Raw genomic sequence first — 114,711 nt, 5'->3', positions numbered from 1 at the left:
CAATTGCTGGAGCAGGCGCGTACCCGTGCCGGTGCGCAGAATGCACGCATCCTCAAGCCCAACGATATGATCACGCTGGAGTATCGCTCTGACCGCTTGAACCTGAACACCGACGATAACCTGGTGATCACGCGGGTCAATTGCGGCTGATAGCCTGCGGTTTTTGCAGCACCCATAAAAAACCCCGTCACATGGACGGGGTTTTTTTTAGCTCAGCGGAGAATTACTCGCCGCGAACCTGTGCAGCTTGCATACCCTTTTGGCCTTTCTCAGCCACGAAGGAAACGGTTTGGCCTTCTTTCAGGCTTTTGAAACCGTCGCTTTCGATAGCTTTGAAGTGTACGAACAGGTCGTCACCGCCACCTTGAGGAGTGATGAAGCCGAAGCCTTTTTCATCGTTGAACCATTTAACGGTGCCGGTTTGGCGATTAGACATGGTGTATCTCCAAGAAACATATATTTTCAGTAGTGCTGTGCTGCTCAGGCCAACTGGGCACACAGGGCTATCATAGTCGAAATGTTCGGCTTGGGAGCCCCCCCAAGGCATTGTTTGCTAATCAATCGCGTTGCGTTCAGTGCTTTTTTTAGCTGAGAGCCCCGGCCTGCGGGGCTTTGGAGCGAAATATCAGCTGTTAAAAAAAGCCGTAAAAGCTCTGTAATTTGTGAGAATCAGCAGTTTTAAGGCTGTTTTTTTGGCTAAACGGACGTCTGATCAGCGGAATTTCTTACTTTTTCTTTACGACTTTGCAGGACGAAATAGCCGCCACTGCTTTGTTCTTGAGCTCCGCGCTGGCGTTCTGGTTGGTCATCAATTCCTTGATTTCCGCAGTGCTCAATTCGGCGTTGATCTTGTCGGCGCCACATTCACAGTGGGCTTTGGCAGTTTTGACGTCCACGTTCTGGCTGGCCGCAGTACTGCAGTCGTTGACGAAGGCGTCGCGGGCGCCGGCCGGCCAGTTCGATGGCGCCGCGGCTTGTGCGCCGAGCGAAAGGAATGCCAGGGAAGCGGCGAGGGCGAGGGTCGAGGTAAAACGCATCATGGGATGCTCCTTTGGGTCGAGGACGAACGGCGATTCTCGGGGTGTTTGAGGCGTGACGTACAGCTCAAGTTCACTTTTGCGCCTATAAAGCATGGAATTTGCCTTTACCCGGTTGGTGTCGGGGCGATGACCGTTCATCTGTGCTAGGATCCAGAGCTTGGCTTTTTCCAGGTGTGCCATTTTCCGCCTGGCCAGGGCTCTTTTTTGTTCACTCCAGTCACTCTGGTTCGATTATCGGTTGGCCGAAAGGCTCCTGCCGCTGTAAGGCAGGCGTTCAGCATTGAACGGCCTGGTGTTGGATCTTGTACTGGCTCATCCCAACCCACGTGACCTTTGGTAGGGGTCACCACTAGGAGAGGAGGCGCCATGCCAACTATTACTCTACCCGACGGCAGTCAACGTTCATTCGATCATCCGGTTTCCGTAGCCGAGGTCGCCGCATCCATTGGTGCCGGCCTGGCCAAGGCCACCGTGGCCGGCAAGGTCGATGGCAAGCTGGTTGATGCCAGTGACCTGATCACCTCCGATGCCAGCCTGCAGATCATCACGCCCAAGGATCAAGAGGGGCTGGAGATTATCCGCCACTCTTGCGCGCACCTGATCGGCCACGCGGTCAAGCAGCTGTATCCCACCGCGAAAATGGTGATCGGGCCGGTCATCGATGAAGGCTTCTATTACGACATCGCCTACGAGCGTCCTTTCACTCCGGACGACCTCGCCGCCATTGAACAGCGCATGCATGCGCTGATCGAAAAAGATTACGACGTGATCAAGAAGGTCACCCCGCGCGCCGAAGTGATCGACGTGTTTACCGCCCGTGGCGAAGACTACAAGCTGCGCCTGGTGGAAGACATGCCGGACGAGCAGGCCATGGGCCTGTACTACCACGAAGAATACGTGGACATGTGCCGTGGCCCGCACGTGCCGAACACGCGCTTTCTCAAGTCCTTCAAGTTGACCAAGTTGTCCGGCGCCTACTGGCGCGGCGACGCGAAGAATGAGCAACTGCAACGCATCTACGGCACCGCCTGGGCCGACAAGAAGCAGCTGGCCGCCTATATCCAGCGTATCGAAGAAGCCGAGAAGCGCGACCATCGCAAGATCGGCAAGCGCCTGAACCTGTTCCACCTCCAGGAAGAAGCGCCGGGCATGGTGTTCTGGCATCCGAACGGCTGGACCCTGTACCAGGTGCTCGAGCAGTACATGCGCAAGGTTCAGCGTGAAAACGGTTACCTCGAGATCAAGACTCCACAGGTGGTCGATCGCAGCCTGTGGGAGAAATCCGGGCACTGGGCCAACTACGCCGACAACATGTTCACCACCCAGTCGGAAAACCGCGACTACGCCATCAAGCCGATGAACTGCCCATGCCATGTGCAGGTATTCAATCAAGGCCTGAAGAGCTACCGCGAGTTGCCGATGCGCCTGGCCGAGTTCGGTGCCTGCCACCGTAACGAGCCATCGGGGGCGCTGCACGGCATCATGCGTGTGCGTGGCTTTACCCAGGACGACGCCCATATCTTCTGCACCGAAGAGCAGATGCAGGCTGAATCCGCCGCGTTCATCAAGCTGACCATGGACGTGTACCGCGATTTCGGCTTCACCGAAGTCGAGATGAAGCTGTCCACTCGTCCGGAAAAACGCGTTGGCTCCGACGAACTTTGGGATCGCGCCGAAGCTGCACTGGCCGCAGCACTCGACAGCGCGGGCCTTGCGTACGATCTGCAGCCGGGGGAGGGCGCGTTCTACGGTCCCAAGATCGAGTTCTCGCTGAAAGATTGCCTTGGCCGTGTCTGGCAGTGTGGTACCCTGCAGCTCGATTTTAACCTGCCGATCCGTCTGGGAGCCGAATACGTCTCCGAAGACAACAGCCGTAAACACCCGGTTATGCTGCACCGGGCGATCCTCGGCTCGTTCGAGCGGTTCGTCGGCATCCTGATCGAGCACTACGAGGGCGCGTTCCCTGCGTGGCTGGCTCCGACCCAGGCAGTGATCATGAATATCACTGATAAACAGGCAGATTTTGCCGCTGAGGTTGAAAAAACCCTCAACGAAAGCGGATTTCGTGCCAAGTCCGACTTGAGAAATGAAAAGATCGGCTTTAAAATCCGTGAGCATACTTTGCTCAAGGTTCCCTATCTTTTGGTTATCGGAGATCGGGAAGTCGAGATGCAGACTGTCGCTGTGCGTACTCGTGAAGGTGCTGACCTGGGCTCGATGCCCGTCGCCCAGTTCGCTGAGTTCCTCGCGCAAGCGGTTTCCCGGCGTGGTCGCCCAGATTCGGAGTAATTACTATTAAGCGTGAAATGAGACAAGATAAACGAGCTGCACCGAAAGCCCCGATCAACGAGAATATCTCGGCACGCGAGGTTCGGTTAATTGGGGCTGAGGGTGAGCAGCTTGGGATTGTGTCAATTGAAGACGCGCTTCTTAAGGCTGAAGAAGCCAAGCTCGATTTGGTGGAAATTTCCGCCGATGCTGTACCACCTGTCTGCAAGCTGATGGACTACGGCAAATCGATCTTCGAGAAGAAGAAGCAGATTGCCGCAGCCAAGAAAAACCAGAAGCAGATCCAGGTTAAAGAAATCAAGTTTCGTCCAGGGACGGAGGAAGGGGATTACCAGGTAAAACTGCGCAACCTGGTACGTTTCCTGAGTGATGGGGACAGGGCCAAGGTATCCTTGCGATTCCGCGGCCGTGAGATGGCCCACCAGGAGCTGGGGATGGAACTCCTCAAGCGGGTTGAAGCTGACCTGCTCGAGTACGGTTCGGTCGAACAGCATCCTAAGATGGAAGGACGCCAGCTGATCATGGTCATCGCCCCGAAAAAGAAGAAGTAATCAACAGGGCACGGCAGGCCTTCTGATTATGTTTATCAACTGAATGCGGAGTACCGAACATGCCAAAGATGAAAACTAAAAGTGGTGCTGCTAAGCGGTTTCTGAAAACTGCTAACGGCATCAAGCACAAGCACGCTTTCAAGAGCCACATCCTGACCAAAATGTCGACCAAGCGTAAGCGTCAACTGCGCGGTAGCAGCTTGCTGCATCCGTCTGACGTGGCAAAAGTCGAGCGCATGCTGCGCCTTCGTTAATTTTGGTTCAAGAATAGAGGAAGTAACTCATGGCTCGTGTTAAGCGTGGCGTCATGGCCCGTAAGCGTCACAAAAAAATTCTGAAACTTGCTAAAGGCTACTACGGCGCGCGTTCACGCGTATTCCGTGTTGCCAAGCAAGCGGTAATCAAGGCAGGCCAATACGCCTACCGTGACCGTCGTCAGAAAAAACGTCAGTTCCGCGCTCTGTGGATCGCTCGTATCAACGCTGGTGCACGTGTTAACGGTCTGTCCTACAGCCGTTTCATCGCTGGCCTGAAGAAAGCGTCCATCGAAATCGACCGTAAGGTTCTGGCTGAACTGGCCGTGAACGAAAAAGCGGTGTTTGCTGCGATTGTCGAGAAAGCTAAAGCCTCCTTGGCTTAAGTACCCCCGACAGTCACCCTGGGTTACTCCTGTAGCCCAGGGTGGTAAACGTCATAAATAGGGGAAGAGCCTTCAAGCTCTTCCCCTATTTTGTATCTGGAGTCTGTACATGGAAAACCTGGACGCGCTCGTCGCTCAAGCTCTCGAGGCTGTGCAAAGCGCTGAAGATGTAAACGCCCTGGAGCAAATCCGGGTTCACTACCTTGGCAAAAAAGGTGAATTGACTCAGGTGATGAAGACCCTGGGGAATTTACCGGCTGAAGAACGTCCGCAAGTCGGTGCGCTGATCAACGTTGCCAAGGAGCGCGTCACCGAGGTTCTCAATGCGCGCAAGGCGTCGCTCGAGGAGGCCGATCTTGCGGCCAAGCTCGCCGCCGAGTCCATTGACGTGACCTTGCCTGGCCGTGGCCAGGCCTCGGGCGGTCTGCATCCGATCACCCGGACTCTGGAACGTATCGAGCAGTTCTTCACCCATATCGGCTACGGCATTGCCGAAGGCCCAGAGGTTGAAGACGACTATCACAACTTCGAGGCGCTCAACATCCCAGGCCATCACCCGGCCCGGTCGATGCACGACACCTTCTATTTCAACGCGAACATGTTGTTGCGCACCCATACCTCGCCGGTACAGGTCCGCACCATGGAAGCGAACAAGCCGCCGATCCGCATCGTCTGCCCGGGCCGTGTGTACCGTAGCGACTCCGATATCACCCATTCGCCGATGTTCCACCAGGTCGAAGGCCTGCTGGTTGATCGCGATATCAATTTCGCCGACCTCAAAGGCACCATCGAAGAATTCCTGCGGGTGTTCTTCGAGAAAGAGCTGGCGGTGCGTTTCCGACCATCCTTCTTCCCATTCACCGAGCCATCCGCTGAAGTCGACATGGAATGCGTGATGTGCAGCGGTAAAGGCTGCCGCGTCTGCAAGCAGACCGGCTGGCTGGAAGTGATGGGTTGCGGCATGGTCCACCCTAACGTGCTGCGCATGTCCGGGATCGACCCGGAAGAGTTTTCGGGCTTTGCCTTCGGCATGGGCGTTGAGCGTCTGGCCATGCTGCGTTACGGCGTGAACGACTTGCGTCTGTTCTTCGACAACGACTTGCGGTTCCTCGCGCAATTTCGCTAGTCGTAACGAATCTTTAGGAGAGCAGGATGAAATTCAGTGAACAATGGCTGCGTGGCTGGGTAAGCCCGCAGGTAGATCGCGACGCGCTGGTTGCGCGTCTGTCGATGGCCGGTCTTGAGGTCGATAGCGTCACCCCGGCCGCCGGTGTATTCAGTGGCGTGGTGGTGGGCGAGGTGCTGAGCACCGAGCAGCACCCGGATGCCGACAAATTGCGTGTGTGCCAGGTCAGTAACGGCGCAGAAACCTTCCAGGTCGTGTGCGGAGCGCCCAACGTGCGCCCGGGCCTGAAGATCCCGTTCGCCATGATCGGTGCCGAACTGCCGGGCGACTTCAAGATCAAGAAGGCCAAACTGCGCGGCGTCGAGTCTAACGGCATGCTGTGTTCCCAGGCCGAGCTGCAGGTGGGCGAGGGCAACGACGGCTTGATGGAGCTGCCGGCCGATGCGCCGGTGGGCCAGGACATCCGCGTTTACTTGGAACTGGAAGACGCCAGCATCGAGGTCGACCTGACCCCGAACCGTGGCGACTGCCTGTCCCTGGCCGGTCTGGCCCGTGAAGTAGGGGCGCTGTACAACGTGCCCGTCACCCGCCCAGTGGTTGCCGGCGTGCCTGCCGTGCACGACGAAGTGCGCTCGATTGAAGTGTTGGCGCCAAGCGCTTGCCCACGTTACCTGGGGCGCGTGATCCGTAACGTCGACCTGTCCCGGCCAACCCCTTTGTGGATGGTTGAACGCCTGCGCCGCGCTGACGTGCGCAGCATCGACGCTGCTGTGGATATCACCAACTATGTGATGTTGGAGCTGGGCCAGCCGCTGCACGCGTTTGACCTTGCCGAAATCAATGGCGGCATCCGTGTGCGTATGGCCGAGGAAGGCGAGAAGCTGGTATTGCTCGACGGCCAGGAAGTCAGCCTGCGCGCCGACACCCTGGTCATTGCCGACCATTCCCGCGCCTTGGCGATTGCTGGCGTAATGGGTGGGGAGCACAGCGGCGTATCTGCAACCACTCGTGACGTCTTCCTTGAAAGCGCGTTCTTCGACCAGATCGCCATCGCCGGCAAGGCCCGTTCCTACGGCCTGCACACCGATGCGTCGCACCGCTATGAGCGTGGCGTGGACTGGAAGCTGGCCCGTGAAGCCATGGAGCGCGCCACCGGCCTGCTGCTGGAAATCACTGGTGGTGAAGCGGGTCCGATCACCGAGACAGTCAACGAACAGTACCTGCCGTCCATTGCGCCCATCACTCTGCGTGCCAAGAGCGTTGAGCAAATGCTCGGCCTGGTGATCGAGCCTGCCGAGATCGAGCAACTGCTGTCGGCCCTCGGCCTTGCCATCTCTGCTGGCGGGGAAGGGCAGTGGCACGTTGAAGTGCCAAGCCATCGCTTCGATATCAGTCTGGAAGTCGACCTGATCGAAGAACTGGCTCGCTTGTACGGCTACAACCGTCTGCCGGTACGCTACCCGCAGGCGCGTTTGGCGCCGCAACCCAAGGCCGAAGCGCGTGCGCACCTGCCTGAATTGCGTCGCCTGCTGGTCGCCCGTGGATATCAGGAAGCAGTGACCTACAGCTTCATCGATCCCAAGCAATTCGAACTGTTCAACCCAGGCGTTGAGCCGCTGTTGCTGGCCAATCCGATCTCCAATGACATGGCGGCCATGCGTTCGTCGCTATGGCCAGGCTTGGTCAAGGCGCTGTCTCACAACCTGAACCGTCAGCAGGATCGCGTACGCATGTTCGAAAGCGGCCTGCGTTTCGTCGGTCAGCTCGATGGCTTGAAGCAAGAGCCAATGCTGGCCGGTGTGGTGTGCGGCAGCCGCCTGCCGGAAGGCTGGGCCCAGGGCCGCGATGCCGTGGACTTTTTCGACGTCAAGGCTGACGTGGAAGCGGTGCTCGGCTTTGCCGGCGCGCTGGACGCCTTTACGTTCCTGCCAGGCAAACACCCGGCGCTGCACCCAGGCCAGACCGCACGCATCGAGCGCGAAGGTCGTTTGGTCGGCTTCGTCGGCGCGATTCACCCGGAACTGTCGAAAACCCTGGGTCTGGACCGTCCAGTCTTCGTGTTTGAGCTGGTGTTGGCTGAAGTTGCGTCGGGCAAAATGCCTAAATTCAGCGAGTTGTCGCGCTTTCCTGAAGTGCGTCGTGACCTGGCCCTGATCGCCGATCGTGAAGTCGCCGCTACTGCCGTTCTGGAGGTAATCCGAGAAAATGCAGGGGAATGGCTGACGGACCTCAGGCTATTTGACGTCTATCAGGGTAAAGGCATTGATCCGCATAGAAAAAGCCTTGCGGTTGGCTTGACCTGGCAGCATCCATCGCGCACTCTTAATGATGATGAGGTGAATACCACGACACAAAATATCCTCACCTCGCTCGAACAAAGGTTGAACGCCACGTTAAGGAAGTGACGTATGGGGGCTTTGACGAAAGCTGAGATGGCGGAACGTCTGTACGAAGAGTTGGGTCTGAACAAGCGCGAGGCCAAGGAATTGGTCGAGCTGTTTTTTGAAGAGATCCGCCACGCTCTGGAAGACAACGAACAGGTCAAATTGTCTGGTTTCGGCAATTTTGACCTGCGGGACAAACGCCAGCGGCCTGGCCGCAATCCGAAAACGGGAGAAGAAATCCCGATCACGGCTCGCCGTGTGGTCACCTTTCGTCCAGGGCAGAAGTTGAAGGCCCGAGTTGAGGCTTATGCTGGAACCAAGTCATAACGACGAACTACCCGTCATCCCGGGCAAACGCTACTTCACCATTGGTGAAGTGAGTGAGCTGTGTGCGGTAAAACCGCACGTGCTGCGCTATTGGGAGCAGGAGTTTCCTCAACTCAACCCCGTCAAACGCACTGGGAACCGTCGGTATTATCAGCGCCAGGATGTGCTGATGATCCGACAGATCCGCGCGTTGCTTTATGACCAGGGGTTCACCATCAGCGGCGCACGCCAGCGCATGTCCGGTGATGAAGCCAAAGACGACACTACCCAATACAAGCAACTGATCCGCCAGATGATCTCCGAACTCGAAGATGTGCTGGTGGTGTTGAAGAAATGATTCAAGCTTTAAAAATACTTCCACATTTCAAAAGCTTGCGGTATATTCCGGTTCGCTTCGTTAAGAAGCGAACCCAGTAACACGCCTAGTCGGGGCGTAGCGCAGTCCGGTAGCGCACTAGCATGGGGTGCTAGGGGTCGAGTGTTCGAATCACTCCGTCCCGACCATTATTCCTGAGTAAAATCAGACAGTTGAGCCGATCTAGCTGATCGGCTTTTTTGTGCCTGCGCAAAACTATCCGGTGAGTTCGTGTAGCGACAGGGCCCGCACTTCATAGAGGCTTTGCGTGTCTTTCGCCCATGTAGCAATAACGGACCCGCAGCGCCATACCCTCGGCAAAAGGAAGTGTCTGATGCCGGCGAGCGTCAGGCAGGGCTTTTTTATGCAGCGATTAGCTATAGGCGAAATTGGTTAACCATCCGGTTCAGTTCAACCGCCAGCTTCGACAATTCCGAACTGGCTAACGCGGTCTGGTTTGACCCTTCAGACGCCTGACTCGACAAATCTCTGATACTGACCAGGCTCCGATCCACTTCCCGGGCCACCTGCGCTTGCTCCTCGGACGCTGTCGCAATCAGCACGTTGCGCTCGGTGATGTCGTCAATGGTTTGGGTAATTTCCACCAACGCCGACCCAGCACCTCGCGCCGTGTCGAGTGTTTTTTGCGCTTGCGTGTTGGTGTTGCTCATTGCAGAAACGGCGGCTCCAGTACCTTTTTGAATGGACGTGATCATTTGTTCGATCTCGCTGGTCGAAGTTTGCGTTCTATGCGCCAGCGCTCGGACTTCATCGGCGACCACAGCGAACCCGCGACCTGCTTCTCCTGCCCGTGCGGCTTCGATTGCAGCGTTGAGTGCAAGCAAATTAGTCTGTTCGGCGATAGCCCTGATGACGTCTAACACCTTGCTGATGTCGGTAGCCATCACAGCGAGCCCTTGAACCTCATTTGACGCATCTCCCACACTTGAGACCATCAGGCTAATTGCCTCGACGGTCTCGTCCACCCGTGCGCGGCCGGCTATAGCCGCCGAATTGGACCGTGTAGCGGCCTCGGATGCCGCGCAGGCATTGCGGGCGACTTCGTCAACGGCAGCGCTCATCTCGTTGACGGCCGTAGCGGCCATTTCCACTTCGTGGCTCTGCTGTTGCATGCCGGCATTCGCATTTTCGGTTACGGCATGCATTTCCTCGGAGGTGGACGCCAACTGGTTGGATGAGTCGGATATAGACAGGAGCGTGGTTCGCAAGTTGGCCTGCATCGCTTTCAAAGCATGCATCAGCCGCGCTACTTCGTCGGTGCCCTGCACATCTAACACTTCGCTAAGATCGTTTTTCGCGATCCGCTCAGCAATGGCCAACGACCGATTCATCGGGGTGGTGAGGCTCCGGGTGTACATGAAAGCCAGGATGATTGCAGCCAGCGTACTCACGAAAATGAAACCGCCGACGATCAGTTTGCTTTGTTCGTAAATACGCGTTGCCTCTTTGCCGGCATTAATTGCTTTATTGTTATTGAGCTCTATCAGGTTCTGGAGAACCGTGTTTACGCCATCCGCCCCGGATTTCATGACCTCGGTGGACAGCTTGACTGCATCCTCGAATTTTCCAGCGCCTGTAAGGGCCAGGTATTGGTCCTGAGCGCCCTCATAGGTGCTGTATTCTTTCGCCAATTCCCCGATAAGCTGTTTGCCCTTAGTCGTCACGATGAGAGGCTGGAGTTTCTGGATAAGGTCCTCAAAATTTCCGCGCGATTTTTTGACCTCTACAAGCGCTTGAGCTCTGCGATCAGCAGGCTCAATGGGGTTACGCAATCTTGAATTATTATTTCGGATGCTTAAAAACTCTCGATCCATCTTGGCGAGCATCGAAATGCTGGGCACCACGTTGTTTTCTACAAACTTTTCAGCGTCGTTCAAGCTTGAGGCCTGGATGAGAGCTACCACTCCCAACCCAATGATCATCAAGCAAAAAAAACCAAAGCTAAGTGCGGAGCGTGGGGCGATATTGAGTTTGCGCAGAATCATACTGACACCTCTTCATGATTCCACTCTATCGGCAGCAAACTGAGCAGCAGCACCCCGTTCATCGCTGCTACCCATCTATTGCTACGGGCACCCAGGGATTTTCACCTTTTTCAGCCTCTGCCCATGCAGAAGCTTTTCGTTTTCGGCCCAAGGTCCCGTCATCGATATGTGTGATCGGCAGATTGCCGATGCACGGGTCAAGCTGTTCGCTGTGGGATGCGCAAAACCGTGGGTTTATCCTTATAAGACAGGTATTCCAGCCAGCTCGCTATCCGCTTCCTGCCTTCGAATTCTTTTCGAGCTGCACTAAAAATATCTCCCCAAAATCACCCCAGGCCTGTCCTTTTTTTTACCTTTGTCCCGTCCTGAATAAGGTTTACACCTTCTGATCTGTTTTTCAGGAGGGCGTAAATTGTCGGTCGTTGTCAATGCGAATGCCGCGGCTCACCACTGCGGGCGATCACGCGCAGATGCAGAGTCGCAGGCTCCAGGCATCCACCTGTAGAAAGCTGTCCCACCAGTTGCCGGTAGAGTTCCTGCCAGGGTGTCTGGGAGGGTGGGGTGTTCGGCGTCCACTCGCGTCGACGCCGGCTCATCTCGGCCTCGTCTATCAGCAGGTTGACCGTGCGTGTGTTCAGGTCGACCTTCAGGCGGTCGTTGGTTTTCAGCAACGCCAAGCCGCCTCCTACCGCTGCTTCGGGGGACATGTTGAGAATTGACGGGCTTGCCGACGTGCCGCTTTGACGCCCATCGCCCAGGCAGGGCAGGGAGTCGATACCTTGTTTGATCAGCGCGGCCGGAGGCGCCATGTTGACTACTTCTGCACTGCCGGGGTAGCCGACGGTACCCACACCGCGGATGACCAGGATGCAGCGCTCGTCGATGTCCAGCGCCGGGTCGTCGATGCGGGCGTGATAGTCCTCTGGCCCTTCGAACACGATCGCCCGGGCCTCGAAGCTGTTTTCTGCGCCGGGTTCGGACAGGTAGGTTTTGCGAAACGCTTCGCCCACCACCGACATTTTCATGATGGCGCTGTCGAAGAAGTTGCCGCTGAGCACGATAAAGCCGGCACGGTGCTTGAGCGGGGTTTCAAAGGGGTAGATCACGTCGACGTTGCTGGTCAGGGCGCGGCTGACAATTTCGCCGATGGTCTTGCCGCCGACCGTTGCGCAGTCTTGATGCAGGCGCCCGGCTTTTTGCAGTTCGTGCATCACGGCCGGCACGCCGCCGGCGCGGTGGAAGCCTTCGCCGAGGTACTTGCCCGCCGGCATGCAATTGACCAGCAGCGGCACGTCCTCGCCAATCCGTTGCCAGTCATCCAGGCTCAGTTCGACGCCCATGTGCCGGGCAATTGCGATCAGGTGCGGAGGACAGTTGCTCGATGCGCCGAGTGCCGAGGCGACGGCGATCGCGTTCTCGAATGCTTCGCGCGTCATGATCTGCGATGGGCGTATATCCTGCAGGACCAGCTCGCAAATGCGCTTGCCGGTGGCATAGGCCATTTGCCCGCGCTCACGGTAGGGCGCCGGTATGCTCGCACAGCCAGGCAATGACATTCCCAAGGCTTCGGCCAGCGCATTCATCGACAGGGCGGTGCCCATGGTGTTGCAGTGCCCAACGGACGGCGAGGCCGCCGTGGTCATCTCCATGAAGCCTTCGTAGTCAATTTCGCCGGCGGCCATCAGGTTGCGTGCATGCCAGAGCACGGTGCCGGAGCCGATCAGTTCCCCCTTGTGGTGACCGTCGAGCATCGGGCCGCCGGACAGGACGATGGCCGGCAAGTCGGTGGTTGCGGCAGCCATCAGGCAGGCGGGGGTGGTTTTGTCGCAACCGGTGGTGAGGACGACGCCGTCCAACGGGTAGCCGTGGAGGATCTCCACCAACCCCAGATACGCCAGGTTACGGTCCAGTGCCGCGGTGGGCCGACGCGATTGCTCGGCGATCGGATGCACCGGGAACTCCATGGGAATGCCACCGGCATCCCGAATGCCGGCTTTGACGCGTTGCGCCAACTCCAGGTGATGACGGTTGCAGGGGGTCAGGTCGCTGCCGGTCTGGGCGATGCCGATGATCGGTCGGCCCGATTGCAGTTCTTCGCGGGTCATCCCGTAGTTCATGTAGCGTTCGACATACAGGGCGGTCATGTCCGCGTGGGCAGGGTCATTGAACCATTGCTCGCTGCGCAGGCGACGTTTTGGCGTTTCACTCATGATGCTTTCTCTCTTGTCGTTATTGGATGAGTCGACAAATCGCGGGGGATTCAGCGGGCGAGCAGGCCACGGGATGCCAGATTGCGCAATAAGGCGCCCACCCCGAACGTCCAGGGGGTGGCGGCGCAGCTGTGGGTCACCAGGTTATGCAGGCTACCGAGCAACGGGCTGCTGATACGGACGTGGTCACCCAGCTTGTGGGTGAAACCGCTGCCGGCCTGATCGCGGTCTTCAGTGGGGGCGAACAGCGTGCCGAGAAACAGCAGGAAACCATCGGGATACTGGTGATTGGCGTTGAGCGTCTGACTCACCAGATCCTGTGGGTCGCGGCTGATCTGACTCATGGAGCTTGAGCCTTGCAGGCGATAACCGTCTTCGCCTTGTACCTCTAGATCGACCACGCAGGCCCGCACATCATCCAGGCTGAAGTGTTCGTCGAACAGTCGAATAAACGGCCCAATGGCGCAGGAGGCATTGTTGTCCTTGGCCTTGCCCAGCAACAGCGCGCTGCGGCCTTCGAAGTCGCGCAGGTTGACGTCGTTGCCCAAGGTGGCGCCGTGGATCTGGCCATGGCTGTTCACCGCCAGCACCACTTCGGGCTCCGGGTTGTTCCATTGCGAGCCGGGATGAATGCCGATGTAGCTGGCGCTTCCCACCGCCGCGAGGACAGGCGCCTTGGTGAAGATCTCCGCATCCGGGCCAATGCCGACTTCCAGGTATTGCGACCACATCCCCCGTTCGATCAGCAAGGCCTTGAGGCGCATGGCTTGCTCCGAGCCCGGTACGATGGAGCGCAGGTTGTCGCCAATTACGCTGCGGACGGTGGCGCGCACCGCCTCGGCTTTCGCCATATCACCGCCGGCCTGCTCCTCGATCACGCGCTCGATCATGCTGGCGGCGAACGTGACCCCGGCGGCCTTGATCACTTGCAAGTCCAGGGGCGGCAGCAAATAGGGTCTGGACGGATCGCAAGCGGGGCCAGTGTTGGCCAGGAGCGCCTCGACGCTGGCGATAAAGGTGCCGGGCGTCTGCCTTACCGCCGCCAGTGGAGATTGCGTTTCCAGCAGCTCGCTCAGGGTCGCAAAACGCTCCGACAGATCAAACACACCGTCGCTGCGCAGCACGATCGGCGAGGGCCCCGCGATCTTGCCTGGCACCCAGGCACGGCCGATCAGGGTGGCGGCCATACCATCGACCGGCAGGGTGTTTTCGGGAGTCAGCAATAATGGCATGGCGAGTTTTCCTGGTTCTTAAAGCCTTCACGCTAGGGCGGCGAGTCGATAAACTCCAATGAGATATATTCAGTATTTGATAACGTCAGGTTATTGATGGCCAAGGGAGTCTCCATGTCCGATCTGTCCGTCTCCAGCTTCTGCGGCTGGCTGAAATTCCGTCACCTGGTGTTGATCGATACGTTGGGACGCACGCGCAACATGCACTTGGCGGCGCAACAGATGAACCTCAGTCAGCCGGCCATCAGCAAGATGCTCAAGGAAATCGAAAGCCTGCTCGGCTTCGCCCTGTTCGAACGATTGCCGCGCAGCATGCCGCCGACCGCCTTGGGCGAGCACGTGCTGCGTTACGCGCAGATTGCCTTGAACGACGCGCGTTCGTTTGTCGAACAAATCAGCAGCCTGCGAGAGGGCGGCCATGGCTCACTGAAGGTCGGCGGAATTTTTGCCGCAACGGCGGCGGCTTTGCCCGACGCGGTCCTGCAGATCAAGCAGCGCTGGCCGTTGCTCTCGATTGAGGTGGTGGAGCAGACCAGCAATCGCCTGATGGAGATGCTCGAAGAGAAGCAACTGGATCTGGCGGTGGCCCGGTTTACCGATCAAAGCCAGCAGCGACGCTATGACTTCGAGCCTTTGGCCCCTGAACCGTTCTCGATCGTGGTCAACGGTCGTCAGCCGCTGGCGGACGCGGGCCGCCTCTCGTTGCAACAATTGGTGGACTTGCCGTGGATTCTCTATCCGGTCGGCACGCCGATTCGTGGCCGCATGGAACAGGCCTTTGCCGAAGCCGGGGTCGGGATGCCGCGCAACACCGTCGACACCATTTCCATGCAGACCTTCCTTCAGGTCCTGCAGCGCGGGCCGATGATCGGGATGCTGCCCAGCGCCATGGTCAACCCGCTGCTCGAAAGCGGCCAATTGAAGACCCTCGATACCCCGCTGCATTTGGTGCCGCAGGACTACGGCATCCTCACGCGCAAGGGCGAACCATTGATAGGGGCGGCGCTGGAGTTCGCCGAGATACTCAAGGAAAACGCGCGCCTGGCCAAGGATCAGCCGGATTAAGGGCGAAAACTGACGGTTGCTGCGATAACGGATCGTTATCGGATGATCAATAAATGCCATTGGGAAAGAATCGATTGGCGACAGTAGAGTACCGACCAGATTCCCATCTGGGTCAGAAGACCGTCATGCCAAGTTCCTGCGGCCGGTGTGCTACCAGAACATCCCCGATGGCTTGCTTCGCGATGCCTTGAAGAACAGCAATCCCCTGGGGCTGATGCGCCTGGTCAACGGAGAACACACGGCCCAGCCACTGTAATAACGGCTGCACTGCCGGATGAGGGCTCATTCGGCTTGACCCATTCCATAAAAATAATCAGGCATATCCATATGCCCAGGGGTTACCTCATGCAAACCATCTCCGAGCCTCTGCCCGCGCAGGCGCCATCTCGCGAACTCGACTTTGAAAACCAGACCTACCGCAAAGTCGTCTGGCGCATCCTTCCGGTCCTGCTCTTGTGTTACATGGCGGCCTACCTGGACCGGGTCAACATCGGCTTTGCCAAGCTGGATATGCTCAATGAGCTGCAGTTCAGCAACACGGTCTATGCGTTGGGTGCCAGTATGTTTTTCTGGGGGTATTTCCTTTTCGAAGTCCCCAGCAACCTGCTGCTGCATCGCTTCGGGGCGCGGTTCTGGATCGCCCGGATCATGCTCAGTTGGGCAGTGATCTCCATGGCGGTGGCCTACACCGTGCCGCTGGCGGGGTTCTTCGGTCTCCAGTCAAGCAGCATGTTTTATGTGTTGCGCTTCCTCCTGGGGGTGTGTGAAGCCGGCTTCTTCCCCGGCGTGATTCTGTATCTCAATTATTGGTTTCCAACGCACCGGCAAAGCCGCGTGATGTCCGGCTTTCTGATGGCCATGCCGATCAGCCTGACACTGGGCGGCATGTTGTCCGGTTGGCTGATGAACAGCATGCAGGGCGTGCACGGCCTGTCGGGCTGGCAGTGGATGCTGATCATCGAGGGTGTCCCGTCGATCATCATGGCCGTTGTCGTGATCGTTTGTCTGGCCGACAACATCGACAAGGCCACGTGGCTTTCAGCGGCGCAAAAGAGCCTGCTCAAGGCCAATCTGCAAACCGATAATCACGGCAAGGCAACGCGCTTGAGTGAGGTGTTCTTCAACCCCAAGGTGTGGTTACTGGTGTTGATTTTGCTGACCTTCAACACCGGCTTCTACGGCCTGGCGTTCTGGATGCCCTCGATTATCAAGAGCAGCGGTATCACCAACAATTTGCACATTGGCTTCCTGACCGCCATACCCTATGCAGTCGCCACAGTGGTGATGTTGCTCAACGCACGACACTCCAACCGTACCGGCGAGCGGCGCCTGCACGCGGCCATCCCAGCCTTTATCGGTGGGGTCGGCTTGATCTTCAGTGCCTTCTTCGCCGACAACCTGGTGTTGTCCGTACTCTTCTTGAGTGTCGCCGCCTCCGGGATCCTCAGCCTGATGCCGATTTTCTGGACCCTGCCGGGGACCTTGTTGTCGGGCGTAGCGGCCGCAGCCGGCATCGGCATGATCAACGCCATCGGCAACCTGTCCGGATTCACCGGGGCGATGATCACTGCCGTGGCTGAGAACCTCACCGGCAACATCAACAACGGCACCTATGTGCTGGCCCTGTGTCTGTTCGTCAGTGGTGGGCTGATCCTGGCTATCCCGGTGTCTATGCTCGGCAAAGTGCCCAAAGCGGCAGGCACCTCAGCGGGAAAGTGAACTGCGTACAGCCCAGGAGCGCCTTTCGCGAGCTGCCTGGAGGCTATGAGGTCGCCGTTGAAGGGGGCCACGGCGGTACGAGTAGTATTGAGGCAGGCTGTCGCTAATTGGCCAGGTAATCGGCAACAAGCTTGTCCAAAAATATGAATAGCGTCTGGTTCATCTCGTCGTAGTTGTTCTGCCGCAATGCGGCGGGCTGCTGAACAAACCTGCGGTCAGTCAATGTCGCCAGTTCCGTTTCCGAAGCTTGGATCAACAATTCCACGACGTCTTTGGTGAGTTCCATATGGCACTGAAAGCCATACACCAGGTTGCTGTACTCGACGATCTGACGCGGACAGCCTTCACTGTACGCAATGATCCTGGCATTTTCAGAGAGGCCAGGCATGTCGTTGTGCCAATGTCCGACATCGAGCGTCTTGCCGAAATGGGAGAACTTTGGATTCGCCAAACCTTCCTCGGTCAAGTAAATGGGGAACTTGCCGATTTCTTTCTCCGGGCTGTGGGCGAAAGTCGCATTCAGCGCTTCACCGATCAGCTGTGAACCCAGGCACACACCGACGACAGCGCGACCGCTGGTGATGGCTTTGTTTATGAGCTCACACTCGGCCGATGCGTTGAAATGGGGGCATTGCTCAAGCGATGTGCCAGGGTCCTGGGGGCCGCCTAGTACGACCAAAAGGTCGAATGAGGCGGCGTCCTCCGGGAGGGCGGCGTATTCGTATACGCGTGAATAGGTTGCTTGATAACCCCGGGCATTTACCCAGTGTTCAAACGCACCAGGTGCTTCGAAGGACTCGTGCATCACAAAATGGACTTTCAACGTTTTACCCTCGGATTGCAGATAGATTCAAGGCGACCGCCCTCGCAATCACCTTTATGAACGTGCGCTGCATGGCGGGTGGCGAACTTTTCGTTTGTCGTTTCGATCACGAGTTAGGCTGCCAACTCGTCCAACAGCTTTTTCAGGTAAGTGCTGGCTGTGGCATCAAGCGGTTGAAGCGGAAGGCGGGGGGCGCCGACGTCAAGGCCCTGCATCCTTAAACCTGCCTTGACAGTGGTCGGCAGGCCGCGACGAGTGATGTATTCGAGTATTTCGTACTGGCGATAGAACAGCGTGCGGGCTTCTTCCAGTTTTCCACTCTGCACGGCATCCCACAGCGCCAGATTCAGTTCCGGAATAAGGTTGGGGGCGGCGGTACACCAACCGCTCGCACCGGCAACCAATGCCTCCAGGGTTAACGGATTGCAGCCGTTGTAGAAGGCCACTTGACCATCGGTGGCCTTGAACAGTCGGTGCATGCGTTGAATGTCGCCAGTGCTCTCCTTGACCATGGTGACGTTCTTCACTTCTTTCAGGATGCGCAGGATCAGATCGACCGACAGGTCCGTGCCGCTGGTGCCTGGGTTGTTGTAGAGCATGATAGGAATGCTGATGGCCGCGCCGACTGCTTTGTAATGATCGACAATCTCCGTGTCAGTCAACTTCCAATAAGAGACTGGAAGCACCATCACAGCGGTAGCCCCACACGACTCAGCCAATCGGGCACGCTGTACGGTGCGTGCGGTGGTCAGGTCCGAAACGCTGACCACTGTGGGTACTCGGCCGGCGATTTTCTCTTGGCTGAAGCGGACCACCGCTTCCCATTCCTGATCGCAAAGATAGGCGCCTTCCCCGGTGCTTCCCAGCGGTGCGATGGCATGCACGCCGGAGGCGATCAGCTTGTCGATCGACTGCCCCAAGGCAACCAGGTCCAGTGAACCGTCAACCGCGAATGGGGTGATGGTATAACCGATAACGCCACGAATTATGGAAGTAGACATACAAGGCACCTTTGCAGTTTTTATGATGTAAGGATGATCAGGCCAGGCAATCGCCGTGGGCACGCAGTGCACGCCGGGCGTAGTAACTGAATGCGGCGCCGTGGCGTTTCGGGGTGCAGATCCAATCGTGAGCTTCTTTGCCCAGCGCTTCGGGAATGGGGCGGATTTCCCCTGCGCTCATAGCGAGCAACTGCATCCTGGCCGCCCGTTCAAAAAGCAGCGCGAGCACGCAGGCTTCTTCAATTGAGCTGCCTGCAATCAGCAAACCATGGTGAGAAAGCAGGATGGCGCGCTTGTCACCGATCGCCGTTGCAATGATCTCGCCTTCTTCATTGCCCACCGGAACACCCGGCCAATCCTTGAGAAAGGCGCAGTCGTCGTACAGCGGGCAGATGTCCATATGGGAAACCACGAGCGGCACTTCCAGCATTGACAGTGTGGCGCTGTGCAGAGGGTGTGTATGGATGATGCAATTCACATCCGGGCGAGCCCGGTAAAGCCAGCTGTGGAAGCGATTGGCCGGGTTCGCCATGCCTTGGCCCTTGAGTACTTTGAGGTCTTCATCGACCACCAGCAGGTTCGAGCCACTGATCTCGTCAAAACCCAGGCCCAGGCGCTGCGTATAATAAGTGCCCGGTACTTCGGCACGGGCGGTGATCTGCCCGGCCAGTCCCGAATCATGTCCGCCGTCAAAAAGAATTCGGCAAGTCAGTGCAAGCTTCTGTCTCGGGGTATATTCGTTATCGATCAGTGCCGTCACCATTTGCTTCTCAGCAAGGGCGACGAGCTGATCCTTCGGGGTCTGCAGGGTCGTGGTCATGGTCAGTACCTGGTTTAAAACAGCTCAAATTGCCAAAGAGTCTCTGCAACGACTCTCCAGGACACATTGTGATCGTAATGACACATTGTGTCATTTGCAACCCGCGTGTCATTATTTTTCAAGGAATAGCGTTCGATGGCGGTACAGCTGAGAATTTTGCGCAAGAAGATGGGAATAACCCTGGAGCAACTGGCCGGGCAAACCGGATTGACCAAGAGCTACCTGTCGAAGGTGGAGCGGGGTGTAAGTTCGCCCTCTATTGCTGTGGCGCTCAAACTGGCGAAGGCCTTGAATGCGCAAGCCGAGGAACTGTTCAGCACCGAAGCGGTGCCCGCCGAAGGCTACAGTCTGGTGCGACGTCAGCCGCGCGAAGCCATTGATGGCGGTCTACCCCCAGCTCATGTACCGCTGGCGCGGCATATCGGGCATCGGGCGTTGCTGCCATTTCTGGTCTACCCGCCGCGCTCATTCGGCCACTCTGCCTTCAAGGAGCATCTGGGGGAGGAATTCATCTATGTGGTGCGTGGTCGTGTCGAAGTTGATTTCGGTAACGAGCGCCAGACGCTGGATGAAGGCGACGCCCTGCATTTCAATGCTCAGAAATCTCACCGACTGCGCTCCGTTTCCGACGAGCAAGCAGAGTTGCTGGTCGTCGTACATAGCTCGGACTAGAGCCGCAGCATTCGAGATTTATGGATGCCTGGAGCGTGGTTGCCGTGAGGGCGCATTGATGGATGTTCAGGGCGCCAGTTCGCTTCCTGACAAACCCTATTCGCCCAACGAATACAGCAAGGTTCCGTACCCCAACTGATCGAAGCCACCGCTGTTCGGACCGTAATCGCCGCCACCGCCTTCCACCTGGACCTTATGCGCGAAGGCTTTCACGTTCGGCGCCTTGAGGCCTTTAAGCAGCACATAATGGTTGTAGAGCAGTTCCCAGATCGGCCGGATGTCGCCGCGATGCTCTGCCGAGATGACACTTTGCTTGAAACTGCTGTTGATAAAGGGGGTGAAAGGCACGTCCTGGCCCAGGTTATACCTGGCCACATACTCGGCGCCTTGCAGCACGCGGTTGTTCTGGTACCCAAACAGATCGTCGCCCTGGCTCCAGGCCATTTGGCAGAAGCTGCCGAGCAAGGCGATGTCGAGCAGGGTGTGCGCCTGGTCACGTCCGCTCTCCTGGACCTGGCCCAGGCCATTGCCGTAGAGCTTCCACACCACGTGTTCAATGGAACCGTTGCCGGCGCCGTGTTTGAAATAGTTGACCGCTTCTTCATAGATATCGCGGCGGTCGGTCAGTACGCCAATTGCCAGCATCGAGTTCATATTGGCCAGGTCCCAGTTCGCCCAATAGTGGTCGACCAGCGCGTTATTGTGATGCGCCAGGAAATCATGGTTCATCGGGTAGAACACCGTGAGCATCATGCTCTGGAACCGATGAAAGTCCGCCGCCTTCCACTTTGGATAACCGCGCAGTATTTCGGCGGCATTGGCGAGTTGGTAACCGTACAGGCCTGATGCCAGGAAACGGTCCGACGTGCCTTCAATCGCCGTCAGGGTGGTGGACCATTGGTTCAACATCGCTACGGCTTTGTCGGCATACACGGGATCGCCCGAGAGCTGCCAGCGCAGGGCCAAGGCGTACGCGGCGGCGGCGTCGTTGAATAACCTGGCGTAGTTTTCCGGATGCTGGCCATCCGCACCCCGATACACCACCGCGACCGGGCTCGGGTTCCAGGCCAGTGATGCATGACGGTTGGCGATCAGCTTCTGCCAACCGGCCAGCCACGGCTGGTTGTGGTTGGCCAATTTTTCGCGGATGCGTATAAAGTCCTGCTCGGTCTGCAACAGGCCCGGATGGACGAACGCGGAGGCTTGAGCACCGATACTCGGCGACAGCGCGCCAAGCAGCGCGGCCCCGAGGGTTACGCGCTTGAGGTTGCGCTTTGCCTTCAACGAAAAAATCATGGTGTGGTCGCCTTGGTGTGTGAATGTTTACGCGGTGTGAACAGCAATACGTACAGCACGGGGATCAACCCCAGGGTGACCAACGTGCCCAGCGCCAGGCCGCCCATCAGCGTGATCGCCATGCCTTCCCACAGTGGCCCGGCAAACAGCATCAGCGGCACCAGTCCGATAATGCAGGTCAGTTTGGTCATGACGATGGGGCGCAGGCGTTTCACGGCGGCATTCACCACCGCCTCGTACACCGGCAGGCCATCGTGCAGTTCCGCCTCGATACGCTCCAGCAACAGCACGGCGTTGTTGACGATAATCCCCGCCAGTGACAACAGCCCGAAGGTGGCCATGAAGCCGAACGGGTAACCAGTGATAAGCAGCGCTACGGCCACGCCAATCAGGACGAAGGGGATCGCCGAGACCACAATCAGCAGTTTGCGAAACGAATTGAACTGCCAGACGAACAGCAACAGCATGGCGATCAGCGCGTGGGGAAGGTATTGCAGCAATGCCTGGTTGGCGTCCGCCGAGTCTTCGATTTCGCCGCCCAGTTCAATGCGATATCCCGGCGGCAGGGGCAGTGCCGCGACCTGCGGTGCCAACTGCTCGACGATGGAGGTTGCCGTCAACGACGGGTTGTGCCCGACCACAGTGATGGCGCGTTCCTGATTGCGCCGCATCAGCGTCGAGGGTTCGCTGGCCGCGACGATGCGCGCAACGGTCGCCAACGGCACGGGTGTCGAGCCGTCGGCCGGGTAGACCAGGATGCCGCGCAGATCCGGCGAGATATCGGTTGGCGTCGCTGGCTCGCGCACCACCAGCGGGACGCGGGTCTGGTTGTCCTGCAATGACGAAACCTGAATGCCGCCGAAGTGCAGCTGCAAGGCCTGGGCAATGGCTTGGGTGTCGACACCGGCGCGGCGCGCACTGTGCTGATCGACCTCTACGGTATAACGTGCCAGACGTGTGCTCCAGTCATCGCGTACATCCAGTGTCCCCGGCACTTCCCGCAGTGCTTTTTCGATCTGGCCGGCCAGGCTGCGCAATACCTGCTCGTCCGGGCCCAGCACGCGATAGATCGCCACACCGGCCTCGGTAGTGCCAAGGGAAAAACGCTTGGGCTCGGCGCGCAGTTCCGGGTGGTGCTTGAGCAGATAGCGACGCATATTGGCGATGACTGCATCGATATCCGTACCGGCCTTGACGCTGACAGTGAAGTAAGCGGTTTCCGGTGCCGGCAACGGCGGGTTGAGGCCCAGCACGATACGCGGCCCGCCATCGCCGACGTAGCCGATACTGTCGGCTACCTGGGGTTCCTTGCTCAGCCACAGGCTGATCTCGCGCACGCTTTGCAAGGTCTTGCGCGAGCCGCTGCCGGGTTCCAGGCTGATAGGCACCTGGAACTGCAAGCGGTCCGACTGAGGCAGAAAGTCATAGGGTACGCGCATCAGTTCGAAGATGGCGGCGGCGAGTAACATCAGCATGGCCATCAGAAACAGCGCTTTGTGTTGCAGCACGCGGCCGATGACCGCCCGGTAGCCTCGGTAAAAACCGCTGTCATAGCTGTCCTCTGCCGTGTCCTGAGGGGCAGCTTTGGCAAAATACAGGCACAACAGCGGCGTGACCGTGATGCTCAACAACCAGGAGCCGAGCAGCGTCAGCGCCAGCACGACAGCCAATGAGCGCAGGTATTCATTGGTGCTGGTCTGGCCGAGAAAGAACGGCGAGAACGCCAGCACAATCACCAGGGACGAGGTCAACAGCGGAATCGCCAGGGTGCGTCCGGCGTCCTCGCAGGCCTGGCGCCGATCTTCACCGGCGTGGAGCCGGCGCTCGATGTCCTCGGCGATCACGATGCCGTTGTCCACCAGCAAACCGAGCGCGAGGATGATTGCGGCAATCGACACGGTTTGCAGCTCGACCCCGAGCATGCGCATGGCGATCAACGTACCGAGGATGGTCAGCGGCACAATGGCGCCCACCACCAGCCCGGTGCGCCAGCCCAGGAACAGCATGACCACGGCCATGACGATGACCACCGTCTCGATCATCACGTGTTTCATCTTGGCCATCTGCTGATCGACCACATCCGCCTGGAACGTCACCATATGGGCGCTGAAGCCCAACGGCAGTTGCTGTTCCAACTGGGCCAAACGCGCGCGCAATGCCACGCCGAATTGGTGCACGTTTTGTCCGGGCGCCATGGACACTGCCAGCACCACGGCGTCCTGGCCTTGATAGACCGCCGCGGTCTGGGGCGGGTCGGCCGCCATCACCGAGATCTGCGCAATGGCGCCGAGCGCCACCGATTGCGCGGTGCCGTCGGCGCCGGGCAGTTGGATCGGCAACTGGCGCAGTTGCTCCAGGCTGAGCACTTCGCCGGTTACGGTTAGCGTGGTGATTTGCCCGCCAATGTCGGCAATACCGCCAGGCGCCAATACGTTCTGTTGCTGCAGTTGTTGGAACAGCTGCTGGGGGGACAAGCCCAGCCCCGCCAGGCGCTGTGGGTTGATGTCGATCGACAGTTGCTGGTCTTGCAGGCCGTGCAATGTCACCTGGCCGATACCGGGCAAGCCGCCCAACTGGTCACGCAGGCGCTTCAACGGCCCGCGCATCTCGCTCATGCTGTAGCCGGGCGCGGTGACGGCGATGGACGCGACGGCGACGCGTCCGAAATTATCGTCGACAAACGGCCCCTGGGTGCCCGGTGGAAAGCTGGCACCGGCCTCGGCGACTTTATTGCGTACCTGCTGCCACAGCACGCCCAGGTCCTTGATCTCATCGCGGGCCGTCACCTGGATGATCACGCTGCCGGGGTGGACGGTGGTCACGATGTTTTTGATCTGCGACAGCTCGCGCAGCTTTTCTTCGGTAGGCCGGGCCAGCAACTCTTCGGCGCGTTCGCTGGGCAGGCCGGGGAATTGGATGCTCACCAGCGCATCGCGAATCGTCACCGAGGGCTCTTCCTGGGTCGGGAAGCTCAGGAATGTAGCCACGCCTGCGAGCAGGATCAGCAGGGCGGTGAATAAGGTCAGGCGGCTCGCGCCCAGGGCGTGACGGGTCAGGTTGATCATTCGGGCGTGCTCAAACGGCTGGAGGGCGAGAGCAGGTTGACGGGCTGGCCGTCGGTGAGGAACGCCACGCCGGTGACGACCACTTGCTCGCCGTCCTTGAGGCCGTCGTCGATGGCGACACGGCCCTGGTCGATCAGGCCGATCGTAATATCGCGCAGGGCGACCTTGCCCTGGGCAGGGTCATAGACGAACACCTGCACCTGGCTGGCGTCGCCGCCCATACGCAGCGCCTGGGTCGGAATCGACAGCGCGCGCGCGGCAGGCGCCGCCAATCGCACGTTGAGGTTCACGCCGCTGGGGAGCGCGAGCGCGCGGGCGTCCAGGCGAAAACGCGCGCTTTGCAACAGGCCGTTCTGCGCGCGCGTCGACAAACCTTCGAGCACCAGCGGCAGGGTTGAGCCGGGCGCTGCCGGGTCGTTGGCGGCGGCGTGGTCGCCAGGTTTGAGGCCGGCGGCCTGTTCCATCGGAATTTGCACGATGACCTGCAACGCGCCGCCGGCCTCCAGTTCCATCACCCCTTGGCCGGGCGACAACTCGCTGTACAACTGCGCGGGCCGGGCCACGACGCGGCCATCAAACGGCGCGATCAGTTGGCCCTGGCGTTGATCGCGGCGTACCAGGTCCAGCGCCGCTTCATCGGCGGCCTGCTGTGCAACGGCGGCCTGCCACGCGGCTTCGGCTTGCTCCACGGCGCTGGCCGCAACGCTGCCCTGGGCGTAAAGCTGTTGCTGGCGCAGCTTGTTGCGCTTGCGCTCGCCGGTTTGCGCCACGCTGGCGAACAAAGCCGCCTGCGCTTGTTTCAGGCGTAACCGCACGGCCGACGTGTCCAGGCTCGCCAGCACCTGGCCTTGTTTTACGGCATCGCCGACGTCGACGTTCAACGCCATTAATCGCCCCGCGCCTTCGAAGGCCAGGGCCGCGCGTTGGCGTTGGCGCACCACACCGGTCAACGGCGCAGCGTCGACCTCTGTAGCGTGCACGGTGGCGACTTTGACGGACCTTACGGCCGGCTCCGGCACCGCTTCCTCGCGCGAACAGGCCGCCATCATCAGGCAGACAACGCCGAACATCAGGGAACGGTCCCAAGGACGGAACAACTGAGCAAAACCCTGCATGCCTGGCGCCTCGTTATCAGAAGGTGTAGTTGATGGCGAACATGCCCAGGCCGGCGCTTTCACGCTGGATCAGCGGGCTGTTACGGGCCTGGTCGGCGTACTGGGTCAGCGTCAGGCTGGCCAGCGTCGACCAGTGCGCGTCCAGGCTGTGCTGCCAGTTCAAGGCGGCGGAATAGGCATAGATGCCTGCATCGGTGTTGTATTTGCCATAGAGCGAACGCTGGCTCTGCGCCTGGGTGACGCCGAAGAAAGTCTGGTTGTAGCGGCCGTCGCCGGCATGGGCGTCGATGTCCAGGGACAGGGTGTCGCTGTCGGTATGCAACAGGATGCCTTCCAGGCCAAAGCGGTAGCGGTTGCCACGGTGTTCGCCGGCCATGCGCAGTTCGGCTTCGCCGCTGACCGACAGCCAGTCAAACAGCTGCTGGCTGAGGGTGAAGTCGGCGACGGTGGCGCCGTTGATATCGCCCATGCCGTTCAGCTCGCGGTCGCCCGGGCGGCTGCTGCTGTCTTTTTCCTTACGGCCCAGGTCGTAGTTGATCGCCGCGCTGGCGCCAAAGCCGCTGTCGGATTGAAACTGCACACCGAGGCCTCGGGTGGTGTCGGCGAACAGCGCGCCGCGCTGGATGCTGAACATCGGCAGCACGAGCGCGCGGTAGCGGTCGGCGCCCATGTAGCGCGGTGTGACCCCCATGCCAAGGCCCAGGGTGGCGGTGGTCTTGTCGGCTGCCGGGCTGGCGTCGGCCGCCTGTGCCGGGATCGCGAGCGTGCAGGCCATCAAGGCGGCGCCCCACAGCACGGTACGGGTCGGGGCAATGGTCAAGCTCATGGTGAAACCCTTTCAGCGGAGGAAAATAGCGGTGCGCCGGACAGCGCGCGATACAGCGCGAGGCGGTTGAACAACAATTGGTAGGTGGCCTTGCGCAATTCAATGTCCGATTCAGCCAGGCGAATTGCCGCGGCCGAGAGCTCCGAACGCGCAGCCGCACCCGCGGCAATCTGCTGGTCGAGACGCTTGGCTTTTAATGCGGTCAACGCCGCCAGATCGATCTGCGTGGTGGCGTTGGCCAGCGCTTGTTGTCGTTGGCTCAACAGGTCTGCGATTTCGCGGAAGGCGTCCTGCACGGTCTTTTCGTATTGGGCGACGGCGGACTCTTGGCGAGCGGTGGCCAGGTCCAGGTTGGCCTGGTTGCGGCCACCGTCGAACAGCGGCAGGTTCAGTTGCGGGGTGAACAGCCAGGCGCCGCTGCCGGATGAAAACAGGTTGCTCAAGCGCGGGCTGGCGATGCCGGCACCGGTGCTCAAGGTGATCGAGGGGAAGAACGCCGCACGCGCGGCGCCAATATTGGCGTTCGATGCGCGCAGGGCTTCTTCACACTGGCGCACATCGAAGCGCTGCAACAGTCGTTGGGACGAGAGTTCGATCAGCCAGGGCGGGGTATCCAAGTCAATTGCGGGGTCTGTCGCGGTAGCGGTCGAAGGCGCGGCCTGGTAGCCGGTCACCCATGCCAGCGCCTGCTGTGCACGCGCGTGGTCGGCGCTTGCGTCCTGCCATTGCTGGGCGGCACGCCGAACCTCCATGCGTCGGGTGTCGACCGTGTCCTGGGCGACGAGGCCTTCCTTTTGCTGGCCGTCGAGTACGCTCAGCAGCAGGTTCTGGTTGTCGAGAATAGACTGCGTGTCGGACTGCACGCCTGCCTGCAAGCGCTCTTGCAAATATAGGCGCGCCACTTCAACGATCAGTGCCTTGCGCGCCGCCAAAGCCCCGTAGCGTGTGGCCAGGTAGTCATGCTGCGCCGCCTCGGACAGGCTGCGGACCCGGCCGAAAAAATCCAGCTCGAAGTCCGATACGCCGACGGACGCCACCGCGATGTCTTGCCCATAACGTTCGTCGGCGGCCTTGTCGTGCAAGTGCTGGCGGTTGCGTTGCAGGCCCAGGGCCACGGTGGGCAGGCGATCGGCGCGGGAAATGCCGTACTGGGCACGGGCTTGCTCGACACGCAGCAATGCCAGGCGCAGGTCGCGATTGTAGTTCAGGGCTTGTTCAACCCGATGCGGCAACTGCGCCGATGAATCCAGGCCGGCCAGCAATTGTCGCTCCTCCTCGGAAAGCCCCTCGACCTCACCGGTCATGGAGGAGGGCGTGCCCGTCGAAGGTTCGCCTTGCAGGGTCTGCGGCACCGGCAGCACGGGCGCCTGGTACTCCGGCGCCAGCGAGCAGCCGGCCAGCGTGCCGACCAGCAGCAACACCGCGCCGAGGCGTTCAGGCAGCTTGACAGGCTTGGACAGCGGTACGGTGGTCGGCATAGGGTCGGTTCGCGGAAGTCGGGCGTAGGGCAATACTGGCAGCGGACTTTCAATAAACGGTGTGTGAATTATCAAGGTTTCATCAAGGGACTTCTTTGTGTGAAGAAAACCTGTCTTCATTGTCGAAAACGACGCCGACAGCGCCCGTGCAATCAACCCGGAAAATGGGTGGATGACTGCACCCGGCGCCGGTGGCCAGTGCGAGCGGCCGGTTCTGAAACCAGTGACTTTTCCCGTAAGCCTTGGTGAGCGAAGGCAGGCCTGTTTTCATACCTATAAGTAGATAACTATTTAAATATAGGTAATTATGCCTTCGAAGGCGCCAATCCGAGCGCCTCCTGCGGCAGCATCGACGGGGCATGACCATGGCGAAGAGTCATCGATTTGAGCGAATCCTTCTCACCAACGACGATGGTATTGATGCCCCAGGGCTCAAGGTACTTGAACGCATTGCCTGCCAATTAGCGAATGAAGTGTGGGTCGTCGCACCGTTACTTGACCAAAGCGGCACGTCACATTCATTGAGTCTGCATGCTCCCTTGCGGCTGAGTTACCAGGGAACACGCAGGTTTGCGGTTACCGGAACCCCCGCTGATTGCATAGCCCTGGCGCTTGGGCATTTGCTCAGTCACGACAAGCCTGACCTGATTTTATCCGGCGTGAATCGCGGGGCGAACCTGGGAACGGAAACGGTATTCTCGGGTACCGTCGGAGCGGCGATGACGGGGTTACTGTTCGGTATCCCGTCCATCGCACTGAGCCAGGCGTTTACGGATCGCACCGCGGTGCCCTGGGAAAACGCACTCAACCACGGCGCCCCCGTGATTGAACAACTGATGGCCCAACAGTGGCCGCAAGACGTTTGCTTGAACGTCAATTTCCCGAGCTGCGCACCCGGTGCCGTGTTGCCACTGAAAATAACCCGGCAAGGCAGAGGCCGCTTGGAGGGGGTGTCGGTTCGTTCGGAAAATGACCCGCGTGGGCTGGAATACCATTGGCTGCAATTGCGCAGGCACGCATGCGCGGATGAGCCTGGGACGGAAACGGCTGAAAGTCTTGGCGGACATATCACCGCAACGCCGTTGCAGTTCGAGCACACATGCGCGTCGGCGAGCATGACGTGCGAAAACAGGATTTTTACCTAGGGCGCATTCGACAGCGAGCTTCAGCGCCAGTCGGAGCTTCCATAGCTGCTGAGTTTGTCCATGAGCAAGCCGGCTGCTTCCAGGCGCTTGCGTTCACCGGCAGTCAGACAGGCGTCTACCGCTTCAGCAAGCCACTCGTCACGGCGCTGACGACTTGCCTGCAACACGCATCGGCCTTGCTCCGAAAGGCCGATCCAGGTACGTCTGCGGTCTTCGGTGTCTGGCGTACGGGTAATCAAGTCTCGCGCCTCCAGGTCCTTCAACAGGGAGGCAAGGTTGGACGAGCGGATATTTTCCGCTTCGGCAATTTTCGAGGGCGTTGCCATGCCGTCCATTTGATCGATTGCGCTCAATACCAGCATCTGCGACCAAGTATCGGGGTGATTTTGCGCCTCTTGGCGCAGGCGTTTGTTCAGGCGCGTAACGCGCTCGCGAAATAAAGAAATATGCATGTGCCCGAGACCCTGAGATGCCTATACGATTGTAACCAAATCGGGTGACGAGAGGGCAAGCGATCACGCGGAACATTCGACTCGACAACAGAGCATCAGAGGTCAAGGAAGAGCCGAGAAAACGAAGCTGAAGTTCGAACTCTGCGAAAACCGCTCTTTTCCAGCCTGACCCACGCCCCTGTGATAGCACCGAGCTATCAATGCAGTGCGTAATACTCAATGGATTCGCTATCCGGCATCGACGTATCTTCAACGCAACCAGCCTGATTGGCTCACCGCGCCCCTCGCGTCATCCGCATCAATCCAGTCCCATAACGGGCATATTCCAGAGTAAGCCATGAAGAAAACGCTTTCGTTGGCCACACGCATAGGGCTGAGTTTTGCAGCCATCCTGGCGCTTCTGATGATGATCACTGCCATCGGCATTCAGCGCGTTGGGTTCATCGATTCCACCTTGGGCGACGTCAGTGAAAACGCGGCAAAGGTGCAGCGCTACGCCATCAATTTTCGTGGCAGCGTGCATAACCGCGCCATTGCTATCCGGGATGCGGTGCTGGTGACGAGCGACCCTGACCTGGACACCTACTTGTCGCAGATTAACGCTCTGGAAAAAGCCTACGCCGACTCGGCCGCGCCAATGGATCAGTTGTTCGAACGCGCAAACGTTACGGGCGAAGAGCTTCGACTGCTGACCGCCATCAAGGAGATTGAACAACAAACCCTGAAATCCACCCAAGCGGTCATCTCACTGCGCCGAGCGGGGGACATTCCGGGAGCCCAGGCGCTTCTGATGCGTCAAACGTCTTTGGATTACAGCGAGTGGTTAAAGCGCGTGAATGCGCTGATTGACTATGAAGAGGCATCCATCAAGGCCAAGCTCGGCGCGGTGCAGGAAACGGCCAGCCAGTTCAGTACCCTGATGCTGATTGCGACCGGTATTGCCCTGCTGCTGAGCGTCACGCTATCGGCGGTGATTATTCGCTTCGTTAAATCGACATTGGGCGCGGAGCCCACTGAGGTGGCATTAGCCATTGAGCGTCTGGCGGCGGGTGATCTGAACCAGACGATTTCAACCGATTACCCCAAGAGCGTGATGGGGGTGCTCAAAGACGCTCTCGTGCACTTGGCAGAGACTATTCAACAAGTGCGCAGGGCGGCCCAGGAGGTCAATCACTCCTCCATCCAATTGTCTGCCACCTCGTCGACCAACAATGACCAGATCAACCTGCAAACCCACGAAGCCGAGCAGGTAGCCGCAGCCATCACGCAAATGGCCGCGACTGTCAGCGAAGTATCCGGGTATGCCGCGCAGGCGGCTGATGCTTCCCGCTTGGCTGACATCGAAGTGGAAAACGGTAATCGTTTGGTTGCAAGTACTGCTGTTGCCATCGAGCAACTGGCAATGACGCTGGAGCAAACCACGGGTACCGTAAATCAGGTATCCCAATACAGTGAAAATATCGAGTCGGTGATCGATGTCATCAACTCCATTGCCGCTCAAACCAACCTGCTGGCGCTGAACGCTGCTATTGAAGCGGCAAGGGCTGGGGAGCATGGGCGTGGATTTGCGGTGGTCGCTGATGAAGTGCGCTCGCTGGCCAACCGTACCCAGCAGTCAACCGAGGAGATTCGGCAGATGATCAGCACGCTGCAATCGGGGACGGAAGCCGCCTCGCAAACCATGCGCAACAGTTGCGAGCTGGCGAGCCAGACCGTCACACAAACCCGCAGCGCGCAGAGTGCACTGGCCAGGATCAGCGAGCAGGTGGGCGCCATCAGTCATATGAACGCGCAGATTGCCAGCGCTTCTGTACAGCAGAGTGGCGTGGCTGACGATGTCGCTCAAAACATCAACCGTATTCACGGCTCCACCGTGCAATCAGCCACCGGCTCGCATCAAGTTGCGACCGCTAGCAGGGAACTCTCGCAGTTGGCGGATCGCCTTGCAGCGAAAGTGGCTTTCTTCACGGCGGCTTAGGATGCCAGGTTTGGGCAGGACGGCGTCTTTGACACATCGGGCGCGCAGGCCGGTACTTTAACGTCGCATCATTTTATCTGCGTCGAACGGCCTCAATATCATGCAGGCGGTGCCGATAGACTTGCTATGACCCTATAGGCGGTTTCCCATGTTCAATACCAAACTCAAGAACCAGCTTCACGCTCAGACGGCAGAGCTGTTGGAGCTGCGCCAACTGCGCGATGGCCTGAACCGCGAAATGCTGACGTTGAGTATTGATCCGGCGTTCAAAATTATCGCATGTAACGAGAATTTCGCAGACGCCTTGGGCTACAACCAGGACCGGCTCGTGGGTCGCGCCATGGCTGATGTTGTTCCGCAGTACGTATCCAAGCTTCCGTGCTTCCATAACTTTCGAGCAGCGGTAGCGGCGGGTAAGTCCATCTCTGATGAATACAGATACCTGCACGCTGACGGTTCCCTGGTGTGGCTTCACGCGCATTGGCAACCGGTAAAGGATGAAAATGGCAGGTTGAGCCATGTGACCTGCCATGCCACGAACATTACCTCCCGAGTGGAAGAAGCGTCGGAAAACACGTCCTTCATCGATGCATTACTTCGTTCGACGGCAGTGATCGAATTCGATCTTTCCGGGCATGTACTCATGGCGAATGAGCAGTTCCTCAAAGCGATGGGCTACAACCTGAGCCAGGCAAAGGGCAGTCACCACCGTATTTTCTGCAGGCCGGAGGAAGCGTCGTCGCAGAAATACAAGGAGTTCTGGTCCACGTTGAACAAGGGTGAGTTCGTCGCTGGGCGATTCGAGCGTGTTGACAGTAGCGGTAGGACGGTATGGCTGGAAGCGACGTATAACCCGGTTTATGACACCGAAGGAACGCTGCGCAAGGTCGTCAAGTTTGCGACGGTTATCACCGATCAGGTTGCTCGTGAGCAGGAAGTCAGTGAGGCAGCCCAAACTGCATTTGAGATCTCCCGGCAGACGGATATTACTGCTCAGCGAGGAGCCGTCGTCGTCAACGATACGATGCACACGATGCGTAAAGTCGCGGGTGATATGCAGGCTGCCTCCGGCGGGGTAGAGGCGCTCGGCAAGCAGTCGTTGTTGATCAGCTCGATCATTCAGACGATCAGCAGTATTGCTCAGCAAACCAACTTGTTGGCATTGAATGCTGCGATTGAAGCTGCTCGCGCAGGTGAGCAGGGGCGAGGCTTCGCCGTGGTAGCCGATGAGGTTCGACAACTGGCCGGCCGCACCAGTACCGCCACTGAAGAAATCGCATCGGTTGTGTTGCAGAACCAGAAGCTGGTGGAACAAACCGTCGCTGAGATGGCAAACAGTAAGTCCCAGGCGGAGCAAGGCCTTGAACTTGCCACGCAGGCAGGCCAGGTCATTGTTGAAATTCAGGATGGCGCCAAGCGAGTAGTCGAAGCGGTGGGCAGGTTCGCGACTCAAGTGGCTTAGGGCAGGAACCGTTGGCCGTACTGTTCCCGCCGCTCGAAGCCTCTGCCCGCGACGTCAAAGAAACCCCCTCTATCTCATTACCTTCGTTGAGAGTTTGATGGAACACGCTGAAGATCTGTCACTCATTGAACAACGTCGTTTTCTGCGAATTCGAGAGCTGTGTCTGCTCGACGATCAGCGCGACGATACGTTTGATCAAATCGTTGCGCTCTGTGCTGAATACTTCCGAGCACCCATCGTGCTTATTTCAATTGTGGATGAACACAAACAGTGGTTCCGTGCCAAGGTCGGAGTGAGTATCAATGAAACGCCCCGCAGCGAATCGTTCTGTGCCCATACCTTGTACTCGCATGAGTTTCTCGAAGTGCCGGACGCGACGCTCGATCTGCGTTTTCAAGACAACCCCCTGGTCACCGGGCTTCCAGGTATCCGCTATTACGCGGGTGCGCCCCTGACCACTGACGACGGTTTGGGTCTTGGCGCTCTCTGCGTGATTGATACCGTAGCCAGGCCACGGATGAGCGAGCAAGATGCCTCGATGCTCAGGCATTTGGCTGGACTGGTGATGAGTCGAATCATTGCCCTCAGATCAGAAAACTATGTTGACCCTGCCACAGGCTTATATAACCGTGCTCGGCTTGAGAGCGACATCGGCAAGGCTCAGAATCGCGCAGACGTCTGTAGCATCGTAGCGATTGATGTCATTTCTCCCGACTTTTTGAACGAGGTGGTCAAGACGTTGGGCTATGAGTTTTCCCTGGAGTTGATGTTGGCTATCAAGGAGCGCCTGTTAAGTATTGTTCCACCCGAATCCCCGCTTTACAAAATCAGCCCTACACGGTTCGGCCTTGTTTTGCCTTACCCAATTGCAGAAGCGGTCAGCAAGGCTGTTATCAATGACTACGTTACGCCGGTGCTGTGCCACGACATTCCGTTGCAGATGACCGTCGGTGTGGGATTGTTAAAACTTGGGGGGGCAGGTGAGTCGCCGCATGAGTGCTTACGTCTGGCGATCAGCGCCGCAGACGATGCTCGAGATCGAATGGTGGGCTGGTGTTACTACGAGGATAAACTGGACACCGTGCAGCAGCGCACTTTTATTATCTTGAGCTCGCTTGCAACGGCTATAGCCAGCGATGAACAATTCAGAATGGTCTACCAGCCTCGTATTGATATAGGCACCGCAAAATGCACGTCGGTTGAGGCGCTGCTGCGCTGGGAACATCCGCTTCTTGGGGCAATTGGACCTTCAGAGTTCATACCGCTGGCTGAAAAAACAGCGCTAATGGGGCAGATCAGTTTGTGGGTCTTGCACAACACGATCGACCAAGCTGCCCAGTGGCAGCGTCAGGGCTTGAATTTCAAGGTGTCGATCAATGTAACTGTGCAGGATATTGAGTCTTCAGTATTCATAAACGCTTTGGTTCGCAGGGTTCGACAGGCTGATTTCGATCCTCGGTTACTTGAAGTGGAGTTGACTGAAAGCGCCCGCATAGATGACTTCGACAGCGTGCTGCTCCATCTCAATCAGCTGCGTGCGTTGGGCATCGGGATTGCCATTGATGACTTCGGAACGGGCTATAGTAATTGGTCGCACCTGCAACGGCTCCCCGCCAGTGTCGTCAAGTTGGATCGTTCACTGATTGAAAACCTGGTCCAGCAGTCCAGGAGTCAGTGCCTGGTGCGCACCATTATCAAACTTGCCCATTCGTTGGGGTACCGCGTTGTGGCTGAGGGCGTTGAGACCCTTCAAACGTATGAGCTTGTCAGTGGGTGGGGGTGTCATGAGGTTCAGGGATATCTGATCGCAAGGCCGATGGCGTCTACTGCGATACCTGGATGGTTATCTAATCGCGCCTGAGAATATTACCCAGTTGCTCTGATTAAGCCCAACCTGAACAGATTGGGCTTTTTCATGCCTGCAAAAAAATATTCCCCAAAATCACCCGGGCCTGTCCCTTTTTTCCACTTCGCCTGTCATTCCAGGCAGTGAATAAAATCGAGAGCCTTCCCATGCCCGCAGTCCCCACCATGCGCTTGCGCCCTTTGCTGAAACTGAGCCTGCTGCTCAGCCTCAGCACCAGCCCGCTGTTCATCCCGTTCAGTTACGCCGAAGACGCCGCCGCCCGTCGCAGTTACCAGGTACCGGCCGGCAGCTTGAGTGCGGCGCTGACGCGTTTTGCCGGGCTGGCGGGGGTCAACCTGTCGATCGATCCGGCGCTGGTCAGCGGTCGCAGCAGCAGTGGCTTGTCTGGCGATTATGGTGTGGAGGAGGGCTTCGCGCGGTTGCTGCAAGGTTCCGGCCTGCAACTGCAACCGATGGGCGAGCAGGCGTATGTGTTGGTGGCGGCGCCGGAGGGCGCCAGCCTGCAATTGGCGCCGACATCTATTGTGGGCACCACAGGTCTGGCCGACGGCGACACCTATGCCGGTGGCCAGGTGGCGCGTCGTGGTTCGCAAGGGCTGTTGGGCGCGCGGGACTTCATGGAAACGCCGTTCAGCATGACCACCTACACCGCGGATGCGGTGAAGAATCAGCAGGCGCGCACCCTTGGCGATCTGATCGCCAGCGACCCTTCGGTGCGCGCCACCAACCCGGCCGGCGGGCGTTATGAGCAGTTCACCATCCGTGGGTTCAGCCTGTTCAACAGCGACGTGGCCTATAACGGTTTGTACGGTGTGTTGCCCACTTACACCATTGACATGGAAATGGCCGACCGCGTCGATATCGTCAAGGGCCCGACGCAGTTGATCAACGGCATCTCCCCACGCGGCAGTGTCGGCGGCGGGATCAACGTGGTACCCAAGCGGGCTACCGACAAGGACATCAATTCGTTCACCGGCAGTTGGGCGTCCGACAGCCAGGCCGGTGGCGCAGTGGATATCGGGCGCCGGTTTGGCGAGGACAATAAATTCGGCATCCGTTTCAACGGAGTGAAACAGGCTGGGGATACGGAGTGGGATCACCAGTCGGTCGATCGCGAAATGGCGGTGCTCGGCCTGGACTTTCGCGGCGAGCGCCTGCGCCTCTCCACCGATATCGGCCGTACCGAGCGCGACACCGACGCGCCCCAGGAACGCGTGCAAGTCGGCGCCAATGCCAAGGTGCCGAGCGCCAACGATGTGCGGCGCAACTACGCGCAGTCCTGGAGCAAGGCCAGTACCAACGACACCTTTGGCACGCTCAACGGCGAGTTTGACCTCAGCGACAGTGTGATGCTGTACGGCGGGGTAGGCGCGCGCAAGAGTAACCATGACTTCCTGCGCCACGCAGTGTCGGTCACCAATAACGCCGGGGATTTCAGCGTGCTGCCGCGTGATTTTACCCGCGATGAAAATGTGCGCACCGCCACCGCCGGCGTGCGCAGCTGGTTCCACACCGGGCCGGTCAGCCATGAAGTCAACCTGGCGGCCAGCTATTTCTACATGGACTTTGAAAACGGCGGGGCGCGCTATGCGGCGGCGCCGAGCAATCTCTATAACCCGGTCCAGACCGGGGTGCCGTCGCGGCCGACGCGCTTTGATTCCAAGGTCTACACCGAAAATAAGTTCAGCGGCGTGGCCTTGTCCGACACCCTGGGCTTCTTCGACGACCGCTTGCTGCTGACCCTCGGCGCGCGCTGGCAGCGGGTGAAGGTGGATGACTGGACCGACAACGTCAAAGGCGCCACCGCCTACGATGAAGAAAAGATCTCGCCCTCGGGCGGCGTGCTGTTCAAGGCCACCGACAAACTCTCGTTGTACGCCAACTATATGGAGGGTTTGAGCCAGGGCAAGGTCGCACCGTCCACCTCGATCAACGAAGACGAAATCTTCCCGCCCTTTATCAGCCGCCAGATCGAGGCGGGCGCCAAGTACGACGCCGGGGCCTTTGCCGTGACCGCCGCCGTGTTCCGTATCAAGCAGCCGGCGTATGAAACCAACGCCACCTCGCGGGTGTTCGGCCCCAACGGCAAGCGCCAGAACAATGGGGTGGAATTGAGCGTGTTCGGCGAACCGTTGAAGGGGTTCCGTCTGCTCGGCGGGATGATGTACATCGACAGCGAATTGACTCACACCACCAACGGTACGTTCGACGGCAATCGCGCGCCCGCCACACCCAAATACAACGTGAACCTGGGCGCCGAATGGGACGTGCCGACGCTGGAAGGCCTGACCTTGACCAGTCGCGGCATCTACTCCAGCTCACAGTACCTGGACCAGTCCAACGTCAAGCAGATCGACGCCTGGAACCGCATCGACGTGGGCGCGCGTTACGCGTTCAAGGTCGATGACAAGCACATCACCCTGCGCGCCAACGTGGAGAACGTTGCCGACAAGCGCTATTGGAGTTCGGCCGGTGCGTCGGATGACAGCGAGCCGGGATTGACCCTGTCGACACCGCGTACCTACCTGTTGTCGGCCACTGTCGATTTCTGAGGGCTGTAAACGCACATCAACCTGTGGGAGGGGGCTTGCCCCCGATGGCTTTCTGTCAGCTATAAATTATGTGGCTGACACACCGCAATCGGGGGCAAGCCCCCTCCCACATTTGATCTCATAGCGTCCCGGATTGAGTGGTGCCGAAACGATTTTGCGGCCGCGCCAGGCCGAGGTTTTCCCGCAGTGTGGTGCCGCTGTATTCGCGACGAAACACACCGCGCCGTTGTAGCTCCGGCACCACCCAGCGGGCCACGTCCTCCAGCCCGCCTGGCAGGTGCGGCACCAGGATATTGAAACCATCCGCCGCGCCGTTTTCGAACCAGTGCTGCAGCTCATCGGCAATCTGCTCCGGCGTGCCGATCAGGCTGTAGTGACCGCGTCCGCCGGCAATCCGCCGCCCCAGTTGCGCCAGTGTCAGCTGTTCACGATGGGCCATTTCGCTCAGCAGTTGCTGGCGGCTGCGTTGCCCGCTGTCGGTCAAGGGCAGCGCCGGCAACGGTCCATCCAGCGGGTAGCCGGACAGGTCGAAATTACCCAGCATGCGCCCCAGCAACGCCACACCCACCTGGGGCTCGACCAGTTCTTGAAACGTCTCGAATTTCGCCCGGGCCTCGGCCTCGGTCTGCCCGACCACCACCAACACGCCCGGCATGATTTTCAGCGCGTCCGCCTCGCGCCCATAGCGGCCCATACGCCCCTTGAGGTCGCGGTAAAACGCCTGGGCACTGGCCAATGAGGTCTGTGCGGTAAACACCACCTCGGCGGTCTGCGCCGCCAGTTCACGGCCGGTTTCCGAAGAACCGGCCTGCACGATCACCGGCTGGCCCTGGGGCGAACGCGCCACGTTCAGCGGGCCTTTGACCCGGAAGTGCTCGCCCACATGGTCCAGGACATGGCACTTGAGCGGGTCGTAATAGCGCCCGCTGGCCTTGTCGCGCACGAAGGCGTCGTCGTCCCAGCTGTCCCACAACCCTGTCACCACCTGATGAAACTCCCGCGCGCGGCGGTAGCGTTCAGTGTGCCCCAGGTGTTCATCGCGGCCGAAATTCAGCGCTTCGGCGGCGTTGTCCGAGGTCACCAGGTTCCAGCCTGCACGCCCGCCGGACAGGTGATCCAGCGAAGCGAATTTGCGCGCCACGTGGTAGGGCTCGTTGTAGCTGGTGGTGGCGGTGGCGATCAGGCCGATATGCTCGGTCACGGCACTGAGCGCCGAGAGCAGGGTGAGCGGTTCGAAATGATCCGAACGCGCCATCCGGCTGGCGATTTCACCGGTGGCGGCGGCGATGCTGTCGGCCACGAACAGGGCGTCGAACCTGGCCGCTTCCGCAACCTGAGCCAGGTGCTTGTAATGGGCGAAATCCAGCCCGGCGTTGGCCGGCACATCCGGATGGCGCCACGCGGCCACGTGGTGCCCGGTGGCCATCAGGAACGCGCCGAGTTTGAGTTGACGGCTCATGCTAGAAATCCTTGCGCAGTTGCACGCCGACGTAACGCTCGTCGTCACGGGGCACGGCGCGGTAGATGTAGTTGCCGCCGCTGGCCAGCAGCGGCGAGTAGGACTTGTCGGCCAGGTTCTTCGCCAGCAGCGCCACGCGCCAGCCGTGGGTGTAGTCGGCCAGGGCCACGCTGGCGTTCCAGATGCCGTACGCGCCTTGCTTAGTGTCCAGGTTCTGGCTGATGTCGTACTGCACTTCGCTCTGCCAGCTGTAGTCGGTGCCCAGTTCGATATCCAGGCCGTTATCCAGGGGGATGCTGTAGTCGGCGCGCACGTAGCTTTTCCAGTCCGGGCTGTACGGCAGGGGTTTGCCATTCACGTTGCAGGTGGCCGCTGCGCCTGGCGGGCAGGCGAATTGGTCGATGCGCGCACGGGTATAGGCCAGGGCGCCGGAAAGCTTGAGTTGCTGGGTGGCCTGCAACGCGTAATCGAGCTCGACCCCTTCGGTGCTGACGCTGCCGGCGTTGATCAGGCGCGTCACCACCTGGCCTGCGACCGTGTCGAAAAAGTTGGCCTGATAGTTGTCGTAGTCGCTGTGGAACACCGCCAGGTTGGTGGTCAGGCGGTTGTTCCACGCGCTGGCCTTGATCCCGGCTTCCCAGGTGTTGGAGGTTTCCGGCTTGAGCGCGTCGGTGTCGCGCGGCTGCATGTTGAAGAACACGTTATAGGCCGGGCCTTTGTAGCCACGCGAGTAGGTGAGGTAGCTGGTGACGCTGTCGCTCAGGTCGTACTGCACACCGAGGCGACCGGACCAGCCGTCCTCGTCCACCGAGCCGGAACTTGCGGTGGCCGGTTGAATGCCGCTGACGGTGCTGGCCGAGGTGGATACGCGGCGGTGGTCGTATTTCAAGTCGTCATGGGTATAGCGCAACCCGGCGATACCGCGAAAGCGCGAGGTGAAGTTGAGGGTGGTCTCGCCGAACGCCGCATAGCTGTCGCTGGTGGTGCTGTAGTCGGCGACGCCACGGTCGACGCGCGTAGTCGTGGTGAGAGTGCGCCGGTAGGTTTCCTCGTCCTTGCCATGCATGTAGAACAGGCCACCGACGTACTCGAGGAATTCGCCCTTGGGTGAAGCCAGGCGAAATTCCTGAGAGTACTGGTCGAACGCCAGGTCGCCCTTGTCGGCGGTGCCGGGGAAGGCAGCGCTGACCGTGCCGAGGCGGTCGCCGTCCTGATATTGGGTGTTGTCCCAGCCGCGCCAGGCGGTGATCGACGTCAGGGTATAGGCGCCCAGGTTCCAGTCCAGTTGGGCCGACAGGCCCTTGTTGGTGTCTTGCACATGGCTGCGGGTATCGGTGTTGATGTCGCGGTTGTCACTGGAGGCGCGAACCGGGCTCAACGCGTTGCCGAACGCCGGGCTCAGGGACTGGCTGACTACGCCATTGGGCGCGTCATCGTGGGACTGCATGTAGTCGGCGATCAGGGTCAGCTTCACGTCGTCATCGGGCGTGAATTCCAGCTTGCCGCGAATGCCCTTGTGGTTGTAACCGTTGACCTCCTGACCGTTGTGGCGGTTATCGACGTTGCCGTCGTAGCTGCCGAACAAGGTACTGATCGAACCCTTGAGCACCTCCGGCACCAGGCTGCCACCGATACCGAAGCGGGTGCGGCTTTCATTGCCGCTGTAGAACGACTGGTCGATAAAGCCGTGGGTCTCGGCGCTCGGCGCCTTGCTGGTGATATTCAGCACCCCGGCCGAGGCATTCTTGCCGAACAACGTACCCTGTGGGCCGCGCAACACTTCGATGCGATCCAGGTCCAGCAGGTCGAGGGTGGCCTGGCCGGGGCGGGCGTACACCACGCCGTCGATCACCGTGGCCACCGTCGGTTCGACGCCGGGAGAGGTGGAAATGGTGCCCACGCCGCGTACGAACAACGAGGTGTCCTTGTTCGACGCGCCGGTGCGGAAATTCAGCGACGGCACTTGCTGCGCAATGCTCGCCACGCCATTGCGGTTGTCGCGTTCCAGTTGTTCGCCGTCGAGCACCGAGACCGCCACCGGGATTTTCTGCAGCGACTCTTCGCGGCGGGTCGCGGTGACGGTGACGGCCTTGAGCGTGAGTTCCGGTGCGTCGCCTGCAAAAGCGCCGGGGACGGGAAGGGCGCTCAGGCCAGCCAGAAGCAGTAAATGGGTGTGCCGTGGGAAATTGTGCATGCTGTGCCCGCTCGAAAAAATGCCCTGGTCCGCTGCGGTTCTGCGACCGTCAGCGCCTGTGTGAATGTCTTGGGCATTCGCTCGAGCGAGTAGCAGACAATGCGCTTTGTTAGCGCTAACATCGGCATTATTGGTAAGTCTTGCTTAGAGCGTCAAATACTAAAAAATTAGTCCTATATTCCTTTTAGGTTTGAACAGGATCTTTCCGTGAACGAAGAAAAACCGCGCAAACGCCGTGGCGCCGGTCGCGTCACCCTGAGCACCGTCGCGCGTCAGGCCGGGGTATCGGCGATCACCGTGTCGCGGTATTTCAACCAGCCGGAGCAGGTCTCACCCGAACGCCGCGAGCGGATTGCCGAGGTGGTGGCCGAGTTGGGTTATGTGCCGAATCTGGTGGCTGGCGGGCTGGCTTCCGCGCGGGGCCGGATCGTGGCGATGGTGATCCCGAACATCTCGGGGCCTATCTTCGCCAATACCCTTCAGGGGTTCAGCGATACCCTCAGCCGGCATGGGTACCAGCTGTTGCTGGCGTCCAGTTATTTCAGCGCCGAGCAGGAAGAAAGTGCGGTGCGCGCCTTCCTCGGCTGGTCGCCGGCGGCGCTGGTGCTGACCAGCCGTTTTCACAGTGCAGGCACCGAAAAAATGATCGCCGATGCCGACATCCCCGTGGTGGAAACCTGGGACTACGTGCCCGAGCGTGAGCCGTTGCAGATCGGTTTTTCCCACTATGAAGTCGGCGTGACGGCCGCGCGTTACCTGCACGCCAAGGGCTACCGACGCATTGCTTTCGTGCACAACAGCGCCGCGGGGGACCTGAGCGCCCGCGAGCGGGGCGAGGGGTTCGCCGCGACCCTGACCGAACTGGGCGTGCAGCCCTGGGTCTTCGCCCCCGACGCCGACCGCGCGCCTTTTGAGGCGGGCAAGCAGGCGATGGAAATCCTGATGAGCCATGCCACACCGCCCGACGCGATCTTCTTCGCCAATGACAACCTGGCCGCCGGTGGCTTGCTGGCGGGGCAACGTGCCGGGCTGAAGATCCCCCAGGACTGCGCGGTACTCGGTTTCGGCGATTACCCGTTTGCCGAAATGCTGTTGCCGAGCCTGAGTACCATCAAGCCGCCGGCGCTGGAAATCGGTGTGCTGGCGGCCACGCGGGTGCTGGAAAGCCTTGGCGTGCTGGCGCTGGTGGGTGAGGTGCAGCGCTTGAACCTGCTGGACTGCCGCCTGATCGAACGCGAAAGCGCCTGAGCTTTATTTGCGGCCCAGGGGCAATTTGGATACGGTGCAAGCCTGCCCACAAGGATGTTCCCATGACCGAACCAGCCCCTAAAACCCGCCGCGCACCCAAGGGCGAAAAACGCCGCGAAGAGCTGCTGGACGCGGCCTTGCAGGTGTTCTCCCTGGAGGGCTACAGCGGCGCTTCCGTGGCCCAGGTGGCGGCGATTGTCGGTATTTCCGTGGCCGGCCTGCTGCATCACTTTCCCAGTAAGATCTCGTTGTTGATGGGCGTGCTGCAACGCCGCGACGAAGTCAACCAACGGATTGCCGATGAAGTACGCGCCGAGAAGTCGTTGACCGGGTTGCTCGGCAGCCTGCGCGCGATCAACCGCTCGAATGCCACCGCGCCTGGCGTGGTACGTGCGTTTACCATTTTGAATGCGGAAAGCCTGCTTGATACCCAACCTGCGTGGGGCTGGTTCCAGGAGCGCTATGCGGGGATCCAGCGCCGTTTGCAGGAGCAGTTTGCCGACTTGGTGGCGGCGGGGGAGGTGCGCAGCGACGTGGACATCGCCGGGCTGGTGGAAGAAATCCTGGCCATGATGGATGGCCTGCAGATCCAGTGGCTGCGCTTTCCGGAGCAAGTGGACCTGGTGGCGCGGTTCGATGCCTACATTGCGCGGGTCGAAGCGGCCATTAGAACCTGAGTCGAACGCAGTCAACATGTGGGAGGGGCGGTGCGACGATTCGACTTGCCTCCGATGGCGACCTCAGGACCGACCAGGATTTTGATATCGATCCCAGTCCAAATGTGGGAGGGGGCTTGCCCCCGATGGCGGCCTCAGGCCGACCAGGATATTGGATCAGACCGAGTACATATCCGTTTCTGCGGTCACGGCTGCTATGGGTTCCGCTTTTACAGCGGCTCACTTTTGAAAAGCGCAAAAGTAAGCAAAACGCTCTTGCCCCACCACTCGGCACCTCGCCCAGGCTCGGTGTGCCCGAACGCAGGCTTGAATCCGTGGGCCGCCGCCACGCGCCATCCATGGCGCGGGGCGGCTAACCCGGCGTCCTGCCGGGTTACCCACGGATTCAAGCCTGCGTTCGGCCAGCGTGGTTTAACGGGGCGCCTGAGATCAAGAGCAGATCAAGATCAAGAGCGGCTCGCTGCGCATCGTAGATACCTGTGTAGATACCTATGTGCCCGATGGCAGTGATTCAGTCGATACAAGTGTCGACTGAACCACCGCCATCGGGGGCAAGCCCCTCTCACAGGGATCAGTTGCCGGTGGCACTGCCCTGGCTGCTGTCATCGCTCATGTCATAGCCATCACCGTCGCTGGTGCCGCTGTCCCCTTCGTTTTGATGCAGCACGCCGCCGGTCTTCACCGTCGATTCACGCAACGTCGAATTAAGCGCCGAGCGCGGTAGCGGGTTGCTGGTGGTGGTCGACAGTTCCTGGCGGAACGGGTTGACCAGCTTGGCGTTCAGGCGAATGTCCTGGGACGAAGCGCCCACCGACAGGTTGAAGCTGTCGGCGTCCACCACCCACTGCTTGCTGGCCACATCGTAGTAGGCCAGCGAGCGGTCGTTGAGCTCGATGGTCACGCGCTTGCTCTGGCCAGGCTTGAGGAACACTTTCTTGTAGCCCTTGAGCTCCTTGATCGCGCGTTCGACTTTCGGGTTGTTCTGGCCCACGTACAGCTCGGCCACTTCGGCGCCCGCGACCTTGCCGGTGTTGGCCAGGTCGAACGACACCTTGATCGGCGCACCGGCCACTGCCACGCCAGGGCTGACGCTGATGTTGCTGTAGCCGAAGGTGGTGTACGACAAGCCATAACCGAACGGATACAGCGGCTTGATGCCCTTCTTCTCGTAGCCGCGATAGCCCAGGAACAGGTCGTCCTTGTAGCTCATCTCGCTCAGGGTTTCCTGATTGTCGAACTTGGGGAAAGTCGCGTAGATCGGGTTGTCTTCGATGTTGCGTTCGATACTGATCGGCAGCTTGGCCGACGGGTTGACCTTGCCCAGCAGGATCTCTGCCAGGGCCTGGCCGCCGTTCTGCCCAGGGTAGAACGCATGCAGGGCGGCCGGCACCTGGTCGATCCAGTCGCTCATCTTCAAGCCGGTGCCGCCGTGCAGGGTGACCACGGTGTGCGGGTTGACCTTGGCGATGCTCTGGATCAGCAGGTTCTGGTATTCCGGCAGGTCGAAGCTGTGGTCGAAGCCTTCGCCCTCGTATTCATTGCTGTTGCCGGCCGCCACCAGTACGGCGTCGTACTGGGCCAGGTCCTGTGGCGCAACCAGCGATGCCCAGCTCATCTGCACGCCAACCAGGCCGCCCATGGTGGAGAGGTAGCCGTTGCGGCGCGAGTATTCAAGCTTGATGTCGACCGGTTTGCCGGCTTCAAGATTGACCTTGGCGAACACCGGGATGGTCGGCGGAATGCTGTTGTTCGGCAGCGGTTTGCCGTCGCCGTTGTCGAGGACTTTCTTGCCGTTGACGTACAGGCGTACCGCACCGTCGGCGCGGACCTTGAACACCTGTTCGCCGCTGACGGTCGGGGTGATCTGGCCGCTGTAACGAATCGACGTGGCGGCGGTATCGCCATTCACCGGCAGGCTGTCGGTGGACCAGTCGAGGTTGACGTGGGTGTCGGTGCGCGTGGCAGCCGGGTCACCGGACCAGTTGGTGTTGCTGAAGAACTCGGTCTTCAGGCCTTTGACGCTGTTGCCGTTGCTGTCGGCATGGGTCCAGCTGGAGGTGGCCGGGTCCAGCGACAGCCCGTCGATGAACTCGACCTTGGCGCCTGGCGCCAGTTGCTGCAAGCCGCTCAGCTCGCTGATGTAGTTGGCGGCCATCACGTTGGCGCTGCCGAAACCGGTAGGCGGCGCGTACTTGGCCAGGGTGCCGACCACGGCAATGCGCTTGACCTTTTTCGCGTCCAGCGGCAGCAGGCTGTTCTGGTTTTTCAGCAGCACGATGCCTTCGCGCGCGGCATTGAGCGCCGTGCGGTTGCTGGTGGCGCTGTTCATGTTGTGGCTGGTCAGCGGGGCTTTGCTGTCGAACTTGTACAGGTAGATCTGCTTGAGGATACGGCGAACCTTGTCATCGATGGTCGCGCTGCTCAGCTCACCACTGTCCAGGTACGGCTTGAGGACGGTGCTGTTCATCTGGTAGCCCATCATGTCCAGGTCAGTACCGGCCTGTGCTGCCGGCAGGCCGTCGACCACGGCGTTGTAGTCACTCTGGACGAAGCCCGGATAGCCCCATTCGGTTTTCAGGATGTCGCGCATCAGGTGTTTGTTCTGGCAGGCGAACTCGCCGTTCACCTTCTGGAAGGCACACATCATCATCGCGACTTTGCTGTTCTTCGAGGCGGACTCGAAAGGCGGCAGGGTCATCTCGCGCAGCACGCGCTCGCTGATGGTTTCGTTGAGGTGGAAGCGGTTGCTTTCCTGGTCATTGGCGGCGAAATGCTTGGCGTTGGCCCACACGCCGCGCGACTGAATGCCGTTGATCACTGCCGGCCCCAGGCTGGCGCCGAGGAAGGGGTCTTCACCCGACAGATACTCGAACGCACGGCCGCTGTACGGCATGCGGTACAGGTTGACGCCGGGACCGGTGACGAACTGATAACCGCCGCTGGCGGTGTCGTAGCCCAGGGCACGGCCCAAATCGATGGCGCGACGCGGGTTCCAGCTGGCTGCCAGGTTCGGCCCGGACGGGTACACCACGCCCTGGGCGTTGCCTTCGCTGGTGTAGCGAACGCCAACACCGCCGTCGGCGCCGTGGATCTGCGGGATGCCGTACTGGGTCAGCGGCTTGACGTCCCAACCGCCAGTGCCGCCGATGTAGGCGAGTTTCTCTTCCATGGTCATCTTCGCCAGGGTGTTGTCCGCGGCCTTTTCCGCGCGGCTCACCCGGCCTTCATCCAGGGCCGGGCTGGTGGCCGCATGCACCTGGGACACGGCCAGTGCCAGCAGGGCAAATGCCGACTGCGCACCGATCATTTTGCGTTTGTTCATGGAGTTCTCCGACAACTGTTTATTGAAAATAGGGCGCCAAAACGCGCGCATCACACAGCGTGCTCGTCACTTTTTTACGGGCAATAGTCCGCCTTGATCGCAATGTTTAACCGATGGCTAATTGCAACTACTTGGCAGGTTTCGCAGTATTAAAAGTTTAATAATTGTATGGATTGTTGTTATGGGTAGTGTCTAAGTGGCATTACGCGATGGCGTTTTGAACCACTAAAACTGCATAATTAAGGCAATTCTTGCGGTTATAAGTCAAACAAAAGCTAATTTTTGCGTGAAATTAGAAATATTTCCTTACCTTTCGGAACTAAGCATAAACCTACCGGTCGATTGGTTTAAGAAAATATATGGCGGCATGGCAAACTAGTGGCTCCGCTCGGTAGTTCTAAAAGGCCATGTTTTATACAAGCTGTCATACACAACGCTTTGGTGTAGGGTCTTGATCGAATTCAAGGCGCCACTTGAGCTGTCCGCTGTTTTTGAACTGGAGAATGTTTATGAAAATGTCCCTGTTGGGTGCCGGCCTCGTGCTGGGCGTTGCACTGAGTGGCGCGGCCATGGCCGCTGAATCAACCGACGCCGATGCGACGTCGGGTGCTACCGATTCCACCGTGCTGACCCAGACCCACGACGCCAAGGCGGCGAAAAAGCAGAAAGCCGAAACCACCAAGGGTGGCCGACCGCTGAACAGCAGCCAGGCCGCGCCGAAGACCTCGAACTAACCGCGGTCCCCTGTGGGAGGGGGCTTGCCTCCGATAGCGGTGTATCAGCCAGCACATGCGCCAACTGGTCCACTGCTATCGGGGGCAAGCCCCCTCCCACAAGGGGTTCCTGCAGTTCTGTAGAACATTGCCCCTCAGATAGCTGCTTATGCCCAGTCCCTCAACGCCCATCGATGCCTGCCAACTGCACGTCCCGGATACCGAACAGGTTTGCACGTGGCTGATGCAACACGCCGGCTTGAAAACCGTGGACCTGGAGCGCGCCCGTCGCCTGTCCCAAGAGGGCAGCGACACTGAGTTACTCGGCCTGCTGACCCGCCTGGGGTTGGTCTCCGAGGTCGAACTGGCCCGCGCCTGGGCCGACCTGCTCGGCGCGCCGCTGCTGCTGGCCGATGCCGCGCCACCCTTGCTTGACCCGTTACCGAGCCTGACCGAGCGCTTTATGCGCCACTACCAGGTGGTGCCCGTGGGCTGGAGCCAGGGTGGCCTGCGCGTGCTGGCGGCCAACCCGTCGCTGGTCTACCCGTTCCAGGCCATGGCCTATGCCTGCGGCGTGCCGGTGTGGCTGGCGGTCGGCCCGCGCAACGAGGTCGAAACCCTGATCGAGCGCTACTACGGCCAGGGACGCTCGGCCATGGGCACGCTGATCGAAAATCTCGACGAGCACAGCGGCGCGCTGGAAGACATCGAACACCTCAAGGACATGGCCTCCGAGGCGCCGGTGATTCGCCTGGTCAACCTGATCCTGCAGCGCGCGGTGGAACATCGCGCCTCGGACATCCATATCGAACCCTTCGAAAACCAGCTCAAGGTGCGCTACCGCATCGACGGCGTGCTGCACGAGGCCGAGGCGCCACCGTCGAGCTCATCCGCCGCGGTGATTTCGCGGGTGAAAATCATGGCGCGCCTGGACATCGCCGAGCGGCGTCTGCCCCAGGACGGCCGGATCATGCTGCGTATCCAGGGCAAGGAGCTCGACCTGCGGGTGTCCACGGTGCCCACCAGCTTTGGCGAGTCGGTGGTGATGCGTTTGCTTGATCGGCAGACCGTGCAGTTCAATTTCCAGAGCCTGGGTTTTGATGGCCAGCGCCTGCAAACCTTCCTCGAAGTGCTGGAACGGCCCCACGGGATTCTGCTGGTCACCGGCCCGACCGGCTCGGGCAAGACCACCACGCTGTACACCGCGCTGTCACGGCTCAACACCGCCGAGCGCAAGATCATCACGGTTGAAGACCCGGTGGAATATCAACTGGAAGGCATCAACCAGATTCAGGTCAAGCCGGCCATCGGCCTGGACTTTGCCGGCGCGCTGCGCTCGATCGTGCGCCAGGACCCGGACGTGATCATGATCGGCGAAATCCGCGACCTGGAAACCTGCCGCATCGCTATTCAATCGTCGCTGACCGGGCATTTGGTGCTCTCTACGTTGCACACCAACAGTGCGGCGGCGAGTATCACGCGGCTGCTCGACATGGGCGTCGAAAGCTACCTGATTGCCTCGACCGTCAACGGCATCCTCGCCCAGCGCCTGGTGCGCCGCCTGGACCCGGCCACCCGGGAAGCCTTCGAAGCGCCGCCCGAGCTGATCGCCGAGCATGGCCTGGACCGCTTTACCGATGCGCGCCCGATCATGCTCTATCGCCCCCGCGCCGATGCGCCGGGCGGTGGTTACCACGGCCGCAGTGCAATCACCGAATTGCTGGTGATGAATGAAGAGCTGCGCAGCCTGCTGATGCGCCAGGCCGATGCCGCCACCCTGGAAGCCGCCGCCCGCCGTGGCGGCCTGCGCACCTTGCATGAAGAGGGCCTGCGCCAGGCCGTCGCCGGCGTGACGTCGTTGGAAGAAGTACTGCGTGTGACCCGCGGGGAGGGCGCGTGAGCCTGTTCAAGTACCGCGCGCTCGACAGCCAGGGCCAGGCGCAAAACGGCACCCTGGAAGCCCGGGACCAGGACGCCGCCGTCGCCGTGCTGCACAAGCGCGGTTTGCTGTTATTGCAGATCGATGCGGCTGGCGCCCAAGGGCTGCGCAATGCCCTTGGCCGTGGCCAATTGAGCGGGGCGGCGCTGGTCAGTTTCACCCAGCAACTGGCCACCCTGTTGGGCGCCGGCCAACCGCTGGAGCGCTCGCTGGGCATCCTGCTCAAACAACCTGGCCAGCCGCAGACCCGCGCACTCATCGAGCGTATCCGCGAACAGGTCAACGCCGGCCAGCCGTTATCCAAAGCGCTGGAGGAAGAGGGCAGCCAGTTCTCGCCGCTGTACCTGAGCATGGTGCGCGCGGGCGAGGCGGGCGGTGCCCTGGAAAACACCCTGCGCCAGCTCAGTGACTACCTGGAACGCAGCCAATTGTTGCGGGGCGAGGTGATCAACGCGCTGATCTACCCGGCCTTTCTGGTGGTCGGCGTACTTGGCTCGCTGGCGCTGCTGCTGGCCTATGTGGTGCCGCAGTTCGTGCCGATCTTCAAGGACCTGGGCGTGCCCATTCCGTTGATCACCGAAGTGATCCTCGGGCTCGGCCAGTTTCTCGGCGCCTATGGCCTGGCGGTTTTCGCCGGGTTGATCGTCACGATCTGGACGCTGGCCGCACGCCTGCGCGACCCGCAGCGCCGGGAACGTTATGACCGGCATGTACTCGGCATCCGTGTGATCGGCCCGCTGCTGCAACGCGTCGAAGCGGCGCGGTTGACGCGCACCCTCGGCACCTTGCTGAGCAACGGCGTGGCGCTACTGCAGGCGCTGGTGATCGCCCGGCAGGTCTGCACCAACCGCGCGCTGCAAGCGCAAGTCGCCCAGGCCGCCGAATCCGTCAAGGGCGGCGGCACCCTGGCCAGTGCCTTCGGCGCGCAGCCGCTGCTGCCCGACCTGGCGCTGCAAATGATTGAAGTCGGCGAACAGGCCGGTGAACTCGACAGCATGCTGCTCAAGGTCGCCGATGTGTTCGACGTTGAAGCCAAGCGCGGCATCGACCGCCTGCTCGCCGCGCTGGTGCCGTCGCTGACCGTGGTCATGGCGGTGCTGGTGGCGGTGATCATGCTCGCGATCATGCTGCCGCTGATGAGCCTGACCAGCAATATATGAACCCTCAAGGATCCACACCTATGCGCCATACCCGATTCAAGCCTGCCCGCCGCCAGGGCGGTTTTACCCTGCTGGAAATGCTCGCCGTGATCGTGCTGCTGGGCATCGTCGCCACCATCGTGGTCCGCCAGGTCGGCGGCAATGTCGACAAGGGCAAGTACGGCGCGGGCAAGGCGCAACTGGCCAGCCTGAGCATGAAAATCGAAAGCTACGGGCTGGATGTCGGCTCGCCGCCCAAGTCCCTGCAGCAACTGGTCGACAAGCCGGGCAACAGCGCCGGCTGGGCCGGCCCGTATGCCAAGCCGTCGGACCTCAAGGACCCGTTCGGCCATGCCTTCGGCTATCGCTTCCCCGGCGAGCACGGCGCCTTCGACCTGATTTTCTACGGCCAGGACGGCCAGCCCGGTGGCGAAGGCTACAGCGCCGACCTGGGCAACTGGGAATAACGGTTGAACATGGCCAACGCCCAACGTGGTTTTACCTTGCTGGAGATGCTGGTGGTGATCGTCTTGATCAGCATCGCGGCCGGCTTGGTGGGTTTTGGCCTGCAACAAGGCCTGCGCGCCGCCAAGGAGCGCCAGGCGGTCGGGCAGATGGTCGAGGCGTTGCGCAGCACGCGCGCGCGGGCGATTGTCAGCGGCACGCCGCAAAGCACGGTGTTCGACTTGCGCAGCCTCAGCTTCCAGGCCCCGGGCCGCCCGAAAAAACACTGGCCGGCCGACCTGCAAGTCACCTTGCACACGGCCGAACACGCAGGCTCGGCGGTGGAGTTCTACCCTGATGGCAGTTCCACCGGCGGTAACCTGTTATTGGCCAATGGCAGCCGGCGCTGGCGCATCGATATTGGCTGGCTGACCGGCAGCGTGCAGTCCAAGGCGCTGCCATGAAGCGGCAGGCCGGATTCACCCTGCTGGAAATGCTCGCCGCGCTGACGCTCATGGCGATCTGCAGCACGGTGCTGCTGGTTGCCTTTGGCCAGAGCGCGCGCTCGCTGTTGCAAGTGGCCCACAGCGACCGCCTGAGCCATGCCGCCGTCAGCGTGATGGACCAGGAGGCAGCAGGCCCCCTGGCCAATGGCGTGCGCCAGGGCGATCTGGACGGCATCGCCTGGCAACTGCGTATCGCCCAACGGCCGACCCGGATCGGCCAGCCGCAGTTGTTTCGCCTCGACCTGACGGTCAGCGAAGGGCCGCGCCACGCCAGTTTCAGCACCTTGAAACTGCGTGCGGCAGGGGCCGGTTTGTGAAGCGCCGCCAGCAGGGCTTCACCCTGCTCGAAATCATGATCGTGCTGAGCCTGCTCGGCGTATTGCTGACCCTGGTCGGTGGCGCGCTGCTGGGGGCCAATCGCGCGGTGCTCAAGGCGCAGCGCTACACGGTCAGCCTGGATGAAATGCGTGCGGCGCAGCAGTTTTTGCGCACGGCGATCAGCGAGGCGCTGCCCCTGGACGTGACCGAGGACGACAGCCAGACCGACGGGTTTTTCGCCGGCAGCCCGCAGCGCATGCAGTTTGTCGCGACCCTGCCGGGCGTGCTCGGTGGCGGGATTCAGCGCTTCACCCTGCAGTTGACCGGCGCCGAGGCGCAGCGCGATTTGCAGGTGGCGTTCGCGCGGTTTGAGTCTCAAGCGCAGGTCAGCGTACCGGCATCGCGCAGTGAGCCACAGGTGTTATTGAAAGGTGTCGAAGATCTGCAGTTCAGCTATCGCGGCGTGTCGCCCAAGGGCCAGGCCACCGGCTGGATCAGCGAGTGGCCGTGGACCAGGCGTTTGCCCTCGGCGGTGCGGATTGCGGCGCGCGTCAACGGGCCGGTGCCGTGGGTCACCCAGGTGATCGCGCTGCGCTTGAACCTGTCGAGTGGGGGCCCCGAATGATCCGGCATCAGCGCGGGGTCGCGCTACTGCTGGTGCTGTGGGTGCTGGCGTTGCTCAGCCTGCTGCTCGGCGGCCTGGCCGGCTGGGTGCAATTGGAAACCCGCCAGGCGGCGTGGCATCGCCAGCATACCCAGGCAGTGTTGGCCGCCGAGGCGGGCGTGGCGCTGGCGATGCAGGGCCTGGCCGACCCGTTGCAGCGCAAACAATGGATCGCCGATGGGCGTGAAATCCCGTTGGTGTTCGACGATGCGCAGTTGCACGTCAGCCTGCGCAGTGAGCGCGGCAAGTTGTACTTGAACAGCGCCGAGGTCGGCGATTTCGCGCGGCTGGCCCTGGCCTGCGGTGCGACCCAGGCCCAGGCCGGCCAACTCGCCAAGGACCTGGAGGTACGACGCAACCAGGGCCTGGCGCCGTTCAGGGTCATGGAAGAAGTGCGGCAGTTGCCGGGCATGACCCAAGCGCTGTACAGCGCGCTGGAACCCGAGATCAGCTTGTGGAGTGGCCTGGACCGGCCCGATCCGGCCTTCGCCAGCGCGCTGATGCGCCGCGCCTTGAACCTGCCGCACCTGAATGCGGTGGGCGTCGACCCCGGTGAGGTGCTGGTGATCGACAGCCGCGCGCAACGCCCCGGCGGCTACCACGCCCAGTTGCAGGTCACCGTGTTATTGAGCCCCGCGCAAGGCAGCGCACAACCTTATCGAGTCTTACGTTGGCAAGAATGAACGAACACTTATCCGCACGGCTGCAGCTGCTGACGGAACCGATCACCCAACGCTGGCGCGGCAGCCTGCTGCAAATGGGCTGGCGGCTGTGGCTCAAGGAGCTGCGTGGCTGCCTGCCGGCCTGGCTGTCGCTGCAGGACATCCCCGAGCATCTGTACCCATGGCCGCTGACCGCGCCCGTGTCGCCCGTGGCCGGCGAGGCGCGCCAGGTGCTGTTGCTGGCGCCCTCGGCGGTGCTGGTGCAGGCCTTGCAGTTGCCCCCGGCGGCGGCGCGCAACCTGGCGACGGTGGTGGGGTATGAACTGGACCGTTTTACTCCGTTCGATGCGGCGCAGTTGTACTTCGTCGCGCGCCAGGAGCGGCGCACTCCGACCCACGTGCACGTGACGCTGGTGGCGATCCTGCGCGAGCGCCTCGACCAGATCCTCACGGAGTGCGCCGCCCTCGGCTTGCAGCCACACGCGGTGGATGTGGCGGACGCGGCGGGCGTCCCGATGGGCATCGACCTGCTGCCGGTACCGCTGCGCCCACGCCAGCGCGCGGCGGGCAAAGGCCTGCAACGCAGCCTGCCGTGGCTGTGCGGCGCCTTGCTGATTGCCGCCATGCTGCTGTGGCTCAACGACCGCCAGCGCGTGCTCGACAGCATGCAGCAAAGCGTGCGCGCGCAAAAAGCCCAGGTCGCCCAGATCCAGGCCCTGCGCCAGCAACTGCTCAATACCCGCGGTGCCGCGCAGTACCTGATCCGCCGCAAGAGCGCCCAGCCGCCGCTGGCCGGGCTGCTCAACGAGCTGACCGCCTGCCTGCCGTCCGACACCTGGATCGACCAGTTGGAAGTCAACGACGGCGCCGAGGTTTCATTCTCTGGGCAAAGCGCCAAGGCCAGCGCCCTGATCACCCGCGTCAAGGGCTGCCACAGCCTGGAAAACGCCCAGTTCGAAGGGGTGATCCAACCCGATGCGCAAACCGGCAAGGATCAATTTTCCTTGCGCGCCCACCTGCACCAGGAGGCCGCCGATGCGCCGACCACTGACACCCCGTGAACGCCGTGGCGCAGCCCTGATCGGCCTGGCTCTGGTGCTCGGCGCCGCGTATTGGCTATTGGTCGACAGCTGGTTCGCCGGCCCCTTGCGCGAGATGGGCGAACAGGCCGAGCAGTTGCGCGAACAACAGCAACGCTACGCCGGTGTATTGCGCCAGGGCGATTCCCTGCGCCAGCAACTCGAGGAGGCGCGCCAGGACCCGGCCAGCAGCACCAGCCTGCTACCCGGCGACGACCCCAGCGCCGTGGCGGCGGACCTGATGCAGCGCATCGCCGACCTGATCAACAGCCGCGCCGGCCTCGGAGGCGGCTGCAGCCTCACGCAGCGCATGCCGATCACCCCCGAGCAGGACGACAGCGAACCCTACCGCCAAGTCAAAGTCAGCCTGACCCTGAACTGCGCCATCGAACCCTTGACCGCGATCCTGCATGAGTTGGAGTACCAGCGCCCCTTTCTGTTTGTCGACGAGATGAGCATCCGCCGTGGGCCGAACGCGCCCGCCAGCGGTGGCGCCGGTCAACTGGTGGTGCACCTGCTGGTGCGTGGCTACCTGCAACCGGCTTCCGCCGCGCAGGTGCGCCGATGATCAACGCACTGCGTCCCCTGGAGTGGCTGTTGCTCGGCGTGGCCGGGCTGTTGGGCCTGTTGATGGCCGGCATCCTCAGCAGCATCGGCGATGCGCCCGAGTGGTTGCCGGCGCCCGAACCCGATGCGCGCGCCAACGCCACGGCCAAGGTGCTGGTGGCCCCGAGCGCAACCCTGGAAAGCCTCGCCGGCACCTGGCAGGCGCCGCTGTTCAGCCCTGACCGCAGCCCTGACCCCGCGGTTGGCCAAGCCGCCGTCTCCAGCCTGTCGAGCCTGACGCTGACCGGCATCGTGCTGGACGGCGATCTGCGCGTCGCACTGCTCAAGCGCACGGACGGCCCGCCACTGAAAGTCCACCAGGACCAGACCCTGCCCAACGGCTGGCGCCTGGAACACCTGACACCCCGCGAAGCCCGCTTTGTACTCGACGGCCGCACGCAGACCCTGAGCCTGCGAGGCCTGCGCCTGCCGCCGCCGTCGACCACCCCCCCGATTACCCTTCCTCACGAGTCCACCCCTTGATCGATACATTCCCCGGCGCTTTGCGCACCACCGTGTTTTGCCTGGCCACCGCCGTTTCCCTCGGTGGCTGCGGCACATTCCCCGAGCATCTGGACCCGGACGAGGCCTTGTTGCATGAGGCGATGCAGGGTACCGGCGCGCAACGCCCGCCCGTGGATCCGGCCAGCGAACAGGCCCCGGTCGCCAGCAGCCAGCCCCAGGCCAGGACACCGCCCCAACGCCAATTGATTCGCGGCAACCAGCAGTTCGTGCGCCAACCCACAGCAGCGCCGGCCGACAAGGCAGAGGCGGGCGGCGACATCGTGTTCAACTTCGCCGACCAGCCGATCGAAGCGGTGATCAACAGCGTGATGGGCGACCTGCTGCATGAGAACTACAGCATCGCCCAGGGGGTGAAGGGCAATGTCAGCTTTTCCACCTCAAAACCTGTGAACAAACAGCAGGCGTTGTCGATTCTGGAAACGCTGTTGTCGTGGACTGACAACGCGATGATCAAGCAGGGCAACCGCTATGTGATCCTGCCCGCCAACCAGGCGGTGTCGGGCAAGCTGGTGCCGCAAATGCGCGTGTCGCAACCGTCCAGCGGCCTGTCGGCGCGGCTGTTTCCGCTGCGCTATATCTCGGCCACCGAGATGCAGAAACTGCTCAAGCCGTTTGCCCGCGAGAATGCCTTTCTGCTGGTTGACCCGGCGCGCAATGTGCTGAGCCTGGCCGGTACCCCGGAAGAGCTGGCCAACTATCAGGACACCATCGACACGTTTGACGTGGACTGGCTCAAGGGCATGTCGGTGGGCGTGTTCGGCCTGCAACGCGCCTCCGTCGCCGAGCTGATGCCCGAACTGCAGAAAATGTTCGGTCCTGACAGCGGCATGCCATTGGCGGGCATGGTGCGCTTTTTGCCGATCGAGCGGACCAACTCGGTGGTCGCGATTTCGTCGCAGCCACAGTACCTCAGCGAAGTCGGTGACTGGATTCACACCATCGACGAGGGCGGCGGCAACGAGCCGCAGATGTATGTGTACGACGTGCGCAACATGAAGGCCACCGACCTGGCCAAGTACCTGCGGCAGATCTACGGCAGCGGCGCGATCAAGGACGACGCCCCGGCCAAGGTCGCGCCCGGTTTGCGCACCGCGACCCTGTCATCGCCCGGCACCAACAGCACGTCCGGCAACACGCCTGGCGGCTTGAGCAATAACCTGAATAACACCCAGCCTGCCGCCGAGGATGAGGAGCAGGAGCCACCAGCCGAGGACACTGCCGAGCCAGACACCACCGAAGGCGCGCCGGCCAAGAGCCTCGACGCCGGTACGCGCATCACCGCGCAAAAAAGCAGTAACCAGCTGCTGGTGCGCACGCGCCCGGTGCAGTGGAAGGAGATCGAGTCGGCGATCAAACGCCTCGACAATCCGCCGCTGCAAGTGCAGATCGAGACGCGCATCCTTGAGGTCAAACTCACCGGTGAACTGGACCTGGGCGTGCAGTGGTACCTGGGCCGCCTGGCCGGCAATTCCACCAGCACCACAGTGGCGAACGCCTCCGGCAGCCAGGGCGCGCTGGGCGGTGGCGGGGCCGGGCTGGGGGCGGCGGATTCGTTGTTTTATTCCTTCGTCAGCTCCAACCTGCAAGTGGCCCTGCACGCCCTGGAAACCAACGGCCGCACCCAAGTGCTGTCGGCGCCGTCGTTGGTGGTGATGAACAACCAGCCGGCGCAGATTCAGGTGGGCGATAACATTCCTATCAGCCAGACCACGGTGAACACGGGAACTTCCGACACTACCTTGAGCAGTGTGGAGTATGTGCAGACCGGTGTGATTCTGGACGTGGTGCCGCGCATCAATCCGGGCGGCCTGGTGTATATGGATATTCAGCAGCAGGTCAGTGATGCGCAGGACCAGGCGTCGTCGAGTAATGACACGCCGAATAATCCGCGTATTTCCACACGCTCGGTGTCGACGCAGGTGGCGGTGCAGAGCGGGCAGACGGTGCTGCTGGGGGGGTTGATCAAGCAGGACAACTCAGACTCCGTCAGTGCCGTGCCGTACCTGGGCAAGATCCCCGGCTTGCGCTGGTTGTTTGGCAACACCAGCAAATCCAAGGACCGCACCGAATTGATTGTGCTGATCACCCCCCGGGTGATCACCAGCAGCAGCCAGGCGCGGCAGGTGACGGACGATTATCGCCAGCAGATGCAGCTGCTCAAACCGGCTAACTGAAGGAACGTGGTTAAAAATGTGGGAGGGGGCTTGCCCCCGATGGCGGTGTGCCAGTTGAAGATCTACTCACTGACCCTCCTCATCGGGGGCCCTCCTTGCCGTCGCTGCCAATTCAGCGGCCGGATTTGACCGTCCGACTTCCGAGGTGCACCTGTGGCAACATCGACTCAGGCGTTTTTTTCCCGTCTGTTGTATCGTGTCGCGGCAGTTGTACGCGGGATACCTTCGGGTATGCCGGTGTTCCTCGAACCGGTCGGTCAACCCGCGTATAGCTGCCACCCTCTTTCGTTTGACCGCGAATCGTGGCGGCTCCATTCCCCGAGGAGTTTCATCATGATCAAAGACAGCCCCAACCCGCCAAGCTCTCCAGAATACGAAGGGCTCTTCACGCTTCGCGCCAACCTGGACACGGAAACCTTACTGGTCAACGCTTCCCAGGATCTGGCTTCCATCAGCGATATCGCCACCCACCTGGCCTTTGAAATCGACGGCGCCCAACGTAACGTCGCCCTGGGCATATGCCGAATGCTCGAAGGCGTCCAACAGCTGGTCGACAAGGCATTGGACAAAACCCATCCAGCCGCCTGAGCACAGTTAAAAATGTGGGAGGGGGCTTGCCCCCGATGGCAGAGGGTCAGCTACAAGTTTATCAACTGACACTCCCTCATCGGGGGCAAGCCCCTCCCACATTTCTAACCGGGTTCCGACATTAGACATCGGTCGGCTACCAGGCCGCCGTGCTTCTGCTTTTGATCTTAGGCGCCCCGAGCCTGGGCGAGGTGGCGGAACCCTAAGCAGCCGTTACCTAAACAACGGATATGTACTCAGTACAACATCAAACATGACGGCAAGGAGCAGACCGTGCAGCAGGATCTGGACCTGGGCGATATCGTGCAATTGCGGGTCTTCCTGGTGGGCGCCCCGGAAACCGACGGCAAGCTGGACTTCGCCGGATTGCAGCGCGGTTATACGCAGTTCTTCGGCACCCCCGAACAACCGAACAAACCGGCGCGCACGGCGTTGCAGGTGGTGGCATTGCCCTTGCCGGGGGCGTTGGTGGAAGTGGAGGCGGTGGCTGCCAGGGCCGGGTGAGTTCAGTCACCGGCGTCGAGGCGCTCCTGGGTAGCGCGGTCGATCAGCGCGCGCAGCGCCTCGAATAACGGCTCGGCATCCGTATGCTTCTTGCCGTACGCCAGGTTGAAGGCGTAGTCGAAATCCGGCGGGTTGAGGCCCTGGGTGTGCTGCAGCAGGGTCTCCAGTTTGTCCATCGCCTTGACGGCTTTCGCTTCCGGTGACAGCGCGTTCTCGTAGTCATCCCATAGCGCCATGATCTGTGTTTTCAGGGCGCCGTCCAGGGTTTGGGTCAATAGCAGCAGGTCGCGTCGTTCCTGCTCGCCCTTGTCGGGAAACGCCGCCTGGCTGACGGCCGGGATATCACCGTTGATGGCTTCGCCCAAGTCATGGATCACGCACATTTTGAGGATTTTAAGCAGGTCCAGGCCGGGCAGTTGGTCGGCGAATACCATCGCCATCAGGCACAGGCGCCAACTGTGTTCGGCGGTACTTTCGGTGCGTCCCGAAGCGGTGTGGGCACTTCTGAGCACATCCTTGAGTTTCTCCGCTTCGCGCAAAAAGTCGAGGCGACCTTTGATTTTTTCGAAGTCCATGACGCGGCCTCCCAGGGTCTTGATCAGGCAGATAAGCCTAGGTGCGCTGAGGCGGTGCGTCCACGCATAAAAAATGCGCGACACTCAGTCACAGGGTCTCGACCAGACGCGCGGCGCTGCCGTCGCTGAGGATCATGCGCGTCCAGCGACACAGGCTCGGGCGGATCGGCACGAGGCTGGAGCCGTTGCTGCCGGTGCAAAATTGAAGTGCCGGCGGCGCCTGGGTATCTCGCCAGCCCGTGTGATCCAGAGCGGCTTCGGCCTGACGGATCTGCGGGGTTGCGTAACGCCACAACGATTGGCCTGTCAGGTCGACCAATGGGCGGCTGAACTGGGCCGCGCGCGAGGGCGAGCAAGCCAGCAGGCGGTGGGTCAGGTCGCACACCAGGTGCACTGCGCGTGGGCTTTCCCTGACCAGACCCGCCAGGGCCTGATCAGCTGCGCTGTCAAGCCGGGCGGACAGCAACCGTTCGAGCTGTTGGTGCGCAGCGGCATCCATTGCCTGTACGCCATTCTCCCAACGGGACAGCGTCGATTGGTTCACGTTGAACATCTGCGCCGCATGGGTTTGTTTGACGCGGTGCAGTACCCGCCATCGGCGCAGCGCAATGCCCGGAATGGCTGGCTGGAGGATCAAAGCGGGCATTTCGCGCTCCCGGGTCGTCAAGTGAATACGGCGAGTGTGATCAATAACAGCGCCCTCAGGCAAATGGGCGGGCTCAACGGTCAGCGTGTGCCGATCATCACTGTCTCTTTTAAGTCGAATTTTTTCGAGAAAGCTCCTACAAGTATCTGGGAGTTTTCATTCTTTCTATCCGTGTTTTTCCTCCTAGGATGGCGCCATCGCTTGATCACAAGCGAGACGGCAAGCGGCCTGCCTTGCAGGCGCCACAGCCATACGAACATGCTTAGGAGTCAAACATGAAGGTCACCCGTGTGAGCAAACGCCTGCGCCGCTCGGCCTGGGCGGTGATCGTTGCGGCAACATTGGCAGGGTGCGCCAGCACACCGCCCCCGACAGAAAAAATCTCCCTGGCCCGTGATGCGGTGGGGCGTGCCCTGGCGGCACAAGCCACGCAATTCGCCCCGCTGGAAATGAAGACCGCGCAGGACAAGCTGGCCCGTATGGAGCAAGCCTTCGGGGAAAAACACTACGTGGAGGTGGACGCGCTCGCCGAGCAGATCGAAGTCGACGCCAACCTGGCCGAGACCAAGGCCAACACGGTGCGTAAACAACAGGTCTTGAAGCAGGCGCGCGAGGGCATCCAGGTGCTCAAGCAGGAAATGCTCAATGCCCCCGCGACTACTCACTGAGGATGCTCCCATGCGTGCCACTTATTTCATTCCCGTTCTGTCCGCTTTGGTGCTGGCCGTGGCTGGTTGCGCGACACCTCCGGAAAACGCGCAACTGCTGCAAGCGCGCAGTCAGTTTTCCAGCTTGCAGCAAAAGCCTGAGTCCAACACGCTGGCGGCGGTAGAGACGCGCATTGCCTCGAATGCGCTGGACCGCGCCAATCAGGTCTCGCTGCATGATCGCACCGACCCGAAGATCGACCAGTTGGCGTACCTGGCGTCGCAGCGAATCGCGCTGGCCGAACAGACCATCGCCGGTCGCAAGATCGATGCCCAACTCGACAACATCGCGGTCGACCGCACCCAGGTGCAACTTGACGTCAGGACCGCACAACTCAAGGCCTTACAGGCCATGAAGGCACAACCGTCGGAACGCGGCCAGGTGATTACCTTTGGTGATGTGCTGTTCGATACCGCCAGGGCCGACCTGAAGCCGGGCAGCCAGCGCGACTTCCAGGGGCTGGCGAATTTTCTGTTGCAGAACCCCGAGCGCCAGGTTCGCGTGGAAGGGTTTACCGACAGCACCGGTGGCGACGCTTTCAACCAGACCTTGTCCGAGCGTCGCGCCCAAGCCGTGGCCCGCGGCCTGGAGCGGTTCGGCGTGGGCAGAGAACGCATCACCGTGGTGGGCTACGGCAAGCAGTACCCGGTGGCCGATAACCTGAGCGCGCAGTCACGCCAGTTGAACCGCCGTGTGGAGGTGATCGTGTCCAACGACGGCTCGGCGGTCAGCGCACGCCGCTGAGTCAGGCGGTGAGTAGCGCGCGCCGCTACTCCTGCAATTGCAACGCCTGCTGTTTGAGCCTGCGCTTTTGCTCGAACGGCAGCTTCTCATTATCCCCATAGGGCGCGCTGTACCAGTTGCCATAAGTTGGATTGGGCAGCAGGAACCAGCGCTGCCCCAGCCAGTTCATATAGGGTTCGACCGCCTTGCGCTGGGCAGCCAGCGTGTTGTGTTCGGCCTGCACGAAATCGCCCAGGGAATCACCGGCCATCAACAACACCCGCGCATGGCCGGCGACCCATTGGCGCCGGCAATTCTTGCCATAACCGGCGCTCTCGCAGTGGCCGGTGGGCGTGCTGGCCGCCAGGATTTGTTCATCGCTCTGAATCGGGAAACCGCGCAGGCGCAGGTTTGCAGCCGTGGCCGCAACCTGGCTGTGTTCGCGGTTGGTGAGGTAATAGACCTTGATGCCTTTTTGCCGGGCCGCCTGCAGGAACGCCACCGAGCCGGGCAACGCCTGGGCCTTGGCCTGGTCGACCCAGGTGTTCCAGCGGTCATAGGAATAGACCTGATTGTTGAGAATGTCGCGGGCATTGAGCGGCACGTTGTCCAGCAGGGTTTCGTCGATGTCGACCACCACAGCCGGCGGCAGGCCTTTCAGATCCCGCGCGGGAAAGGGCAGGGCGTCCCAGCCAGGATCGGCCAGGGCGACATCGAGCTGACGGGTGGCGTTGGCGAAAAGTTGACGGTAGATCAGCTCGTGCTCGATGGAGGTCTGGGTCCAGAGCACGGCGTCCAGTTGGTCGTTGGCCCGTGGGTGTTGCTGGCAGCCCGCGAGGGCGCCGGTGAGCAAGCAGAGGCTGGCGAAGAACAGGTTGCGCATGGGGCTTGATCTCGAAGAGCGTGGAGGCGTGGTCAGCCCACTAGTCTAATCACTTGCAGGGCATGCGGCGCCTTGCTGTTTAGGAATCGTCTTAAAGCCACGCTTGATCCCTGGCAAGTAGTGTATTCGGCGTTGAACGATCGTCGTTGCCGCCTCGCTGCCAGGTTTGCCTATGTCCAATAAAACGTTACGCTTTCTAATTGCCGAGGGAGAACATTTACAGCGTATCAAGATCGAGAAAATGCTCAACCAGTTGGGCTATTACCGTATCGCTCCCTTGAGCTCATTCGACGAGGTGCAGGCGTTGACGCGTTCGAACGGCGTGACGTTCGATCTGTTGATCATCAACACAGCGTTGATGCGCGGTCACCCGATCGACCTGCTGAAGTACTGCCGTGAAAACCTGATGATCAGGCATGCGCTGATCTATGACGGGGAGTGCGCGCAGCGGTCGGTGATGCCCGTGTCGGCCAGCCAGACCTTGCATCTGTCCCTGTCGCAATCGCCGGATTTCAATGCCCTGTGCCGGTGTCTTGAAGCGCTCGACCCGGCGGCGATGGCGCGCGTCGCCGGGATGTCACCCACGCGTTGAGCCTTAGCTATACCAGATGGGCAGGTTATCGCTGCCGATTCGCCAATGGGGCTGCCGTGGCCTCAGGCATACACCGCCGATCCAACGTTCATAGCCGGCGTGGTCCATCCAGTTGCTGTCGCCGTTCAATACGGCATGCCCCAGGGGCGTTAACGCCAAATGGCGCCGAGGCCATGGCTGCTCAACGTCGGTTTCCACCAGCAGCGGCTGGTCGCCATCGATCAACGGTCGCAACAGCGCATGAAACATCATGTCGCCCAGGAACGGCAGCGGTTCGCGCTTGGCCATCAGTTCTGCGAACACTCGACCAAAGGGTACCGGCCCGGCTTCGGCGATATAGCCCAGGGCCAGCCGTTCGGTCAGGGACAAGCCATCCCGGGTGCCCGGCAACTCCTGCAACTGGCGCAGCAGCGCCGGCGCGAGAAAGGGCAGGGCGCTATGCTTGCCATGAGCGAGTTCGGCCCATTGCACGGGAGACGGCGCGCAGTAGGCCGTCCACGCCTGCTTGGCCAGTTGTAACGCCGCCTCATCGACCAGCCGCCGCTGCGGCCACAGCCAGGCGAGCACATCCGGCGCCAATTGGCCGATGCCGATAAACCGCTCCACACCGGGAATGCGGTCGACCTCGATCAGTTCAAGTTTGGACGGTAACCGTTCAATACCCGCCAATGCGCGTATCAGAAACAGCTGGTCGTAAGCATCCGCTTCACACCACAGCACGCTGTGCTGCGCCGTGGCCAGGGTTTCAAGCCGGGCATATTCGTCGGCCAGTCGTCGCGTCACGTCAGGTTCATTCAAACCAAATGCGTGGCTGATGAACGCGCTGCGCAAGGTTTGGTATTCATCGCCAGGCAGGTCGCGTACCGGGCCCATGCACAGCGGGTCAGTCAGCATCTGGAATTGCCCAGTGAACCCCGCCACGTGCAGGCTGTGGGCGATGTCATTGCCACACCTCCAGTGGGCGGTGCGGGCTTCGTCGCTGGCAATGAAGTCGGGGTGGCGTGCGGCGAAGTCCAAGGCATCGACATGAGCCTTGAGCTTGGGCCAACTGCTGAAACCCAGCGCTTTGGCGATCTGCCATTGGGCTTGGGACAAGGTGGCGTTGGGATCCTCGCGCTTGAGGCGCCGTAACAGTTCCTTTGCGCGCTTGCGCTGCTGCTCAAGGTTGAGGCGGCCGTTGGTAGTAGAAGCAAAAGGGCGTTGCGACATACGAGCTCCTTGCACAAACCTTTTCCGCTTTAAGGTTGGGAGTCGTAGAAATGAGGTCGATCTGTGGTGTCCTGGGCGCAGCCCTTTCCGCGGAAGGTGGCGTAGAGAGCGCCAGGCGGGAAATATAGGCAGTGTGGCGGCCGATTGCAAACTCAGACCGGTTCATCGGGCTTGCGATCAATCCAGTGAGTCTTGATGCCCTTGGCCCAGGCCACTGTGTAGAAGCAGCTGAGCAACACAATGCCCCATTGCTCGGCATTGATCGACGACCAGAACCAGAACGGCTGGCCGGCCATGCCGAACAGGCAGGCGTAGCGGCGTACTTTGAGGCGTTTGCTCTGGCTGAACCAGATGGCGACGACGCCGAGGGCGGCGATCATGATTTGTGCGATCAAAACAATCTCCCTTATCAAAGGTGAGAGGGCGCTAGCCTCTCCCACCTGTTGATGTGCTGCGTTCAGGCGCTATTTGTCCTTGCGTGCATCCATGGTTTTTTGATGCTCGGCAAGGAACGGCTGTTCCGCCGGATCGAAGCGATCAATGCCCGCAGTAAACCGATGCCAGTACGGATACAGCGGTTGGCGACGCGTCACGGCTTCGATGCGTGAGGATTGCTCCTCGGTCAGTTTCAGCTCGGTTGCCGCGAGGTTGTCGCGCAGATGCTCTTCGGTGCGGGCGCCGATAATCAGCGAGGTGATCCCCGGGCGATCCTTGAGCCACGCCAGGCAGGTGCGCGCCACCGACACACCGTGTTCATCGCCCACGGCGGCCAGGGTTTCGATGATATCCAGCGCCCGTTCCTGGTCATGCACGTAGGGTTCCGGCCAGCCGCTGCCCTGGCGGGTATTGGCCGGCGGTTTATGCCCGCGCCGGGTCGAGCCGGTCAGCAGGCCTTCACCCATCGGTCCCCACACCAGCGTGCCGATATTCTGGTCCAGCGCCAGCGGCAGCAGCTCGTACTCGGCCTCGCGGGATTCGGGGGTGTAGTAGATCTGCTGGGTAATCGGCTTGAGCATGCCGTGCAACTCCGCCTTGCCCAGGGCTTTCATCATTTGCCAGGCGGTGAAGTTGCTGGTGCCAAAGTAGCGGATCTTGCCCGAGCCCACCAACAGGCGCAGCGCTTCAAGGGTTTCTTCGATGGGCGTCAGGCCGTCCCAGTTGTGCAGTTGGTACAAGTCGATATGGTCGGTGCCCAGGCGCTTCAAACTGGCTTCACAGGCGCGAATCAAGTGGTAGCGCGACGAGCCGGAATTGTTCGGGTTCTGGTCCACCGGGCTGCGGCCCTTGGTCGCCAGCAGGATATCGTTGCGCTTGTCGCCCAGGGCTTTGCCGACCACCTCCTCGGCCAGGCCGTGGGAGTACAGGTCGGCGGTGTCGATCATATTCACCCCGGCGTCGAACGCGATATCGAACATGCGCCTGGCCTGGGGCACGTCCACCGCGCCGCATTTCTCGAACTCGGCGCGACCGCCAAACGGCACGGTGCCCAGGATGATTTCCGAGACCAGCAGGCCGGAATGACCCAGTTGTCGGTATTGCATGTTGCCTCCTACATTGCGTTGCACGTGAAGGTGTGAACGATGGGAGGGGCGATAGTTTGAATTTTTTTTATGGAAATTCGGTGTTTGGCTTAGCGCCGGATTGTTTCATCAGGTGAAATGCTGGATTGTCAGTCGTGACCATTCCGCTAAGTGCTACAGGGGGAGAATATGCCTGGCGTCGATACCTATTCTTTGGAGCACTTCATGACCCAGCCTGCAATCAAACTGTACGGTCTTCCCCTGTCCGGCCACTCCCACCGGGTCGAACTGATGCTCTCCCTGCTGGGCCTGCCCATGGAATTTATCCTGGTGGACCTCAAGCAAGGTGCGCATAAATCGCCCGAATTCCTCGCCACCCTCAACCGCTTCGGCCAGGTGCCGGTGATTGACGACGGCGGCACGGTACTGGCCGACTCCAACGCGATTCTGGTGTACCTCGCCAACACCTATGGCAACGGCCAGTGGCTGCCCGCTGACCCGGTCGGGCAGGCACGTGTGCAGCGTTGGCTCTCGACGGCGGCCGGTCAGCTGCATGCCGGGCCCGCCACGGCGCGCCTGGCCACGGTGTTTGGCGCCGAGGTGGACACAGCCGTTGCGATCAACCGCGCCCATGCCCTGCTGAACGTGATGGAGCAGCAACTGGGCGAGAGCCGCTTTCTGGCCGGCGACCTGCCGAGCATTGCCGATATCGCCTTCTACACCTACGTGGCCCATGCGCCGGAAGGCAATGTGTCGCTGGCCGACTATCCTCAGGTGCGCGCCTGGCTCGCCAGCATCGAAGCATTGCCGGGTTTCGTCGGTATGCCGCGCACGGTGGTGGGTCTGCAATTACAGTAATTCCAAGGGGCGTCGATGGATCGTTTTCATGAAATGCAGGTGTTCCTCGCGGTAGCCGAAGAAGCAGGCTTTGCCGCTGCCGCGCGGCGTCTGAACACCTCGCCGCCCAGCGTGACCCGGGCGATTGCCGCCATGGAACAACGCATTGGTACCCAACTGCTGGCGCGCACCACCCGCAGTCTGCACCTGACCGAAGCCGGGCAGCGTTACCTGGAAGACTGCCGGCGCATCCTTGCCGAGCTGAGCGAGGCGGAGGAAGCGGCGGCGGGCAGCTATTCGATCCCCTGCGGCCAACTGAACGTGACCGCCCCGGTGCTGTTCGGCGAATTGTTCGTGGCGCCGGCGCTGGGGGAGTATCTGGACCGTTTTCCCCAAGTGAACATCAATGCCTTGCTGGTCGACCGCGTCGTCAATATGAGCGACGAAGGGGTCGACGTGGCCGTGCGCATCGGTCATCTGCACGAGCCGGGGCAGCAGGCGATTGAGGTCGGCGAAGTGCGCCGGGTCGTGTGCGCATCGCCCGCTTACCTCGCACGGCATGGGCAACCTCGGCGGCCCGAGCACTTGCTTGAAGCGAAGATCGTTGCCTCATCCGCCAGCCAGCGGGTGAGCGAGTGGGCCTTTGTCGACGCCGGCGTGCCGCTGACGGTGCCGATCGAGCCGCGCCTGGTAGTCACTGCAAACAATGCCGCGATCAACCTGGCGCGGCTGGGGTGGGGCATGACCCGGGTGCTGTCCTATCAGGTTGCGGCGGCGGTGGCGGCGGGTGAGCTGGAGATTGTCCTGCAGGATTTCGAGCCGACCGCGCTGCCGATCCGGGTGGTGTTCCAGAGCAACGGTCGAATGCCGGCCAAGGTCAGCACATTCGTGGATTTTCTTGCCGAGCGCCTGGGGCATGACGTGGCCCTGAAGCCGATGACGCCGGCGCGCGGCTGATGGAACGCTATCGCGACATGCAATTGTTCGTGGCGCTGGCCGGGCAGCCAAGCCTGGCGGCGGCGGCGCGCTTTGCACAGGTCTCGGGCCCGACCCTGGTACGCGCGATTGCGCGTCTGGAGGCGCGTTTGCGTGTGGGGTTGTTGCAGCGCAGCACCCGGGGGGTCAGCCTCACCGAGGCAGGCACTGCCTATATGGTCGATTGCGTGCGGCTGTTGGCGGCGGTGGAGGCGGCCGAAGCCTCGGCCAAGGGTTTGCATAGCCAGGCCCAGGGCAATCTGCGCGTATTCATGCCGTTGCTGTTCAGCCGCTATGTGATGGCGCCGGTACTGGCCGCGTACATGGAGCGTTACCCGCTGGTGCGCCTGGTCGCCCGCTACCACGACTACTACCCGAACCTGCATGAGGAAGGGCTGGACGTGGCGGTGCTGGTGGGCGAGTTGCCCAGCTCTTCATTGATCGCGCGACCGGTGGGGCATGTGCGGTATATCCTCTGCGCCAGTCCCGATTACCTTGCCACCCACGGCGAGCCGCTGCATCCCGACGCCCTCAGGCAGCATCATCTGATCGCCCATGCCGACCCCGTGCAGTGGGACTTCGCGCACTGTCAGCTCAAGGCCCGCGCACGTCTGCGCTGCGCCACGGTACAAGGCACGATCAATGCGGCCGTGACCGGCGCGGGGTTGCTGCGCTGCCTGAACTACCCGGTGCATGAGCATCTGGCCAGTGGCCGGCTGCATCGCGTATTGCAGGGCTTTGAGCTGCCTGCGGTTCCGGTGCAGGTGGTGTACCGCGAAGGCCGCCATGCGTCGATGCGCGTGCGCAGTTTTGTCGATGAGTGTGTAACGGCATTGCGCGGCCATCCGGCATTTCAGCTGGCGTAATAGTGGATTGCCTGGGGTGGTCATTCTCTCGGCGTAAGGCCAGGCGCAACATCCAGCTATCCAACGAGAGGTGACCCTCATGAACTCAATCGAGCAATCTCCCTGGCATGCCGGCGAACGGCAACTGCAGGCCAGTGCCGGCGCGGCTGAGCGCATGGCCGTGATCGGCCCCAAGGTCATACGCGATAATCTGCCCGAGCAACATCGCGATTTCTATCCCTTGTTGCCGTACCTGGTGGTGGGCGCGGTGGATGAACAGGGCGCCCCGTGGGCGACGATGCTCGAAGGCGCGCCCGGGTTCGCGCATTCACCTGATCCGTACCGGTTGCAGATCGACAGCCTGCCATCCAACAGCGATCCGGCGCGCGCCGGGATCACGGCTGGCGCAGCGGTCGGCGTGCTGGGCATCGACCTGAACACACGCCGGCGCAATCGCATGAATGGTCGCATTGGCGCGCTGGATCGCGATGGCTTTGCAGTAGACGTGGTGCACAGCTTTGGCAACTGCCCCAAATACATCCAACTGCGCCCGGTCGACACAATTGCGCGCAAACCCGCCGACGTGGCCGAGCGCAGCGACAGCCTGGATGGCGCCGCGCAGCAAATGATCCGCAACGCCGACACCTTCTTCGTCGCCAGCTATGTCGTCCTGCATGGCGAGCGCTCGGTAGACGTCTCTCATCGGGGCGGGAACACCGGGTTCGTGCGGGTGCAGGGCAACGTGCTGACCATCCCCGATTTTGCCGGCAACCTGTTCTTCAACACACTGGGCAACCTGCAAGCCAATCCGGTGGCGGGGTTGTTGTTCATCGATTTCGAGTCGGGGGATGTGCTGCAAGTGGCGGGGCGTACCTCGCTGATCCTCAGCGGGCCGCAGGTGGCCGAGATCGAGGGGGCGCAGCGGTTGTGGACGGTGACCGTGGAACAGGTGATCCGGCGTCCGGCGGCCTTGGCATTGCGTTGGCAGTTCGCGGGGTTTTCACCCTATAGCCTGGCGGTGGGAATCGGGTAGCCAGGCGCGGTCGCAGATCAAATGTGGGAGCTGTCACGGCCTCGCTGAAGCTCGGCAGCTCCCACGTTCCGGATCAGGCGACCGGGCATTCCCGATTCAGCGCATCGTCCACCAGCAGCTTCGCTATTTCGATCATCTGCACCACGGCCAATACATGCTTGCGACTGGCGCCATCCACGTGTTCGGCACAGTCATATGCACAGACAGTCGCTGACTCCAGCATTTCGCTGGCATTGCTCAAGGCGGCTTCAGTGCTGAGGCCGGGGCGGATGGAGAAGATGACATCGGGGGGTAATTGCAGGTTGTCATCCGAGGGGGATGGCGGGGGGTTGGGCGTGACTTTTTTCATGGTGAAGCTCCTATGAATGAGCACCTCCATTTCGCTACCACACGAAGTAAGGAGGCGACTGTACACAGGGTGGTAGACCGGTCATAGAAACCCGGCAGGCCGAAGCCTCCCATGCACAGCCGCCACAAAGCAGCCCGCACAAAAAAACGCCCGCGAGCGTTTTGGGGTCTATGAAAGAACTGGGCTACCACACCCGTTCGCTGATTTTGCAGCGACCCGCGAAGGTTAGCGGCGGGGTTGATCGGACGCAACCCGAAAGTTGCGTAAGAGCGGTCCGACAAGCGTGATGCGTCCCCCGCTTGCTGACTACCCTTGGCGGCGGAGCACGCTGTTCAGTTAAGCGTACATCGCCCTCTGTAGGAGCGAGCTTGCTCGCGAAAAACGTCAACGATAACGCGTGTTTCCTGATTGAACGCGGCGCCTGTGGTTTTTCGCGAGCAAGAGCTAGGCGCCCCCCTCGCTCCTACAAAAAGCCTTAACTGAACGACATTACGGGCTTGCGGAGTTTTCCGATAGCAATCGGCTGAAGCAGAAGGATGTTGTTACCGCAAGCCCACATTGGCATCAGGAACCTTTCCTACCGGCTGGCCACGCATGAGTGCTTGTTGAACTCAATGCCCGACGGTGATGGTGGGCAAGTCATGCATCCTTGATCGCACTGCGATTTCGATCCTTTCGTTAAATGAGGCTATACACAATGGTCACGCTCAACACAGCTGACGGTGCAACTTCTCCACTGGCGGGTAAAACCCTTGATCAATGCGAGCGTTTTGGCCAGGTGCCGGCCCATCATGTGATTGGCCAGGTTTTAAAATCCAACCGCAGTGACCTGGAAATGGCCGAGCTGTTGAAATTGCTGGGCACGTTAGTGACAACGCTTAAAACCTGGATGAACACCGACAACGCACCGCACACGCCGCCCGTGGCCGTGATACCCAAACTGCCGGTCTGAAGCGGCCCTAGCGTGCAGTGGCAAGGCTTGTGGGCTGATCCCACGCGCCGCCAAGCGCGGTATACAGGTTCACCTGCGCCACCAGTTGCGCCAGGCGATCGACAATCAGTGCCTGCTGTGAATTGAACAACGCGCGCTGCGCATCGAGAAAGGTCAGGTTGCTGTCGACGCCGCTGCGGTAGCGGTGCTGGGCCAGGTCATAGTAATGCTGGTTGGCGGCGACGGAATCTCGTTGCGCGTTCAGTTGGTCGTCGAAGGTTTGGCGTGCCGCGAGGCCATCGGCAACTTCCTGAAAGGCGCTCTGGATGGACTTTTCGTACTGCGCCACCGTGATGTCCTTCTGCAGCCTGGCGTAATCCAGGCTGGCGCGCAGGCTGCCGGCGTTGAAGATCGGCAGATTGATTTGCGGCTGGAACGTCCAGGTGCCCGCGCCGCCCTTGAACAAACCGGAGAGTTGCGTGCTGGTGCTGCCGGCGTTGGCCGTCAGGGTGATCGACGGAAAGAACGCCGCCCTGGCCGCGCCGATATTGGCGTTGGCCGCCTGCAGCTGGTATTCGGCCTGGAGAATGTCCGGTCGCCGTTGCAGCAGGTCTGAAGGCAGCCCCGCAGGCACCTGGGCTACCAGGTCGTCGGACAGGGCGCGTGCGGGCAGGTTGGCATCTACCGGGCCGCCGACCAACAGCGTGAGGTTGTTGAGGTCCTGGGCCACCTGGCGTTCGTAGCGGGCCACGCTGGCGCGGGTGCTTTCCACGGCTGTGCGCGCCTGTATCACGTCCAGCGCCGAGGCCTTGCCGGCGGTTTTGCTGCGGCTGGTCAGTTGCCAACTGCGGTCGTTGGCCGCCAGGGTCTGCTCGGCCAGGGCCAGCAGTTCCTGGTCGGCACGCCAGGTCAGGTAGGCATTGGCGACGTTGGCCACCAGGCTCAACTGCGCGCTGCGCCGGGCTTGCTCGGTACCCAGATAAGTCAGCAGGGCCTGTTCGCTGAGGCTGCGCACGCGGCCGAACAGGTCGAGTTCATAGGCACTCAGGCCCAGGGTGGCGGAATAGTTGGAGGTGATCGCCGACTGGCCGGTGCCGGTCACACCCTCCGGCAATTTCTGACGCTTGCCGGCACCCGTGGCGGACACCGCCGGGAACAGGTCGGCGCGCTGGATGCGGTACTGCGCCTGGAACGCCTGCACGTTCAGCGCGGCTACCCGCAGGTCGCGGTTGTTGACCAGTGCAGCGTCGATCAACGGGGGCAGCGCCGGGTCGTGGAACAGCTGGCGCCAGTCCGAAGCTTCGGGCAGCGTGCCGGCGTGCGCCTGGCGGTACACCCCGTCCTGGGGATAGTGGGTCGGCACGGGCGCGTCGGGCCGCTGATACTCGGGGATCAACGAACACCCGCCGAGCATCCAGGCCACGCCAACGGCGGTAAGTGTGAACTTGTGCATCAGGCGCCCACCATCCATTTGGCCAAGCCGTGTCGGCCACTCACCCCGAGCTTGGCGGCGGCGCGCTTGAGGTAGGTTTCAATCGAGCTGTTTTTCACACTGAGTTTTTGCGCAATCTGCGGCACGGTGCCGCCGGTCAACAGGCCCAGGCAAACCTCCTGCTCGCGGGCCGACAGGGTGATGTCGCTCAGCGACAAGCGCTTGTAGAACTCACGCTGCAATTGCGACTGCTCCAGCATAGTGTTCCCAGGCTCCATCTCGACGTGCGGCGCCTGGCGCAGGATCTGCACGTGGCGCTCCATCAATGGCAGCAAGGTCTCGGACAGGCATTTGAGAAACGAAAGTTCCGCCAGCGAAAACCCGCGCTCGGCAGGCGGGCGGTAGAACGAAATCACACAACGTCGATGACCCTGGCGCGAGACCAGGTTGCACTGGTGCGAACTGCCGCGCGGGTGCGTGCTGTCGGCCTTTGCGCTCATCTGGATCAGCAACGGGTCCTGCATGCGCAGCATCTGTCGCAGCAAGGGATGGTCGTGCAGCGAATGCAGGGCCAGTGGCGCGGGCAGGTCTTCGTTCAGCCCGGCACTGCCCAGCAGCTTGATATCCAGCACACTGTCACGCAGTTCATCGAGGCTCCACTCGCTGAGGTCCACCAGGTGAATCGGTATCCATTTGTCCACCAGATGCAGCATGTTGGCGGCGAAAGTTTCCTGGCTGCAGCTGGAAATAAGCTTGCCCATTTCGGCATAGAAATGTGGGCTCTGGGTATCGGTAATACTAGGGGTCAGACTCATAGCCATCTCATCCTTGATGTCGAAAACCGTCAACGGATGCCCAGGGTCTGATCGGGGCGCTCCGTACTGCTTGAACGTGACTCGGCGTTCGAGATTTCATTTAGCCATAGCGATTTGTCCTACGTATGTAGCGGAAACGAGGGACACAAGCTGCCATAAAGATCGCGTCATTAATTCGACGTTTCCTACAGCAAACTCAGTATACGAGGAGGCGGGGCGAATTTTTAAAGCCAATTAACTGGTTGATATTTATAGAAAAAAAGATAATTAAAAAATATATTTCAAATTAAACGTCGGACAGATATAGCCAATCTCCTACAAGGCTTTCATCGTTTCAGCAGTGAACCCTCAGCCAAGCCCGCTCTATCCGTTTGGATGTCCGGGTTTCGGGTGTCAGCCGCCGTTCCTCGGCCATGCTCAAATCCAGCCAATTCGTGGTAATGGGCGACCCTGCGCGGCCAGTGCCTGACCCCCCATGAGAAGGACCTTATGACGCAACTTTCCAGCCCGCCGGCCAGCTTTCCCCTTACCGCCGCGCAACAGGACATCTGGCTCGACCAACTGCGTGCGGGCGACTCGCCGTTGTACAACATCGGCGGCTACGTTGATCTGGCCGGCGCCATTGCGCCCGAATGGATCCAGCGTGCGATCGAGCTGCTGGTGGCTCGGCACGACGCATTGCGCACCCAGCTGCACACCGACGCCGACGGCTTGCCCCGGCAAACCTTCGCCGCCGCATGGACGGTGGACGTGGCGCAGCATGACTTCTGCGGCTTGCCCGACCCGGAGGCCGCTGCCCAGTCCTTGATCCAGGCGCAAATGGCCCGGCCCTACGCGATGAGCGGCGAACCGTTGTTTCGCTTTTTTTTGGTCAAGCTCGGCGACGACCATTACCGCCTGGGCACCCAGGCCCATCACCTGATCCTGGACGGCTGGGGGTTCGGCCAGATGCTGCAATCCCTCGCCCAGCTGTACACCGCCGTGCAGCACGGCCGGCAACCGGAGGCGTCGGCGCCGTCCTATGTCGACTTCATCGATACCGACCAGCACTACCGGCAGTCTGCCCGCTACGCCCGCGACCGCGACTATTGGCTGGACAAATACCAGGTGCTGCCCGAACCGCTGCTCACGCCACGGCATACCGCCAAGGCCGCGAGCAACACCTGCGTGCAACCCTTCTCGACAGCGCTGCTCAAGCGCATGGAACATGTGGCCAACCATTACCAGGCGTCGGCGTTCCATGTGTTGCTGGCGGCGCTGTACGTGTATTTCACCCGTACTGGCCAGCGCAATGATTGGGTGGTGGGCGTGCCGATTCTCAACCGCTCCAACGCGCGCTTTCGCACCACGGTCGGCCTGTTCGCCCAGGTCAGCGCAGTGCGGTTGCAGTTCAGCAAAGTATCGAGTTTCGGTGAGCTGGTGCGCGGCGTGCGTGACCAGCTCAAACAGGATTTCCGTCACCAGCGGTTCCCCCTCAGCGAGATGAACCGCGAGCTGGGCCTGCGGCGTACGGATCGCGGGCAGTTGTTCGACCTGTCGGTATCGTTCGAGCAGGACGACCACGACCTGCGCTACGGCCAGGTGCAGGCCCGTGCGGTCAAGGTGTCCAACCACCATGAGCCGCTGCCGCTGGCGATCCACTTGCGCAGCAACCGGTACCAGGACACCGCGTGCCTGCATTGCGTCTATAACCAGGCCTACTTTGAACAGGGTGACGTAGAGGCGTTGGCGCAGCGCCTCACCGGGTTGCTGGAGCAGGGCCTGGCAGACACAACGCTGAAGGTGGGCGAGTTTTCGTTGCTGACGCCGCAGGATCAGGCCCGTTTGCAGCAGTGGAACGCCACCGCGCAGCCCAACACCACGCCGCAGACCCTGCATGGGCGTATCGAGGCTCAAGCCGAGCGCACGCCGCAGGCTATCGCAGCGGTGTACCAGGGACGGCAGCTGACTTACGCCCAACTAAACCGGCAGGCCAATACGCTGGCCCATCAACTGTTGGCTTACGGCCTGCAACCGGATGACCGCGTCGCGGTGCTCGCGCGACGTGGCCTGGAGACCCTGGCGGGGTTGCTTGCGGTGCTCAAGGCCGGTGCCTGTTATGTGCCGATAGACCCGGCCCATCCCGCCGAGCGCTTGAATTATCTGCTGCACGACAGCGCGCCCGTGGCGGTGCTGACCCAGCGCGACCTGCTGCATCGCCTGCCGACCCTGGATGTGCCGGTGTTTGAACTGGACGCTTGCAGCGACCACGGCGCCGACAGCAATCCCCAGGTCGCAGTGTTGCCGTCCCACCTTGCCTATGTAATTTACACCTCCGGCTCCACGGGCTTGCCCAAGGGTGTGATGGTCGAGCACCACAGCGTGTCCAACCTGGTGGACTGGCACTGCCGGGCCTTCGACCTGCACGCGGGCAGCCATACCGCCAGTGTCGCCGGGTTTGGATTCGACGCGATGGCCTGGGAAGTCTGGCCGGCACTGTGCATCGGCGCGACCCTGCATCTACCGCCCGCCCACGACGGTGCGGAAGATATCGACGCACTGCTCCAGTGGTGGCGCGCTCAGCCATTGGACGTGTGTTTCCTGCCCACACCAGTGGCCGAATACGCGTTCAGCCAGAACCTGGCGCACCCCACCTTGCGCACCTTGCTGATCGGCGGCGACCGCCTGCGCGGGTTCAACCAGGCGCAAAGCTTCGACGTCATCAACAACTACGGCCCGACCGAAGCCACCGTGGTCGCCACCTCCGGGCGTGTTGATGCCGGCCAGCCGTTGCACATCGGCGGGCCCATCGCCAATGCCCTTATCCACCTGCTGGACGCACAACAACGGCCGGTGCCGATTGGCGTAGTGGGGGAATTGTATGTGGGTGGCCAGGGCGTGGCGCGGGGCTACTTCAATCGCCCCGAATTGACTGCCGAACGCTTTCTCGACGACCCCTTCAACGGCGGCCGTATGTACCGCAGCGGTGACCTGGCGCGCTGGCTGCCGGACGGCAGCCTTGAATACCTGGGGCGCAATGACGACCAGGTGAAGATTCGTGGCGTGCGTATCGAACTGGGGGAAATCGAAGCGGCCCTGGCGACTCATCCATCGATCAAGACCGCCGTGGTGGAATATCGCGAAGGGCAATTGCTGGCCTGGTTCATCGCGTATCAGCCGGTGGACATCGAAACGCTTCGCGCGCATCTGCACGTCTCGCTGCCCGATTACCTGTTACCGGCGGCCTACGTTCATCTCGAGGCGTTACCCCTGACCGCCAATGGCAAGCTCGACCGCAAGGCGTTGCCGGCGCCGACCCAGGCAGCGTTTGCCACACGCCGCTATGAGGCGCCCCACGAGGGTATCGAAGCCACCCTGGCGCAGATCTGGGCCGAGTTGCTGCAGGTGCAACAGGTCGGCCGGCACGACCATTTCTTCGAACTGGGCGGGCACTCGCTGCTGGCGGTGCAACTGGTGCAGCGCATGCGCGAGGCGGGCCTGCAGGCCGATGTGCAGGTGTTGTTCGGCCAGCCCACCCTGGCCGCGCTGGCGGCGGCCAGTGACGGCCGCGAAGCGGCGGTGCCGGCCAATCGCATCCCGCACGGTTGCACGCGGATTACGCCGGACATGCTTGCCCTGGCCGACCTCGACCAGCCCAGCCTGGACCGCATCGTCGCCGGCATCCCCGGTGGTGCCGGCAATGTGCAGGAGATCTACCCGCTGGCGCCGTTGCAGGAAGGCTTGCTCTATCACCACATCACCGATGAGCGCGATCCCTACCAGCAGCAGGCGATGTTCAGTTTTGCGCGCCGCGAGCAGTTGGACGCGTTTGCCCAGGCGCTGCAACAGGTGATCGACCGTCACGACATCCTGCGCACCAGCCTGGTGTGGGATGCCCTTGAACAGCCGATGCAGGTGGTGTGGCGGCACGCGCAATTGCCGCTCGAACCGTTGCGTGACCCCGCCCAGCCGCTGGACCTGCGCCACGCGCCGCTGATGGCCCTGGACTACGCCGAAGAACCGCACCACCAGCGCTGGGTGGCCAGGCTGCGCTTCCACCACCTGGTCAACGACGCCACCTCGACCACCGTGCTAATAGATGAAATTCGCGCCCATCTGCTTGGTCAACACGCGCAGTTGCCGGTGCCGGTGCCGTACCGCAATGTGGTCGCGCAGACCCGTTCAGCGCAGCGGCAAGCGGCCCATGAGGCGTTCTTTCGTGAGCGCCTGGCGGATGTGGATGAACCGACCCTGGCCTTTGGCTTGCAGGAGCGCCAGGCAGACCGGACTGAAATCGAAGAATGCGTACAGGCGGTCGACGCGTCGCTCAACCAACGGCTACGTGCCCAGGCACGCGCTGTCGGGGTCAGCGCCGCCAGCCTGTTCCACTTGGCCTGGGCGCAGGTGCTCAGCCGCGTGGCCAGCCGCGAAGACGTGGTGTTCGGCACGGTGTTGCTCGGTCGCCTGCAAGCGGGCGAGGGTGCGGACCGCGCCCTGGGCATGTTCATCAACACCTTGCCGCTGCGCGTGCGCCTGGCCGGGCAAAGCGTGGTGGACGCATTGACCGACACCCACCAGCAACTGAGCGCCTTGCTCGCGCATGAGCAAGCCTCGTTGGCCCTGGCCCAACGCTGCAGCAGCGCCGCGCCGCTGTTCAACAGCCTGCTCAATTACCGTCACACCAGCGCCGAGCCGAGGTTGAACCTGGTGCCGGGCATCGCCTTGCTCAGCAGCGAGGACATTCTCAGCTATCCGCTGATGCTCACGGTAGATGACATCGCCAGCGGCTTTCGGCTCAAGGCCAAGGCGCCACGCACGGTGGGGGCCGAGCGCGTGCTGGGTTACCTCGATGCGGCGCTCAATGGACTGGTCGAGGCGCTTGAACAGGCGCCGGCCACCCCGGTGCACGATGTGCAGGTGCTGCCCTCCAGTGAGTTGCAAAAACTGCTGGTGGACTTCAACGCCACCGCCACCGCCTATCCCGACACCCTCACCGTGCAGGCGCTGTTCGAGGCCCAGGCGCGTCAACTGCCGGAGGCCGTCGCGGTGCAGGCAGGCACGCAGCAACTGACCTATGGCGAACTCAATCGGCGCGCCAATCAGTTGGCCTTCCACCTGCGCGAACAGGGTGTAAAGCCGGATTCGCGGGTGGCGCTGTGCGTCGAGCGCGGGCTGGACCTGGTGGTGGGCTTGCTGGGGATTCTCAAGGCCGGCGGCGCTTATGTGCCGTTGGACCCTGGCTACCCCTGCGAACGCCTGGCCTACATGCTGCAAGACAGCCAGCCGGTGGCGCTGCTGCTCCAGGCCGCGACCCGTGAGTGTGTGCAAGACGTGGCGGTGCCGGTGATCGATTTCGACCGCTGCACCTGGCATCAGGCGCCTACCGACAACCCCGTGGTGCCGGATTTGACGGTCGACCACCTGGCCTACGTGATGTACACCTCCGGCTCCACCGGCACCCCCAAGGGCGTGATGATCGAGCATCGCGGCCTGGGCAACCTCATGCATTGGGGCGCCCGGTTGTGTCCGCAGGTACCCGGGGGCGCCTTGCTGCAACGCGCGCCGTTCAGCTTTGACGGCTCGGTGTGGGAGCTTTTCTGGCCGCTGACCCAGGGCATGCGCCTGGTGCTGGCGCGGCCCGACGGGCATCGCGAGCCGGCGTACCTGGCGCAGGTAATTCGCGAGCAGCACATCAGCGTGATCAAGTTCGTGCCGGCGATGTTGCAGCAGTTTCTTGAATTGGAGGAGTCAGCCCTGTGCACCAGCCTGACCGATGTGCTGTGCGGCGGTGGCGAGCTGACCGAGGCCCTGGCGCGCGGGGTGCAGGCGCGCTTGCCTGGCGTGCGCTTGCATAACGTGTATGGGCCCACCGAAGCCACGGTGGACAGCAGCGCCTGGACCCTGGAACCGGGCGCGCCGGTGCCCGTGCTGCAACTGCCGATCGGCCGGGCAATCGACAACACCCGCCTGTATGTACTGGATGATCACGACAGACCGGTGCCGATGGGCATCAGCGGCCAACTGCACATTGGCGGCGTCGGTGTCGCCCGTGGCTACCTGGGCCTGCCGCAGATGACCGCCGAACGCTTCATCGACAGCCCCTTCGTCGCCGGCGACCGGTTGTATCGCACCGGCGACCTGGTGCGCTATCTGCCGGACGGCAACCTGGCGTTCCTCGGGCGTAATGACTTCCAGGTCAAACTGCGCGGCGTGCGCCTGGAGCTGGGCGAAATCGAAGCGCGCCTGGCGGCACATCCTGCCTTGCGTGACGTGGCGGTGCTGATTCGCGGCGAGCGCCTGGTGGCCTATTTCACCCTGCGCGAACAGGCCCCGAATCTGGAGTCGTTGCGCGCCCATGTGCTCGAACAGCTACCTGAATACATGGTGCCGGCCGCCTTTGTGCAACTCGATAGCCTGCCGCTCAACCCCGCCGGCAAACTTGACCGCAAGGCCTTGCCGGAGCCGGGGCTGGAAGCGGTGGTCAGCCGCGCCTATGAAGCGCCTCAGGGCGAGGTGGAAACCCTGATGGCCACGATCTGGGCGCAGGTGCTGAAGCTGGAGCGGGTAGGGCGGCACGACCACTTCTTTGAACTGGGCGGGCATTCGTTGCTGGCGGTCAACCTGGTGGCCCGCTTGCGCAAGGCCGGGCTGGAGGTGGATGCGCGGACGTTGTTCAGCCAACCCACATTGGCGCAACTGGCGGCGCGCACGGTGCCGCAAGCGCCGCCGGTGGAAGTGGCGCAAACCGCCATCCCCCAACTCAACCGCCGCCGCCGAATCTAGGCACACTGAGGGGGCTTGCCCCCGATGACGGAGTGTCAGCAGTGGATGTATCAGCTGACCCACCGCCATCGGGGGCAAGCCCCCTCCCACATTTAACGGTGTTGCCTTCTCCACCATTGAGCGCCGTCAGCCGTGCGTCTCACCCGCCTCCGCCGAATCCAGGCACTGAAACGCGGACACTGTGGGAGGGGGCTTGCCCCCGATGACGGAGTGTCAGCAGTGGATGTATCAGCTGACCCACCGCCATCGGGGGCAAGCCCCCTCCCACATTTAACGGTGTTGCCTTCTCCACCATTGAGCGCCGTCAGCCATGCGTCTCAACCGCCGCCGAATCCAGGCATTGAAAGCGCCGTCTGTAGGAGCGAGCTTGCTCGCGAAAAACGTCAACGATAACGCGTGCTTTCTGAATGAACGCGGTGCCTGTGAGTTTTTCGCGAGCAAGAACTAGGCGTCCCCCTCGCTCCTACAAAAAAGCCTTAACTGACTGGCATTGGGGCTTTCCCCCTTCCACTCAATGCCCTTCGGGAATAAACGCCACACTCCCCCCCGAGCGCTTCTGAAACAACCGCTCGCCATTATCCGGCCGGGTCGTGATCACTTGATGGTCAACCCCCAGAAATGCCAGTGGCTTCGGGTCTTCTTTGGAGTACTGCGCAATCACAATCGTGTGCTGCGGATCGAACTTCTGGCCGCTGGTGTTCTCCAGCCAGGCCACGAACGCGGCGCTGTCGCCCTGGCGCGGGAAGTCTTGGGTTTCGCTGACGTAGTAGAACGGCCTGCCGCCGTTCTGCAAGTACATCGGCACTTTGTTGTCCACTTCCACCAGCACCAGTTGCCATTGGTTCCAGGGTGCGCTTTTCACCGCCTCGGCTTTCACATCCTCGGCGAAGCGGGTGACGCCGCCGTTGCCGGTGCTCCAGGGGTAGATCACTCCCAGCACCAACAGCAGCAGGCCTGCGGCGATGCCGAAGTTTTTTTGCCAGCGCGGCCAACGGGCCGGTTGTTGATGCAGGCGCTCGCTCAGCCACCAGGCGCCGAGCAGCTGGGCAAAGGGCACCAGGGGCAATACGTAGTAGCTGCGTCGGCTGCCGCTGGCGGTGAAGAACACAAACAGCAGGCCCAGGCCCCACACCAGCCAGCGCACGTGGGGCGGTGTACGGCGCCAGTGACGGATGGCGAGCCACGCGCCGAGTATCCAGCACGGCGCCCATGGCAGGGTGTAGGCCGGCAGGTAGATCAGGTAGGTGTAGATCGGACCCATATGGTCGAAGGGGTCGAAAAAACGCACTACGTTTTCGCGAAACACCAGTTGCAGGCCGCTTTCGCCATAGGTGGGGGCCCCGTAGAGGTGGGACAGTACGAAAGGAATCGCATAGAACGCGCCGGCGATCAGCAGGGCCATTGCCAGCCTCGGGTTAAGGTGACGTTTGTAGCGCTGCTGGCTGAGCAGATGCGGCAGCAGCACCAGCCCCGGCAGCACGAACCCGATCAGGCCCTTGAACAGCGACGTTGCCGCCAGCAACAGGAAGAACAGGGTATAGCGCCCCAGCCGGGTGTCGTCCGGCCCGCGCCAGTACCACCAGACCGCCGCCAGCACGCCGCACACGGTCAGCACATCGGCGGTGGCCACGCGGGCCCAGAACAGGAAGTAGAAAGTGGTGGCAAGCATCCAGCCGGCGATCAGCCCGGTGCCCTTGCGAAACAGCCGTTCGCCGAGCAGGTACACCAGCCAGATGCTCAGCCAGGCCGCGATCACCGATGACAGGCGCAGTGACCATGGCCCCAGGCCTCCCATGAGGTTGGCCAAACCGGTGATCAGCCAGTAGGAGGGCAGGGGTTTGTCGTAATAGGGCGCGCCCTTCAGATACGGATCGAAGTAGTCACCGCTTTGCAGCATCTGCAGGGCGATGTTCGCCCAGCGCGTTTCCGGCCCCCACAGGTCGCGACTGCCCAGGCCCAGCAGCAGGAGCAGGGCCGAAACACCGAGCAATAAAGCGAGGGCGCCGCGTTCGGTTTTGCACACGCGCATGGGCTGTTCCTGTAAGGGTGATCAAGGTTGTCGGGGGTAAATCGTCAGTACCAGGCTGCCCTTGCGGTAACGCTTGCCACCGGGCGGCAGTTGGCCTTCCTCACGGTGCTCGCTGGTGCTTTTGACGCGCATCAGCACGCCGACCGAACCCTGGGTGCGTGCTTCGCTCAACCAGGACTGCACGCTGTCCAGGGTGACCTTGCGCGCTTGCGCATCCGGGTAGTCCAGGCCGTAGCGCAGCTCCCCCGCCGTGTTGTAGAAGGCCACCTGCGGCCGACGCAGGCGCCACGCCAGGGCCGACGCCGAGCCCAGTTCGTTGCTCAGCAAGGCATGGGTTTGTTGCAGTTCATCCAGATGCTCAAGCACGAACTGGTCGGGCATTTCATTATCCGCAATGATCTGCGGCATGCTCGCCGGCAGCAGCGCCACCAGCAGGCCGATACCCAGGGCCGGCATCGCCCATAACGTCAGAGGCCGCATCGCTTGCAGCAGGTTGGCCAGGATCCAGCCGAGCAGCACGATAAAGGCCAGGGACAGGCTGAACATTTCGGCGTGGCTGTTGCTGTAGATCGGGTCGGCGATCTGCAGGTAAATCAGCGTCACCATGGCCGCCATGCCAAGGATGAAATTAAGCGCGCCGTTGATGAAGATCGCACGGGTTTTGTGCTGGTTGAGCAGATCGATCACGGCATGGCCCATCAGCAACGCCAGGGGCAACAGGCAGGGCATGATGTAAGTCGGCAGCTTGCCGCTGCTCAGGCTGAAAAAGCCCAGGGGCAGCAACAGCCACAGGGCCAGAAAGGCAACGGCCGGCTCGCGTCTGTGTTTCCAGGCCTTGAACAGGGTGGCGGGCAACAAAGCAGACCACGGCAGGCAGGCTACCACCATGATCGGCAGGAAAAACCACCAGGGCCGCGCATGCTGTGCAGTGTCCGAGGCGAAGCGGCGGATGTGTTCGTGCCAGAAGAAGAAACGCCAGTAATCCGGTTCGCGCACGTGGATCGCCAGCGCCCATGGCAGGCAGACCAGCACCGCGACCAGGATCGCCAAAGGGCCGTAGCGCAGCAACTCGCCGACGCGGCGCTGCCAGATCATGTAAGGCAAGGCGATCAGCACCGGCAGCAGCCACGCCAGAAAGCCCTTGGTCATGAAGCCCACGCCGCAGGCCAGCCCCAGCACCGCCCAGGCACTCAGACGCGCGCGCAGCGTGGCGCTGTCGAGGGCAAACCAGAGGGCGACCAGGCTCAGGTTGACCCAGAAGGTGAATTGTGGATCGAGGTTGGAATACCCGGCTTGCCCGGCTACCAGGCCAAAGCTCATATACAACAACGCACAGGCGAAGCTTTTACGCGGATCGTTCCACAGGCGGCGTGCAATCAGGTAGGCCAGCAGTACACTCAGCGCCGAGGTCAGGACAGAGGCGATACGCACGCCGAACAGGTTCTCGCCAAACACGGCCTGGCCCAGGGCAATCAGCCAATAACCCGCGGCCGGTTTCTCGAAATAACGCACCCCCATGAAGTGGGGCGCCACCCAGTTGCCGCTCATCAACATTTCCTGGCTGACCTGGGCATAGCGGGTTTCATCTGGCGTCCACAGACCGTGCAGGCCCAACGGCAGTACCAGGAAAATGACCAGGCCAAGCATCAACACTGGCAAGGGCTTCAATCGGCTCATGATCACCTCGCTCCCTGACATGCAGTCGCGGGCGCGAAGTTTAAATAGTTAAAGGTATCGAGCATTAAGAGGGTCACTGATTCATTGGAAAGTTAGGGCGTCCTGAACTAACAGGCGCACTTAAAATGCCTGACGCGGGCTGTCGCTTTGCTGAACGCACGACTCGGTAATATGTAAAAAAGCGTGTTTAAAGTTGCTTCAGCGCGGCCGCCCATTCCTGGCTTTTCATAGTGCCCAGGGCTTTGAGTTTGCCGTCGGGCAATACCTGCACGAACAGCGTGCTGCCGTACTCGGCGGCCTGCGCATGGGGGTAGCCGAGTGACGCCTGGAAGTCACTCATGCAGGCGCTATGGGTGATCAGCATCAGGTTGCGATCCGCCTGTTTATGGCTGAGGCTTTCCTCGCCCATGGCATCACCGCAGATCGCGAGGGGGCCGGGGGAAAGCTCGGTCTTGCCGAACATGAACAGCGACGTTTGCGCGGTGCGCGTGGTCGGGCTGCTGAGCACGTCGGTGCGCTCCATGCCCAGTGTTTCAAAGGCGATGCCCAGGTCGGCCGCGCGTTGCGTGCCATTGACTGTCAGGCCGTCGACCGGCCCGTAGCAGGGGTTGTTCGAGCGATCACAGCGCTCTTCATGGCGCACCAGCACGATCAGGTCGCCGTTGCGCCAACTGGCCAGCACTCCGGAAGTGACCAGGCGGTTGCCTACGCCCAGATCCTGCGGTGATCTTGGCCAGAATAAAAAAACGTTCAACAGCAGGGCAAATAGGATGATGCCCGCCACAGGCACCCGGAATTTTCTCAGGCGCTTTAACCTGGCCCTTCGGGGTTTGGTCAGGGTAATGTCTGCCACGCTGTTCACCCTTGGCACAAATAATTGTTTGTAGTTAAAAGACCGGCGCAACTCATACGGCAGATGTTCCTGGTGGAGCAAAAGCCTGTCACACGGCTGCTGTCTTTCAGCTGAACATGTGGATATTAAGAAATACCGTTTGGGGTAACTTAAAAGTTGGCGGTTAATGCTGCCTGGGTGGGGAATTTAAAGTGTCCGGGGTGGGCAAGCGGTGAAATCAATGTGAAAAAATTGCGTGGGAACGCGCATCAGCCGTTATTCTCGTTTGCAGTCATTGATCCGAGCGTTCATATGTTGCAGGTACAAGGTGTTGTTAAAAATTACGCCACCCCCCAGGGCCCGTTGACCGTCCTGGCGGGTGTCGACCTGCACCTGGGCGCGCGCAGCAGCCTGGCGCTGATGGGCGAGTCGGGCAGCGGCAAAAGCACCTTGCTGCACCTGGTGGCCGGGCTGGACCGCGTGGATGGCGGCAGCATTCTGATCGGCGACCAGCGTCTCGATCGTCTCAACGAAGGGCAACTGGCCCAGTGGCGGCGCACCGAAATCGGCCTGGTATTCCAGCAGTTCAATCTGATCGGCAGTTTGCGTGTGGAGGACAACCTGGCGTTCCAGGCGCGCCTGGCCGGGCGTTTCGACGCGCAGTGGCAGGCACAACTGGTGGAGCGCCTGGGGCTGGGCGACTTGCTCAAGCGTTACCCGGAACAGCTCTCCGGCGGCCAGCAACAGCGGGTGGCGGTGGGGCGCGCCCTGGCGTCCCGCCCCGGCTTGCTGTTGGCCGATGAACCCACCGGCAATCTTGACGAAACCACCAGCGACGAGGTGCTGCAACTGCTGCTCGACCTGCTGCGCGACAGTCCCACCAGCCTGTTGATGGTCACGCACAGCCCGCGCCTGGCCGCACGCCTGGATCATCAGGTCGTGCTGCACCACGGCCGCGTCGTACCGATGGAGCCGCGCTGAGATGGCGGTGTTCTACTGGACGCTGCGTGCGCTGTTGAGCCATTGGCGGCGCCACCCGGTGCAGTTTTTCAGCGTGCTGACCGGCCTGTGGCTGGCCACTGCGTTATTGACCGGGGTGCAGGCCCTCAACAGCCAGGCGCGGGACGGCTACGCGCGCGCCAGCCAATTGATCGGCGGCGAACCGCAAGCCAGCCTGAGCGCGCCGGACGGTGCCGGGTTCCCCCAAGCCGTGTTCGCCGAGCTGCGCCGCGCAGGCTGGCCGGTGTCACCGGTGGTGCAGGGGCGGGTAGTGCTCAAGGGGCATGAAGAGCAGCGTCTGCAATTGATGGGCATCGAGCCGGTGTCGTTACCCGGCAGCGGCAGCGTGGCGGGACAACGCTTGAGCCAGGCGCAGATACTGGCGTTTTTCGAGGCGCCGGGGCGCACCTGGATTGCCGCGCAAACCTTGCAGGCGCTCGGCCTGCAGGAAGGCGAGCAACCGCTGACGGTCAACGGGCAACGCCTGCCGCCGTTGCAGGTGCAGCCGGACATGGCCCCCGGCATGCTGCTCACCGATATCGGTTTCGCCCAACCGCTGCTCGACATGCACGGCCGGCTGTCGCGCCTGCTGCTGGACAACGCCTTCGCCGCCCGTCATCCCGTGCCGCCTGCCGGGCTGCAACTCAAGCAGGGCGACGACAACAGCCTTTCGCGTCTCACCGAAAGCTTCCACCTGAACCTCGACGCGCTGGGTTTTTTGTCCTTTGTGGTGGGGCTGTTTATCGTGCATGCGGCCATTGGCCTGGCCCTTGAGCAACGCCGTGGCCTGCTGCGCACCTTGCGTGCCTGCGGGGTCAGCGCACGCCTGCTGATCCTCAGCCTCGGCGTGGAGCTGGGGTTCCTGGCGTTGCTGGGCGGCGTGCTCGGCGTTGCCAGCGGTTACCTGCTCGCCAGTCTGTTGCTGCCGGACGTGGCGGCCAGTTTGCGCGGCCTCTACGGCGCCGAAGTCGCCGGCCAACTGAGCTTGAGCCCCTGGTGGTGGCTGGCAGGCCTGGGCTTGAGCCTGCTGGGTGCCTTGCTCGCCGGGGCCAGCAGCCTGTGGCGTGCCGCGCGCCTGCCGCTGCTGGCGCTGGCCAACGCCCAGGCCTGGCACGAGGCCCACGGGCGCTGGTTGCGACGCCAGGGCTGGGTGGCGGGCGCTGCGCTGCTCGTCGCGCTGCTGGCGCTGGTCTGGGGCAACAGCCTGGCCGCCGGGTTTGTGTTGATGGCGGCCTTGCTGCTGGGCGCCGCCCTCGGCTTGCCGGTGCTGCTCAATGGGGTGTTGAAGGGCGTGCTGGGGCGCAGCCGTTCGGTATTGGGCCAGTGGTTCCTCGCTGATTGTCGCCAGCAATTGCCGGCCTTGAGCCTGGCCCTGATGGCGCTGCTGTTGGCGCTGGCGGCGAATATCGGCGCGGGCTCGATGACGTCGGGGTTCCGCAGCACGTTCAATAACTGGCTGGAGCAGCGTCTCACCGCCGAGCTGTACCTCAACCCGCAAAACCCCGCCCAGGCGCAGCACTTGCAAGCCTGGCTGGCGCAACAACCGCGGGTGCAGGCCGTGTTGCCCAGCTGGCAAGTCGCGGTGCAGTTGCAAGGCTGGCCGGCGGAGGTGTTCGGCGTGGTCGACGACCCTACCTATCGCCAGCACTGGCCGTTGCTGGAGGCGGCAAGCGCACCCTGGGACCGCTTGCTGCAGGACGACAGCGTGATGCTCAGCGAGCAATTGGCGCGGCGCTTGAATGTACGCCTGGGCGACACCGTTAAAGTCCCCACGCCCCAGGGCCCATGGTCACCGACAATCGTCGGTATCTACGCCGATTACGGCAACCCCAAGGGCCACCTGCTGGTCAACGCCAGGCATTTGCTGGCGCATTGGCCGACGCTGTCACCGGTGCGTTTCAACCTGCGCGTGGCGCCCCAGGACGTGCCGCCGCTGGTGCGTGACGTACAGCGTGAATTCGCCCTGGAGGACAGCCGCATCGTCGATCAACAGCAACTCAAGGGCTGGTCCAGCCAGGTGTTCGAACGCACCTTCGCCGCCACCGCCGCGCTGAACAGCCTGACCCTTGGCGTGGCGGGTGTGGCGCTGTTCATCAGCCTGCTGACCCAGAGCCAGAGTCGCCTCGGCCAACTGGCGCCGCTGTGGGCACTGGGAGTCACGCGCCGCCAGCTGATGCTGCTCAACCTTGGCCAGACCTGGCTGCTGGCGGTGCTCACTCTGGTGCTGGCGTTGCCCTTGGGGCTGCTGCTGGCGTGGTGCCTGGATGCGGTGATCAACGTGCAAGCCTTCGGCTGGCGCCTGCCGTTGCAAGTGTTCCCGTGGCAGCTGGCGCAGTTGATGGGGCTGGCGATGCTTGCCACGTTGCTCGCATCGGCCTGGCCGTTGTGGCAGCTGTATCGCAGCCGCCCGGCGGATTTGCTGAGGACCTTTGCCCATGAAGATTAAAGCGTTGGGATGGGCGGTGTTGCTGCTGCTGAGCGCGTGCGACCAGGCGCCTGCGCCCCAGGAAAGCTTCGCCGGCCTTGGCAGCGATGCCGCCGACTTCGTCCAGGTGGTGCCCGGAAAAGTCTTCAGCTTTCCCGAGGATCACGGCCCGCATCCAGGCTTTCGCATCGAATGGTGGTACGTCACCGCCAACCTCAAGGACGCCCAAGGCAATATGTTCGGTGTGCAATGGACACTGTTTCGCAATGCCGTGAAAGCCGGGCCGCCGCAACCGGGCTGGCGCGATTCGACCATTTGGCTCGGCCATGCCGCCGTGACCTCCGCCACCCGCCACTACGCCGCCGAGCGCTTCGCCCGGGGCGGTGTCGGCCAGGCCGGGGCGCAGGCGCTGCCGTTCAACGCCTGGATCGATGACTGGAACTTCGCCAGCCGCCCTGGCGCCGCCAGCCCCCTGGCCGACATGCAACTCAAGGCCAGTGGCGCGCAGTTCGCCTACGACCTGCAACTGACCTCCAGCCGCCCGCTGGTGCTGCAAGGCGACAACGGCTACAGCCGCAAATCCGACCAGGGTCAGGCGTCCTACTACTACAGCCAGCCGTTCTTCAGCGCCAACGGCAGCGTCACGCTCGACGGCCAGACCTACCAGGTCAGCGGCAACGCCTGGCTCGACCGCGAATGGAGCAGCCAGCCCCTGGCCGCCAACCAGACCGGTTGGGACTGGTTCTCCCTGCACCTGGACCGGGGCGAGCAACTGATGCTGTTTCGCGTGCGGCAGAAGGACGGCGGCGGCTATCTCACCGGCACCTGGATCGACGCCCAGGGACGCACCGAGACCCTGCACAACGCGGATATCCAGCTGACGCCGCTGACCACCACCGAGATTGACGGGCGCAGCATCCCCACGCGCTGGTCGCTGAAAATCCCCGGCAAACACCTGGACATCGCCACCGAGGCCGTCAATTCGAAGGCGTGGATGAACCTGGGGATTCCCTACTGGGAAGGGCCGGTGAAGTTCGACGGTGGGGTGGGGTATCTGGAGATGACGGGGTACTAGCTTATTTCAGTGGCCGCTCGGAAAGGTCGACAAAATTCTAAAAAAGTACTGTACATAAAAACAGTATTATCCTACAGTCCATCCCAGGTGACCGGATGTCGCCGATCACCTGAACTTCTATTTTTTAACTATGGATGGATAAAAAATGAAATCGAAAAAAGCCCTTATGCTAGGCGCGGCCATGATGGCCTCCTGCTTTGTCTCGGCCTTCGCCCTGGCTGATCAAGCGCCTCAGAAACTCAGTGCCGACGCGGTCAGGCAGGCCGTGAACAAGGCGCTCAAGTCCGGGGGCAAGCTGGACGCGTCGAAAGTGTCGGCTGAGCTCAAGCAAAAACTGTCAGCGGCCAAGTCCGGCCAATCCAAAGCGGTGACCAAAGCCCTCAAGTCCGCGCCGTTCGACAGCGTAGTCGGTGAGGTGAAGAAACCGGCGCAAAGCGAACTGAAAAGCGCGGCCGTCGCGGCGTTTGAACCGCTGTTCCCAACCCTGGATATCAACACGCTCTATACCGTCGATGGGGTGCAGGCCGGTAACGAGTTCGCCTACCACTTCAACCTGGCGCAGAACGCGCGGGTGCAGGTGCAACTGGTCAACCAGAGTGCAGGCGCGGATATGTCGCTGACTCTGTTCCAGGATGACGGCCAGGGCAACCTGAGTGTGGTGGGTACATCGGATGCCGCAGGCAATGCCGATGAATACCTCAACGGGGTACTGCCGGCCGGTGACTACTACTGGTACATGGTGGCCAAGGTTGCCGATAACGCCCAGTTCAGTTTCGGCGTGGCGGTGGACAGCAACATCGACGCGTTCGAGCCCAACGACAGCGCGCAAACCGCGTTCGCGTTGCCCGACTCGATGAACAAGGTCAGCGGTAACCTCGACAATGCCGACGATGTCGATTACTTCGACTTCAAGGCGGTACGTGGCCAGAGCGTGAGCATGTACCTGGCGGGCGACGAGAGCGGCAGCCGTAACCAGTGGATCTTCGACCGCTTCGATGGCACCAATTGGGTCACCGTGCCGGCCGGTTCCACCTCGACCTACCCGAGCGTAACGCCGGGCACCACCGTGAAGGTGCGCGTGCGGGCCAATCCGTCGGTGGCGCAGGACTCGAGCAAGTATTACCAGTTGAGCCTGGGCTCCTCGCCGCGCTTGAACACCAGCAGTGTGAAGGGTGACAACATCGTACGGGTGCCGGTGAGCGAGATGCCGCTGGCCACGCAAACCGCGCGGCTGTTGAATTGGTCGACACAGTGGTCGGACTCCACTGGCGCGCCGCTGCTGGGCGTCACCCCGGTATTGCGCGTGGATAACCACTTCGTCGACTTGAACTACCGCTGGGTCGACTACACGGCGACCACCAACAGTGCGGGTGTCTCCCAGGCCACGGCCAATATCGGTACCTGCTTCGGTGACTACACCACGGTGATCAACGACAGCAGCACCGGCGTGCCGTACACATGGAGAACCACCTACAACGAGGGCGGCTGGCGCATCGAGCTGGCCGAGTTCCCCGGCGTGGGCGTCGGCGGTGACAGCGTGCAATACGTCAGCCTGGGGCATATCTGCACCCAGGACATCATCCACTGATTCAGTGATGTGAAGCAGAAGGGGCAGCCTCCAGGGGCTGCCCCTTTTTTGCTTTGTGTGCCGCAAATTTTGCAGGCTGCAGCAAATTGAATGTGGGGGGCTTCATTGTTCTCGAGGTCTTGATCTATGAACGCAATGTTCGGCTTTCACTGCGCTTGAGTCTGTGCGCGCCGGCTCAGGGTGATTCAAATCAGCGGGTCCCAACGCTGCGACCAGTCATCTTCGGCCCTGACCACCTCGCGCAACAACGTCAACGCCTGTTGCAGCACCGCCGAGTCACGCGCCCGCGAGTACACCAGGTAAGTCGGGAAACTGAACTCCGGGGCCTTGTCCAACCGCTGCATCACGCCGCTGTCCAGGTAGCTCTGCACCACGCGCGTGCGGAAATACCCGGCACCGCCGTTCTCCAGGATGTACTGCAACGCCAGCGGCCCGAGATTGAAACTCACGGCGGCACGTGCCCGGTCGGGCAGTGCGGCGTCGTGCTGCTGGCGAAAACCCTGGCCCCAGTCGATGTACACATAGGGCTCGGGTTTGCTCGTCAGTTGCACCAGGATCAGCTTTTCTTCCAGGACTTGCTCCACCTGCAAACCCGGCCAGTACTGCGGCTGGAACACCAGCGCGGCGTCGAGCACGCCCAACTCCAACTGGCGCAACAGGTATTCGCCCTCGCGAATTTCGGTGCGCAGGGCATGCCCGGGGATATGCTCGCGCAGCGCCTTGGCCCAGCCGAGCATCAGCGGGTTGCACAGGCTGACCTCACCGCCGATATGCAGCACATTGCGATAGCCGTCGGGCAACGGCAGATCACGTTTGGCAGCTTCCCAGGTTTGCAACAGCTGGTTGGCGTACACCACAAATGCCTCGCCGTCGGCGGTCAGGCGGGCACCAGCGCGATTGCGCACGAACAGCATACTGCCCAACTGGTTTTCCAGGTTTTTCACCCGTGCGGTGATGGCGGTCTGGGTAACGTGCAGTTTTTCCGCCGCTGCGGCGAGGCTGCCGCAGCGGGTGATTTCCAGAAAAGTGCGTGCCAGTTCGATGTCCATGTCGGTTCCGAAATCAGGAGAAAGTCGGCGCCATTGTAGGACGACTGGCGGTAAAGGGTGAGTGCAATGGCGCGTTCACTCAGGGCAGGATAATTTCGGCGGACGTTTCTCCTGCTATGGAGCGGCTGACCCTGACGGTATTGCCCTGGGTCGCGGGGTATTCGCTCCAGTACAGGCTGTTTTCATTGCTTCTGGTATACATCTGGCCCACCTGGCGCCCATCCGCCCTGAGCAGGCGATAGTCGCTGTTGATCAGGTAGACCGCCACGGCCTTGTGAGGCCCCAGGGTGCACCAGACAGTATAGGTTTCGGATTTGGCCCAGCCCCTGGTTTGCGTACTGACCTGGGTGACGCTCAGGCTGATTTTTGCAGAGGCCTTGAAGAAACTGGCGAATTGCAGTTCGACGCTGCTTTCTGTGCCGACGGTCTGCGAGGTGCTCTCGGTGGTCGACCCATTTTCGATGTTGGTACTGGCCCAGTTGTAGCGTTGTACGGTCGAAGTGTTGTTATGCGCGTGGTTGAGCAACACGTAGTAATCCTTGCGCTCCAACTGGTAGTAGGGCGTCTGGGTCAACTGTTCCATGGGGGTCAGGTCGGGGTCTTCTATGGTGAACCAGGGCAGTTGGGTGATATAGGTCGTGGTGGTTTTCTCGAACGCTGAAGGCTTGGCGTAGCTGTGCAGAGTGGGCGCGACGGTGGGCGCCGTCGATTCAATCAGCATATGCGCGCGCAGGGCATGCGCGGGTGTGCTGGCCAAAGGTCGAGCATAGCCCGGCTGGCCCATGAAAGTGCCGGCACTGAAATACACTTCAGCCGGTGGCGCGGTGGGCGGCTTGACACTCCAGGCGGAAAAATCCGCGGGTGCGCCGGTGCCTCGATCGCTCCACAGCAGTTCGTCGATGTGCGACGTGACCACCAGATCATCACGCAGGCATCGAACCGCATCCACGGAAGGTTCAAGCAGGCCGTTGCCAGCTACCAATCCCATTGCCACATAGCCTTCGGGCGGCACCGGGCGCCAGATCGACACGTTGTACCCAGGTTGCGCAAAGGCCCATACCCGTTCGAAATCCATGGGTGGCTTCAAGGCGATACCCCTTGCTCCATTGGCGTCGGCGACCACCGGCATCGCCTGGACGCCGTCGATTATCTTGAAATTATCTTCAAGCCTGTCGCCGATCGGATAGTAGCCAGCCAGCCTCGGAGGTATGCGAGGGCGCCAGAGACTGGCGGGCGCGTCGCCAAAATGCCCATCCTCGCGACGCCGGTTGTTCCAGAAGTGAGTGAAGTTGTTAGTGAAGTTGATCAGCAAGTCTTTGTATTTAAGGGGGGCCATTGGGATCGCTCTGTTCAGTCTGGAAACCTCTGGCGGTTATCGAGCCGCCGGAGGGTTGAGTACGCTGGACAGTTGATACCTGCTGGCGAAGCGGGGAGCGGTAGATAGCTATGATTGGAACGCAGTCCAAATGTGGGAGGGGGCTTGCCCCCGATAGCGGTGCGTCAGTTACCGATATATTTACTGACACTCCGTCATCGGGGGCAAGCCCCCTCCCACATTGGGTTATGTGGTGAATCAAGAGTGATCAAACTCCGGTAGATCCGATACGGCTCACTCCCAGCCGCCACGGTCGAGACAGCGGGTGCCCGAAGGTGGCTGTTTGCCGTAGGCCAGGAACTCACCGAGCCAGCGGCTGACACAGCCGTCGGCAGTGGCCTGAGCGGGTTCCTTGAGCAGCAGCCGTTCGACGCCGGAAGCGCCCGGTTCGCCGTGCCCGGCGTTGACCAGGACCATACGTGCGATGCGTTCGGGAAACAGCGTGGCGTAGCGGTTGCCCAGGCGCGCCGCGTCGGCATTGCCGACGTAGTTGAGCCGGGCCTCGCCCAGTTGCCCGCGTACATACTCCATATCCTGTGCCGCCTGTTCGAGGGTGTCGTCCCCTTTGAGATCGCGGCTGCTCAGTTCGATCATGTCGTAGCGGTCGACGAGCGTGCGGTAAGCCTGGGTGGCATAAGACTCCCAGCGACCGGCCAGGTGCACGGCAAAGGTGGCGTTTTTAGCTGTAAGCGGCTCGCCGGACTGGATAAACACCACGCCCTCGCGGTTGAGCGGGTCGCGCGCGCCGACGCGGGTCACGCTCAAGCGTATGCGGCCGCGACCCGGCGCGGTATGGTCGCGGGGTACCGTTACCAAACCGCACTGGGTCCGGGCGAGTACTTCGGGGTCGAGCCGCTCAAAAATCGGGAAGGGGCAATCGAGTAACCAGTCAATGGCGGTGGGCGCGATCAACGGCTCGGCCAGGGCCAGGTGTGCGATCAGCCAGCCGCCGAGGCAGACCAGGCTTTTTCCAACAACGCTGGGTTTCATCAAGAGGTCCCGGGAAGCCGTGTGAAGGCGGCTTTTTTACCAAGGACCTTGGGTCTAATAATGTAAGGCGATTAAACGGATCGTGTACGAAACTGGAGTTTCGTTTATCAGGTGCCGCTATCCCAGCCACCCCCCAGCGCTTTGTACAGGGCAATGCTGGCTTGCAGGCGCGACAGTCGCAACTGCACGTTCAAGTCCTGGGCGGCGTACAGGGTGCGTTGGGTTTCCAGCACCGTGAGCAGGTCCTCGGCGCCGGCCTGGTAGCGGCTTTCGGCGATGCGGAACGCGGTCTGGGCCTGTTGCAGCTCTTCGGCTTGCCATTGGCGTTGCTGGTCGAGGCGGCTGATGCTGCTGAGGGCTTTTTCCACATCGGCAAAGCCGTTGATGATCGCCCCACGGTAGGTTTGCAGCAGCTCATCCTGACGCGCACGGGCTTTGTCGCGTTCGGCGCTCAAACGACCGTTGTTGAAGATGGGGGCCACCAGACCCGAGGTCAGGGTGTAGAACGGGCTGCGCAGGATGTCGTCAGCCTGGTACGCGCCCGAGCCAAGAGTCGCGCCCAAGGTCACCGCAGGCAGCATCGCCGCGCGGGCGACGGTGACGTCAGCGTTCGCCGCCGCCAGCTGTGCCTCGGCCTGGGCGAGGTCGGGGCGCCGGCTCAATAACTGGCTCGGCACGCCGGGGCCGATGGTAGGCCAGGTCAGCGCCTGGAACGCTTCTGTGCCCAGTTCCAGCGCCTGCACGGGCTGGCCGAGCAAGGCGGCGAGGGTGATGCGCGCCTCTTCGGCCAGTTGCTCGACCAACGGCAGTTGCCGTTGCTGGCTGGCCACCAGGCTTTTCTGTTGCGCCAGTTCCAGGGCCGTGGCGGAACCGGCGTCGTAGCGGGTTTGCACCAGCTCCAGCACCGTGCGTGCATTCGCCAGGTTCAGCTCGGCGATCTGCACGCGTTGGCGCGCCGCCAGGGTTTGTGCGTAGCGGTCGGCGACATTGCTGAGCAGGGTCAGTTCGACATTGGCCTGGTCGAACTGGCTGGCGTGCAGGCTCTGCAGCGCGCTGTCCCTGGCAGCGGCGCGACCGCCCCAGAAGTCGAGTTCGTAGCTGGCCGTGAGGTTGGCGTCATAGCTGGTCACGGTTTTGTTGCTTTCGGTGGCGTTCAGGTCCGAGTTGCCGCTGCCGCGCAGCAGCTTTTCACGGGTGGCGGTGAGGTTGAACGTGACCTCGGGCAGCAGCGGCGCCCCGGCAATCACCGCGGTTGCCTGCGCCTGGCGCACACGGGCCATGGCGGCGGCCACGTCGAAACTGTCCCGCCGGGCCTGGTCGATCAGGCGGTTGAGCGACGGGCTGCCAAAGTGCGTCCACCAGCGCAGGTGGGTGGCTTGGCTGGCCGTGCGCTCGGCATAGTGCCAGGCGGCGGGCGGCGCGATGCCGCTGTCGACGGCGGGCGGGGTGCCGGCGCAGGCGCTGAGCAGCAGGCACAGCCCGAGCGGGGAAAGCGGTGTGGGAAGGGATCGTTTATTCACTGGTCAATGCCTTAACCGGATCGAGCCGGGCAGCTTTACGGGCCGGCATAAAGCCGAATACGACGCCGGTGACCAGCGCGCAGCCAAACGCGCCGAGCATCGCCACCAGGGAAAACTGCACCGCCACGTCGGCCAGTACCAGCACGCCGCCCACCAGCAGCGCCAGGGCGATACCGAACAACCCGCCGACCACCGAGAGCATCACCGCCTCGGTGAGAAACTGGCGCAGGATGTCGCGCTGGCGGGCGCCGGTGGCCATGCGGATCCCGATTTCGCGCGTCCGTTCGCGCACGGTCATCAGCATGATATTCATCACGCCGATGCCGCCCACCAGCAGGGAAATCGCCGCAATCGAACCGAGCATCAACGACAGGGTGTTGGCCGTGCGCGCCTCGGCCTGGATCATTGCGGCGTTGTTGGTCAGGTGGTAGTCGTCCTTGCCGTGGTGCAGGCGTTTGAGCAATTGATCGATGGCCTGTTCGGCGGCGTTCACGCGGGTGGCGTCGGCGGCGGCAATCACCACGTACTCCGGGTTGTAGCTGCCGAACAGGCGAATGCTGGCGGCGGAGTAGGGGATGGCAATGCGATCGTCGCTGTCTTTATTGCCCGAACTGGAGCCTTTTTCCTGGAGCACGCCGACCACCTGGAAGGGCACGTTTTCGATCAGGATGTATTGACCGATGGGGTTGACCAGACCCTTGAACAGCTTGTCGCGCACCCGTGCGCCGATCACCGCGACGGTGGCGGCGTTGCGTTCGTCGGCCTCGGTGAAGTAGCTGCCCTCGACCACCGGCCAGTTGAAGATGGTCGGGAAATTGGTGTCATTGCCGCCCACATAGGCCATGTAGTCGATGTTGCCGAACCGCACGCCGGCTTCGGCGCCGTTGACCGGCATGATCCGTTTCACCTGTGGCAGGGTGGCCAGGGCGGCCACGTCGGCGGGGGTGATGATGCCCAGGGGCGTACGCGGATTGGGTGACGAACCACTGACATACAGAATGTTCGAGCCGAACGCGCCCATCTGCGCCATGACCTGGCGCTTGCTGCCTTCACCCACGGCCAGCATCACCACCACCGAGGCTACCCCGATAATGATGCCGAGCAGGGTCAGCGCGGTGCGAAAACGGTTGATCCACATTACCCGCCAGGCCGCCTGCAACGCATCGAGCAGTTCGGCTTTCCAGGCCCCGTTGTGTTCGGCGCCATCGGCCAGGCGCCGGCGCAGGTCCACGGCTTGCAGCGCAGCGCTGTTCGCTGGCGCCTCGGTGTGGGCGGTGGCCGAGTCGCTGATGATCAGGCCGTCGCGAATTTCGATGATGCGGTTGGCCCGCGCCGCCACTTCGCGGTCGTGGGTGATCAGGATGACCACATGGCCCTGGCTCGCCAGTTCGTCAAGCAGGGTCATCACCTCGGCGCCGCTGTGGCTGTCGAGGGCGCCGGTGGGTTCGTCGGCGAGGATGATATGCCCGCCGTTCATCAGCGCACGCGCGATGGATACCCGCTGTTGCTGACCGCCGGAGAGCTGGTGCGGACGGTTGCCGGTGCGCTCGGCCAAGCCCAGTCGGGTGAGCAGGGCGGTGGCGCGGGCGTGCCGTTCGCCGGCACTGATGCCGGCATAGATCGCCGGCATCTCGACGTTTTCCCGGGCCGATGCCGACGGGATCAGGTGGTAGCCCTGGAACACAAAGCCGAAGGCTTCGCGGCGCAGCCAGGCCAGTTCGTCGCTGCCCAGTTGGGCGACGTTTTCCCCGGCGAACAGGTAATCGCCTTCGCTCGGGCGATCGAGGCAACCGAGGATATTCATCAACGTCGACTTGCCCGAGCCCGATGCGCCGACGATGGCGACGAACTCCCCGGCATGGATCGACAGGTCGATGCCGCGCAGCACGTCGACCTGCGGGCTGTCGCCGCCGCCGTAGGATTTACGGATGTGCTTGAGTTCGATCAGTGGCGTGGTCAACTCAACCCCCGCTGCCGTCGGCCGGGCCGATCAACAGATGATCGCCTTCGTCGAGGCCGTCCAGCACTTGCACGCGCAGGCGGTCGCTGATCCCCAGGCGCACCGTGCGCTGCTCGATGCTGCCGTTCTTCGCCACTACCCGGGCCGTTTGCGTATCCGCCGTGGGCGTGCCTTGCAGCGCGGCGACCGGCACGGTAAGGGCGTCCTTGACCTGGCTTGCGACGAAAAATACCTGGGTGGTCATTTCCGCCATCAGCGCATTATCGGCGTTGTCGACGTCCAGCAATACCGTGTACAGCACTACCCGACCGGTGCCGCTTTTGCTGGTGCTGCTCGGGCTGCCGCTGCCCTGGGTTTCGTTCAAGGGCTTGGGCGGAATCGGCAGGATCTGCCGCACCGTGCTGGTCCAGCGCCGACTGCCGCCGCTCAAGGTGGTGAAATACGCACTCATGCCGGGTTTGACATGGCCAATGTCCGCCTCCGACACTTCAGCCCACACCGTCATTGGCGACAGTTTGGCGATGCGCAGGATCAGCGGGGTCTGTTGTTGCGCGTTTAGAGTCTGCCCGACCCGCGCATCCACCGCGACCACGGTACCGGCCATCGGCGCGTAGATGCGCGTATAACCCAGTTCCGCTTCGTCGCTGCGCAGGCTGGCCCGGGCCTGGCGGATCTGGGCCTGGAACATGTCGACCCGCGCCTGGGTCGCGCTCAGTTCGGCCATGGCGGTTTGGACATCTTCTTCACGGGTGGCGTTACCGGCGCTCAGGCGTTGCTGGCGCTGGTATTTCTGGCGCGCCAAGGCGTGCTGGGCTTTCTGCTCCTGCAACTGCGCCTGCAGGTTTTCGATGGCGTAGCGGCTGGCATCGAGCTTGGCTTTTTGCGTCGAAGGGTCGATCTCCACCAACAACTGGCCTTCCTTGACCTGATCGCCGGCCTCGACGTGGATCTTCTGGATCTGCCCGGAAGCCTGGGCGCCGACATCCACATAGCGCCGCGGTTGCAGGGTGCCCAGGGCCGTGACGCTGTTTTCGATATCGCCACGGGTGACCGTCACGGTGGCCAGGGTGTCGCGGCCCGGCGCAAGGCCTTGCCAGGTGACGAACGCAACGATGGGAATCAGGCACGCCACCACAAGCAGGGCGCGTCGGGCAGGTCGAGGGCGGTTCATGCGTAGGTTCCAGCCAGGAAAGATCGGGGCGCAGTCGCGCAGAGCTGACAGGTAAACGAAGAAAATGCCCGGGGATTTAGGCTGTTACACGCGCGGTTACAGGTTGTATGAAGAAAAAAATCGACCGTTGATGCGAGACTTCTTTAAAAGTAGATGAGAATTACTATAAATTGCACACACTCAAACTGCCATCATCGATGGATGTGTTTCTACGCAGGTTGGCATCGTCCGCACCACGGCCATGGGGCCAGGAGTCATGTTGGAAAACTACTATCGCGAGCTGGTGTGTTTCCTCAACGCCAAGCTGGGCAACCGTCAGGTGGCCGAGGATGTGGTGCATGACGCGTACGTGCGGGTGCTGGAGCGCTCCAGTGATACGCCGATCGAACAGCCGCGCGCGTTCCTGTACCGCACTGCGTTGAACCTGGTGATCGATGGCCATCGGCGCAACGCCCTGCGCCAGGTGGAGCCGCTGGAGGTGCTGGATGCCGAAGAACGCTTCGCGCTCTGTTCACCCCACGCCAGCCACGACCAGAGCCAGCGCCTGGAGATGCTCGAGCGTGCCCTGGCCGAGTTGCCGGCGGCCTGCCGCGACAGTTTCCTGATGCGCAAACTCGACGGCCTGTCCCACCTGCAAATCGCCGAGCGCCTGGGCATTTCCCGCGCCCTGGTGGAAAAGCACATCGTCAATGCCATGAAGCACTGCCGGTTGCGCATGCGTGAGTGGGAAGCGCACTGAAGCGCTGTTAGTTAAATTTTATTTCACTGTCCTCGTTTCCTATCAACACACGGCCTGTTGTTCAGGCCATGAAGGTATTCCCGCCCCGACCGCCAAGGGGCTTATCCAGAGGACACTGGAATGACACAGGCAATTGCTTCGCCCGCGGTTCACGACCTGATCGGTATCGGCTTCGGCCCTTCGAACCTGGCGCTGGCCATCGCCCTGCAGGAGCGTGAGAAGGCCCAGGGCAAACTGGACGTGCTGTTTCTCGACAAACAAGCCGACTACCGCTGGCACGGCAATACCCTGGTGACCCAGAGCGAGTTGCAGATTTCCTTCCTCAAGGACCTGGTGACCCTGCGCAACCCCACCAGCCCGTATTCCTTCGTCAATTACCTCAAGGCCCACGACCGCCTGGTGGACTTCATCAACCTGGGTACGTTCTACCCGTGCCGCATGGAGTACAACGACTACCTGCGCTGGGTCGCCGGGCAATTCCAGGCCCAGGCCCGCTACGGCGAGGAAGTGCTGGCCATCGAGCCGATCCTGCACCAGCAACAGGTTGAAGCGCTGCGCGTGATTTCCCGCGATGCGCTGGGCGAGCAGCATGTGCGCACCACACGCTCGGTGGTGGTCAGCGCCGGCGGCACGCCGCGTATTCCCGAGGCGTTCAAGGCGCTCAAGGGCGACAGCCGGGTGTTTCACCACTCCCAGTACCTGGAGCGCATGGCCAGCCAGCCGTGTGTCGACGGCCAGGCCATGCGCATCGCGGTGATCGGCGGTGGCCAGAGCGCCGCCGAAGCCTTTATCGACCTCAACGACAGCTTCCCGTCGGTGCAGGTCGACCTGATCCTGCGTGGCTCGGCGCTCAAACCGGCGGATGATAGTCCGTTCGTCAACGAAGTGTTCTCCCCGGCCTTTACCGACCTGGTGTTCCAGCAAGTCGGCGCTGAGCGTGAACGCCTGGTCGCCGAGTACCAGAACACCAATTATTCGGTGGTCGACCTGGACCTGATCGAGCGCATCTACGGCATCTTCTATCGCCAGAAAGTCTCCGGCATCGCGCGCCAGGCGTTCCGCACCATGACGGTGGTCGAAAAAGCCACCCCCGGCCCGCTGGGCATCGAACTGACACTGCGCAACAACGCTACCGGCGAAACCTGCGTGAATCACTACGACGCGGTGATCCTCGCCACTGGCTATGAGCGCCAGATGCACCGCGAACTGCTCGCGCCGCTGGAAGCTTACATGGGTGATTTCGAAGTGGCCCGCGACTACCGCATCGTCACCGACGAGCGCTGCAACGCCGGCATTTACATCCAGGGGTTCAGCCAGGCCAGCCATGGTCTGAGCGATACGTTGCTGTCGGTGCTGCCGATTCGGGCGGATGAAATTGCCGCGTCGTTGTATGCCAATGACCGTAGCCGTGGCAGCGCGCGCTCGGTGCAGGACCTGCTGCTCGCCACTGCAAGCTGACCGGATTCTGTAGGAGCGAGCTTGCTCGCGAAGAACGCGAGGGCGCCGGGTTGATTCAGAAGGGGCGCGTTATCGTTGACGTTTTTCGCGAGCAAGCTCGCTCCTACAGGCGGTACTTGTGACAAGCAGATGTTGCTGATACTGTACAAAAAACCAGTATCGGTAGTTCTCCATGCAGTTGATCGAAAAACTCAGCATCCTCGCCGACGCCGCCAAGTATGACGCTTCGTGCGCCAGCAGTGGTGCGCCCAAGCGCAGCTCCGAAGGCAAGGCCGGGCTGGGTTCCACCGATGGCATGGGTATTTGCCACAGCTACACGCCCGACGGCCGTTGCGTGTCGCTGCTCAAGGTGCTGCTTACCAACTTCTGTCTCTACGACTGCCAATACTGCGTCAACCGCCGCTCCAGCGATGTGCCCCGTGCGCGCTTCAGCCCGGAAGAGGTGGTCACCCTGACCCTGGATTTCTACAAGCGCAATTGCGTCAGCGGCTTGTTTCTCAGTTCCGGCATCATCCGTTCGGCCGACTACACCATGGAACAGTTGGTGCGGGTCGCCAAGCTGCTGCGCGAAGAGCATGACTTTCGCGGCTATATCCATCTCAAGACCATTCCCGAGGCCGACCCCGCGCTGATCGCCGAGGCCGGACGCTATGCCGACCGCCTGAGCGTGAATATCGAACTGCCCACCGATGCCAGCCTGCAAACCCTGGCGCCGGAAAAGCAGATCGTCTCGATCAAGCAGGCCATGCAGACCATTTACACCGGTGAACAGACGGTGCTCAACGAACCCCGCGCACCGCGCTTCGCCCCGGCCGGGCAGAGCACCCAGATGATCGTCGGCGCCGACGACACCGACGACAGCACCATCCTGCACGGTGCCGAAGCCTTGTATGGCAATTACAAGCTGCGCCGCGTGTATTACTCGGCGTTCAGCCCGATTCCCAACAGCCCCAAGAGCGTGCCCCTGGCTGCGCCGCCGTTGATGCGAGAGCATCGTTTGTACCAGGCCGACTTCCTGTTGCGCAGCTACGGCTTCAGCGCCAATGAGCTGTTCGAAGGCCCCGGCCACCTGGCCCTGGATATCGACCCCAAGCTGGCGTGGGCCCTGGAGCATCGCGAGGTGTTCCCACTGGACCTGAACCGCGCCGAGCCAACCTTGATCGCACGCATCCCCGGCATTGGCCTGCGCACCACCCAACGCCTGGTAGACCTGCGCCGCGAACGCAAGATCCGCTTCGAAGACCTGGCGCGCATGCGCTGCGTGCTGGCCAAGGCCAAGCCGTTCTTCATCACCAGCGATTACCACCCGCAGCAGGCCGACAGCACCAGCGTATTGCTGCGCGAACAGCTGCGCGATCGCCCGCAACCGCAACAAATGGGGTTGTGGGGATGATCAGCCTGGAATGCGACAACCTGTTCAGCACGTGGCGCGAACAGGCGCGCTGGCTGCTCAGCCATCAGGTCGACCCCAGCCAGGTGAGCTGGGGCGAGGCCGAGGTGGCGGATTTGTTTGCCACCGACGAGCCCATTGCGTCCGAGCCGGGTCCGTTCCAGGCGCGTATTCCCAAGGCCTTGTTGCAACTGCTGGAGTCGGCCGCGTGCTACCGGGGCGATCAGCGTTGGAGTTTGCTCTACGAAGTGTTGTGGCGGGTCAGTCATGGCGACCGCACGGCCATGCTGGCAGGTGATAAGTTGGGCAGCGAGTTGCAGCGTCGCATCAAGCAGGTCAGCCGTGAAGCCCATCACTTGCATGCGTTTGTGCGGTTCATCGCGCTGCCGGCCGAAGCGGGCCCTGAACTGCCGGAGTACGTGGCCTGGCACGAGCCGGCCCACGATATTTTGCACAGTGCCAGCCAGCATTTTATCGGGCGCATGGGTCGTCATCGCTGGATGATCGCGACGCCCCTGGACGGGGTGTATTACGACGGCGAGCAATTGATTCACCAACGCCAGTGCCCCGAGGCGTGGCAGCAACTGGCGCAGAATGTCGAAGACCCGCACAGCGCCATGTGGTTGACCTATTACAGCCACATCTTCAACCCGGCGCGCTTGAACCCCAAGGTGATGGAGGGGCATTTGCCGAGCCGGTTCTGGAAGAACCTGCCGGAGGGCAAGTTGATTCCGGGGCTGATCAGCGAGGCGCGCACGGGCAAGCAGAAGGATGGGCAGGCCAGTCTGGTGGGCACCAAGCCCGGCAAGCGCATTTCAAGCGGGCACAGTTAGAAAATAGGGGTGGGGACTTGGTATGGTGGTGTCTGTCAAAGCGCCCTCGGCCAGGAGCAATCATGTCTACCGCTGTTCGTCTTGCCCAAACCGCCGATGCCGAAGGCATCAGCCAGGTCATCCTGGCGGCCTTGCACAGCAGCAATGCACAGGATTACCCGGCGGATGTGATTGCCCGAGTGGCGGGCAATTTCACTCCCGATGCCGTGCTGGCGCTGCTCAAGCGCCGTGTCGTGCTGGTGGCCATCCAGGATCAGGTGATTGTCGCCACCGCTGCCCTCGACGCCAACGTGGTGCGCTCGGTGTTCGTCAACCCGGCGCTGCAAGGGCAGGGCATTGGGCGGCTGTTGATGATCGAGATCGAACTGCGCGCCCGCGAAGCCGGGGTGACGGTGTTGAGTGTGCCGTCCTCGCTGACCGCCGAGCCGTTCTACAGCAAGCTGGGGTTTCACACCGTGCGCGATGTCTATCACGGCAATGAGCGCACGCTGGTCATGGAAAAGGCCCTGCTGTCTCGGCACCCCATCGGCCCGTATCGCGACCGCCAGCACCGCACGCAAGTGGTTGAGTTGTGGCAGCAGGCGTTCGGCTATGACACCGCGCATAACCTGCCGACCCTGGCGATCGACAAGAAGCTGGCGGTCAATGACGGGTTGTTCTTTGTCGCGACCGATAAAAAGGCCGTGATCGGTACGATTCTCGCCGGCTATGACGGCCATCGCGGTTGGCTGTACTCGGTGGCGGTGCGTGCCGACTATCGCCGCCACGGCCTGGGATCGTCGTTGGTACGTTACGCGGAACAGGCGTTGACGGCGCTGGGGTGCATGAAGATCAACCTGCAGATTACCGGCGGCAATGACGCGGTGGTGGGGTTCTACGAGGCTTTGGGATACGGGGTGGAGCCGAGGATCAGCATGGGCAAGAAGATTGCCGGGAATATTCCTCCCCAATCTTGAGAACACGGGAGGCAAATGTGGGAGGGGGCTTGCCCCCGATGGCATGGTGTCAGTCACTGAAGATGTTGACTGATTCACCGCCATCGGGGGCAAGCCCCCTCCCACAGGTTTTGCAGGGTTGCTGAGGCAGTGGCTTAGACCTTGACGATCCAACCCGCCGGCGCTTCAACGTCACCGGTCTGCACGCCCGTCAGCTCTTTGTAGAGCTTCTGGGTAATCGGGCCCACTTCGGTTTCGCTGTGGAACACATGCAGCTTGCCGTTGTACTGGATACCGCCGATCGGCGAGATCACCGCAGCGGTGCCGCACGCGCCGGCTTCCTTGAATTGGTCCAGCTTGTCGATGAACACCTCGCCCTCGACCACGGTAAGGCCCAGGCGGCTTTGGGCCAGTTCGATCAGCGACAGGCGGGTGATGCCGGGCAGCACCGAAGGCGATTTCGGCGTGATGAACTGGTTGTCATGGGTGATGCCGAAGAAGTTGGCCGAGCCGACTTCTTCGATTTTCGAATGGGTCATCGGGTCCAGGTAGATCGCGTCGGCGAAGCCGGATTTTTTCGCTTCCGAGCCCGGCATCAGGCTGGCGGCGTAGTTGCCGCCCACTTTCGCGGCACCGGTGCCCTGTGGGGCGGCGCGGTCGAAGGTGGAGATCTGGAAGTTGTGGGGCACCAGGCCGCCTTTGAAATAGGCGCCGACCGGGATGGCGAACACCGAGAAGATGAACTCCGGCGCGGTGCGCACACCGATGTTGTCACCGGTGCCGATCACGAACGGGCGCAGGTACAGCGCGCCGCCGCTGCCGTAAGGCGGGATGAAGCGCTCGTTGGCCTTGACCACTTGCTTGCAGGCGTCGATGAAGTCTTCGGTCGATACATGCGGCATCAGCAGGCGGGCGCAGCTGCGCTGCATGCGCGCGGCGTTCTGGTCCGGACGGAACAGGTTGATCGAGCCGTCCTTGCAGCGATAGGCCTTTAGGCCCTCAAAGCACTGCTGGCCATAGTGCAGGGCGGTGGAGCCCTCGCTGATGTGCAGCACGTTGTCGTCGGTCAGGGTGCCTGCTTGCCATTCGCCGTTTTTCCAGACCTGGAGAAACCGCTTGTCGGTCTTGATGTAGTCAAAACCCAGCTTGTCCCAATTGATGCTTTCGTTACCCATGACACCCTCTAATCTCTGGTCAAGTCGGATTTTTTTCTGGATGGGCTCAACAATACTGCATTCTGGGCCGGTGTGGGAGCGGGCGGTTGGACCATTCAACATCTCTATTGGCCGATCCACTGCTATCGGGGGCAAGCCCCCTCCCACATTTGAAATGCATTCCAATGTGGGAGGGGGCTTGCCCCCGATGGCCTCGCCACTGTTCTACAGGTGCAATGCATGCCCCAACGCCCGCAAGGCGGCTTCCTGCACCGCTTCGCCCAAGGTCGGATGGGCATGGATCGTGCCCGCCACATCCTCCAGGCGTGAACCCATTTCCAGACTCAGGCCAAACGCAGTGGACAGCTCCGACACGCCAGCCCCCACCGCCTGCCAGCCGACAATCAGGTGATTGTCACGCCGTGCCACGACCCGTACAAAGCCGGTTTTCGACTCCAGGGTCATGGCCCGGCCGTTGGCGGCGAACGGGAAGCTCGACACAATGCAGTCCAGGCCGGCCGCCTTGGCTTCGTCCGGGGTCTTGCCGACCACCACCAGTTCCGGGTCGGTAAAGCACACTGCCGGAATCGCCGCCGGGTTGAATTCGCGTGATTTGCCGCTGATCAGTTCGGCCACCATCTCGCCCTGTGCCATCGCCCGGTGCGCCAGCATCGGCTCGCCGCTGAGGTCGCCGATGGCATACACATTGCGCATGCTGGTCTGGCAACGGCTGTCGATCTTGACCGCCGCGCCGTTCATGTCCAGGTTCAGCGCTTCGAGGTTGAAGCCCTGGGTGTTGGGTTTGCGCCCCACGGCCACCAGCACCTGGTCCGTCTCCAGCGACAGGGTGTCGCCATTCGGATCGCGCACTTGCAGGCAGTTATCGGCAAAGCCGGTGACGCTGTGCTTGAGGTACAGCTTGACCCCGAGTTGTTTGATCGATTCGTTAACCGGCTGGGTCAGCTCGGCGTCATAGGCCGGCAGGATGCGATCCTGGGCCTCGACCACGCTGACGTCGGCACCGAGCTTGCGATAGGCGATGCCCAGCTCCAGGCCGATATAACCGCCACCCACCACGATCAGCCGCTTCGGTACGTGGCTAGGGGCCAGGGCTTCGGTGGATGAAATGACCGGCCCGCCCAGCGGCAGCATCGGCAGCTCGACGCTTTTCGAACCGGTGGCCAGCAGCAGGTGTTCGCACTGGATGCGCTGTTCGCCGACGTCGACGGTCTTGCCGTCCACCACCCTGGCCCAACCGTGGATCACCTGCACCTTGTGTTTCTTCAGCAGCGCGGCGACGCCGGTGGTCAGGCGGTCGACGATGCCGTCCTTCCATTCCACGCTCTTGCGGATGTCCAGAGTCGGCGCAGCCACTTCGATGCCCAGCGGCGAGCCCTGGCTGTGGTGCACGCTTTGCTGGAACTGTTCGGCCACGTGGATCAAGGCCTTGGATGGAATGCAGCCGATGTTCAGGCAGGTGCCGCCCAACGCCTGGCCTTCCACCAGAATCGTCGGGATGCCCAGTTGGCCGGCGCGAATCGCGGCCACGTAACCGCCAGGGCCGCCGCCGATAATCAGCAGCGTGGTGTGCAGTGTCTGAGTCATGGCCTTACTCCAGGAACAGGCTGGCGGGTTGTTCGAGCAGGCCGCGCACGGCCTGGATGAATTGCGCCGCGTCCATGCCATCGACCACACGGTGATCGAACGAGCTGGAGAGGTTCATCATCTTGCGCACCACGATCTGGCCCTTGATCACCATCGGCCGCTCGACGATACGGTTGACGCCGATAATCGCCACTTCCGGCAGGTTCAGCACCGGCGTGCTGACGATGCCGCCCAGGGCGCCGAGGCTGGTCAGGGTAATGGTCGAGCCCGACAGCTCATCGCGGCTGGCCTTGCCGTTGCGGGCGGCCGTTGCCAGTCGCGTGATTTCTTCGGCCGTGCCCCACAGGTTGCGGGCTTCGGCGTGGCGCACTACCGGCACCATGAGGCCGACGTCGCTCTGGGTGGCGACGCCGACATGCACTGCGCCGAGGCGGGTGATGACCTGGGCTTCGTCGTCGTAGCGGGCGTTGATCTGCGGGAAATCGCGCAGTGCCACTACCATGGCACGCACGATGAACGGCAGCAGCGTCAGCTTGCCGCGTGCGGCGCCGTGTTTTTCGTTGAGGTGCACGCGCAGCTCGTCCAACGCGGTGACGTCGATTTCTTCCACGTAGCTGAAATGCGCGGCGCGGCGGGTGGCGTCCTGCATGCGCTGGGCGATCTTGCGGCGCATGCCGATCACCGGAATCTGGTGCTCGTCGGTGCGTTCGGCATAGGGATTGGCGGTTGCCGAAAGTGTGCTAGCGCCTTGCTGAAGGTAGGCCTCGAGATCTTCATGCAGGATCCGCCCGGCCGGCCCGGAGCCCTGTACAAGGCGCAACGGGATACCCGCATCCAGGGCATGCTTGCGCACGGCGGGGGAGGCCAGCGGGCGCTCATTGGCCTCCCGGGCCACCGGCGCCTGGGCGTTGGGCGCGATAGGCGCGGGCTTGCTTTGAACCGGTTCCCTTTGAACCGGCTTCGGCGTGCTTTCCACCACCGGCGCGGCTTTTTCCACCGGTGCGGCCACGGCCGGCGCTTCCTTGGCGTTACCGGCGCCTTCCACTTCAATGCTGATCAGGATACTGCCCACCGCCATGACTTCACCCGGCTCGCCGCCAAGAGAAATCACCTTGCCATGGACCGGCGAGGGAATGTCCACCATCGCCTTGTCGGTCATCACATCCGCCAGCACCTGGTCTTCAACCACCAGGTCGCCAACCTTCACATGCCACTGCGACAGTTCAACTTCCGCGATGCCTTCGCCAATGTCCGGCATCTTGATAACGTGCGTGCCCATTCAGACCTCCATGACCCGTTTCAACGCCGCGCCCACTCGGGACGGGCCTGGGAAATACGCCCACTCCTGCGCGTGCGGGTAGGGTGTGTCCCAACCGGTGACGCGCTCGATCGGCGCTTCCAGGTGATGGAAGCAATGCTCCTGCACCAGCGACACCAGTTCGGCGCCAAAACCGCAGGTACGCGTGGCTTCGTGCACCACCACGCAACGGCCGGTCTTTTTCACGGAGTTGACGATGGTTTCCAGGTCCAGCGGCCAAAGGCTGCGCAGGTCGATGACTTCGGCGTCGATGCCGGTTTCTTCGGCCGCCACTTGCGACACATACACCGTGGTGCCGTAGGTCAGCACGGTCACGGCCGAGCCCGGACGCACGATGGCGGCCACGTCCAGGGGCACGGTGTAGTAACCGTCCGGCACCTGGGCTTGCGGGTGTTTTGACCACGGCGTCACCGGACGGTCATGGTGGCCATCGAACGGGCCGTTATACAGGCGCTTGGGTTCAAGGAAGATCACCGGGTCATCGTTTTCGATGGAGGCGATCAGCAGGCCCTTGGCGTCATAGGGGTTGGACGGCATCACCGTGCGCAGGCCGCAGACCTGGGTGAACACCGCTTCGATACTCTGGCTGTGGGTCTGGCCGCCGTAGATGCCACCGCCGCACGGCATGCGCATGGTCAGGGGCGCGGTGAACTGGCCGGCCGAGCGATAACGCAGGCGTGCGGCCTCGGAGATGATCTGGTCGGTGGCGGGGTAGACGTAGTCGGCAAACTGGATTTCCGCGACCGGACGCAGGCCGTAGGCGCCCATGCCCACCGCCACGCCGACGATGCCGCTTTCGGAAATCGGTGCGTCGAATACCCGCGAGCTGCCGTACTTGGTCTGCAGACCTTCGGTGCAGCGGAACACGCCGCCGAAGTAACCGACGTCCTGGCCGAACACCACCACGTTGTCGTCCCGTTCAAGCATCACATCCATGGCCGAGCGCAGGGCCTGGATCATGGTCATGGTGGTGGTGGTCATGGCGGTTTCCAGTTCGATGCTGTTGTTGTGATCGTTCATGTCAGACCCCCAGCTCTTGACGCTGGCGCTTCAAGTGCTCCGGCATCTCTTTATAGACGTCTTCGAACATGGTCGCGGCGCTTGGAATCTGGCCACCGGCCAGAGTGCCGTACTGTTCGGCCTGTTTTTGCGCGGCGATGACTTCGGCCTCAAGTTCGGCACTGACCGCCGCGTGTTCCTCGTCGGACCACTGGCCGATCCTGATCAGGTGCTGCTTGAGGCGCGCAATCGGATCGCCCAACGGGAAGTGGCTCCAGTCATCGGCTGGGCGGTACTTGGATGGATCATCGGAGGTGGAATGCGGACCGGCGCGGTAGGTGACCCACTCGATCAGCGTCGGGCCCAGGTTGCGCCGTGCGCGCTCGGCGGCCCAGGCGGAGGCGGCGTACACGGCGATAAAGTCGTTGCCGTCGACGCGCAGGGAGGCGATACCGCAACCGACGCCGCGTCCGGCGAACGTTGTGGCTTCACCGCCGGCAATGGCCTGGAAGGTGGAGATCGCCCACTGGTTGTTGACCACGTTGAGGATCACCGGCGCACGGTACACGTGGGCAAAGGTGAGGGCGGTGTGGAAGTCCGATTCTGCGGTAGCACCGTCGCCGATCCAGGCCGAGGCGATCTTGGTATCACCCTTGATCGCCGAGGCCATGCCCCAGCCCACACCTTGTACGAATTGGGTGGCAAGGTTGCCGGAAATGGTGAAGAAACCGGCGTCCTTGACCGAGTACATGATCGGCAACTGGCGGCCCTTGAGCGGGTCGCGCTCGTTGGACAGCAGTTGGCAGATCAGGTCCACCAGCGGCACGTCGCGGGCCATCAGGATGCTTTGCTGGCGGTAGGTGGGGAAGCACATGTCGTCGATGTTCAAGGCCAGGGCCTGGGCACTGCCAATGGCTTCTTCGCCAAGGCTTTGCATGTAGAACGACATTTTTTTCTGACGCTGGGCGACCACCATGCGGTTGTCGAAGATGCGCGTCTTGAGCATCGCGCGCATGCCTTTGCGCATGACGTCTGCCGAGATACCCTCGGCCCACGGGCCCAGGGCCTGGCCCTGGTCGTCGAGGACGCGGATCAGGCCCTTGGCCAGATCGGCGGTATCGGACGGTTCCACGTCGATGGCGGGTTTGCGTACCAGGCCGGCGTCGGTCAGACGCAGGTAGGTGAAGTCGGTCTTGCAGCCCGGGCGGCCCGAGGGTTCGGGAACGTGCAGGCGCAGCGGTGCATACGGCTGGTTCATGGCTTTCTACGCTCGATCTTGTGAATTTCTTGTAGTGGGCGCACTAGCTGGCAGTCAGTCTTCGGGTGGAAGAAATCTTGTCCTACAACAATCATAGGCGTGGCGTAGAAGAATATTTATCTGTGTTTCGTTGCGCTCAGGATCATTTGCGGATAAAAAATCTGCATAAACATAATAAACAGGTGATTTTGTCTCATGCGCAAACTGGACCGTACGGATATCGGCATTCTCAATGCCCTGCAGGAGAATGCCCGCATCACCAACGCTGACCTCGCCCGTTCGGTCAACCTGTCGCCCACGCCGTGCTTCAACCGGGTGAAGGCGATGGAGGAGCTGGGCCTGATTCGCGAGCAGGTCACGCTGCTGGACGCCGACCTGCTTGGGCTGCACGTCAATGTGTTCATCCATGTGAGTCTGGAAAAGCAGAATGAACTGGCGTTGCAGCAATTCGAAGGCGCGATCTCGGACCGCCCGGAAGTGATGGAGTGCTACCTGATGGCCGGCGACCCGGATTACCTGATCCGGGTGCTGGTGCCGACGATCCAGGCGCTGGAGCGCTTTATGATGGATTTTCTGACCAAGGTGCCGGGAGTGGCGAATATCCGATCCAGTTTTGCCCTCAAGCAGGTGCGCTATAAAACCGCGTTGCCATTACCGGCCAACGGCATCAGCCTTGGTTCCTGATTCAACGGTGGACAAAATGTGGGAGGGGGCTTGCCCTGATGCCTGTAGGAGCGAGCTTGCTCGCGAAAAACTCACAGGCACCGCGTTCATTCAGGAAGCACGCGTTATCGTTGCCGTTTTTCGCGAGCAAGCTCGCTCCTACAAGTATTAAGGCTTTCCCCCTTCCACACATTTGGCTGCATTTCAAAGTTGGTTGAGGGGAATCTTGAGGTAGGTGACGCCATTTTCTTCCGCCGGCGGCATATGCCCCGCCCGCACATTCACCTGGATCGCCGGCAGCAACAAAGTCGGCATGCCCAATCCGGCATCCCGAGCGGTGCGCATCGCCACAAACGCCGCCTCATCCACCCCGTCATGCACATGGATATTCTCCGCGCGCTGGTCAGCCACCGTGGTCTGGCACTTGGCGCCGCGGCCCTCGGGTGGATAGTCATGACATACATACAACCGGGTCTCGGGCGGGAACGCCAGCAGCTTGCGCATCGACGCGTACAACTGCCGCGCATCGCCGCCGGGGAAATCGCAGCGGGCGGTGCCGACGTCGGGCATGAACAGGGTGTCGCCCACCAGGATCAGGCGCCCATCAATCAGGTAGGCCATGTCCGCCGGGGTATGCCCGGGTACATGCAGCGCCTGGGCCTGCAAGCCACCGATATGGAAGATTTCATCCGGCGCAAACAGGTGATCGAACTGTGAACCGTCAACGCGAAACTCCGGCTCCAGGTTGAACAACTGCTTGAATACGCCCTGCACCTTGCTGATCGACTGGCCGATCGCAATCTTGCCCCCCAGGGTACGGCGCAGGTACGGCGCGGCGGACAGGTGGTCGGCGTGGGCGTGGGTTTCCAGCAGCCACTGCACCTGCAGGCCATGCGCGCGCACGAAGGCAATCACCTTGTCGGCCTGCGCGGTATCGGTGCGCCCCGACGCCGGGTCGTAGTTGAGCACCGAATCGACGATGGCGCAGGGGCCGCCATCGGCTTCATAGACGATATAGGTGTAGGTCGACGATGCCTCATCCAGAAAGGCTTGAATCAACGCTGGCATGGCGGCTGTCTCTGTTTGGGAAAAATGTGGTTACAATCAGTTTACGTTTAAACATAATGTCTTGAGCTTAAGTGAGATGAAGGAACCGAGGCAAATGGAATCTACGTTGAGTGAGGGCGAGGTCGCCCAGTTGCGTGCATCGGCGTCCAAGGCCTGTTCCTTGCTCAAGGCGCTGGCCAATGAAGACCGCTTGCTGATCCTCTGCCAGTTGACCCTGGGCGAACGCAACGTCGGCGAGCTGGAAGCCCAGACGGGCGTGCGCCAGCCCACGCTGTCACAACAGTTGGGCATCCTGCGGGACGAAGGGTTGGTCGCCACCCGTCGGGAAGGCAAATACATTTTCTACGGATTGGCCAGCCACGAAGTGATTCAAGTGATGAAGACCCTGTCCGGCCTGTACTGCGGCGCGGTGATAAAAAGCTGGGCGTGACGCCATCCGGCAGCGACCCTTGTGTGCATTGACTGAAAAAGGCAGTAGACCATGACCGAACAACACTGGGGACCCACCATCAGTGGCGATATCGTAGTCATCGGCGGCGGTTCGGCAGGCATCGGCCTGCTGGCCAGCCTGCTCAAGCGCGAGCCGCACCTGAACATCACCCTCATCGAACCTAACGACTACCACTGTTACCAACCGGCCTGGACCCTGGTCGGCGGCGGCGCCTACGATTTGCAAAAGACCCGTCGCCCCTTGGCCGATGTGCTGCCCAATGGCGTCAGTTGGGTGCAGGCCGCCGTCAGCGAAGTGCTGCCCGATGAGCACACCCTGGTGCTCGACAGCGGCCAGCGCGTCACCTGGAAAAACCTGATTGTCTGCCCCGGCCTGCGCCTGGCCTGGGAAAAGATCGAGGGCCTGCAAGAGACGCTCGGTCAACACGGTGTCACCTCCAACTACAGCTACGAACATGCCGCCTATACCTGGCAACTGGTGCAGCAGCTCAAGGGTGGCAGGGCGCTGTTCACCCAGCCGGCCATGCCGATCAAATGCGCCGGTGCGCCGCAGAAGGCCATGTACCTGTCCTGCGATCATTGGCTCAGGCAGGGCAGCCTGAAAAACATCAAGGTCGAATTCAACCTGGCCGGTGCCGCGCTGTTCGGCGTCGCGACTTTTGTGCCGCCGCTGATGAAGTACGTCGAAAAATACAACGCACGCCTGGCGTTCAATGCCAACCTGATAAAAGTCGACGGCCCTGCGCGCAAAGCCTGGTTCGAAGTCAAAGATGCTGAAGGCAACGTGCACATCGAGGAGAAAGCCTTCGACATGTTGCACGTCGTGCCACCGCAAGTGGCTCCGGATTTTATCCGCCAAAGCCCGCTGGCCGATGCCGCCGGCTGGTGCGAAGTGAACCCCCACAGCCTGCAACACCTGCGCTATCCGCACATCTTTGGCTTGGGCGACGTATGCGGCACCACCAACGCCAAGACCGCCGCAGCGGTGCGCAAGCAGATCGTAGTAGTCGCCGAAAACCTGCTGGCCCTGCGCAAACAGGCGCCGCTGCCGCTCAAGTACGACGGCTACGGCTCCTGCCCGCTGACGGTGGAGAAGGGCAAGGTAGTGCTGGCCGAGTTCGGCTACGGCGGCAAGCTGCTGCCGACCTTTCCCCTCGACCCGACCCAGGCGCGCCGTTCGATGTGGTTCCTCAAGGCCACGCTGCTGCCGTGGTTCTACTGGAACGGCATGCTCAAGGGCCGCGAGTGGCTGACCCGCCTGAGCAAGGTGGACTGAATGCTGCTGGCCAGTGTGTTGGGTATCTTGATGGGCCTGGTCATGGGCTTGACCGGCGCGGGCGGCGGCATCCTCGGTGTGCCGGCGCTGGTGCTGGGACTGGGGTTGACGATGACCCAGGCCGCACCAGTGTCTTTGCTCGCCGTGGGTGCGGCGGCGGCGGTGGGGGCGATTGATGGTCTGCGCCATGGCCTGGTGCGTTACCGCGCGGCGTTATTGATTGCGTTGCTGGGTGCGTTGTTTTCGCCGTTGGGGGTATTCGTCGCCCATCAACTGCCGGAGCCGGTGCTGATGGGCCTGTTCAGCGCGCTGATGGTGCTGGTGGCCTGGCGCATGCTGCGGCGCGAAAGGGTCGCAGCCGGGCCGAGCGACCATGGCGCGGCGTCGTGGGGCCAGAAAAACTGCATGCTCAACCAGCAGACCGGACGCCTGGCCTGGACGGCCAAATGCAGTGCGACCCTGGCGGCATTGGGCGCAGTCACCGGCGCGGTCTCGGGCCTGCTCGGCGTGGGCGGCGGCTTTCTGATCGTGCCGGCGTTCAAGCAACTGACCGATGTGCAGATGCGCGGGATCGTCGCGACCTCGTTGATGGTGGTCAGCCTGCTGTCGCTGATCGGCGTGGCGGGGGCCTTTCACGCCGGTGTGAATATCGAGCCAGTGGGCTGGGCATTTATCGTGGCGAGTATTGTCGGCATGTTGGCCGGACGTCGCTTGTGCTCAGTGATTCCTGCGCGTGCGTTGCAAGTGGGGTTTGCCGGCCTGTGTGTACTGGTGGCGGCTGGAATGCTGATGAATGCTTTGCTCCGGACCTGAAATACAGTCCAAGTGAGGGAAGGGGGCGCTCCCGGTGAGGGGCAACTGATGAGTTTTCAGTGGGTTCAGCGCCGTCGGGCTCGGGAGTTGATACCCGTCAACACCGCGTGCGGCAGCTTGCGCCATGCTCCGAGCCTGATCTGACGGCTCACGGAGCACCCCATGAACGCCCCCGCAACAACCGCTGCATCCTTCAAATTACCCCTCGGCCTGATGTTCGCCGTGCTGGTAATGATCGGCGTGCTGCTGTTGCCGCTGCCTGCCGATTTGCCGGTGGCCGGACACCGCATGCTGGCGATCCTCGCGTTTGCCGTGGTGGTGTGGATCACCGAAGCGGTGTCCTATGAAGCCAGTGCGATCATGATCACTTCGCTCATGGCGTTTTTGCTCGGCACCGCGCCGTCGATCCAGGACCCCACGCACCTGATCGGCACCAGCCCGGCGATCAGCATGGCGCTCACCGGGTTCTCCAACCCGGCGCTGGCGCTGGTGGCGGGCGCGCTGTTTATCGCCGCCGCCATGACCCACACCGGCCTGGACCGGCGCATCGCCCTGGTCACGCTCAGTCGAGTCGGCACCAGCACCCGGCGCATCCTGCTCGGGGCGATTGCGGTGACCATCCTGCTCAGCCTGGTGGTGCCCAGCGCCACGGCGCGCAGTGCCTGTGTGGTGCCGATCATGATGGGCGTGATCGCCGCGTTCGGCGTCGACAAGCGCTCGAACATCGCCGCCGGCATCATGATCGTAGTGGCCCAGGGCACCAGCATCTGGAACGTTGGCATACAGACCGCCGCTGCGCAGAACCTGCTGACGGTCGGCTTCATGGACAAGATGCTCGGCCAACGCGTGTCGTGGATCGACTGGCTGATTGCCGGTGCGCCGTGGGCGTTGATCATGTCGGCGGTGCTGCTGTTCCTGGTGCTCAAACTGTTGCCGCCGGAAACCGACAGTATCCCAGGGGGTAAAGAGG

The 114,711-nt window shown here is 61.7% G+C and carries 95 protein-coding genes, 1 tRNA gene and 6 pseudogenes (2 of these 102 only partly in view); 60 read left to right on the top strand and 42 right to left on the bottom strand.

Annotated elements, in window-relative coordinates; genetic code table 11:
- Positions 1–150, top strand: partial view of an I78 family peptidase inhibitor gene (locus tag MRY17_RS16575; protein ID WP_124424236.1) — the final stretch only. It extends 171 nt beyond the left edge of the window; only the last 150 of its 321 coding nucleotides appear in the window; the start codon falls outside the window, past its left edge; it ends in the stop codon at positions 148–150.
- Between the two features lie 73 nt (positions 151–223).
- Here MRY17_RS16575 and MRY17_RS16570 read toward each other — a convergent pair whose 3' ends face one another.
- Positions 224–436 carry a cold-shock protein gene (locus MRY17_RS16570; protein ID WP_003234260.1) on the bottom strand — a complete coding sequence of 71 codons (213 nt, stop codon included), beginning with the start codon at positions 434–436 and terminating at the stop codon, positions 224–226.
- Positions 437–725: 289 nt separating this feature from the next.
- The gene (locus MRY17_RS16565; protein WP_181285446.1) at positions 726–1,040 is read right to left on the bottom strand and encodes a hypothetical protein; all 315 of its coding nucleotides are present in this window, start codon (positions 1,038–1,040) and stop codon (positions 726–728) included.
- A 366-nt stretch (positions 1,041–1,406) separates the two neighbouring features.
- Between MRY17_RS16565 and thrS the strand changes: the two genes are divergently transcribed.
- The 9 genes from thrS to MRY17_RS16520 all read left to right on the top strand — a co-directional run bounded on the left by thrS (position 1,407) and on the right by MRY17_RS16520 (position 8,861).
- Entirely contained in the window at positions 1,407–3,329 is a 1,923-nt protein-coding gene (gene thrS, locus MRY17_RS16560) for a threonine--tRNA ligase (protein ID WP_181285445.1), read from the top strand.
- Positions 3,329–3,880, top strand: a complete 552-nt coding sequence (gene infC / locus MRY17_RS16555) for a translation initiation factor IF-3 (protein WP_169960276.1) — start codon at positions 3,329–3,331, stop codon at positions 3,878–3,880. The genes thrS and infC overlap by 1 nt, the downstream gene beginning before the upstream one ends.
- 59 nt (positions 3,881–3,939) lie before the next feature.
- Positions 3,940–4,134, top strand: a complete 195-nt coding sequence (rpmI, locus tag MRY17_RS16550) for a 50S ribosomal protein L35 (RefSeq protein WP_002553160.1) — start codon at positions 3,940–3,942, stop codon at positions 4,132–4,134.
- Between the two features lie 29 nt (positions 4,135–4,163).
- Positions 4,164–4,520 carry a 50S ribosomal protein L20 gene (gene rplT / locus MRY17_RS16545; RefSeq protein ID WP_003192488.1) on the top strand — a complete coding sequence of 119 codons (357 nt, stop codon included), beginning with the start codon at positions 4,164–4,166 and terminating at the stop codon, positions 4,518–4,520.
- Positions 4,521–4,629: 109 nt separating this feature from the next.
- Positions 4,630–5,646, top strand: a complete 1,017-nt coding sequence (gene pheS, locus MRY17_RS16540) for a phenylalanine--tRNA ligase subunit alpha (protein ID WP_003192486.1) — start codon at positions 4,630–4,632, stop codon at positions 5,644–5,646.
- A gap of 26 nt (positions 5,647–5,672) precedes the next feature.
- The gene (pheT, locus tag MRY17_RS16535; protein WP_243352517.1) at positions 5,673–8,051 is read left to right on the top strand and encodes a phenylalanine--tRNA ligase subunit beta; all 2,379 of its coding nucleotides are present in this window, start codon (positions 5,673–5,675) and stop codon (positions 8,049–8,051) included.
- Positions 8,052–8,054: 3 nt separating this feature from the next.
- On the top strand, positions 8,055–8,357 hold the full coding sequence (gene ihfA / locus MRY17_RS16530; protein WP_002553164.1) for an integration host factor subunit alpha: 303 nt from the start codon (positions 8,055–8,057) through the stop codon (positions 8,355–8,357).
- Positions 8,338–8,694: a MerR family transcriptional regulator gene (locus MRY17_RS16525; RefSeq protein ID WP_003174972.1), complete on the top strand. Its 357-nt coding sequence runs from the start codon at positions 8,338–8,340 to the stop codon at positions 8,692–8,694. Before ihfA ends, MRY17_RS16525 begins: the two co-directional genes overlap by 20 nt.
- 90 nt (positions 8,695–8,784) lie before the next feature.
- Positions 8,785–8,861, top strand: a tRNA-Pro gene (locus MRY17_RS16520).
- Positions 8,862–9,089: 228 nt separating this feature from the next.
- Here the strand turns inward: MRY17_RS16520 and MRY17_RS26685 are convergent.
- The 4 genes and pseudogenes from MRY17_RS26685 to MRY17_RS16505 form a co-directional block, all read right to left on the bottom strand.
- Positions 9,090–9,818 (bottom strand): methyl-accepting chemotaxis protein, encoded by a 729-nt coding sequence (locus tag MRY17_RS26685; RefSeq protein WP_375154683.1) that lies wholly within the window; start codon positions 9,816–9,818, stop codon positions 9,090–9,092.
- Positions 9,819–9,944: 126 nt separating this feature from the next.
- Positions 9,945–10,718, bottom strand: a pseudogene (locus MRY17_RS26680) (MCP four helix bundle domain-containing protein); the annotation flags it as partial.
- 425 nt (positions 10,719–11,143) lie between these two features.
- The gene (locus tag MRY17_RS16510; protein WP_243352516.1) at positions 11,144–12,928 is read right to left on the bottom strand and encodes an IlvD/Edd family dehydratase; all 1,785 of its coding nucleotides are present in this window, start codon (positions 12,926–12,928) and stop codon (positions 11,144–11,146) included.
- 50 nt (positions 12,929–12,978) lie between these two features.
- Entirely contained in the window at positions 12,979–14,160 is a 1,182-nt protein-coding gene (locus MRY17_RS16505) for a fumarylacetoacetate hydrolase family protein (RefSeq protein ID WP_243352515.1), read from the bottom strand.
- 114 nt (positions 14,161–14,274) lie between these two features.
- Here MRY17_RS16505 and MRY17_RS16500 point away from each other — a divergent pair, with 114 nt between their 5' ends.
- The 3 genes and pseudogenes from MRY17_RS16500 (at position 14,275) to MRY17_RS16495 (ending at position 16,944) form a co-directional block, all read left to right on the top strand.
- Positions 14,275–15,225 carry a LysR family transcriptional regulator gene (locus tag MRY17_RS16500; RefSeq protein WP_243352514.1) on the top strand — a complete coding sequence of 317 codons (951 nt, stop codon included), beginning with the start codon at positions 14,275–14,277 and terminating at the stop codon, positions 15,223–15,225.
- Between the two features lie 130 nt (positions 15,226–15,355).
- Positions 15,356–15,481, top strand: a pseudogene (locus MRY17_RS26675) (hypothetical protein); the annotation flags it as partial.
- Between the two features lie 89 nt (positions 15,482–15,570).
- Positions 15,571–16,944: an MFS transporter gene (locus MRY17_RS16495; protein ID WP_191952007.1), complete on the top strand. Its 1,374-nt coding sequence runs from the start codon at positions 15,571–15,573 to the stop codon at positions 16,942–16,944.
- 103 nt (positions 16,945–17,047) lie between these two features.
- Here the strand turns inward: MRY17_RS16495 and MRY17_RS16490 are convergent, their stop codons facing one another.
- From MRY17_RS16490 to MRY17_RS16480, 3 genes are all read right to left on the bottom strand, one after another.
- The gene (locus MRY17_RS16490) at positions 17,048–17,767 is read right to left on the bottom strand and encodes a type 1 glutamine amidotransferase (RefSeq protein ID WP_279308349.1); all 720 of its coding nucleotides are present in this window, start codon (positions 17,765–17,767) and stop codon (positions 17,048–17,050) included.
- A gap of 113 nt (positions 17,768–17,880) precedes the next feature.
- Entirely contained in the window at positions 17,881–18,768 is an 888-nt protein-coding gene (locus tag MRY17_RS16485) for a dihydrodipicolinate synthase family protein (protein WP_243352512.1), read from the bottom strand.
- 37 nt (positions 18,769–18,805) lie between these two features.
- Positions 18,806–19,588, bottom strand: coding sequence for an aldolase (locus MRY17_RS16480; protein ID WP_191955780.1), 783 nt, complete (start codon positions 19,586–19,588; stop codon positions 18,806–18,808).
- A 135-nt stretch (positions 19,589–19,723) separates the two neighbouring features.
- Here MRY17_RS16480 and MRY17_RS16475 point away from each other — a divergent pair, with 135 nt between their 5' ends.
- A complete protein-coding gene (locus MRY17_RS16475) occupies positions 19,724–20,260 on the top strand; it encodes a helix-turn-helix domain-containing protein (protein WP_181285436.1) in 537 nt (178 codons plus the stop codon).
- A gap of 96 nt (positions 20,261–20,356) precedes the next feature.
- Here the strand turns inward: MRY17_RS16475 and MRY17_RS16470 are convergent, their stop codons facing one another.
- Genes MRY17_RS16470 through MRY17_RS16450 form a run of 5 tightly spaced genes read right to left on the bottom strand, consistent with a single transcriptional unit; the run spans position 20,357 to position 28,040 of the window.
- Complete coding sequence (locus MRY17_RS16470) at positions 20,357–21,556, bottom strand: alginate lyase family protein (RefSeq protein WP_243352511.1); 1,200 nt, start codon at positions 21,554–21,556, stop codon at positions 20,357–20,359.
- Positions 21,553–24,621: an efflux RND transporter permease subunit gene (locus MRY17_RS16465; RefSeq protein WP_243352510.1), complete on the bottom strand. Its 3,069-nt coding sequence runs from the start codon at positions 24,619–24,621 to the stop codon at positions 21,553–21,555. The genes MRY17_RS16470 and MRY17_RS16465 overlap by 4 nt, the downstream gene beginning before the upstream one ends.
- The gene (locus MRY17_RS16460) at positions 24,618–25,736 is read right to left on the bottom strand and encodes an efflux RND transporter periplasmic adaptor subunit (protein WP_243352509.1); all 1,119 of its coding nucleotides are present in this window, start codon (positions 25,734–25,736) and stop codon (positions 24,618–24,620) included. Before MRY17_RS16460 ends, MRY17_RS16465 begins: the two co-directional genes overlap by 4 nt.
- Positions 25,737–25,752: 16 nt before the next feature.
- Positions 25,753–26,562 carry a MipA/OmpV family protein gene (locus tag MRY17_RS16455; protein WP_243352508.1) on the bottom strand — a complete coding sequence of 270 codons (810 nt, stop codon included), beginning with the start codon at positions 26,560–26,562 and terminating at the stop codon, positions 25,753–25,755.
- Positions 26,559–28,040, bottom strand: coding sequence for an efflux transporter outer membrane subunit (locus MRY17_RS16450; protein ID WP_243352507.1), 1,482 nt, complete (start codon positions 28,038–28,040; stop codon positions 26,559–26,561). Before MRY17_RS16450 ends, MRY17_RS16455 begins: the two co-directional genes overlap by 4 nt.
- 365 nt (positions 28,041–28,405) lie before the next feature.
- Here MRY17_RS16450 and surE point away from each other — a divergent pair, with 365 nt between their 5' ends.
- Positions 28,406–29,185 carry a 5'/3'-nucleotidase SurE gene (gene surE, locus MRY17_RS16445; RefSeq protein ID WP_191952081.1) on the top strand — a complete coding sequence of 260 codons (780 nt, stop codon included), beginning with the start codon at positions 28,406–28,408 and terminating at the stop codon, positions 29,183–29,185.
- A 20-nt stretch (positions 29,186–29,205) separates the two neighbouring features.
- On the opposite strand, the gene MRY17_RS16440 is transcribed toward surE, so the two are convergent.
- A complete protein-coding gene (locus MRY17_RS16440) occupies positions 29,206–29,637 on the bottom strand; it encodes a MarR family winged helix-turn-helix transcriptional regulator (RefSeq protein WP_181285434.1) in 432 nt (143 codons plus the stop codon).
- A gap of 337 nt (positions 29,638–29,974) precedes the next feature.
- Between MRY17_RS16440 and MRY17_RS26670 the strand changes: the two are divergent.
- The 6 genes and pseudogenes from MRY17_RS26670 to MRY17_RS16415 all read left to right on the top strand — a co-directional run.
- A pseudogene (locus MRY17_RS26670) lies at positions 29,975–30,484 on the top strand (MCP four helix bundle domain-containing protein); the annotation flags it as partial.
- Positions 30,485–31,087: 603 nt separating this feature from the next.
- Positions 31,088–31,615: pseudogene (locus MRY17_RS26665) on the top strand (methyl-accepting chemotaxis protein); the annotation flags it as partial.
- A 148-nt stretch (positions 31,616–31,763) separates the two neighbouring features.
- Positions 31,764–32,540 (top strand): annotated as a pseudogene (locus MRY17_RS26660) (PAS domain-containing protein); the annotation flags it as partial.
- A 99-nt stretch (positions 32,541–32,639) separates the two neighbouring features.
- Positions 32,640–33,077, top strand: a complete 438-nt coding sequence (locus MRY17_RS26655; RefSeq protein WP_244653295.1) for a methyl-accepting chemotaxis protein — start codon at positions 32,640–32,642, stop codon at positions 33,075–33,077.
- Between the two features lie 97 nt (positions 33,078–33,174).
- Positions 33,175–34,938 carry a putative bifunctional diguanylate cyclase/phosphodiesterase gene (locus MRY17_RS16420; protein ID WP_243352506.1) on the top strand — a complete coding sequence of 588 codons (1,764 nt, stop codon included), beginning with the start codon at positions 33,175–33,177 and terminating at the stop codon, positions 34,936–34,938.
- A 152-nt stretch (positions 34,939–35,090) separates the two neighbouring features.
- Positions 35,091–37,496, top strand: a complete 2,406-nt coding sequence (locus MRY17_RS16415) for a TonB-dependent receptor (RefSeq protein ID WP_243352505.1) — start codon at positions 35,091–35,093, stop codon at positions 37,494–37,496.
- Between the two features lie 118 nt (positions 37,497–37,614).
- Here the strand turns inward: MRY17_RS16415 and MRY17_RS16410 are convergent, their stop codons facing one another.
- Complete coding sequence (locus MRY17_RS16410; protein WP_243352504.1) at positions 37,615–38,955, bottom strand: LLM class flavin-dependent oxidoreductase; 1,341 nt, start codon at positions 38,953–38,955, stop codon at positions 37,615–37,617.
- 1 nt (position 38,956) lies between these two features.
- Positions 38,957–41,149: a TonB-dependent receptor gene (locus tag MRY17_RS16405; protein ID WP_243352503.1), complete on the bottom strand. Its 2,193-nt coding sequence runs from the start codon at positions 41,147–41,149 to the stop codon at positions 38,957–38,959.
- Between the two features lie 207 nt (positions 41,150–41,356).
- Between MRY17_RS16405 and MRY17_RS16400 the strand changes: the two genes are divergently transcribed.
- Positions 41,357–42,397 (top strand): LacI family DNA-binding transcriptional regulator, encoded by a 1,041-nt coding sequence (locus MRY17_RS16400; RefSeq protein WP_243352502.1) that lies wholly within the window; start codon positions 41,357–41,359, stop codon positions 42,395–42,397.
- Between the two features lie 62 nt (positions 42,398–42,459).
- Entirely contained in the window at positions 42,460–43,074 is a 615-nt protein-coding gene (locus tag MRY17_RS16395; protein ID WP_243352501.1) for a TetR/AcrR family transcriptional regulator, read from the top strand.
- Between the two features lie 571 nt (positions 43,075–43,645).
- Here MRY17_RS16395 and MRY17_RS16390 read toward each other — a convergent pair.
- A complete protein-coding gene (locus MRY17_RS16390) occupies positions 43,646–46,396 on the bottom strand; it encodes a beta-glucosidase (protein WP_243352500.1) in 2,751 nt (916 codons plus the stop codon).
- A gap of 509 nt (positions 46,397–46,905) precedes the next feature.
- Here MRY17_RS16390 and MRY17_RS16385 point away from each other — a divergent pair.
- The 14 genes and pseudogenes from MRY17_RS16385 to MRY17_RS16320 all read left to right on the top strand — a co-directional run.
- Positions 46,906–47,130 (top strand): hypothetical protein, encoded by a 225-nt coding sequence (locus tag MRY17_RS16385; protein WP_243352499.1) that lies wholly within the window; start codon positions 46,906–46,908, stop codon positions 47,128–47,130.
- 148 nt (positions 47,131–47,278) lie between these two features.
- Entirely contained in the window at positions 47,279–49,009 is a 1,731-nt protein-coding gene (gspE, locus tag MRY17_RS16380; RefSeq protein ID WP_243352498.1) for a type II secretion system ATPase GspE, read from the top strand.
- Positions 49,006–50,208, top strand: coding sequence for a type II secretion system inner membrane protein GspF (gene gspF, locus MRY17_RS16375; protein WP_243352497.1), 1,203 nt, complete (start codon positions 49,006–49,008; stop codon positions 50,206–50,208). Before gspE ends, gspF begins: the two co-directional genes overlap by 4 nt.
- Before the next feature lie 20 nt (positions 50,209–50,228).
- Positions 50,229–50,654 carry a type II secretion system major pseudopilin GspG gene (gene gspG, locus MRY17_RS16370; RefSeq protein WP_027607415.1) on the top strand — a complete coding sequence of 142 codons (426 nt, stop codon included), beginning with the start codon at positions 50,229–50,231 and terminating at the stop codon, positions 50,652–50,654.
- Between the two features lie 9 nt (positions 50,655–50,663).
- On the top strand, positions 50,664–51,095 hold the full coding sequence (locus MRY17_RS16365; protein ID WP_181285637.1) for a GspH/FimT family pseudopilin: 432 nt from the start codon (positions 50,664–50,666) through the stop codon (positions 51,093–51,095).
- On the top strand, positions 51,092–51,454 hold the full coding sequence (locus MRY17_RS16360) for a type II secretion system protein (protein ID WP_181285638.1): 363 nt from the start codon (positions 51,092–51,094) through the stop codon (positions 51,452–51,454). Before MRY17_RS16365 ends, MRY17_RS16360 begins: the two co-directional genes overlap by 4 nt.
- Positions 51,451–52,080 carry a prepilin-type N-terminal cleavage/methylation domain-containing protein gene (locus MRY17_RS16355; protein ID WP_181285639.1) on the top strand — a complete coding sequence of 210 codons (630 nt, stop codon included), beginning with the start codon at positions 51,451–51,453 and terminating at the stop codon, positions 52,078–52,080. Before MRY17_RS16360 ends, MRY17_RS16355 begins: the two co-directional genes overlap by 4 nt.
- Positions 52,077–52,802, top strand: a complete 726-nt coding sequence (locus tag MRY17_RS16350; RefSeq protein WP_181285640.1) for a type II secretion system protein GspK — start codon at positions 52,077–52,079, stop codon at positions 52,800–52,802. Before MRY17_RS16355 ends, MRY17_RS16350 begins: the two co-directional genes overlap by 4 nt.
- On the top strand, positions 52,799–53,842 hold the full coding sequence (locus MRY17_RS16345) for a PilN domain-containing protein (RefSeq protein ID WP_191951997.1): 1,044 nt from the start codon (positions 52,799–52,801) through the stop codon (positions 53,840–53,842). The genes MRY17_RS16350 and MRY17_RS16345 overlap by 4 nt, the downstream gene beginning before the upstream one ends.
- On the top strand, positions 53,817–54,428 hold the full coding sequence (gene gspM / locus MRY17_RS16340) for a type II secretion system protein GspM (protein WP_057721904.1): 612 nt from the start codon (positions 53,817–53,819) through the stop codon (positions 54,426–54,428). Before MRY17_RS16345 ends, gspM begins: the two co-directional genes overlap by 26 nt.
- Positions 54,425–54,949 (top strand): general secretion pathway protein GspN, encoded by a 525-nt coding sequence (locus MRY17_RS16335; RefSeq protein WP_243352496.1) that lies wholly within the window; start codon positions 54,425–54,427, stop codon positions 54,947–54,949. Before gspM ends, MRY17_RS16335 begins: the two co-directional genes overlap by 4 nt.
- On the top strand, positions 54,946–57,165 hold the full coding sequence (gene gspD, locus MRY17_RS16330) for a type II secretion system secretin GspD (RefSeq protein ID WP_243352495.1): 2,220 nt from the start codon (positions 54,946–54,948) through the stop codon (positions 57,163–57,165). The genes MRY17_RS16335 and gspD overlap by 4 nt, the downstream gene beginning before the upstream one ends.
- Before the next feature lie 333 nt (positions 57,166–57,498).
- On the top strand, positions 57,499–57,753 hold the full coding sequence (locus tag MRY17_RS16325; RefSeq protein ID WP_124433323.1) for a DUF6124 family protein: 255 nt from the start codon (positions 57,499–57,501) through the stop codon (positions 57,751–57,753).
- A gap of 276 nt (positions 57,754–58,029) precedes the next feature.
- Positions 58,030–58,257 (top strand): annotated as a pseudogene (locus MRY17_RS16320) (Rid family hydrolase); the annotation flags it as partial.
- A 2-nt stretch (positions 58,258–58,259) separates the two neighbouring features.
- On the opposite strand, the gene MRY17_RS16315 reads toward MRY17_RS16320, so the two are convergent.
- Together MRY17_RS16315 and MRY17_RS16310 are read right to left on the bottom strand one after the other, a co-directional pair.
- The gene (locus tag MRY17_RS16315; protein WP_181285254.1) at positions 58,260–58,832 is read right to left on the bottom strand and encodes an HD domain-containing protein; all 573 of its coding nucleotides are present in this window, start codon (positions 58,830–58,832) and stop codon (positions 58,260–58,262) included.
- 88 nt (positions 58,833–58,920) lie between these two features.
- On the bottom strand, positions 58,921–59,478 hold the full coding sequence (locus MRY17_RS16310) for a helix-turn-helix domain-containing protein (RefSeq protein ID WP_191951993.1): 558 nt from the start codon (positions 59,476–59,478) through the stop codon (positions 58,921–58,923).
- A 275-nt stretch (positions 59,479–59,753) separates the two neighbouring features.
- On the opposite strand from MRY17_RS16310, the gene MRY17_RS16305 reads away from it, so the two are divergent.
- Together MRY17_RS16305 and MRY17_RS16300 are read left to right on the top strand one after the other, a co-directional pair.
- On the top strand, positions 59,754–60,146 hold the full coding sequence (locus MRY17_RS16305) for a DUF4398 domain-containing protein (protein WP_181285256.1): 393 nt from the start codon (positions 59,754–59,756) through the stop codon (positions 60,144–60,146).
- A gap of 10 nt (positions 60,147–60,156) precedes the next feature.
- Positions 60,157–60,930 carry an OmpA family protein gene (locus MRY17_RS16300; protein ID WP_181285257.1) on the top strand — a complete coding sequence of 258 codons (774 nt, stop codon included), beginning with the start codon at positions 60,157–60,159 and terminating at the stop codon, positions 60,928–60,930.
- Between the two features lie 25 nt (positions 60,931–60,955).
- Here MRY17_RS16300 and MRY17_RS16295 read toward each other — a convergent pair whose 3' ends face one another.
- The gene (locus MRY17_RS16295) at positions 60,956–61,792 is read right to left on the bottom strand and encodes a 5'-nucleotidase, lipoprotein e(P4) family (RefSeq protein ID WP_243352494.1); all 837 of its coding nucleotides are present in this window, start codon (positions 61,790–61,792) and stop codon (positions 60,956–60,958) included.
- A 172-nt stretch (positions 61,793–61,964) separates the two neighbouring features.
- On the opposite strand from MRY17_RS16295, the gene MRY17_RS16290 reads away from it, so the two are divergent.
- Positions 61,965–62,384 carry a chemotaxis protein CheY gene (locus MRY17_RS16290; RefSeq protein ID WP_243352493.1) on the top strand — a complete coding sequence of 140 codons (420 nt, stop codon included), beginning with the start codon at positions 61,965–61,967 and terminating at the stop codon, positions 62,382–62,384.
- Positions 62,385–62,387: 3 nt separating this feature from the next.
- On the opposite strand, the gene MRY17_RS16285 is transcribed toward MRY17_RS16290, so the two are convergent.
- The 3 genes from MRY17_RS16285 to MRY17_RS16275 form a co-directional block, all read right to left on the bottom strand.
- Positions 62,388–63,593: a DUF1835 domain-containing protein gene (locus MRY17_RS16285; protein WP_243352492.1), complete on the bottom strand. Its 1,206-nt coding sequence runs from the start codon at positions 63,591–63,593 to the stop codon at positions 62,388–62,390.
- A 152-nt stretch (positions 63,594–63,745) separates the two neighbouring features.
- A complete protein-coding gene (locus MRY17_RS16280) occupies positions 63,746–63,988 on the bottom strand; it encodes a hypothetical protein (protein WP_181285262.1) in 243 nt (80 codons plus the stop codon).
- Positions 63,989–64,057: 69 nt separating this feature from the next.
- Positions 64,058–65,134, bottom strand: coding sequence for an aldo/keto reductase (locus MRY17_RS16275; RefSeq protein ID WP_191951989.1), 1,077 nt, complete (start codon positions 65,132–65,134; stop codon positions 64,058–64,060).
- Between the two features lie 204 nt (positions 65,135–65,338).
- On the opposite strand from MRY17_RS16275, the gene MRY17_RS16270 reads away from it, so the two are divergent.
- The 4 genes from MRY17_RS16270 to MRY17_RS16255 all read left to right on the top strand — a co-directional run bounded on the left by MRY17_RS16270 (position 65,339) and on the right by MRY17_RS16255 (position 68,803).
- Positions 65,339–65,971, top strand: a complete 633-nt coding sequence (locus tag MRY17_RS16270; RefSeq protein ID WP_191951988.1) for a glutathione S-transferase family protein — start codon at positions 65,339–65,341, stop codon at positions 65,969–65,971.
- A 15-nt stretch (positions 65,972–65,986) separates the two neighbouring features.
- Positions 65,987–66,907 (top strand): LysR family transcriptional regulator, encoded by a 921-nt coding sequence (locus MRY17_RS16265; RefSeq protein ID WP_191951987.1) that lies wholly within the window; start codon positions 65,987–65,989, stop codon positions 66,905–66,907.
- Entirely contained in the window at positions 66,907–67,791 is an 885-nt protein-coding gene (locus tag MRY17_RS16260) for a LysR family transcriptional regulator (protein WP_191951986.1), read from the top strand. The genes MRY17_RS16265 and MRY17_RS16260 overlap by 1 nt, the downstream gene beginning before the upstream one ends.
- Before the next feature lie 79 nt (positions 67,792–67,870).
- Entirely contained in the window at positions 67,871–68,803 is a 933-nt protein-coding gene (locus MRY17_RS16255; protein WP_243352491.1) for a pyridoxamine 5'-phosphate oxidase family protein, read from the top strand.
- A 73-nt stretch (positions 68,804–68,876) separates the two neighbouring features.
- Here the strand turns inward: MRY17_RS16255 and MRY17_RS16250 are convergent, their stop codons facing one another.
- A complete protein-coding gene (locus MRY17_RS16250; RefSeq protein ID WP_065887232.1) occupies positions 68,877–69,152 on the bottom strand; it encodes a DUF6124 family protein in 276 nt (91 codons plus the stop codon).
- Positions 69,153–69,849: 697 nt separating this feature from the next.
- On the opposite strand from MRY17_RS16250, the gene MRY17_RS16245 reads away from it, so the two are divergent.
- Positions 69,850–70,104 (top strand): hypothetical protein, encoded by a 255-nt coding sequence (locus MRY17_RS16245; RefSeq protein ID WP_191951984.1) that lies wholly within the window; start codon positions 69,850–69,852, stop codon positions 70,102–70,104.
- Positions 70,105–70,111: 7 nt separating this feature from the next.
- Here MRY17_RS16245 and adeC read toward each other — a convergent pair whose 3' ends face one another.
- Entirely contained in the window at positions 70,112–71,536 is a 1,425-nt protein-coding gene (gene adeC / locus MRY17_RS16240) for an AdeC/AdeK/OprM family multidrug efflux complex outer membrane factor (RefSeq protein ID WP_243352490.1), read from the bottom strand.
- The gene (locus MRY17_RS16235) at positions 71,536–72,330 is read right to left on the bottom strand and encodes a helix-turn-helix transcriptional regulator (protein ID WP_243352489.1); all 795 of its coding nucleotides are present in this window, start codon (positions 72,328–72,330) and stop codon (positions 71,536–71,538) included. Before MRY17_RS16235 ends, adeC begins: the two co-directional genes overlap by 1 nt.
- A gap of 489 nt (positions 72,331–72,819) precedes the next feature.
- Here MRY17_RS16235 and MRY17_RS16230 point away from each other — a divergent pair, with 489 nt between their 5' ends.
- Positions 72,820–79,092, top strand: a complete 6,273-nt coding sequence (locus tag MRY17_RS16230; RefSeq protein WP_243352488.1) for a non-ribosomal peptide synthetase — start codon at positions 72,820–72,822, stop codon at positions 79,090–79,092.
- Positions 79,093–79,603: 511 nt separating this feature from the next.
- Here MRY17_RS16230 and MRY17_RS16225 read toward each other — a convergent pair.
- The 3 genes from MRY17_RS16225 to MRY17_RS16215 form a co-directional block, all read right to left on the bottom strand.
- The gene (locus MRY17_RS16225) at positions 79,604–81,121 is read right to left on the bottom strand and encodes an ArnT family glycosyltransferase (protein ID WP_243352487.1); all 1,518 of its coding nucleotides are present in this window, start codon (positions 81,119–81,121) and stop codon (positions 79,604–79,606) included.
- Positions 81,122–81,142: 21 nt separating this feature from the next.
- Complete coding sequence (gene arnT, locus MRY17_RS16220; protein WP_243352486.1) at positions 81,143–82,798, bottom strand: lipid IV(A) 4-amino-4-deoxy-L-arabinosyltransferase; 1,656 nt, start codon at positions 82,796–82,798, stop codon at positions 81,143–81,145.
- A 187-nt stretch (positions 82,799–82,985) separates the two neighbouring features.
- On the bottom strand, positions 82,986–83,660 hold the full coding sequence (locus MRY17_RS16215; protein WP_243352485.1) for a histidine phosphatase family protein: 675 nt from the start codon (positions 83,658–83,660) through the stop codon (positions 82,986–82,988).
- Between the two features lie 282 nt (positions 83,661–83,942).
- Here MRY17_RS16215 and MRY17_RS16210 point away from each other — a divergent pair, with 282 nt between their 5' ends.
- From MRY17_RS16210 to MRY17_RS16195, 4 genes are all read left to right on the top strand, one after another.
- Entirely contained in the window at positions 83,943–84,611 is a 669-nt protein-coding gene (locus MRY17_RS16210) for an ABC transporter ATP-binding protein (RefSeq protein WP_181284212.1), read from the top strand.
- A 1-nt stretch (position 84,612) separates the two neighbouring features.
- Complete coding sequence (locus MRY17_RS16205) at positions 84,613–87,075, top strand: ABC transporter permease (protein WP_243352484.1); 2,463 nt, start codon at positions 84,613–84,615, stop codon at positions 87,073–87,075.
- Positions 87,065–88,129 (top strand): lipocalin-like domain-containing protein, encoded by a 1,065-nt coding sequence (locus MRY17_RS16200; protein ID WP_191956747.1) that lies wholly within the window; start codon positions 87,065–87,067, stop codon positions 88,127–88,129. The genes MRY17_RS16205 and MRY17_RS16200 overlap by 11 nt, the downstream gene beginning before the upstream one ends.
- Before the next feature lie 145 nt (positions 88,130–88,274).
- Positions 88,275–89,717: a hypothetical protein gene (locus MRY17_RS16195; RefSeq protein ID WP_181284215.1), complete on the top strand. Its 1,443-nt coding sequence runs from the start codon at positions 88,275–88,277 to the stop codon at positions 89,715–89,717.
- A 185-nt stretch (positions 89,718–89,902) separates the two neighbouring features.
- Here MRY17_RS16195 and MRY17_RS16190 read toward each other — a convergent pair whose 3' ends face one another.
- The 6 genes from MRY17_RS16190 to MRY17_RS16165 form a co-directional block, all read right to left on the bottom strand.
- Complete coding sequence (locus MRY17_RS16190; protein WP_181284216.1) at positions 89,903–90,766, bottom strand: LysR family transcriptional regulator; 864 nt, start codon at positions 90,764–90,766, stop codon at positions 89,903–89,905.
- Between the two features lie 79 nt (positions 90,767–90,845).
- Positions 90,846–92,102, bottom strand: coding sequence for a Vps62-related protein (locus MRY17_RS16185; protein ID WP_191951974.1), 1,257 nt, complete (start codon positions 92,100–92,102; stop codon positions 90,846–90,848).
- 273 nt (positions 92,103–92,375) lie between these two features.
- Complete coding sequence (locus tag MRY17_RS16180; protein ID WP_191956743.1) at positions 92,376–93,131, bottom strand: alpha/beta hydrolase; 756 nt, start codon at positions 93,129–93,131, stop codon at positions 92,376–92,378.
- 107 nt (positions 93,132–93,238) lie between these two features.
- Positions 93,239–94,651 (bottom strand): efflux transporter outer membrane subunit, encoded by a 1,413-nt coding sequence (locus MRY17_RS16175; RefSeq protein ID WP_191956742.1) that lies wholly within the window; start codon positions 94,649–94,651, stop codon positions 93,239–93,241.
- Complete coding sequence (locus MRY17_RS16170) at positions 94,644–96,611, bottom strand: MacB family efflux pump subunit (protein WP_181284220.1); 1,968 nt, start codon at positions 96,609–96,611, stop codon at positions 94,644–94,646. The genes MRY17_RS16175 and MRY17_RS16170 overlap by 8 nt, the downstream gene beginning before the upstream one ends.
- Before the next feature lies 1 nt (position 96,612).
- Positions 96,613–97,782, bottom strand: coding sequence for an efflux RND transporter periplasmic adaptor subunit (locus MRY17_RS16165; protein WP_243352483.1), 1,170 nt, complete (start codon positions 97,780–97,782; stop codon positions 96,613–96,615).
- A gap of 256 nt (positions 97,783–98,038) precedes the next feature.
- On the opposite strand from MRY17_RS16165, the gene MRY17_RS16160 reads away from it, so the two are divergent.
- The 5 genes from MRY17_RS16160 (at position 98,039) to MRY17_RS16140 (ending at position 103,158) form a co-directional block, all read left to right on the top strand.
- Positions 98,039–98,521 (top strand): sigma-70 family RNA polymerase sigma factor, encoded by a 483-nt coding sequence (locus MRY17_RS16160; protein ID WP_181284222.1) that lies wholly within the window; start codon positions 98,039–98,041, stop codon positions 98,519–98,521.
- Positions 98,522–98,641: 120 nt separating this feature from the next.
- Positions 98,642–99,979, top strand: coding sequence for a lysine N(6)-hydroxylase/L-ornithine N(5)-oxygenase family protein (locus MRY17_RS16155; RefSeq protein ID WP_191951970.1), 1,338 nt, complete (start codon positions 98,642–98,644; stop codon positions 99,977–99,979).
- A 172-nt stretch (positions 99,980–100,151) separates the two neighbouring features.
- Positions 100,152–101,372 (top strand): putative DNA modification/repair radical SAM protein, encoded by a 1,221-nt coding sequence (locus MRY17_RS16150; RefSeq protein ID WP_057721656.1) that lies wholly within the window; start codon positions 100,152–100,154, stop codon positions 101,370–101,372.
- Entirely contained in the window at positions 101,369–102,202 is an 834-nt protein-coding gene (locus MRY17_RS16145) for a TIGR03915 family putative DNA repair protein (RefSeq protein WP_243352482.1), read from the top strand. The genes MRY17_RS16150 and MRY17_RS16145 overlap by 4 nt, the downstream gene beginning before the upstream one ends.
- A 62-nt stretch (positions 102,203–102,264) precedes the next feature.
- Positions 102,265–103,158 (top strand): GNAT family acetyltransferase, encoded by an 894-nt coding sequence (locus tag MRY17_RS16140; protein WP_181284226.1) that lies wholly within the window; start codon positions 102,265–102,267, stop codon positions 103,156–103,158.
- A 134-nt stretch (positions 103,159–103,292) separates the two neighbouring features.
- On the opposite strand, the gene MRY17_RS16135 is transcribed toward MRY17_RS16140, so the two are convergent.
- From MRY17_RS16135 to MRY17_RS16115, 5 genes are all read right to left on the bottom strand, one after another.
- On the bottom strand, positions 103,293–104,312 hold the full coding sequence (locus tag MRY17_RS16135; protein WP_124359018.1) for a branched-chain amino acid aminotransferase: 1,020 nt from the start codon (positions 104,310–104,312) through the stop codon (positions 103,293–103,295).
- A gap of 204 nt (positions 104,313–104,516) precedes the next feature.
- The gene (lpdA, locus tag MRY17_RS16130) at positions 104,517–105,896 is read right to left on the bottom strand and encodes a dihydrolipoyl dehydrogenase (protein ID WP_243352481.1); all 1,380 of its coding nucleotides are present in this window, start codon (positions 105,894–105,896) and stop codon (positions 104,517–104,519) included.
- A 4-nt stretch (positions 105,897–105,900) separates the two neighbouring features.
- Positions 105,901–107,175 (bottom strand): dihydrolipoamide acetyltransferase family protein, encoded by a 1,275-nt coding sequence (locus MRY17_RS16125; RefSeq protein ID WP_243352480.1) that lies wholly within the window; start codon positions 107,173–107,175, stop codon positions 105,901–105,903.
- On the bottom strand, positions 107,176–108,234 hold the full coding sequence (locus MRY17_RS16120) for an alpha-ketoacid dehydrogenase subunit beta (protein ID WP_017136257.1): 1,059 nt from the start codon (positions 108,232–108,234) through the stop codon (positions 107,176–107,178). It lies immediately after the preceding gene.
- A gap of 1 nt (position 108,235) precedes the next feature.
- The gene (locus MRY17_RS16115; protein WP_243352479.1) at positions 108,236–109,471 is read right to left on the bottom strand and encodes a 3-methyl-2-oxobutanoate dehydrogenase (2-methylpropanoyl-transferring) subunit alpha; all 1,236 of its coding nucleotides are present in this window, start codon (positions 109,469–109,471) and stop codon (positions 108,236–108,238) included.
- 195 nt (positions 109,472–109,666) lie between these two features.
- Here MRY17_RS16115 and bkdR point away from each other — a divergent pair, with 195 nt between their 5' ends.
- Positions 109,667–110,155, top strand: a complete 489-nt coding sequence (gene bkdR, locus MRY17_RS16110; protein ID WP_124371169.1) for a Bkd operon transcriptional regulator BkdR — start codon at positions 109,667–109,669, stop codon at positions 110,153–110,155.
- Positions 110,156–110,338: 183 nt separating this feature from the next.
- Here bkdR and MRY17_RS16105 read toward each other — a convergent pair whose 3' ends face one another.
- A complete protein-coding gene (locus MRY17_RS16105) occupies positions 110,339–111,202 on the bottom strand; it encodes an MBL fold metallo-hydrolase (RefSeq protein WP_191956736.1) in 864 nt (287 codons plus the stop codon).
- A gap of 94 nt (positions 111,203–111,296) precedes the next feature.
- Between MRY17_RS16105 and MRY17_RS16100 the strand changes: the two genes are divergently transcribed.
- The 4 genes from MRY17_RS16100 to MRY17_RS16085 all read left to right on the top strand — a co-directional run.
- Positions 111,297–111,632, top strand: coding sequence for an ArsR/SmtB family transcription factor (locus MRY17_RS16100; RefSeq protein WP_057007617.1), 336 nt, complete (start codon positions 111,297–111,299; stop codon positions 111,630–111,632).
- A 51-nt stretch (positions 111,633–111,683) separates the two neighbouring features.
- Positions 111,684–112,928, top strand: a complete 1,245-nt coding sequence (locus tag MRY17_RS16095) for an NAD(P)/FAD-dependent oxidoreductase (RefSeq protein ID WP_243352478.1) — start codon at positions 111,684–111,686, stop codon at positions 112,926–112,928.
- Positions 112,929–113,741 carry a sulfite exporter TauE/SafE family protein gene (locus tag MRY17_RS16090; protein ID WP_181284233.1) on the top strand — a complete coding sequence of 271 codons (813 nt, stop codon included), beginning with the start codon at positions 112,929–112,931 and terminating at the stop codon, positions 113,739–113,741.
- 162 nt (positions 113,742–113,903) lie between these two features.
- Positions 113,904–114,711, top strand: the 5' portion of a protein-coding gene (locus MRY17_RS16085; protein ID WP_243352477.1) for a DASS family sodium-coupled anion symporter. It continues 671 nt past the right edge of the window; only the first 808 of its 1,479 coding nucleotides appear in the window; the start codon lies at positions 113,904–113,906; its stop codon lies off the right edge, out of view.

This window comes from Pseudomonas orientalis, assembly GCF_022807995.1.
GTDB classification, from domain to species: domain Bacteria; phylum Pseudomonadota; class Gammaproteobacteria; order Pseudomonadales; family Pseudomonadaceae; genus Aquipseudomonas; species Aquipseudomonas orientalis_B.
Note: the sequence above shows the minus strand (reverse complement) of the source record. Positions and strands in the feature narration are given on the sequence as shown.

What these genes read in the sequence shown, in the direction of transcription:
- MRY17_RS16325 (WP_124433323.1), top strand. Translation starts at nt 57,499, where the DNA reads ATGATCAAAGACAGCCCCAACCCGCCAAGCTCTCCAGAATACGAAGGG.
- bkdR (WP_124371169.1), top strand. Translation starts at nt 109,667, where the DNA reads ATGCGCAAACTGGACCGTACGGATATCGGCATTCTCAATGCCCTGCAG.
- MRY17_RS16295 (WP_243352494.1), bottom strand. Translation starts at nt 61,792, where the DNA reads ATGCGCAACCTGTTCTTCGCCAGCCTCTGCTTGCTCACCGGCGCCCTC.
- MRY17_RS16500 (WP_243352514.1), top strand. Translation starts at nt 14,275, where the DNA reads ATGTCCGATCTGTCCGTCTCCAGCTTCTGCGGCTGGCTGAAATTCCGT.
- MRY17_RS16350 (WP_181285640.1), top strand. Translation starts at nt 52,077, where the DNA reads ATGATCCGGCATCAGCGCGGGGTCGCGCTACTGCTGGTGCTGTGGGTG.
- MRY17_RS16465 (WP_243352510.1), bottom strand. Translation starts at nt 24,621, where the DNA reads ATGATCAACCTGACCCGTCACGCCCTGGGCGCGAGCCGCCTGACCTTA.
- MRY17_RS26685 (WP_375154683.1), bottom strand. Translation starts at nt 9,818, where the DNA reads ATGGCCGCTACGGCCGTCAACGAGATGAGCGCTGCCGTTGACGAAGTC.
- MRY17_RS16155 (WP_191951970.1), top strand. Translation starts at nt 98,642, where the DNA reads ATGACACAGGCAATTGCTTCGCCCGCGGTTCACGACCTGATCGGTATC.
- rpmI (WP_002553160.1), top strand. Translation starts at nt 3,940, where the DNA reads ATGCCAAAGATGAAAACTAAAAGTGGTGCTGCTAAGCGGTTTCTGAAA.
- MRY17_RS16200 (WP_191956747.1), top strand. Translation starts at nt 87,065, where the DNA reads ATGAAGATTAAAGCGTTGGGATGGGCGGTGTTGCTGCTGCTGAGCGCG.
- MRY17_RS16495 (WP_191952007.1), top strand. Translation starts at nt 15,571, where the DNA reads ATGCAAACCATCTCCGAGCCTCTGCCCGCGCAGGCGCCATCTCGCGAA.
- MRY17_RS16230 (WP_243352488.1), top strand. Translation starts at nt 72,820, where the DNA reads ATGACGCAACTTTCCAGCCCGCCGGCCAGCTTTCCCCTTACCGCCGCG.
- pheS (WP_003192486.1), top strand. Translation starts at nt 4,630, where the DNA reads ATGGAAAACCTGGACGCGCTCGTCGCTCAAGCTCTCGAGGCTGTGCAA.
- MRY17_RS16190 (WP_181284216.1), bottom strand. Translation starts at nt 90,766, where the DNA reads ATGGACATCGAACTGGCACGCACTTTTCTGGAAATCACCCGCTGCGGC.
- MRY17_RS16195 (WP_181284215.1), top strand. Translation starts at nt 88,275, where the DNA reads ATGAAATCGAAAAAAGCCCTTATGCTAGGCGCGGCCATGATGGCCTCC.
- MRY17_RS16180 (WP_191956743.1), bottom strand. Translation starts at nt 93,131, where the DNA reads ATGAAACCCAGCGTTGTTGGAAAAAGCCTGGTCTGCCTCGGCGGCTGG.
- surE (WP_191952081.1), top strand. Translation starts at nt 28,406, where the DNA reads ATGGCGAAGAGTCATCGATTTGAGCGAATCCTTCTCACCAACGACGAT.
- MRY17_RS16235 (WP_243352489.1), bottom strand. Translation starts at nt 72,330, where the DNA reads ATGAGTCTGACCCCTAGTATTACCGATACCCAGAGCCCACATTTCTAT.
- gspE (WP_243352498.1), top strand. Translation starts at nt 47,279, where the DNA reads ATGCCCAGTCCCTCAACGCCCATCGATGCCTGCCAACTGCACGTCCCG.
- MRY17_RS16135 (WP_124359018.1), bottom strand. Translation starts at nt 104,312, where the DNA reads ATGGGTAACGAAAGCATCAATTGGGACAAGCTGGGTTTTGACTACATC.
- ihfA (WP_002553164.1), top strand. Translation starts at nt 8,055, where the DNA reads ATGGGGGCTTTGACGAAAGCTGAGATGGCGGAACGTCTGTACGAAGAG.
- MRY17_RS16405 (WP_243352503.1), bottom strand. Translation starts at nt 41,149, where the DNA reads ATGCACAATTTCCCACGGCACACCCATTTACTGCTTCTGGCTGGCCTG.
- MRY17_RS16225 (WP_243352487.1), bottom strand. Translation starts at nt 81,121, where the DNA reads ATGCGCGTGTGCAAAACCGAACGCGGCGCCCTCGCTTTATTGCTCGGT.
- MRY17_RS16100 (WP_057007617.1), top strand. Translation starts at nt 111,297, where the DNA reads ATGGAATCTACGTTGAGTGAGGGCGAGGTCGCCCAGTTGCGTGCATCG.
- MRY17_RS16285 (WP_243352492.1), bottom strand. Translation starts at nt 63,593, where the DNA reads ATGTCGCAACGCCCTTTTGCTTCTACTACCAACGGCCGCCTCAACCTT.
- MRY17_RS16185 (WP_191951974.1), bottom strand. Translation starts at nt 92,102, where the DNA reads ATGGCCCCCCTTAAATACAAAGACTTGCTGATCAACTTCACTAACAAC.
- MRY17_RS16140 (WP_181284226.1), top strand. Translation starts at nt 102,265, where the DNA reads ATGTCTACCGCTGTTCGTCTTGCCCAAACCGCCGATGCCGAAGGCATC.
- MRY17_RS16485 (WP_243352512.1), bottom strand. Translation starts at nt 18,768, where the DNA reads ATGTCTACTTCCATAATTCGTGGCGTTATCGGTTATACCATCACCCCA.
- MRY17_RS16365 (WP_181285637.1), top strand. Translation starts at nt 50,664, where the DNA reads ATGGCCAACGCCCAACGTGGTTTTACCTTGCTGGAGATGCTGGTGGTG.
- MRY17_RS16205 (WP_243352484.1), top strand. Translation starts at nt 84,613, where the DNA reads ATGGCGGTGTTCTACTGGACGCTGCGTGCGCTGTTGAGCCATTGGCGG.
- MRY17_RS16210 (WP_181284212.1), top strand. Translation starts at nt 83,943, where the DNA reads ATGTTGCAGGTACAAGGTGTTGTTAAAAATTACGCCACCCCCCAGGGC.
- MRY17_RS16265 (WP_191951987.1), top strand. Translation starts at nt 65,987, where the DNA reads ATGGATCGTTTTCATGAAATGCAGGTGTTCCTCGCGGTAGCCGAAGAA.
- MRY17_RS16455 (WP_243352508.1), bottom strand. Translation starts at nt 26,562, where the DNA reads ATGAGCTTGACCATTGCCCCGACCCGTACCGTGCTGTGGGGCGCCGCC.
- MRY17_RS16525 (WP_003174972.1), top strand. Translation starts at nt 8,338, where the DNA reads ATGCTGGAACCAAGTCATAACGACGAACTACCCGTCATCCCGGGCAAA.
- MRY17_RS16315 (WP_181285254.1), bottom strand. Translation starts at nt 58,832, where the DNA reads ATGGACTTCGAAAAAATCAAAGGTCGCCTCGACTTTTTGCGCGAAGCG.
- MRY17_RS16160 (WP_181284222.1), top strand. Translation starts at nt 98,039, where the DNA reads ATGTTGGAAAACTACTATCGCGAGCTGGTGTGTTTCCTCAACGCCAAG.
- MRY17_RS16415 (WP_243352505.1), top strand. Translation starts at nt 35,091, where the DNA reads ATGCCCGCAGTCCCCACCATGCGCTTGCGCCCTTTGCTGAAACTGAGC.
- MRY17_RS16260 (WP_191951986.1), top strand. Translation starts at nt 66,907, where the DNA reads ATGGAACGCTATCGCGACATGCAATTGTTCGTGGCGCTGGCCGGGCAG.
- lpdA (WP_243352481.1), bottom strand. Translation starts at nt 105,896, where the DNA reads ATGACTCAGACACTGCACACCACGCTGCTGATTATCGGCGGCGGCCCT.
- MRY17_RS16305 (WP_181285256.1), top strand. Translation starts at nt 59,754, where the DNA reads ATGAAGGTCACCCGTGTGAGCAAACGCCTGCGCCGCTCGGCCTGGGCG.
- MRY17_RS16255 (WP_243352491.1), top strand. Translation starts at nt 67,871, where the DNA reads ATGAACTCAATCGAGCAATCTCCCTGGCATGCCGGCGAACGGCAACTG.
- MRY17_RS16105 (WP_191956736.1), bottom strand. Translation starts at nt 111,202, where the DNA reads ATGCCAGCGTTGATTCAAGCCTTTCTGGATGAGGCATCGTCGACCTAC.
- MRY17_RS16120 (WP_017136257.1), bottom strand. Translation starts at nt 108,234, where the DNA reads ATGAACGATCACAACAACAGCATCGAACTGGAAACCGCCATGACCACC.
- MRY17_RS16090 (WP_181284233.1), top strand. Translation starts at nt 112,929, where the DNA reads ATGCTGCTGGCCAGTGTGTTGGGTATCTTGATGGGCCTGGTCATGGGC.
- MRY17_RS16115 (WP_243352479.1), bottom strand. Translation starts at nt 109,471, where the DNA reads ATGAACCAGCCGTATGCACCGCTGCGCCTGCACGTTCCCGAACCCTCG.
- MRY17_RS16165 (WP_243352483.1), bottom strand. Translation starts at nt 97,782, where the DNA reads ATGAACCGCCCTCGACCTGCCCGACGCGCCCTGCTTGTGGTGGCGTGC.
- MRY17_RS16290 (WP_243352493.1), top strand. Translation starts at nt 61,965, where the DNA reads ATGTCCAATAAAACGTTACGCTTTCTAATTGCCGAGGGAGAACATTTA.
- MRY17_RS26655 (WP_244653295.1), top strand. Translation starts at nt 32,640, where the DNA reads ATGCACACGATGCGTAAAGTCGCGGGTGATATGCAGGCTGCCTCCGGC.
- MRY17_RS16505 (WP_243352515.1), bottom strand. Translation starts at nt 14,160, where the DNA reads ATGCCATTATTGCTGACTCCCGAAAACACCCTGCCGGTCGATGGTATG.
- MRY17_RS16270 (WP_191951988.1), top strand. Translation starts at nt 65,339, where the DNA reads ATGACCCAGCCTGCAATCAAACTGTACGGTCTTCCCCTGTCCGGCCAC.
- thrS (WP_181285445.1), top strand. Translation starts at nt 1,407, where the DNA reads ATGCCAACTATTACTCTACCCGACGGCAGTCAACGTTCATTCGATCAT.
- rplT (WP_003192488.1), top strand. Translation starts at nt 4,164, where the DNA reads ATGGCTCGTGTTAAGCGTGGCGTCATGGCCCGTAAGCGTCACAAAAAA.
- gspG (WP_027607415.1), top strand. Translation starts at nt 50,229, where the DNA reads ATGCGCCATACCCGATTCAAGCCTGCCCGCCGCCAGGGCGGTTTTACC.
- MRY17_RS16480 (WP_191955780.1), bottom strand. Translation starts at nt 19,588, where the DNA reads ATGACCACGACCCTGCAGACCCCGAAGGATCAGCTCGTCGCCCTTGCT.
- MRY17_RS16095 (WP_243352478.1), top strand. Translation starts at nt 111,684, where the DNA reads ATGACCGAACAACACTGGGGACCCACCATCAGTGGCGATATCGTAGTC.
- MRY17_RS16420 (WP_243352506.1), top strand. Translation starts at nt 33,175, where the DNA reads ATGGAACACGCTGAAGATCTGTCACTCATTGAACAACGTCGTTTTCTG.
- MRY17_RS16410 (WP_243352504.1), bottom strand. Translation starts at nt 38,955, where the DNA reads ATGAGCCGTCAACTCAAACTCGGCGCGTTCCTGATGGCCACCGGGCAC.
- MRY17_RS16475 (WP_181285436.1), top strand. Translation starts at nt 19,724, where the DNA reads ATGGCGGTACAGCTGAGAATTTTGCGCAAGAAGATGGGAATAACCCTG.
- MRY17_RS16245 (WP_191951984.1), top strand. Translation starts at nt 69,850, where the DNA reads ATGGTCACGCTCAACACAGCTGACGGTGCAACTTCTCCACTGGCGGGT.
- MRY17_RS16390 (WP_243352500.1), bottom strand. Translation starts at nt 46,396, where the DNA reads ATGAACAAACGCAAAATGATCGGTGCGCAGTCGGCATTTGCCCTGCTG.
- arnT (WP_243352486.1), bottom strand. Translation starts at nt 82,798, where the DNA reads ATGAGCCGATTGAAGCCCTTGCCAGTGTTGATGCTTGGCCTGGTCATT.
- MRY17_RS16385 (WP_243352499.1), top strand. Translation starts at nt 46,906, where the DNA reads ATGAAAATGTCCCTGTTGGGTGCCGGCCTCGTGCTGGGCGTTGCACTG.
- MRY17_RS16145 (WP_243352482.1), top strand. Translation starts at nt 101,369, where the DNA reads ATGATCAGCCTGGAATGCGACAACCTGTTCAGCACGTGGCGCGAACAG.
- adeC (WP_243352490.1), bottom strand. Translation starts at nt 71,536, where the DNA reads ATGCACAAGTTCACACTTACCGCCGTTGGCGTGGCCTGGATGCTCGGC.
- pheT (WP_243352517.1), top strand. Translation starts at nt 5,673, where the DNA reads ATGAAATTCAGTGAACAATGGCTGCGTGGCTGGGTAAGCCCGCAGGTA.
- MRY17_RS16460 (WP_243352509.1), bottom strand. Translation starts at nt 25,736, where the DNA reads ATGCAGGGTTTTGCTCAGTTGTTCCGTCCTTGGGACCGTTCCCTGATG.
- MRY17_RS16470 (WP_243352511.1), bottom strand. Translation starts at nt 21,556, where the DNA reads ATGATTTTTTCGTTGAAGGCAAAGCGCAACCTCAAGCGCGTAACCCTC.
- MRY17_RS16300 (WP_181285257.1), top strand. Translation starts at nt 60,157, where the DNA reads ATGCGTGCCACTTATTTCATTCCCGTTCTGTCCGCTTTGGTGCTGGCC.
- MRY17_RS16150 (WP_057721656.1), top strand. Translation starts at nt 100,152, where the DNA reads ATGCAGTTGATCGAAAAACTCAGCATCCTCGCCGACGCCGCCAAGTAT.
- MRY17_RS16345 (WP_191951997.1), top strand. Translation starts at nt 52,799, where the DNA reads ATGAACGAACACTTATCCGCACGGCTGCAGCTGCTGACGGAACCGATC.
- MRY17_RS16510 (WP_243352516.1), bottom strand. Translation starts at nt 12,928, where the DNA reads ATGAGTGAAACGCCAAAACGTCGCCTGCGCAGCGAGCAATGGTTCAAT.
- MRY17_RS16395 (WP_243352501.1), top strand. Translation starts at nt 42,460, where the DNA reads ATGACCGAACCAGCCCCTAAAACCCGCCGCGCACCCAAGGGCGAAAAA.
- MRY17_RS16275 (WP_191951989.1), bottom strand. Translation starts at nt 65,134, where the DNA reads ATGCAATACCGACAACTGGGTCATTCCGGCCTGCTGGTCTCGGAAATC.
- MRY17_RS16310 (WP_191951993.1), bottom strand. Translation starts at nt 59,478, where the DNA reads ATGCCCGCTTTGATCCTCCAGCCAGCCATTCCGGGCATTGCGCTGCGC.
- MRY17_RS16335 (WP_243352496.1), top strand. Translation starts at nt 54,425, where the DNA reads ATGATCAACGCACTGCGTCCCCTGGAGTGGCTGTTGCTCGGCGTGGCC.
- MRY17_RS16250 (WP_065887232.1), bottom strand. Translation starts at nt 69,152, where the DNA reads ATGAAAAAAGTCACGCCCAACCCCCCGCCATCCCCCTCGGATGACAAC.
- MRY17_RS16440 (WP_181285434.1), bottom strand. Translation starts at nt 29,637, where the DNA reads ATGCATATTTCTTTATTTCGCGAGCGCGTTACGCGCCTGAACAAACGC.
- MRY17_RS16125 (WP_243352480.1), bottom strand. Translation starts at nt 107,175, where the DNA reads ATGGGCACGCACGTTATCAAGATGCCGGACATTGGCGAAGGCATCGCG.
- MRY17_RS16570 (WP_003234260.1), bottom strand. Translation starts at nt 436, where the DNA reads ATGTCTAATCGCCAAACCGGCACCGTTAAATGGTTCAACGATGAAAAA.
- gspM (WP_057721904.1), top strand. Translation starts at nt 53,817, where the DNA reads ATGCGCCGACCACTGACACCCCGTGAACGCCGTGGCGCAGCCCTGATC.
- MRY17_RS16565 (WP_181285446.1), bottom strand. Translation starts at nt 1,040, where the DNA reads ATGATGCGTTTTACCTCGACCCTCGCCCTCGCCGCTTCCCTGGCATTC.
- MRY17_RS16360 (WP_181285638.1), top strand. Translation starts at nt 51,092, where the DNA reads ATGAAGCGGCAGGCCGGATTCACCCTGCTGGAAATGCTCGCCGCGCTG.
- MRY17_RS16450 (WP_243352507.1), bottom strand. Translation starts at nt 28,040, where the DNA reads ATGCCGACCACCGTACCGCTGTCCAAGCCTGTCAAGCTGCCTGAACGC.